The organism is Leclercia barmai (assembly GCF_049312895.1).
GTDB lineage: Bacteria > Pseudomonadota > Gammaproteobacteria > Enterobacterales > Enterobacteriaceae > Enterobacter > Enterobacter barmai.
Map to the genome: position 1 here is coordinate 460,380 of NZ_JBMNWZ010000001.1, position 114,731 is coordinate 575,110.

The 114,731-nt window shown below is 57.6% G+C and carries 107 protein-coding genes, 5 tRNA genes and 1 riboswitch (2 of these 113 cut by a window edge); of the genes, 70 read left to right on the forward strand and 42 right to left on the reverse strand.

Features of this window, described 5'->3' with window-relative positions; genetic code table 11:
• The 4 genes from nagE to chiQ all read left to right on the forward strand — a co-directional run.
• On the forward strand, window positions 1-1,373 hold the 3' portion of the coding sequence (nagE, locus tag ACOYA6_RS02120; RefSeq protein ID WP_422653950.1) for an N-acetylglucosamine-specific PTS transporter subunit IIBC. It extends 649 nt beyond the left edge of the window; only the last 1,373 of its 2,022 coding nucleotides appear in the window; its start codon lies off the left edge, out of view; its stop codon occupies window positions 1,371-1,373.
• Between the two features lie 180 nt (window positions 1,374-1,553).
• On the forward strand, window positions 1,554-3,221 hold the full coding sequence (glnS, locus tag ACOYA6_RS02125; RefSeq protein WP_223074879.1) for a glutamine--tRNA ligase: 1,668 nt from the start codon (window positions 1,554-1,556) through the stop codon (window positions 3,219-3,221).
• A 435-nt stretch (window positions 3,222-3,656) separates the two neighbouring features.
• Window positions 3,657-5,063: a chitoporin ChiP gene (gene chiP, locus ACOYA6_RS02130; RefSeq protein ID WP_039029309.1), complete on the forward strand. Its 1,407-nt coding sequence runs from the start codon at window positions 3,657-3,659 to the stop codon at window positions 5,061-5,063.
• A gap of 46 nt (window positions 5,064-5,109) precedes the next feature.
• Complete coding sequence (gene chiQ, locus ACOYA6_RS02135) at window positions 5,110-5,439, forward strand: ChiQ/YbfN family lipoprotein (protein ID WP_422654497.1); 330 nt, start codon at window positions 5,110-5,112, stop codon at window positions 5,437-5,439.
• Between the two features lie 156 nt (window positions 5,440-5,595).
• Here the strand turns inward: chiQ and fur are convergent, their stop codons facing one another.
• From fur to ybfF, 4 genes are all read right to left on the reverse strand, one after another.
• Window positions 5,596-6,042 carry a ferric iron uptake transcriptional regulator gene (gene fur / locus ACOYA6_RS02140; protein WP_010428651.1) on the reverse strand — a complete coding sequence of 149 codons (447 nt, stop codon included), beginning with the start codon at window positions 6,040-6,042 and terminating at the stop codon, window positions 5,596-5,598.
• A 291-nt stretch (window positions 6,043-6,333) separates the two neighbouring features.
• A complete protein-coding gene (gene fldA, locus ACOYA6_RS02145; RefSeq protein WP_039029310.1) occupies window positions 6,334-6,864 on the reverse strand; it encodes a flavodoxin FldA in 531 nt (176 codons plus the stop codon).
• A gap of 155 nt (window positions 6,865-7,019) precedes the next feature.
• The gene (gene ybfE / locus ACOYA6_RS02150; protein WP_039029311.1) at window positions 7,020-7,307 is read right to left on the reverse strand and encodes a LexA regulated protein; all 288 of its coding nucleotides are present in this window, start codon (window positions 7,305-7,307) and stop codon (window positions 7,020-7,022) included.
• Between the two features lie 128 nt (window positions 7,308-7,435).
• Window positions 7,436-8,209: an esterase gene (ybfF, locus tag ACOYA6_RS02155; protein ID WP_039029312.1), complete on the reverse strand. Its 774-nt coding sequence runs from the start codon at window positions 8,207-8,209 to the stop codon at window positions 7,436-7,438.
• 183 nt (window positions 8,210-8,392) lie between these two features.
• Here ybfF and seqA point away from each other — a divergent pair, with 183 nt between their 5' ends.
• Window positions 8,393-8,935 carry a replication initiation negative regulator SeqA gene (seqA, locus tag ACOYA6_RS02160; RefSeq protein WP_039029313.1) on the forward strand — a complete coding sequence of 181 codons (543 nt, stop codon included), beginning with the start codon at window positions 8,393-8,395 and terminating at the stop codon, window positions 8,933-8,935.
• Between the two features lie 24 nt (window positions 8,936-8,959).
• Entirely contained in the window at window positions 8,960-10,600 is a 1,641-nt protein-coding gene (pgm, locus tag ACOYA6_RS02165; RefSeq protein ID WP_039029314.1) for a phosphoglucomutase (alpha-D-glucose-1,6-bisphosphate-dependent), read from the forward strand.
• 108 nt (window positions 10,601-10,708) lie between these two features.
• On the opposite strand, the gene potE is transcribed toward pgm, so the two are convergent.
• From potE to kdpF, 9 genes are all read right to left on the reverse strand, one after another.
• A complete protein-coding gene (gene potE, locus ACOYA6_RS02170; protein ID WP_039029315.1) occupies window positions 10,709-12,022 on the reverse strand; it encodes a putrescine-ornithine antiporter in 1,314 nt (437 codons plus the stop codon).
• A complete protein-coding gene (speF, locus tag ACOYA6_RS02175; protein WP_422653951.1) occupies window positions 12,019-14,217 on the reverse strand; it encodes an ornithine decarboxylase SpeF in 2,199 nt (732 codons plus the stop codon). The genes potE and speF overlap by 4 nt, the downstream gene beginning before the upstream one ends.
• Before the next feature lie 253 nt (window positions 14,218-14,470).
• Window positions 14,471-14,575 (reverse strand): leader peptide SpeFL, encoded by a 105-nt coding sequence (gene speFL / locus ACOYA6_RS02180; RefSeq protein ID WP_138369585.1) that lies wholly within the window; start codon window positions 14,573-14,575, stop codon window positions 14,471-14,473.
• A gap of 278 nt (window positions 14,576-14,853) precedes the next feature.
• On the reverse strand, window positions 14,854-15,531 hold the full coding sequence (gene kdpE / locus ACOYA6_RS02185) for a two-component system response regulator KdpE (RefSeq protein ID WP_039029317.1): 678 nt from the start codon (window positions 15,529-15,531) through the stop codon (window positions 14,854-14,856).
• The gene (kdpD, locus tag ACOYA6_RS02190; RefSeq protein WP_422653952.1) at window positions 15,528-18,203 is read right to left on the reverse strand and encodes a two-component system sensor histidine kinase KdpD; all 2,676 of its coding nucleotides are present in this window, start codon (window positions 18,201-18,203) and stop codon (window positions 15,528-15,530) included. The genes kdpE and kdpD overlap by 4 nt, the downstream gene beginning before the upstream one ends.
• Complete coding sequence (kdpC, locus tag ACOYA6_RS02195) at window positions 18,204-18,779, reverse strand: potassium-transporting ATPase subunit KdpC (RefSeq protein ID WP_422653953.1); 576 nt, start codon at window positions 18,777-18,779, stop codon at window positions 18,204-18,206.
• A gap of 12 nt (window positions 18,780-18,791) precedes the next feature.
• Window positions 18,792-20,840 (reverse strand): potassium-transporting ATPase subunit KdpB, encoded by a 2,049-nt coding sequence (gene kdpB / locus ACOYA6_RS02200; RefSeq protein ID WP_422653954.1) that lies wholly within the window; start codon window positions 20,838-20,840, stop codon window positions 18,792-18,794.
• Between the two features lie 18 nt (window positions 20,841-20,858).
• A complete protein-coding gene (kdpA, locus tag ACOYA6_RS02205; protein WP_422653955.1) occupies window positions 20,859-22,538 on the reverse strand; it encodes a potassium-transporting ATPase subunit KdpA in 1,680 nt (559 codons plus the stop codon).
• Window positions 22,538-22,627 carry a K(+)-transporting ATPase subunit F gene (gene kdpF, locus ACOYA6_RS02210; protein ID WP_072036638.1) on the reverse strand — a complete coding sequence of 30 codons (90 nt, stop codon included), beginning with the start codon at window positions 22,625-22,627 and terminating at the stop codon, window positions 22,538-22,540. The genes kdpA and kdpF overlap by 1 nt, the downstream gene beginning before the upstream one ends.
• Before the next feature lie 309 nt (window positions 22,628-22,936).
• On the opposite strand from kdpF, the gene ACOYA6_RS02215 reads away from it, so the two are divergent.
• The 10 genes from ACOYA6_RS02215 to nei all read left to right on the forward strand — a co-directional run bounded on the left by ACOYA6_RS02215 (window position 22,937) and on the right by nei (window position 31,140).
• The gene (locus ACOYA6_RS02215) at window positions 22,937-23,143 is read left to right on the forward strand and encodes a YbfA family protein (protein ID WP_039029414.1); all 207 of its coding nucleotides are present in this window, start codon (window positions 22,937-22,939) and stop codon (window positions 23,141-23,143) included.
• Window positions 23,144-23,456: 313 nt separating this feature from the next.
• Window positions 23,457-24,869: a deoxyribodipyrimidine photo-lyase gene (gene phrB, locus ACOYA6_RS02220; RefSeq protein ID WP_422653956.1), complete on the forward strand. Its 1,413-nt coding sequence runs from the start codon at window positions 23,457-23,459 to the stop codon at window positions 24,867-24,869.
• Window positions 24,870-24,879: 10 nt separating this feature from the next.
• On the forward strand, window positions 24,880-25,623 hold the full coding sequence (locus ACOYA6_RS02225) for a type 2 GTP cyclohydrolase I (RefSeq protein ID WP_422653957.1): 744 nt from the start codon (window positions 24,880-24,882) through the stop codon (window positions 25,621-25,623).
• Window positions 25,624-25,637: 14 nt separating this feature from the next.
• Window positions 25,638-26,294: a 5-oxoprolinase subunit PxpB gene (gene pxpB / locus ACOYA6_RS02230; protein WP_039029324.1), complete on the forward strand. Its 657-nt coding sequence runs from the start codon at window positions 25,638-25,640 to the stop codon at window positions 26,292-26,294.
• Window positions 26,288-27,220, forward strand: coding sequence for a 5-oxoprolinase subunit PxpC (gene pxpC / locus ACOYA6_RS02235; RefSeq protein WP_039029325.1), 933 nt, complete (start codon window positions 26,288-26,290; stop codon window positions 27,218-27,220). Before pxpB ends, pxpC begins: the two co-directional genes overlap by 7 nt.
• Complete coding sequence (gene pxpA / locus ACOYA6_RS02240; protein WP_422654498.1) at window positions 27,210-27,944, forward strand: 5-oxoprolinase subunit PxpA; 735 nt, start codon at window positions 27,210-27,212, stop codon at window positions 27,942-27,944. Before pxpC ends, pxpA begins: the two co-directional genes overlap by 11 nt.
• A 35-nt stretch (window positions 27,945-27,979) precedes the next feature.
• The gene (locus tag ACOYA6_RS02245; RefSeq protein WP_422653958.1) at window positions 27,980-28,690 is read left to right on the forward strand and encodes a DUF969 domain-containing protein; all 711 of its coding nucleotides are present in this window, start codon (window positions 27,980-27,982) and stop codon (window positions 28,688-28,690) included.
• Window positions 28,687-29,682: a DUF979 domain-containing protein gene (locus ACOYA6_RS02250; protein WP_039029327.1), complete on the forward strand. Its 996-nt coding sequence runs from the start codon at window positions 28,687-28,689 to the stop codon at window positions 29,680-29,682. The genes ACOYA6_RS02245 and ACOYA6_RS02250 overlap by 4 nt, the downstream gene beginning before the upstream one ends.
• Before the next feature lie 9 nt (window positions 29,683-29,691).
• Window positions 29,692-30,336 carry a pyroglutamyl-peptidase I gene (gene pcp / locus ACOYA6_RS02255; protein WP_039029328.1) on the forward strand — a complete coding sequence of 215 codons (645 nt, stop codon included), beginning with the start codon at window positions 29,692-29,694 and terminating at the stop codon, window positions 30,334-30,336.
• A 12-nt stretch (window positions 30,337-30,348) separates the two neighbouring features.
• Window positions 30,349-31,140 (forward strand): endonuclease VIII, encoded by a 792-nt coding sequence (gene nei, locus ACOYA6_RS02260; RefSeq protein ID WP_422653959.1) that lies wholly within the window; start codon window positions 30,349-30,351, stop codon window positions 31,138-31,140.
• Window positions 31,141-31,214: 74 nt separating this feature from the next.
• Here nei and ACOYA6_RS02265 read toward each other — a convergent pair whose 3' ends face one another.
• Together ACOYA6_RS02265 and ACOYA6_RS02270 are read right to left on the reverse strand one after the other, a co-directional pair.
• Entirely contained in the window at window positions 31,215-32,501 is a 1,287-nt protein-coding gene (locus ACOYA6_RS02265) for a citrate synthase (protein ID WP_039029330.1), read from the reverse strand.
• A gap of 205 nt (window positions 32,502-32,706) precedes the next feature.
• Window positions 32,707-32,814 carry a hypothetical protein gene (locus ACOYA6_RS02270; protein WP_418936630.1) on the reverse strand — a complete coding sequence of 36 codons (108 nt, stop codon included), beginning with the start codon at window positions 32,812-32,814 and terminating at the stop codon, window positions 32,707-32,709.
• Between the two features lie 327 nt (window positions 32,815-33,141).
• Between ACOYA6_RS02270 and sdhC the strand changes: the two genes are divergently transcribed.
• From sdhC to sucD, 8 genes are all read left to right on the forward strand, one after another.
• On the forward strand, window positions 33,142-33,546 hold the full coding sequence (gene sdhC, locus ACOYA6_RS02275) for a succinate dehydrogenase cytochrome b556 subunit (RefSeq protein ID WP_039029416.1): 405 nt from the start codon (window positions 33,142-33,144) through the stop codon (window positions 33,544-33,546).
• Window positions 33,540-33,887, forward strand: a complete 348-nt coding sequence (gene sdhD, locus ACOYA6_RS02280) for a succinate dehydrogenase membrane anchor subunit (protein ID WP_422653960.1) — start codon at window positions 33,540-33,542, stop codon at window positions 33,885-33,887. Before sdhC ends, sdhD begins: the two co-directional genes overlap by 7 nt.
• Window positions 33,887-35,653, forward strand: a complete 1,767-nt coding sequence (gene sdhA, locus ACOYA6_RS02285; protein ID WP_039029332.1) for a succinate dehydrogenase flavoprotein subunit — start codon at window positions 33,887-33,889, stop codon at window positions 35,651-35,653. Before sdhD ends, sdhA begins: the two co-directional genes overlap by 1 nt.
• A gap of 15 nt (window positions 35,654-35,668) precedes the next feature.
• Entirely contained in the window at window positions 35,669-36,385 is a 717-nt protein-coding gene (gene sdhB, locus ACOYA6_RS02290; RefSeq protein ID WP_039029333.1) for a succinate dehydrogenase iron-sulfur subunit SdhB, read from the forward strand.
• Between the two features lie 227 nt (window positions 36,386-36,612).
• Window positions 36,613-39,420: a 2-oxoglutarate dehydrogenase E1 component gene (gene sucA / locus ACOYA6_RS02295; RefSeq protein WP_039029334.1), complete on the forward strand. Its 2,808-nt coding sequence runs from the start codon at window positions 36,613-36,615 to the stop codon at window positions 39,418-39,420.
• Window positions 39,421-39,434: 14 nt separating this feature from the next.
• Window positions 39,435-40,655, forward strand: a complete 1,221-nt coding sequence (gene odhB, locus ACOYA6_RS02300) for a 2-oxoglutarate dehydrogenase complex dihydrolipoyllysine-residue succinyltransferase (RefSeq protein WP_039029335.1) — start codon at window positions 39,435-39,437, stop codon at window positions 40,653-40,655.
• Window positions 40,656-40,742: 87 nt separating this feature from the next.
• Window positions 40,743-41,909 (forward strand): ADP-forming succinate--CoA ligase subunit beta, encoded by a 1,167-nt coding sequence (gene sucC, locus ACOYA6_RS02305; protein WP_032617084.1) that lies wholly within the window; start codon window positions 40,743-40,745, stop codon window positions 41,907-41,909.
• On the forward strand, window positions 41,909-42,778 hold the full coding sequence (gene sucD, locus ACOYA6_RS02310) for a succinate--CoA ligase subunit alpha (RefSeq protein ID WP_032617085.1): 870 nt from the start codon (window positions 41,909-41,911) through the stop codon (window positions 42,776-42,778). The genes sucC and sucD overlap by 1 nt, the downstream gene beginning before the upstream one ends.
• An 83-nt stretch (window positions 42,779-42,861) precedes the next feature.
• Here the strand turns inward: sucD and ACOYA6_RS02315 are convergent, their stop codons facing one another.
• A complete protein-coding gene (locus ACOYA6_RS02315; protein WP_422653961.1) occupies window positions 42,862-43,578 on the reverse strand; it encodes a GntR family transcriptional regulator in 717 nt (238 codons plus the stop codon).
• Between the two features lie 172 nt (window positions 43,579-43,750).
• On the opposite strand from ACOYA6_RS02315, the gene mngA reads away from it, so the two are divergent.
• The 20 genes from mngA (at window position 43,751) to pnuC (ending at window position 60,831) form a co-directional block, all read left to right on the forward strand.
• Window positions 43,751-45,667: a PTS 2-O-a-mannosyl-D-glycerate transporter subunit IIABC gene (gene mngA / locus ACOYA6_RS02320; protein WP_422653962.1), complete on the forward strand. Its 1,917-nt coding sequence runs from the start codon at window positions 43,751-43,753 to the stop codon at window positions 45,665-45,667.
• 23 nt (window positions 45,668-45,690) lie between these two features.
• Window positions 45,691-48,327, forward strand: a complete 2,637-nt coding sequence (mngB, locus tag ACOYA6_RS02325) for a mannosylglycerate hydrolase (protein WP_422653963.1) — start codon at window positions 45,691-45,693, stop codon at window positions 48,325-48,327.
• Between the two features lie 667 nt (window positions 48,328-48,994).
• Window positions 48,995-50,563: a cytochrome ubiquinol oxidase subunit I gene (cydA, locus tag ACOYA6_RS02330; protein ID WP_039029339.1), complete on the forward strand. Its 1,569-nt coding sequence runs from the start codon at window positions 48,995-48,997 to the stop codon at window positions 50,561-50,563.
• A 15-nt stretch (window positions 50,564-50,578) separates the two neighbouring features.
• On the forward strand, window positions 50,579-51,718 hold the full coding sequence (gene cydB / locus ACOYA6_RS02335) for a cytochrome d ubiquinol oxidase subunit II (protein ID WP_223074864.1): 1,140 nt from the start codon (window positions 50,579-50,581) through the stop codon (window positions 51,716-51,718).
• 14 nt (window positions 51,719-51,732) lie between these two features.
• Window positions 51,733-51,846 carry a cytochrome bd-I oxidase subunit CydX gene (gene cydX / locus ACOYA6_RS02340; RefSeq protein ID WP_006177208.1) on the forward strand — a complete coding sequence of 38 codons (114 nt, stop codon included), beginning with the start codon at window positions 51,733-51,735 and terminating at the stop codon, window positions 51,844-51,846.
• Window positions 51,846-52,130, forward strand: a complete 285-nt coding sequence (gene ybgE, locus ACOYA6_RS02345; protein WP_039029341.1) for a cyd operon protein YbgE — start codon at window positions 51,846-51,848, stop codon at window positions 52,128-52,130. Before cydX ends, ybgE begins: the two co-directional genes overlap by 1 nt.
• 148 nt (window positions 52,131-52,278) lie before the next feature.
• Window positions 52,279-52,683 carry a tol-pal system-associated acyl-CoA thioesterase gene (ybgC, locus tag ACOYA6_RS02350; protein WP_032617092.1) on the forward strand — a complete coding sequence of 135 codons (405 nt, stop codon included), beginning with the start codon at window positions 52,279-52,281 and terminating at the stop codon, window positions 52,681-52,683.
• Window positions 52,680-53,372, forward strand: a complete 693-nt coding sequence (tolQ, locus tag ACOYA6_RS02355; protein WP_072036639.1) for a Tol-Pal system protein TolQ — start codon at window positions 52,680-52,682, stop codon at window positions 53,370-53,372. Before ybgC ends, tolQ begins: the two co-directional genes overlap by 4 nt.
• Before the next feature lie 3 nt (window positions 53,373-53,375).
• Window positions 53,376-53,804, forward strand: a complete 429-nt coding sequence (tolR, locus tag ACOYA6_RS02360) for a colicin uptake protein TolR (protein ID WP_039029343.1) — start codon at window positions 53,376-53,378, stop codon at window positions 53,802-53,804.
• Window positions 53,805-53,841: 37 nt separating this feature from the next.
• On the forward strand, window positions 53,842-55,176 hold the full coding sequence (gene tolA, locus ACOYA6_RS02365) for a cell envelope integrity protein TolA (protein ID WP_039029344.1): 1,335 nt from the start codon (window positions 53,842-53,844) through the stop codon (window positions 55,174-55,176).
• A 132-nt stretch (window positions 55,177-55,308) separates the two neighbouring features.
• Entirely contained in the window at window positions 55,309-56,601 is a 1,293-nt protein-coding gene (tolB, locus tag ACOYA6_RS02370) for a Tol-Pal system beta propeller repeat protein TolB (protein WP_039029417.1), read from the forward strand.
• Between the two features lie 34 nt (window positions 56,602-56,635).
• A complete protein-coding gene (pal, locus tag ACOYA6_RS02375) occupies window positions 56,636-57,157 on the forward strand; it encodes a peptidoglycan-associated lipoprotein Pal (RefSeq protein ID WP_032617096.1) in 522 nt (173 codons plus the stop codon).
• A gap of 9 nt (window positions 57,158-57,166) precedes the next feature.
• Window positions 57,167-57,958, forward strand: a complete 792-nt coding sequence (cpoB, locus tag ACOYA6_RS02380) for a cell division protein CpoB (RefSeq protein ID WP_039029345.1) — start codon at window positions 57,167-57,169, stop codon at window positions 57,956-57,958.
• Window positions 57,959-58,120: 162 nt separating this feature from the next.
• Window positions 58,121-58,196, forward strand: a tRNA-Lys gene (locus ACOYA6_RS02385).
• A 35-nt stretch (window positions 58,197-58,231) separates the two neighbouring features.
• Window positions 58,232-58,307: transfer RNA gene (locus ACOYA6_RS02390), tRNA-Val, on the forward strand.
• A gap of 3 nt (window positions 58,308-58,310) precedes the next feature.
• Window positions 58,311-58,386 (forward strand) — tRNA-Lys (locus ACOYA6_RS02395).
• Window positions 58,387-58,528: 142 nt separating this feature from the next.
• Window positions 58,529-58,604 (forward strand) — tRNA-Lys (locus ACOYA6_RS02400).
• A gap of 28 nt (window positions 58,605-58,632) precedes the next feature.
• Window positions 58,633-58,708 (forward strand) — tRNA-Lys (locus tag ACOYA6_RS02405).
• Window positions 58,709-59,037: 329 nt separating this feature from the next.
• Window positions 59,038-60,081: a quinolinate synthase NadA gene (gene nadA, locus ACOYA6_RS02410; protein ID WP_422653964.1), complete on the forward strand. Its 1,044-nt coding sequence runs from the start codon at window positions 59,038-59,040 to the stop codon at window positions 60,079-60,081.
• Window positions 60,082-60,111: 30 nt separating this feature from the next.
• Complete coding sequence (pnuC, locus tag ACOYA6_RS02415; RefSeq protein ID WP_138369571.1) at window positions 60,112-60,831, forward strand: nicotinamide riboside transporter PnuC; 720 nt, start codon at window positions 60,112-60,114, stop codon at window positions 60,829-60,831.
• Here pnuC and zitB read toward each other — a convergent pair.
• Both zitB and ACOYA6_RS02425 read right to left on the reverse strand, forming a co-directional pair.
• Window positions 60,828-61,766, reverse strand: a complete 939-nt coding sequence (zitB, locus tag ACOYA6_RS02420; protein ID WP_138369570.1) for a CDF family zinc transporter ZitB — start codon at window positions 61,764-61,766, stop codon at window positions 60,828-60,830. The genes pnuC and zitB overlap by 4 nt on opposite strands.
• A gap of 108 nt (window positions 61,767-61,874) precedes the next feature.
• A complete protein-coding gene (locus ACOYA6_RS02425; protein ID WP_039029349.1) occupies window positions 61,875-62,366 on the reverse strand; it encodes a protein YbgS in 492 nt (163 codons plus the stop codon).
• Between the two features lie 321 nt (window positions 62,367-62,687).
• Between ACOYA6_RS02425 and aroG the strand changes: the two genes are divergently transcribed.
• Complete coding sequence (gene aroG / locus ACOYA6_RS02430) at window positions 62,688-63,740, forward strand: 3-deoxy-7-phosphoheptulonate synthase AroG (protein ID WP_039029350.1); 1,053 nt, start codon at window positions 62,688-62,690, stop codon at window positions 63,738-63,740.
• Window positions 63,741-63,805: 65 nt separating this feature from the next.
• Here the strand turns inward: aroG and gpmA are convergent, their stop codons facing one another.
• The 7 genes from gpmA to modE all read right to left on the reverse strand — a co-directional run bounded on the left by gpmA (window position 63,806) and on the right by modE (window position 71,561).
• Window positions 63,806-64,558 carry a 2,3-diphosphoglycerate-dependent phosphoglycerate mutase gene (gene gpmA / locus ACOYA6_RS02435; RefSeq protein WP_039029351.1) on the reverse strand — a complete coding sequence of 251 codons (753 nt, stop codon included), beginning with the start codon at window positions 64,556-64,558 and terminating at the stop codon, window positions 63,806-63,808.
• Window positions 64,559-64,770: 212 nt separating this feature from the next.
• Window positions 64,771-65,811 (reverse strand): galactose-1-epimerase, encoded by a 1,041-nt coding sequence (galM, locus tag ACOYA6_RS02440; RefSeq protein WP_422653965.1) that lies wholly within the window; start codon window positions 65,809-65,811, stop codon window positions 64,771-64,773.
• On the reverse strand, window positions 65,805-66,953 hold the full coding sequence (gene galK, locus ACOYA6_RS02445; protein ID WP_039029353.1) for a galactokinase: 1,149 nt from the start codon (window positions 66,951-66,953) through the stop codon (window positions 65,805-65,807). The genes galM and galK overlap by 7 nt, the downstream gene beginning before the upstream one ends.
• Before the next feature lie 2 nt (window positions 66,954-66,955).
• Window positions 66,956-68,002 (reverse strand): galactose-1-phosphate uridylyltransferase, encoded by a 1,047-nt coding sequence (galT, locus tag ACOYA6_RS02450; RefSeq protein ID WP_422653966.1) that lies wholly within the window; start codon window positions 68,000-68,002, stop codon window positions 66,956-66,958.
• Between the two features lie 9 nt (window positions 68,003-68,011).
• On the reverse strand, window positions 68,012-69,028 hold the full coding sequence (galE, locus tag ACOYA6_RS02455) for a UDP-glucose 4-epimerase GalE (RefSeq protein WP_072036640.1): 1,017 nt from the start codon (window positions 69,026-69,028) through the stop codon (window positions 68,012-68,014).
• Between the two features lie 206 nt (window positions 69,029-69,234).
• On the reverse strand, window positions 69,235-70,704 hold the full coding sequence (gene modF / locus ACOYA6_RS02460) for a molybdate ABC transporter ATP-binding protein ModF (RefSeq protein ID WP_422653967.1): 1,470 nt from the start codon (window positions 70,702-70,704) through the stop codon (window positions 69,235-69,237).
• A 68-nt stretch (window positions 70,705-70,772) separates the two neighbouring features.
• Entirely contained in the window at window positions 70,773-71,561 is a 789-nt protein-coding gene (gene modE / locus ACOYA6_RS02465) for a molybdenum-dependent transcriptional regulator (protein ID WP_223074857.1), read from the reverse strand.
• A 127-nt stretch (window positions 71,562-71,688) separates the two neighbouring features.
• Between modE and ACOYA6_RS02470 the strand changes: the two genes are divergently transcribed.
• The 4 genes from ACOYA6_RS02470 to modC all read left to right on the forward strand — a co-directional run bounded on the left by ACOYA6_RS02470 (window position 71,689) and on the right by modC (window position 74,541).
• Window positions 71,689-71,838 carry an AcrZ family multidrug efflux pump-associated protein gene (locus ACOYA6_RS02470; protein ID WP_039029358.1) on the forward strand — a complete coding sequence of 50 codons (150 nt, stop codon included), beginning with the start codon at window positions 71,689-71,691 and terminating at the stop codon, window positions 71,836-71,838.
• A 179-nt stretch (window positions 71,839-72,017) separates the two neighbouring features.
• On the forward strand, window positions 72,018-72,794 hold the full coding sequence (modA, locus tag ACOYA6_RS02475) for a molybdate ABC transporter substrate-binding protein (RefSeq protein ID WP_138369562.1): 777 nt from the start codon (window positions 72,018-72,020) through the stop codon (window positions 72,792-72,794).
• On the forward strand, window positions 72,791-73,480 hold the full coding sequence (gene modB, locus ACOYA6_RS02480) for a molybdate ABC transporter permease subunit (protein WP_138369561.1): 690 nt from the start codon (window positions 72,791-72,793) through the stop codon (window positions 73,478-73,480). Before modA ends, modB begins: the two co-directional genes overlap by 4 nt.
• Before the next feature lie 2 nt (window positions 73,481-73,482).
• Window positions 73,483-74,541: a molybdenum ABC transporter ATP-binding protein ModC gene (gene modC / locus ACOYA6_RS02485; protein WP_422653968.1), complete on the forward strand. Its 1,059-nt coding sequence runs from the start codon at window positions 73,483-73,485 to the stop codon at window positions 74,539-74,541.
• Here modC and ACOYA6_RS02490 read toward each other — a convergent pair whose 3' ends face one another.
• Window positions 74,542-75,360, reverse strand: a complete 819-nt coding sequence (locus ACOYA6_RS02490) for a pyridoxal phosphatase (protein WP_039029362.1) — start codon at window positions 75,358-75,360, stop codon at window positions 74,542-74,544.
• A 153-nt stretch (window positions 75,361-75,513) separates the two neighbouring features.
• Here ACOYA6_RS02490 and pgl point away from each other — a divergent pair, with 153 nt between their 5' ends.
• Window positions 75,514-76,509, forward strand: coding sequence for a 6-phosphogluconolactonase (gene pgl / locus ACOYA6_RS02495; RefSeq protein ID WP_139564579.1), 996 nt, complete (start codon window positions 75,514-75,516; stop codon window positions 76,507-76,509).
• Window positions 76,510-76,938: 429 nt separating this feature from the next.
• Window positions 76,939-77,028, forward strand: a complete 90-nt coding sequence (gene tisB, locus ACOYA6_RS02500) for a type I toxin-antitoxin system toxin TisB (protein ID WP_072036641.1) — start codon at window positions 76,939-76,941, stop codon at window positions 77,026-77,028.
• Between the two features lie 53 nt (window positions 77,029-77,081).
• On the opposite strand, the gene ACOYA6_RS02505 is transcribed toward tisB, so the two are convergent.
• Window positions 77,082-78,365: a putative acyl-CoA thioester hydrolase gene (locus ACOYA6_RS02505; protein WP_138369557.1), complete on the reverse strand. Its 1,284-nt coding sequence runs from the start codon at window positions 78,363-78,365 to the stop codon at window positions 77,082-77,084.
• A gap of 224 nt (window positions 78,366-78,589) precedes the next feature.
• Here ACOYA6_RS02505 and hutI point away from each other — a divergent pair, with 224 nt between their 5' ends.
• The 5 genes from hutI (at window position 78,590) to hutH (ending at window position 84,856) form a co-directional block, all read left to right on the forward strand.
• Window positions 78,590-79,813, forward strand: a complete 1,224-nt coding sequence (gene hutI, locus ACOYA6_RS02510; RefSeq protein WP_138369720.1) for an imidazolonepropionase — start codon at window positions 78,590-78,592, stop codon at window positions 79,811-79,813.
• Entirely contained in the window at window positions 79,810-80,748 is a 939-nt protein-coding gene (gene hutG / locus ACOYA6_RS02515; protein WP_422653969.1) for a formimidoylglutamase, read from the forward strand. Before hutI ends, hutG begins: the two co-directional genes overlap by 4 nt.
• A gap of 44 nt (window positions 80,749-80,792) precedes the next feature.
• Window positions 80,793-81,524, forward strand: coding sequence for a histidine utilization repressor (locus tag ACOYA6_RS02520; protein WP_138369555.1), 732 nt, complete (start codon window positions 80,793-80,795; stop codon window positions 81,522-81,524).
• Window positions 81,525-81,650: 126 nt separating this feature from the next.
• The gene (gene hutU, locus ACOYA6_RS02525; protein WP_422653970.1) at window positions 81,651-83,336 is read left to right on the forward strand and encodes a urocanate hydratase; all 1,686 of its coding nucleotides are present in this window, start codon (window positions 81,651-81,653) and stop codon (window positions 83,334-83,336) included.
• Window positions 83,336-84,856, forward strand: coding sequence for a histidine ammonia-lyase (hutH, locus tag ACOYA6_RS02530; RefSeq protein ID WP_422653971.1), 1,521 nt, complete (start codon window positions 83,336-83,338; stop codon window positions 84,854-84,856). Before hutU ends, hutH begins: the two co-directional genes overlap by 1 nt.
• A gap of 103 nt (window positions 84,857-84,959) precedes the next feature.
• Here hutH and ACOYA6_RS02535 read toward each other — a convergent pair whose 3' ends face one another.
• A complete protein-coding gene (locus ACOYA6_RS02535) occupies window positions 84,960-85,436 on the reverse strand; it encodes a kinase inhibitor (protein WP_039029370.1) in 477 nt (158 codons plus the stop codon).
• A 44-nt stretch (window positions 85,437-85,480) separates the two neighbouring features.
• Entirely contained in the window at window positions 85,481-86,788 is a 1,308-nt protein-coding gene (bioA, locus tag ACOYA6_RS02540) for an adenosylmethionine--8-amino-7-oxononanoate transaminase (RefSeq protein ID WP_422654499.1), read from the reverse strand.
• Window positions 86,789-86,857: 69 nt separating this feature from the next.
• On the opposite strand from bioA, the gene bioB reads away from it, so the two are divergent.
• From bioB to bioD, 4 genes are read left to right on the forward strand one after another with little or no spacing between them, the layout of a single operon-like run.
• Window positions 86,858-87,898: a biotin synthase BioB gene (gene bioB / locus ACOYA6_RS02545; protein WP_422653972.1), complete on the forward strand. Its 1,041-nt coding sequence runs from the start codon at window positions 86,858-86,860 to the stop codon at window positions 87,896-87,898.
• On the forward strand, window positions 87,895-89,052 hold the full coding sequence (gene bioF, locus ACOYA6_RS02550) for an 8-amino-7-oxononanoate synthase (protein WP_422653973.1): 1,158 nt from the start codon (window positions 87,895-87,897) through the stop codon (window positions 89,050-89,052). Before bioB ends, bioF begins: the two co-directional genes overlap by 4 nt.
• Window positions 89,036-89,791 (forward strand): malonyl-ACP O-methyltransferase BioC, encoded by a 756-nt coding sequence (gene bioC, locus ACOYA6_RS02555; RefSeq protein WP_422653974.1) that lies wholly within the window; start codon window positions 89,036-89,038, stop codon window positions 89,789-89,791. Before bioF ends, bioC begins: the two co-directional genes overlap by 17 nt.
• Window positions 89,784-90,488, forward strand: coding sequence for a dethiobiotin synthase (gene bioD / locus ACOYA6_RS02560; RefSeq protein WP_171029939.1), 705 nt, complete (start codon window positions 89,784-89,786; stop codon window positions 90,486-90,488). The genes bioC and bioD overlap by 8 nt, the downstream gene beginning before the upstream one ends.
• Here the strand turns inward: bioD and ACOYA6_RS02565 are convergent.
• Window positions 90,448-91,152, reverse strand: coding sequence for an ABC transporter ATP-binding protein (locus ACOYA6_RS02565; protein ID WP_422653975.1), 705 nt, complete (start codon window positions 91,150-91,152; stop codon window positions 90,448-90,450). The two genes, bioD and ACOYA6_RS02565, sit on opposite strands and share 41 nt — an antisense overlap.
• A gap of 745 nt (window positions 91,153-91,897) precedes the next feature.
• Here ACOYA6_RS02565 and uvrB point away from each other — a divergent pair.
• Window positions 91,898-93,913, forward strand: a complete 2,016-nt coding sequence (uvrB, locus tag ACOYA6_RS02570) for an excinuclease ABC subunit UvrB (RefSeq protein ID WP_039029376.1) — start codon at window positions 91,898-91,900, stop codon at window positions 93,911-93,913.
• Window positions 93,914-94,482: 569 nt separating this feature from the next.
• On the opposite strand, the gene yvcK is transcribed toward uvrB, so the two are convergent.
• Entirely contained in the window at window positions 94,483-95,391 is a 909-nt protein-coding gene (gene yvcK, locus ACOYA6_RS02575) for a uridine diphosphate-N-acetylglucosamine-binding protein YvcK (RefSeq protein WP_039029377.1), read from the reverse strand.
• Between the two features lie 225 nt (window positions 95,392-95,616).
• Window positions 95,617-95,751: riboswitch (molybdenum cofactor riboswitch) on the forward strand.
• On the opposite strand from yvcK, the gene moaA reads away from it, so the two are divergent.
• From moaA to ACOYA6_RS02605, 6 genes are all read left to right on the forward strand, one after another.
• A complete protein-coding gene (gene moaA / locus ACOYA6_RS02580; RefSeq protein ID WP_422653976.1) occupies window positions 95,739-96,728 on the forward strand; it encodes a GTP 3',8-cyclase MoaA in 990 nt (329 codons plus the stop codon). It overlaps the preceding riboswitch by 13 nt.
• A gap of 20 nt (window positions 96,729-96,748) precedes the next feature.
• Complete coding sequence (gene moaB / locus ACOYA6_RS02585) at window positions 96,749-97,261, forward strand: molybdenum cofactor biosynthesis protein B (protein WP_039029379.1); 513 nt, start codon at window positions 96,749-96,751, stop codon at window positions 97,259-97,261.
• Between the two features lie 3 nt (window positions 97,262-97,264).
• Window positions 97,265-97,750 carry a cyclic pyranopterin monophosphate synthase MoaC gene (gene moaC / locus ACOYA6_RS02590; protein WP_039029380.1) on the forward strand — a complete coding sequence of 162 codons (486 nt, stop codon included), beginning with the start codon at window positions 97,265-97,267 and terminating at the stop codon, window positions 97,748-97,750.
• Window positions 97,743-97,988, forward strand: a complete 246-nt coding sequence (gene moaD, locus ACOYA6_RS02595) for a molybdopterin synthase sulfur carrier subunit (RefSeq protein ID WP_039029381.1) — start codon at window positions 97,743-97,745, stop codon at window positions 97,986-97,988. The genes moaC and moaD overlap by 8 nt, the downstream gene beginning before the upstream one ends.
• Window position 97,989: 1 nt before the next feature.
• Window positions 97,990-98,442 (forward strand): molybdopterin synthase catalytic subunit MoaE, encoded by a 453-nt coding sequence (gene moaE / locus ACOYA6_RS02600; RefSeq protein ID WP_138369545.1) that lies wholly within the window; start codon window positions 97,990-97,992, stop codon window positions 98,440-98,442.
• A gap of 58 nt (window positions 98,443-98,500) precedes the next feature.
• Window positions 98,501-99,208 carry a Bax inhibitor-1/YccA family protein gene (locus ACOYA6_RS02605; protein ID WP_039029383.1) on the forward strand — a complete coding sequence of 236 codons (708 nt, stop codon included), beginning with the start codon at window positions 98,501-98,503 and terminating at the stop codon, window positions 99,206-99,208.
• Window positions 99,209-99,293: 85 nt separating this feature from the next.
• On the opposite strand, the gene ACOYA6_RS02610 is transcribed toward ACOYA6_RS02605, so the two are convergent.
• From ACOYA6_RS02610 to ACOYA6_RS02620, 3 genes are read right to left on the reverse strand one after another with little or no spacing between them, the layout of a single operon-like run.
• Window positions 99,294-100,256 carry a lysylphosphatidylglycerol synthase domain-containing protein gene (locus ACOYA6_RS02610; protein ID WP_039029384.1) on the reverse strand — a complete coding sequence of 321 codons (963 nt, stop codon included), beginning with the start codon at window positions 100,254-100,256 and terminating at the stop codon, window positions 99,294-99,296.
• Window positions 100,256-101,497 (reverse strand): cardiolipin synthase ClsB, encoded by a 1,242-nt coding sequence (gene clsB, locus ACOYA6_RS02615; RefSeq protein ID WP_422653977.1) that lies wholly within the window; start codon window positions 101,495-101,497, stop codon window positions 100,256-100,258. Before clsB ends, ACOYA6_RS02610 begins: the two co-directional genes overlap by 1 nt.
• Entirely contained in the window at window positions 101,494-102,255 is a 762-nt protein-coding gene (locus ACOYA6_RS02620) for an endonuclease/exonuclease/phosphatase family protein (protein WP_039029386.1), read from the reverse strand. The genes clsB and ACOYA6_RS02620 overlap by 4 nt, the downstream gene beginning before the upstream one ends.
• A gap of 132 nt (window positions 102,256-102,387) precedes the next feature.
• On the opposite strand from ACOYA6_RS02620, the gene ACOYA6_RS02625 reads away from it, so the two are divergent.
• A complete protein-coding gene (locus ACOYA6_RS02625) occupies window positions 102,388-102,798 on the forward strand; it encodes a YbhQ family protein (RefSeq protein WP_138369543.1) in 411 nt (136 codons plus the stop codon).
• Here ACOYA6_RS02625 and ACOYA6_RS02630 read toward each other — a convergent pair.
• From ACOYA6_RS02630 to cecR, 5 genes are all read right to left on the reverse strand, one after another.
• Complete coding sequence (locus tag ACOYA6_RS02630; RefSeq protein WP_422653978.1) at window positions 102,760-103,866, reverse strand: ABC transporter permease; 1,107 nt, start codon at window positions 103,864-103,866, stop codon at window positions 102,760-102,762. The genes ACOYA6_RS02625 and ACOYA6_RS02630 overlap by 39 nt on opposite strands.
• 85 nt (window positions 103,867-103,951) lie before the next feature.
• A complete protein-coding gene (locus tag ACOYA6_RS02635) occupies window positions 103,952-105,085 on the reverse strand; it encodes an ABC transporter permease (RefSeq protein ID WP_138369541.1) in 1,134 nt (377 codons plus the stop codon).
• Window positions 105,078-106,814: an ATP-binding cassette domain-containing protein gene (locus ACOYA6_RS02640; RefSeq protein WP_422653979.1), complete on the reverse strand. Its 1,737-nt coding sequence runs from the start codon at window positions 106,812-106,814 to the stop codon at window positions 105,078-105,080. The genes ACOYA6_RS02635 and ACOYA6_RS02640 overlap by 8 nt, the downstream gene beginning before the upstream one ends.
• Window positions 106,807-107,802, reverse strand: a complete 996-nt coding sequence (gene hlyD, locus ACOYA6_RS02645; RefSeq protein WP_039029391.1) for a secretion protein HlyD — start codon at window positions 107,800-107,802, stop codon at window positions 106,807-106,809. The genes ACOYA6_RS02640 and hlyD overlap by 8 nt, the downstream gene beginning before the upstream one ends.
• Window positions 107,799-108,476: a transcriptional regulator CecR gene (gene cecR, locus ACOYA6_RS02650; protein ID WP_422653980.1), complete on the reverse strand. Its 678-nt coding sequence runs from the start codon at window positions 108,474-108,476 to the stop codon at window positions 107,799-107,801. The genes hlyD and cecR overlap by 4 nt, the downstream gene beginning before the upstream one ends.
• Window positions 108,477-108,702: 226 nt before the next feature.
• Between cecR and rhlE the strand changes: the two genes are divergently transcribed.
• Both rhlE and dinG read left to right on the forward strand, forming a co-directional pair.
• Window positions 108,703-110,061: an ATP-dependent RNA helicase RhlE gene (gene rhlE / locus ACOYA6_RS02655; RefSeq protein ID WP_039029393.1), complete on the forward strand. Its 1,359-nt coding sequence runs from the start codon at window positions 108,703-108,705 to the stop codon at window positions 110,059-110,061.
• Between the two features lie 95 nt (window positions 110,062-110,156).
• Window positions 110,157-112,334 carry an ATP-dependent DNA helicase DinG gene (gene dinG / locus ACOYA6_RS02660; protein WP_039029394.1) on the forward strand — a complete coding sequence of 726 codons (2,178 nt, stop codon included), beginning with the start codon at window positions 110,157-110,159 and terminating at the stop codon, window positions 112,332-112,334.
• Here the strand turns inward: dinG and ACOYA6_RS02665 are convergent.
• The 3 genes in view from ACOYA6_RS02665 to ACOYA6_RS02675 are tightly spaced (at most 16 nt apart) and all read right to left on the reverse strand, a layout consistent with a single transcriptional unit that may run on beyond the window.
• Window positions 112,321-112,821: a fimbrial protein gene (locus ACOYA6_RS02665; RefSeq protein ID WP_039029395.1), complete on the reverse strand. Its 501-nt coding sequence runs from the start codon at window positions 112,819-112,821 to the stop codon at window positions 112,321-112,323. The genes dinG and ACOYA6_RS02665 overlap by 14 nt on opposite strands.
• 11 nt (window positions 112,822-112,832) lie before the next feature.
• The gene (locus ACOYA6_RS02670) at window positions 112,833-113,819 is read right to left on the reverse strand and encodes a fimbrial protein (RefSeq protein WP_139564594.1); all 987 of its coding nucleotides are present in this window, start codon (window positions 113,817-113,819) and stop codon (window positions 112,833-112,835) included.
• Between the two features lie 16 nt (window positions 113,820-113,835).
• Window positions 113,836-114,731, reverse strand: the final stretch of a protein-coding gene (locus ACOYA6_RS02675; RefSeq protein WP_422653981.1) for a fimbria/pilus outer membrane usher protein. Its footprint extends 1,645 nt past the window's final position; only the last 896 of its 2,541 coding nucleotides appear in the window; its start codon lies beyond the right edge, outside the window; the stop codon is at window positions 113,836-113,838.

A 114,731-nucleotide genomic window follows, 5' to 3' on the forward strand; every position in this document is an offset into this window, starting at 1 on the left:
ACTCCGTATTCTGGTTTGACGTTGCCGGTATCAACGATATCCCTAACTTCCTCGGCGGTGCACAGTCGATTGCTGCTGGCAAAGCAGAAATCGGTATTACGGGTCGTTATCAGGCGGGCTTCTTCCCGATTATGATGTTCGGTCTGCCGGGTGCAGCGCTGGCTATCTACCACTGCGCGCGTCCAGAGAACAAAGCGAAGGTACTGGGTATTATGATGGCGGGCGCATTCGCGGCCTTCTTCACCGGTATCACCGAGCCGCTGGAATTCTCCTTCATGTTCGTGGCACCCGTACTGTACGTCATCCACGCTGTACTGACCGGTATCTCCGTGTTCATCGCGGCCTCCATGCAGTGGATTGCGGGCTTCGGCTTCAGCGCCGGCCTGGTGGATATGGTGCTCTCCTCCCGTAACCCGCTGGCGGTTCACTGGTACATGCTGATCCTGCAGGGTCTGGTGTTCTTCGTGATCTACTACGTGGTGTTCCGCTTCACCATCACCAAATTCAACCTGATGACTCCGGGTCGTGAGCTGGCGGTTGCCGGTAGCGAAGCCGATGGTCAGGACGTGAACGTGAGTGCTGCTACCACCGAAGACGTTTCTGGCCTGGCGCGTCAGTACATCGCTGCGGTTGGTGGTTCAGACAACCTGACCGGTATCGATGCCTGCATCACCCGTCTGCGTCTGAACGTGAAAGACTCCTCTCTGGTCAACGAAGCGATGGCTAAGCGTCTGGGCGCGTCTGGCGTTATCCGCCTGAACAAAACCAGCGTGCAGATTATCGTTGGCTTCGTGGCTGAGAAGATCGCTAATGCAATGAAAACCACCGGTCCTGTCGCTGCCGCTGCCGCATCTCCGGCGCCTGCCGCCGCACCTGTTGCCGCTAAGCCACAGGCTGTTGCCAACGCCACCACCATCGCAGCACTGGTTTCGCCAGTGACCGGTGACGTGGTTGCCCTGGAGCAGGTTCCTGATGAGGCCTTCGCCAGCAAAGCCGTGGGTGATGGCGTAGCGGTTAAACCAACGGATAAAACCGTGGTTTCTCCGGCTGCCGGCACCATCGTTAAAATCTTTAACACCAACCACGCATTCTGCCTGGAAACAGACAAAGGCGCGGAGATCGTTGTCCACATGGGTATCGATACCGTTGCGCTGGGTGGCCAGGGCTTTAAACGCCTGGTCGAAGAGGGTGCAGAAGTGGTTGCGGGTCAGCCGGTTCTGGAGATGGATCTCGATTTCCTGAACGCCAATGCGCGCTCCATGATTAGCCCGGTTGTCTGCAGCAATATCGACGACTTCAGCGGCCTGGTTATCAAGGCGCAGGGTCAGGTAGTTGCCGGTCAGACACCTCTGTATGAAATTAAAGGCAAATGAGTGCTCCTGAGTAAGCGTTAATGCCTGAGCGGCGGGGAATATCCCCGCCGCTTTTTTTTGCAGCAATCGCCCCCATAATTCTCTCCGGAGACCTTTTTTTGCGTAACTAAAGGTTGTCACTACGGCCGGCTTATAAGATCATATGCCGTTATACGTCGTTTACGCTTTGAGGAATCCACGATGAGTGAGGCTGAAGCCCGCCCGAGCAACTTTATCCGTCAGATCATTGATGAAGATCTGGCCACTGGTAAGCACACCACTGTTCATACCCGTTTTCCGCCGGAGCCGAACGGCTACCTGCACATTGGTCATGCGAAATCGATCTGCCTGAACTTCGGCATCGCGCAGGACTACCAGGGTCAATGCAACCTGCGTTTCGATGACACCAACCCGGTGAAAGAAGATATCGAATACGTAGAGTCCATTAAGAACGACGTGCAATGGTTGGGCTTCAACTGGTCTGGCGACATTTGCTACTCCTCTGACTATTTTGACCAGCTGTATGCCTACGCCGTAGAGCTGATCAACAAGGGTCTGGCCTACGTTGACGAGCTTTCCGCTGACGAAATCCGCGAATACCGTGGCTCCCTGACCGCGCCGGGCAAAAACAGCCCGTACCGCGATCGCAGCGTGGAAGAGAACCTGGCGCTGTTTGAAAAAATGCGTGCCGGTGGCTTCGAAGAGGGTAAAGCCTGCCTGCGTGCCAAAATCGATATGGCGTCGCCGTTTATCGTTATGCGCGATCCGGTGCTGTACCGCATTAAGTTTGCCGATCACCATCAGACCGGCAGCAAGTGGTGCATCTACCCGATGTACGACTTTACCCACTGCATCAGCGATGCGCTGGAAGGCATTACTCACTCCTTATGTACGCTGGAGTTCCAGGACAACCGTCGTCTCTACGACTGGGTGCTGGATAACATCTCCATCCCGGTACATCCGCGTCAGTACGAGTTCTCTCGTCTGAATCTGGAATACACCGTGATGTCCAAGCGTAAGCTGAACCTGCTGGTCACCGACAAGCACGTTGAAGGCTGGGATGACCCGCGTATGCCGACCATCTCCGGTCTGCGTCGTCGTGGCTATACCGCTGCCTCAATCCGTGAGTTCTGCAAACGCATCGGCGTGACCAAGCAGGACAACACCATCGAGATGGCGTCGCTGGAGTCCTGTATCCGTGAAGATCTGAACGAAAACGCGCCGCGCGCAATGGCCGTTATCGATCCGGTGAAACTGGTTATCGAAAACTACCCGCAGGGCGAAAGCGAGCTGGTGGCCATGCCTAACCATCCGAGCAAGCCGGAGATGGGCAGCCGTGACGTGCCGTTCAGCGCCGAGATCTGGATCGATCGCGCCGACTTCCGCGAAGAAGCGAACAAGCAGTACAAGCGTCTGGTGATGGGCAAAGAAGTGCGCCTGCGTAATGCCTACGTGATTAAAGCCGAGCGTGTTGAAAAAGACGCAGAAGGCAATATCACCACTATCTTCTGCACCTACGATGCCGAGACCCTGAGCAAGGATCCGGCTGATGGTCGCAAAGTGAAGGGCGTGATCCACTGGGTGAGCGCAGCACATGCGCTGCCGGTTGAAATCCGTCTGTACGATCGTCTGTTCAGCGTGCCAAACCCGGGCGCGGCAGAGGACTTCCTGGAAGTGATTAACCAGGATTCGCTGGTGATCAAACAGGGCTTTGCTGAACCATCCCTGAAAGACGCCGTTGCCGGTAATGCGTACCAGTTTGAGCGTGAAGGCTACTTCTGCCTCGACAGCCGCTACGCTACTGCGGACAAACTGGTATTTAACCGTACCGTCGGTTTGCGTGATACCTGGGCGAAAGTCGGTGAATAACTGATTATTGTTCTGATAAACGCCGCGCACAGCGGCGTTTTTTTTGCATCACGATCAAGCTCTTAATTATATAAATGTTCGCGATGCGAATTAATTCCATTTCTTAAAACTATTCTCTTTCTCTTCCTTTGCACAAATTCCAGGTAATAACTTCCGGATAAGCTGCTTAAAACCTGCCTGTTAAAAATAAATCGCTCATTCCGAACATTATTTTAATTAAAAATTCTCCTCCATTCGCTTTGTTACAAATGGCAATCAAATATGTGCGCTTTGTCATAATCCTGACTTTTGATCGCGGAAAAGCATTGATAATTCGCGTCGCGAAAAATAGTCTAAAGGCAGGAGATGTAAGCGGGTATTTCCGGTTGCCTCCACTTTTAACTTTTTGTTTTTCGCCGTTTAAGGCGCTTTTAAATACGTCAAAGAGGATTAATTATGCGTACGTTTAGTGGCAAACGTAGTGCGCTTGCGCTGGCTATTGCCGGTGTTACAGCAATGTCAGGCTGGATGGTTTCTCCGAAAGCCCAGGCCGAAGGTTTTATTGATGATTCAACCCTCACGGGCGGTGTCTATTACTGGCAGCGTGAACGTGACCGTAAAGATGTCGAGGCAGATAAATACAAAACTAACCTGGCTCACTCCACCTGGAACGCCAACCTTGATTTCCAGTCCGGCTATGCTGCCGACATGTTCGGTCTTGATTTAGCGGCCTTCACCGCCATCGAAATGGCAGAAAATGGTGACAGCGGCCACCCGAACGAAATTGCATTCTCCTCCAGCAACAAAGCTTACAAAGAAGACTGGTCCGGCGATAAGAGCGGGATCAGCCTGTACAAAGCGGCTGCAAAATTCAAATATGGTCCGTTGTGGGCGCGCGGCGGCTGGCTGCAGCCAACCGGCCAGACCCTGTTAGCACCGCACTGGAGCTTTATGCCGGGTACTTACCAGGGCGCGGAAGCCGGGGCGAACTTTGACTACGGTGACAGCGGGGCGCTGAGCTTCTCGTACATGTGGACCAACGAGTATAAAGCCCCATGGCACCTCGAGATGGACAAGTTCTATCAGAATGACAGAAAGACCCGCGTCGATTATCTCCACTCCTTTGGCGCGAAGTACGACTTCAAAAATAACCTGATTCTGGAAGCCGCTTTTGGTCAGGCTGAAGGCTTCATCGATCAGTATTTTGCCAAAGCCAGCTACAAGTTCGATATCGTGGGCGGCCCGCTCTCTACCAGCTATCAATTCTACGGTACGCGTGATAAAGCCGACAGCGGCACCGTAAATGATATTTACGACGGCACGGCATGGCTGCAGGCGCTGACCCTGGGTTACAAAGTCGGTCAGGTCGATTTACGCCTGGAAGGGACTTATGTGAAAGCGGAAGGCCAGCAGGGCTACTTCCTGCAGCGTATGACCCCAACCTATGCATCCTCCAACGGTCGTCTGGACGTGTGGTGGGATAACCGCTCTGACTTCAACGCCAACGACGAAAAAGCGGTCTTCTTTGGCGCGATGTACGACCTGAGCAACTGGAACCTGGCAGGCTGGAGCGTCGGTGCCTCTTATGTTTACGCATGGGATGCAAAACCAGCAGACTGGCTGATCAACAGCGCGGGCCAGCGTGAAGATATCGCCTCTAACAAGATCAAAGAGTCGGCCTACAGCCTGGATGCGATCTACACCCTGCAGGACGGTCGCGCGAAAGGGACCATGTTCAAACTGCACTTCACGCAGTATGACAACCACTCCGACATCCCAAGCTACGGCGGCGGTTACGGCAACATCTTCCAGGACGAGCGTGACGTGAAGTTTATGGTTATCGCACCGTTCACCATCTTCTGATGACTAACCCGGCGGGGGATAACCCCGCCGACCGGAGACCGCTATGCTGAAAAAAATCGTACTGGTCGCGCTGCTGGCATCAGGACTGACCGCCTGCGCACAACCGCAGACCCAGAAAGAAGACACCCGTCTTAAAGAGGCCTACAGCGCCTGCATCAATACTGCTGAAGGTTCACCAGAAAAAATTGAAGCCTGCCAGAGCGTGCTGAACGTGCTGCGCGAGGATAAGGCGCACGAACAGTTTGCGACCCAGGAGACCGTGAGAGTGGCCGATTACCAGGCCTGTATCATGGCGCGTAAAACGGGTAACAATCAGGACGTCACCAAAAACTGCGATAAGATCTGGCAGGAAATTCGCAGTAATAACAGCAAGTAATCCGCTGTCTTTAACGCCCGGTGGCGCTGCGCTTACCGGGCCTACGGGTGATTTCACCGTTGTAGGCCCATGTAAACGTAGCGCCGCCGGGCTTTTTTACGTTATTACAGGCAAAAAAAAGCCAACCTTCAGGTTGGCTCAGCGTGTGCGGATGAATTATTTCGCGTCGTGCGCGTGGTCATCTTCGCGGCAGTCACCTTCGGCGCAGTGGCCATACAGGTACAGACTGTGGTTGGTCAGACGAATGCCGTGACGGGCGGCAATTTCACGCTGACGGGATTCGATAGAGTCGTCGCTGAATTCGATCACTTTGCCGCAGTCCAGGCAAATCAGGTGATCGTGGTGATGCTGCTGCGTCAGTTCGAATACGGATTTACCGCCTTCGAAATTATGACGCGTAACGATGCCTGCATCGTCGAACTGGTTCAGTACACGGTAAACGGTAGCCAGACCAATCTCTTCGCCCATGTCGATCAGACGTTTGTATAAGTCTTCCGCACTGACATGATGGTTATCCGGACCCTGAAGCACTTCCAGGATTTTTAACCGTGGAAGCGTGACTTTCAGTCCGGCCTTCTTTAATGCGGTGTTGTTGTCAGTCATGCGGAATCTGTCCTGTTGCTAAACGATTCACTTCTAAAGAAGAAGTGACAGAAAATGCACCTGGGATAATGCGTCTCATTATAGAACTGCCATGACGTAATGAAAACTGCAAGTCTCAAGTAAAGTATGCTTATAAAAACGTGGTACCGCCAACAAACTTGTTACAGGGTGACCCGTTTGAACCTGGATCATTGTACAGGTATGACAGCAAAAGTTAAAAATTTGTAGCAATTATTTTGATTGCTTATACCTATCAATGCGGCGCAACTTAATCATTGCGCCGCAACTTCATCAGGCATTAAGAATATCGTCGAGGTGCAACTCTTCGCGGACCTGCTTAACCCATTTATCTACACGCTCAGCGGTCAGTTCCGGCTGGCGGTCTTCATCAATGGCGAGACCGACGAAGTTGTTATCATCGGCCAGACCTTTGGACGCTTCGAAGTGGTAACCGGCCGTTGGCCAGTGGCCGACGATGACGGCGCCGCGCGGTTCAATGATGTCGCGAATGGTGCCCAGCGCATCGCAGAAGTACTCTGCGTAGTCTTCCTGATCGCCACAGCCGAACAGGGCAACCAGTTTGCCGTTAAAGTCGATCTCTTCCAGAGACGGGAAGAAGTCGTCCCAGTCGCACTGCGCTTCGCCGTAGTACCAGGTCGGGATGCCCAGCAGCAGGATATCGTAACCTTCGATATCTTCTTTGCTGCTTTTCGCAATGTCATGCACATCGGCAACGTCTTTACCTAGCTGTTTTTGAATGTTTTTTGCGATATTTTCGGTGTTACCCGTGTCGCTGCCGAAAAAAATGCCGATGATTGCCATGAGTAAAATAACCTCTTGAAACTTAATGGTATGGTGGCGTAATTTAGCCACGGATAAGGGCAATCATAGCAGAACAGAGAAGCCTGCGGAAACTGCTATCACCCAGGACTGCACTCTGTGCTACATGAAAGCAACAAGAAGGGGAGTTTTCTGACTTACGCTTTACCGTGCCATTTCTCAAGCTGTGAAATCAGCATCTCTTCAATAAGCTCACTGCGGCTGATCTCACGGGCATTCGCCAGCTCGTTCAGCGCATCGACGGCGTCAGCATTCAGTTTCAGCTCGACGCGTTTAAGCCCGCGGCTTTTATCGCGTTTAAGCTGATTGCGCTTGTTGATGCGCAGCTGTTCATCACGCGAAAGCGGATTGGTTTTCGGTCGTCCCGGGCGACGCTCATTCGCGAACAGATCTATTGTCGTGCGGTCCGTGTGTTCTTTGGCCATGATTTTGAGACTTCGGGGGAAACAAGACACCCTGCTAATGCCCGGGCGATAAGCGCGCCATCATACATCACCGAAAACGGCACGCCAACGACTGGAGGCCCACGGGCGACCAGTCGCTCTCTTTTTAATCAATTATTGATGTCAGCGAGGTACCGACGGATGGCGCGCAGCACCGCGTCCGGTTTTTCGGCATGAACCCAGTGCCCGGCCCCGGCAATCACATGCGCACGCGCCTCGGGGAATTGCGCCAGCAGCGCATCACGGTACGCCTCGGTTACATAGGGCGAGTTGCCGCCGGTAATAAAGAGGGTCGGGTGCGGCCACGCCGGAACCGACTCCCAGCCGACGATATGGTCATACTGATCCCACAGCACCGGCACGTTGAAGCGCCACTCGCCGTCCACAAAGGATTTCAGCAGGAACTGCACCACGCCTTCTTCGTCCAGATGCTCACGCATCAGCGCCGCAGCCTGCTGGCGGGTGCTGACGCCCGCGTCCGTCACGGCATTAATGGCGGCGAAGATCTCATCGTGGCGGCGCACGTCATAATCTACCGGCGCTACGTCGATCACCACCAGGCCAGCGATACGCTCTGGCGCAAGAGCCGTCAGCGCCATCACCGCTTTGCCGCCCATCGAGTGACCAATCAGGATTGCTTTTTCGATATGGTGTTCATCCAGTGTATCCAGCAGATCCTGCGCCATGTCAGCGTAGGTCATCTGCGGCGAGCGCGGAGACAGACCATGGTTGCGCATATCCACCTGCAGCAGCGCGTGGTCGGTCACCAGATCCCGTGCCAGCACGCCAAGGTTATCCAGGCTACCAAACAGGCCATGAACCAGGACGATGGGAGAATTATTGTGCGGCGATTGTGCAGATTGCGCTCGGGTATTCAATTTCATGGCAAAGTTCTTTTTTTACGTATGTCAGGTTAGGGTATCATGTTGACCATTCTGCCGCCCGGCTGCAAGGAAACAGTTAATTCTGACTTTTGCCGCCATTCTGGCTTGACGCTATCCGCTGTTGGGTTTTGAACTTATACTCCCAACGACTTGTATTCAGATAAGATATCGCACTGGATTAAGATGAAAACAATCGAAGTTGATGACGAGCTTTATCAGTATATTGCCAGCCAGACGCGGCATATCGGTGAGAGCGCGTCCGACATTTTACGGCGCATGCTGAAAATTGCCGCCGCCTCGCAGCCTGCCGCTCCGGCCATCAAAGAGACGCGCCAGCCTGTTGCCGTCGCGCAGGAAAAGCCGCTGTCGCCTGTCAAAGACAAAGTGCGTGCGATGCGCGAATTGCTGCTTTCTGACGAATACGCTGAGCAGAAGAAAGCAGTTAACCGCTTTATGCTGGTGCTGACTACACTCTATTCACTGGATAACAACGCGTTTGCCGATGCGACGGAATCCCTGCATGGCCGTACCCGCGTCTATTTCGCGGGTGACGAGCAGACGCTGTTACAGAATGGCAATCAAACTAAACCCAAGCACCTGCCTGGTACACCGTACTGGGTGATCACCAATACCAATACCGGACGTAAGCGCAGCATGATCGAACACATCATGCAGTCGATGCAGTTCCCGGTGGAATTGATTGATAAGGTTTGCGGTACTATCTAACCCTTGCATCAGAAGGACCAGGCAATGGCAAATCACAATCGTGCGGGTCAACCTGCACAACAGAGCGATTTGATTAACGTCGCCCAGCTTACCGCGCAGTACTACGTGCTGAAGCCGGAAGTGGGTAACGCAGAACACGCAGTTAAGTTTGGTACATCCGGCCACCGCGGCAGTGCGGTTCGCCACAGCTTTAACGAGCCGCATATTCTGGCCATTGCTCAGGCCATCGCGGAAGAGCGCGCCAAAAATGGCGTCACCGGTCCGTGCTACGTGGGTAAAGATACGCACGCCCTGTCAGAGCCTGCTTTTATTTCCGTCCTGGAAGTGCTGGCCGCTAACGGCGTGGACGTCGTGATTCAGGAAAACAACGGCTATACGCCGACCCCTGCCGTCTCTAATGCCATTCTGGTGCATAACCAGAAGGGTGGGGCGCAGGCTGACGGCATTGTGATTACGCCGTCCCACAACCCGCCGGAAGATGGCGGTATCAAATACAATCCACCTAATGGCGGCCCGGCTGACACCAACGTCACCAAAGTGGTGGAAGATCGTGCCAATGCCCTGCTGGCCGACGGCCTGAAAGGCGTGAAGCGTATCTCTCTGGACGAAGCGATGGCCTCCGGCCACGTGAAAGAGCAGGATCTGGTGCAGCCGTTTGTTGAAGGGCTGGCGGATATCGTCGATATGGCGGCGATCCAGAAAGCCGGTCTCAAACTTGGCGTCGACCCGCTCGGCGGTTCCGGTATCGAATACTGGAAACGTATTGCGGAGCACTACAAGCTGGATCTGACCATCGTTAACGATCACGTCGATCAGACCTTCCGCTTTATGCATCTGGATAAAGACGGCGCAATCCGTATGGACTGCTCCTCCGAGTGCGCGATGGCCGGTCTGCTGGCGCTGCGCGACAAGTTCGACCTCGCGTTTGCTAACGACCCGGACTACGACCGTCACGGCATCGTCACCCCTGCGGGCCTGATGAATCCAAACCACTATCTGGCCGTGGCGATCAACTATCTGTTCCAGCATCGTCCACAGTGGGGCGCAGAGGTTGCCGTAGGCAAGACCCTGGTCTCATCCGCAATGATCGACCGCGTGGTTAACGACCTGGGCCGTAAGCTGGTGGAAGTACCGGTTGGCTTCAAATGGTTTGTTGACGGTCTGTTCGACGGCAGCTTCGGCTTTGGCGGCGAAGAGAGCGCGGGCGCATCCTTCCTGCGCTTCAACGGCACGCCGTGGTCCACCGATAAAGACGGCATCATCATGTGCCTGCTGGCAGCGGAGATCACCGCCGTCACCGGTAAGAACCCGCAGGAGCACTACGACGAGCTGGCAGCCCGTTTCGGTGCCCCGAGCTACAACCGTCTGCAGGCCTCTGCCACCTCCGCCCAGAAAGCGGCGCTGTCTAAACTGTCACCAGAAATGGTCAGCGCCAGCACCCTGGCGGGTGACCCGATCACCGCGCGTCTGACTGCCGCACCGGGTAACGGCGCGTCGATTGGCGGCCTGAAGGTGATGACCGAAAACGGCTGGTTCGCGGCGCGTCCATCCGGTACGGAAGATGCGTACAAGATCTACTGTGAAAGCTTCCTCGGCGCGGAACACCGCCAGCAGATTGAGAAAGAAGCGGTAGAGATTGTCAGCGAAGTACTGAAGAACGCGTAATCATCAAAAACGGCAACCCGGTTGCCGTTATTCGTAGGCCCGGTAAGCGTTAGCGCCACCGGGCTTTTTTGTGCCGGGCGGCGCTGCGCTTGCCCGGCCTACGGTTTTTTAGCTCATTCTATTCTTCAGCTCAAAGCGCGGTGAAACCAGCCCGTAGAGCGTCCAGCCCATAAAGGTCACCATCGCGCCGTACAGCATCGCTTCCTGCCCGGAAGAGTAGAGCGCGTAGAAGCTGTAAATCGCCCCCACCAGCGCCACGATATTAGCGACTTTCGCTTTGCCAGGGTCGACTTTTGCCACCTTCTGAATGATCACCAGCGCCGCCATCGACAGAATGTACGGGATGATATTGGTCACTACCGCCAGGTTGACCAGCACGTTGAACTGGCTGTTCAGCGACGGGCTAATGGTCATTAACGACAGGCCGCTCTGGAAAATCACAATCGCCAGCATCCCCTGCACCGGTGCATCGGCTTTGGTCACGCGGGAGAAGATTTTCGGGAAGTAACCGGCATCAGCCGAGGTTTTGAACACCTGAGCGATGGTGAACTGCCAGCCGAGGAGCGAACCGCAGCAGGACATCACCATCAGGCCCATGATCACTTTCCCCACTTCCGGGGTGAACATCTGGGCGAAGGCTAAACCGAACGGGGCGGTGGAGTTGGCCAGATCCATGTTAGGCACAATCCCTGCGATCACGTTGGTGGAGACGATATAGATCACCGCCGCGCCCAGAGTACCGCCCAGCACCGCAATCGGTACGTTCTTTTCAGGATTTTCCACCACTTCGGCGTTAGCGCATGCGGATTCCAGCCCCAGGAAGGCCCAAAGCGTCATCGCGATGGACGAGCCCACTGCGGTAAAGAACGGTACATGGTGTGGGTTCCAGGAGTTGGCGTACAGCGTCGGACTGAACCAGAACCAGCCGATAATGCACAGTCCCACCACCGGGATAATGACCCCCCAGACGGTGATGCTGCTGAGCTGTCCGGTAATGCGTGCCCCGCCAAAGTTGGCGACGGTGCACAGCCACAGCACGCAGATAGTGGCGATACCGATCTGCACCGGGCTGAGCGTGGCGCCGAACAGCTCTGTGCCGTAGCCCACCGCCGAAATCGCAATCGCGACGTTAGCGATCAGCAGCGACACACCGTAGGTATAGTTTGCCATAAAGTTGCCCGACTTGCCGAAGGCATACTCGGCATAACCGCCCATCCCGCCTGATTTGCGGCTGAACATCCCGCACTTGGCGAAGGCCCACGCCAGCGCCATCGAGCCAACCGCCGTCACCAGCCAGGAGATAATCGAGATGGTACCCACTTCCGCGAGTTTGGTTGGCAGCATGATAATGCCCGATCCCATCATGTTGACCATGGTGAGAATGGTGAGCTGCACCACGCCCATCTTGTTGGACTTACTCATAATGTCTCTCCTTTCAGCAGCGCAGGCTGAGCGGCAGGTTGTTTGATGACGTAGCAGCGAACCTGCTTGCGTCCGTCACACTCTTCGACGTACACGCCCTGCAGTTCCGGGGCGAAGCCCGGAAGCAGGTTGATCCCCTCTTCAAGCGCTGCGAAGTATCGCAGTACCGACCCGCCCCAGATTTCGCCCGGGACGACGCACAGCACGCCCGGTGGATAAGGAAGCGCACCTTCGGCGGCAATCCGACCCTCCGCATCACGCAGAGAGACCAGCTCGACCTCGCCGCGCAGGTAGGCAAAGTTCGCCTCCTGCGGGTTCATCATCACCCGCGGGAAATGCGATTTACGGAACATCTCTTTTTGCAGTTGTTTCACGTTATGACGGGCGTAAAGCTCGTGCATCTCCAGGCAAATCTGGCGCAGGGTGTAGCCGGCATAGCGCTCCGGATACTGCTTACAGATCGACGGCAGCACCTCCTTCAGCGGGGCATCGGTCTGGAGCAGCTTCTCGAAGCGCACCAGCTGGGCGACCAGCTGCTGTAGTTTGCCCATGTCCTCGGCTGGCGTGAGCAGGAACAGGATCGAGTTGAGATCGCATTTTTCCGGAACGATGCCGTTTTCACGCAGGAAGTTAGCCAGAATGGTGGCCGGCACCCCAAACTCCTCGTACTCGCCGGTGCGGGCATTGATACCTGGCGTGGTCAGCAGCAGCTTGCACGGGTCAATAAAGTACTGGTGCTCGGCATAGCCTTCAAAGGCGTGCCAGTTTTCACCCGGAACGAAGTGGAAGAAGCGCAGGTTGGTGGCAATGTCGGCGGTGCTGGCGCTTTCCCATGGACGTCCATCCACCGTTTCCGGCACAAACGGGCGGATAAACTGACAGTTTTGTAGGATCAGCTTGCGCGCTTCGATACCGTTTACCACGCAATCCATCCACATGTTGCGGCCGCTCTGGCCCTCATGCATGCGGGCGTTGATATCCAGGGCGGCAAACAGCGGATAGAACGGGCTGGTGGAGGCGTGCATCATGAAAGCGTTATTCAGGCGTTTATGCGGAACATAGCGCTGCTGGCCTTTGATGTGCCGGTCTTTCTTGTGGATCTGCGACGTCTGCGAGAAGCCTGCCTGCTGTTTATGCACCGACTGGGTGACCAGAATTCCCGGGTCGTTCTCGTTCAGCTCCAGCAGCAGTGGTGAGCAGTCGGCCATCATCGGGATGAACTGCTCGTAGCCCACCCAGGCGGAGTCAAACAGGATGTAATCGCACAGGTGACCGATCTTATCCACTACCTGACGGGCGTTATAGATGGTGCCATCGTAGGTACCCAGTTGGATCACCGCCAGGCGGAACGGGCGCCGATCGCGGGTGCGACCGGGCGCAACTTCTGACACCCGTTCCCGCAGATAGCGCTCGTCAAAGCAGTGGGCGTCAATACCGCCGATAAAGCCGTACGGGTTACGTGCGGTTTCCAGATACACCGGTGTTGCGCCCGCCTGCAGCAGCGCGCCGTGATGGTTGGATTTATGGTTATTACGATCGAACAGCACCAGATCGCCGGGGGTGAGCAGGGCGTTCAGTACCACCTTGTTGGAGGAAGAAGTGCCGTTCAGCACGAAGTAGGTTTTATCCGCATTGAAGACTTTCGCCGCATGCTGCTGGGCGATGCACGGCGCACCTTCGTGGATCAGCAGATCGCCCATCGCCACGTCGGCATTGCACAGATCGGAGCGGAACAGCGTCTCGCCAAAGAAATCAACAAACTGATTTCCCGCAGGGTGACGGCGGAAAAACTGCCCGCCCTGATGCCCCGGGCAGTCAAAGGCGCTGTTACCCTGCGCGACATAGTCCACCAGCGCGCGGAAGAACGGCGGGCGTAGCTGAGTTTCGTACTTCTGAGCGGCCGCTTCCAGCTGGCGACCGTAGAAGTCATTGCAGTTGTCGGCGCATTCAAATACACCCTGAATGCGCGATAAATACTCAGCAGGAACAATTTCCTCTTTATGCGTGGAAATAAAAACGGGAATACCAAATCCCGTAGCGTCTATTTTTTCGATGGTGCCATTGTAAATATCGCTCACCGCCAGTACGACTGCCGCGACATCAATATAATCTGAGTCGTTCACGTCCACCCTGTCGCGAGTGGTGGTAAAGCAGTGCGGGCAGGTACGGCTGGTGGCAATTTTTAACGTTTTCATCTTTCGCTCTTTATTTTAAGTAATAGAGGTCCTTCGATTTCCTGTTAAAAAGAAATCGCTAGTGTCCGGAAAAAAGCAAAGTCGGGCCTCTGATAAAAAATCAGTGCATTGCTTTTTGGTGAATAAAATCCAGTCCGCCCGGTTACGGATGAGTCTGAATCAAAATGGGTAAGCGCACGGGTTCGCAGTCAACTGACTGTAAAGACGAGCTTTTCAGGAGTGCCTGTAAGCAGGTGCGCCAGAAGTCGAAGGACTACCGGGCGTTGAAGAGATGAAAGTCGAAGCAGTTGCGGTGGGCAAACTTCATTATATGAGTAACCCGCCTTATATGGGGCATAAAACGATTGTTATTTTCCATTTCCATTTTTCCTTTCAGTAATTGAAAGCGGGGTCATTTTATCCGGAAAGGAGAGGTAAACCGTGAAGACGATCAACATTAAGCGATCGTTTAAAAAATAATTATCCGCATTTTACCTTGATAGCAGATCAAAATGCTGTTTTGTAGGCGTTATGTTAATGTGCTGTATTTTTAATGTTTTGAACGACATGAAATAAGAATAAATAAACCTTTGGCTGTTATTGAAATATCAACAATCAGGGTGATTATTTTTAAGTCAAATTAAAATGAATGGTTATTCAAAGCATAAATCGATAACCGATACCGGTTTCAGTTAATAAATGGCGGGGGCGCGCGGGATCCACTTCCAGTTTCTGACGAAGATGCCCCATATATATGCGCAAGTAGTGACTATGCTCCACCGCATTCGGTCCCCAGACCTGGCTTAACAGCTGACGTTGGGTAAGGACTTTGCCGTGATTGTTGAGCAGAACCGCCAGCAGGCGAAATTCGATGGGCGTCAGGTGGATTTCCGCGTTCCCCTGCTGAATACGCCGTGCCGCGAGATCGACGCGGATATCGGAAAAGGTATACACCGGGTCGACGGGGGCGGTGGTTGCGTGGCGGCGTAGGGCAACGCGCAGTCGCGCCTGAAGTTCGCCAATGCCAAACGGCTTGCTGAGATAGTCGTCGGCACCGGCATCGAGGGCGGCAATTTTGTCGGTCTCTTCCAGACGCGCGGAGAGCACGATGATCGGCATCTGGCTCCACTGGCGCACTTCGCGGATAAAATCGAGGCCGTCGCCGTCCGGCAGACCTAAGTCGAGGATCACCAGGTCCGGCTTGCGGGTGGCGGCTTCAATCAGGCCCCGCTGTAGCGTCCCGGCGTCATGAACGCGCAACCCTTCGCCTTCCAGCGCGGCGCGCAGAAAACGGCTGATGGCGAGTTCATCTTCAACAATCAGGACGTTAATCACAAATCCTCTGGAAATTCATTCAGTTCGGGTGGCGCATCGAGCGGCAGTGTAACACAAAATACCGCCCCGCCTTCGGGGCGGTTATGGGCCGTGATGGTGCCGCCGTGTACCTCAACAATCGCCTGGCAAATCGCCAACCCCAGCCCCACGCCTGGAATGGCAGACTCCTTATTACCCCGGGCGAACTTATCAAAGATAGCCTGTTCCTGGCCCGCCGGAATGCCCGGACCGCTATCCCATACCTCCAGCTGTAACGTATCGGGCGTGACGCTGGCCTGGATGCCAATTTGCGCTTTGCTGCCCGCGTATTTAGCGGCGTTCTCCAGCAGGTTGATCAGCACCCGCTCGAACAGCGGTCCGTCAACGTGGATCAGCGCCAGCGGGGCCGACATCTCCAGCGCGATATACCGCCCCCCGAGCCCCGGCTCCAGCATTTTTAAGGCGCTGCCAATTACCTCTTCCAGCGTCAGCCACTCTTTTTTCAGATTAAAGCCGCCGGACTGGATCCGCGCCATATCCAGCAGGTTATTCACCAGCCGGGTGGTGTTGAGCACGTGCTGGCGGATCTCGCTGGCCTGCATGGCGTGGCGGGATCCTTCTGCCGCCAGGTCGAGGGTCAGGATCTCCGACTGGCCGAACAGCACCGTCAGGGGCGTACGCAGATCGTGGGAGAGGGCCGCCAGCAGCGAGTTGCGAATGCTCTCACGCTCGCTGGCTAACCGCGCCTGCTCTTCGCTGGCGGTGAGCGCCAGCCGCTCCAGGGCGCTTGCCACCAGCAGGGTAAAGGTCTCCAGTAGCCGCTGCTGCTCGGGGATCATCAGCTGGCGCAGGTTGGATGGCTCCACAACCACCACCCCCTGGCTCTGTAACGGCAGGATCTGCCAGGGCACGCCCGGCAGAGTGTCGGTGCCCGCACCCGCAGGCTGGCCTTTATCGAAGCTCCAGCGGGCAATGGCCTCATCCCACGGAGTCATCCCCGAGGCCGGGGTCAGCGGGCCCAGCTTGCCTTCCGCATCCGGGAGCAGGATCAGGCTGCGGGCGTTGAAGGTGGAGTGAATAAACTGCTGGCTGGTCTGGACGATATCCTGCGGCGTGCGGCCCACCGCCAGCGCTTTCGACATCTCATACAGATGGCGGGTGCGCTGCTCGCGATAGCGGGCGATCCGCGCCTGATAGCGCACTCCTGCCGTCAGGTTACCGATAAGCAGACCCACCGCCAGCATCACGGCGAAGGTGAGGACGTACTGGACATCCGACACTGCCAGGGTGCCGCGCGGGGCGATGAAAAAGAGATCGAAGCTGATGACGTTGATGACCGTCGCCAGCACCGAGGGCCAGCGGCCGTAAAACAGCGCCACAAGCACTACTCCCAGCAGGTAGATCATCACCAGGTTGGCGGCATCAAAGCCGGGTAGCCACTGGCTGGCAACAAAGGTGATCAGGGCGCAGAGCAGCACCGCCACCAGACAGCCGCGCAGCTGGATCCGCCATTTGTCGCTGAACGTCCGGTTATCCGGGGCTCTGGCGGGCAGGGGGGCCGGTTTGTCGTCCAGGGCGACGATCAAGAGATCGAGGTCGGGAGCCCGCTGCGCCAGCCTGTCGGCAAAGCTCTGATGGCTGAACCAGCGGCGGCGGGCGCGCCTGCCGATGACAATCTTGCCGAGGTTGTGCTCCCGGGCGTAGCGCAGAATGGCTTTCTCTTCCGCCTGCTCGGCCAGGGTGGCGGTTTCTGCGCCCAGCTCCTGGGCCAGGCGCAGGGCCGCAAGAATGGCGCGGCGCTGGTTCTCCGGCAGACGGTGCAGCTGCGGCGTCTCGACGTAGACGGCGTGCCAGACGCTGCCAAATTTAGCCGCCAGACGCGCGGCGGTGCGCACCAGCTTTTCATTACCGCTGCCGTGACCGATGCAGAGCAAAATGGCATCCCGGGTATGCCACACTTTCTCCTCACCCTGACGGTCGCGCCAGGCCCGCATCTGGTCGTCCACCCGGTCGGCGGTGCGGCGCAGCGCCAGCTCGCGCAGGGCGATCAAATTACCTTTACGGAAGAAGTGCTCAATTGCCCGCTCGGCCTGCCCGGCGATGTAAACCTTGCCCTCATGCAGGCGCTGGCGCAGATCGTCCGGAGGCAGATCCACCAGCACCACTTCGTCCGCCCCATCGAAAAACGGGTCCGGGACGGTCTCCCGCACCTGAATGCCGGTGACGCCGCTGACCACGTCGTTGAGGCTCTCCAGATGCTGGACGTTCACGGTGGTGAAAACATCAATGCCCGCCTCCAGCAGCTCCTCGACATCCTGCCAGCGTTTGGGGTGGCGCGAGCCGGGGGCATTGGTGTGCGCCAGTTCGTCCATCAGGATCAGCGCCGGGCGGCGGGCGAGGGCGGCATCGAGATCGAACTCCGTTACCAGACGCCCACGATGATGGATGCGCCGGGGCGGCTGGGTGGTCAGCCCGGCCAGCAGGGCGGCGGTCTCCTGACGTCCATGAGTTTCCGCCACGCCGATCAGAATATCGAGCCCCTGGGCGCGCAGACGCTGGGCTTCGCTCAGCATGGCGAAGGTCTTCCCGACGCCCGCGCAGGCGCCGAAGAAGATTTTCAGCTTGCCGCGATGGGGCGTGGCGGCCTGCTCCAGCAGTTTGTCCGGGTCCGGGCGCTGAGGCTCGTCGATCATTTACTCTTTCCTTAGCGCGTCCAGCGCCAGATTTAATTCAACGATATTCACCACCGGATTGCCCATGGCGCTGAACAACGGCTTTTGCGTATGCGCGGCAACCAGCTGGCTGAGCTGTTCGCTGCTGATCTGACGCGCCTGCGCGACGCGCGGGATCTGCCAGGCAACGGCCTGCGGGGTTAGGCTGTAGTCCAGCCCGCTACCGGAGGCGGTCACCAGTTCAACCGGCACCGCCGGGCTGGCCTGCGGGTTGGCGGCGCGCAATTGCGCTACCCGCGTGCGAACGGCGTTATCCAGCGCGGGGTTGCTGCCCGCCAGGTTGCTGCCGCCCGAGGCCATAGGATTATACGGGCTCTCTGCCATAGCGGAAGGACGCCCATGAAAGTAACCCGCCGCGGTAAAGTTCTGTCCAATCAATCGGGAACCGCGGATCTCCCCCTGCTGGCGGATAAGCGATCCGTTGGCCTGGTCGTGAAACCACCACTGACCCAGCGCGGTGGTCACCAGCGGATAGAGCCCGCCGGTGATAAGGGCCAGCAGAATAAACAACAGTATAGCGGGGCGTAACATAGCCATTTGATTTTCCTCTTAAACCAGCCCAAACAGAGTCAGCACGACGTCGATGGCTTTAATGCCGATAAAGGGCACCACCAGCCCGCCCAGACCGTAGATCCACAGATTGCGGCGCAGCATGGCGGCGGCGGTGAGCGGCTTGTAGCTCACGCCTTTCAGCGCCAGCGGGATCAGGAAGATAATGATCAGCGCGTTGAAGATCACCGCGCTCAGAATTGCCGAGGCGGGGGAGTGGAGGTGCATGACGTTCAGGGCGTTCAGCTGCGGGTACGTCGCTGCAAAGGCCGCCGGGATGATGGCGAAATATTTCGCCACGTCGTTGGCGATACTGAATGTAGTGAGTGAGCCCCGGGTCATCAGCATCTGTTTGCCGATGTGCACCACTTCGATCAGCTTGGTGGGGTTGGAGTCGAGATCGACCATATTCCCGGCCTCTTTTGCCGCCTGGGTACCGGAGTTCATCGCCACCGCCACGTCCGCCTGGGCCAGCGCCGGAGCGTCGTTGGTGCCGTCACCGGTCATCGCCACCAGCCGTCCTTCTCCCTGGTACTGGCGGATCAACGCCAGCTTAGCTTCCGGTGTCGCTTCAGACAGAAAATCATCCACCCCGGCCTCGGCAGCAATGGCGGCAGCGGTCAGGCGGTTATCCCCGGTGATCATCACCGTTTTGATGCCCATTTTACGCAGCTGGGCAAAGCGCTCCTTAATGCCGCCTTTGACGATGTCCTTCAGGGCGATCACCCCCAGCACGGTAGCGCCTTCCGCCACCACCAGCGGTGTGGCCCCCTGACGCGCGACGTTCTCCACCAGGGTATCGACCTGCGGCGGGAAGTGGCCGCTGTTGGCCGCGATATGACGGCGAATGGCGTCCACCGAGCCCTTGCGGATCAGGCGATCCTGAATGTTAATGCCGCTCATCCGGGTCTGCGCCGTAAAGGGGACAAAGGTGGCATGCAGACTCTGCACGTCGCGCTGGCGCAGATTGAAGCGCTGTTTGGCGAGAACCACGATGCTGCGGCCTTCCGGGGTTTCGTCCGCCAGTGAAGCCAGCTGTGCGGCGTCGGCCAGCGTTTTTTCATCCACGCCCGGGGCGGGAAGAAACTCGGAGGCCTGGCGGTTCCCCAGGGTGATGGTGCCGGTTTTATCCAGCAGCAGCACGTCGACGTCGCCTGCCGCCTCGACGGCCCGTCCGCTGGTGGCGATCACGTTAGCCGCCAGCATCCGGCTCATGCCCGCCACGCCGATGGCCGACAGCAGGCCGCCGATGGTGGTGGGGATCAGGCAGACCAGCAGGGCAACCAGCACCGTGACGCTCACCGCCGTCCCGCCATACGACGAGAAGGGCCACAGGGTCGCCGTCGCCAGCAGGAAGACGATGGTCAGCGCCACCAGCAGAATGGTCAGGGCGATTTCATTTGGGGTTTTGCGCCGCTGGGCGCTTTCCACCATGGCGATCATCCGGTCGAGGAAGGTTTCGCCCGGGTTGACGCTGCACTGGATCACCAGCCAGTCGGAGAGAATACGCGTCCCGCCGGTGACCGAGGCGAAATCGCCGCCGGACTCACGGATAACCGGCGCAGACTCCCCGGTAATGGCGCTCTCATCCACCGAGGCCCCCCCTTCGATAACCTCCCCGTCGCAGGGGATAATGTCTCCGGCTTCGACCAGCACGATATCGCCTTTGCGCAGCGCATCCGCCGGCACCCTGTCGGTGGCGGCACCGTATTTCGCTTCGCGCAGCTTGCGGGCGAACGCCGTTTTCTGGACCCCTTTCAGGCTGTTGGCCTGGGCCTTGCTGCGTCCTTCTGCCAGCGCTTCAGCCACGTTGGCAAACAGCACGGTGAACCACAGCCACAGGCCGATCGCCGCGGTAAAGGTGGCGCTCCCGGCCAGTAACCCGGCCGCCATGGCTATGGCAAGCAGGGTGGTCAGCAGGCTTCCCAGCCAGACGATAAACATCACCGGGTTGCGCCACTGCACGCGCGGATCTAATTTTTTTATCGCATCCATCAGCGCCTGGCGAACCAGAGAAGGTTCGAGCAGGGCCAGTTGCTTACGACTCATGACGATTACTCCGTTAAATCAGCGTAAAGAGAGATGTTCCGCAACCGGGCCTAATGCGAGGGCGGGAATAAAGGTAAGGGCGCCTACCAGCAGGACGGTGCCGATCAGCAGGCCGACAAACAGCGCGCCGTGTGTGGGCAACGTGCCGCCCGAGGCGGGCTGGCGGGTCTTGTTGACCAGCGATCCGGCGATGGCCATTACCGGCACAATCACCCCAAAGCGGCCGATCAACATGCAGAACGCCAGCAGGCAGTTCCAGAACGGCGAGTTGGCGCTCAGGCCCGCAAAGGCGCTGCCGTTGTTGTTGGCCGCGGACGAAACCGCGTACAGCACCTCGCTGAAGCCGTGGATCCCGGGGTTGAAAATGCCGCTGCGTCCGGCATCGGTCATCAGCGCCAGCGCGGTACCGAGCAGCACCAGTGCCGGGGTGACGAGGATCGCCAGGGCGGTCAGCTTCATCTCGCGCACGTCGATTTTCTTGCCCAGATATTCCGGGGTGCGGCCAATCATCAGCCCGGCGATAAACACCGCCAGCAGCACGAACAGCAGCATGCCGTACAGGCCCGATCCGACGCCGCCAAACACCACTTCGCCAATCTGCATCAGCCACAGCGGGATCATCCCGCCCAGGGCGGTGAAGGAGTCATGCATAGCGTTGACCGCGCCGCAGGAGGCAGCGGTGGTGATCACCGCATACAGGCTGCTGGCAAGAATGCCAAAGCGGCTCTCTTTCCCTTCCATATTGCTGTTGCTGTCGGCCCCCAGCAGCATGAAATGGCTGTTGCCCTGCCATTCCGCCCACATCACCAGTGCCGCGCAGACCACAAAGATGGCGGACATGGTCCAGAGGATCGCGTGTCCCTGGCGGCGATCGCTCACCGCCTCGCCAAAAGCAAAACAGAGCGCGGTGGGGATCAGGAAGATCGCCAGCATCTGCACGGCGTTGGTCAGGGCGGTCGGGTTCTCAAACGGATGGGCGGAGTTGGTGTTAAAGAAGCCACCCCCGTTGGTACCCAGCATTTTGATCGCTTCCTGGGAGGCCACCGGCCCCATTGGCAGCAGCTGTTTAGCCCCTTCCATCGAGGTAAATGGCTGATACGCCAGCAGGTTCTGCAATACGCCTTGCTGGATAAACAGCAGCGCGATGACCAGCGACAACGGCAGCAGCACCCACAGGGTGATGCGGGTCAAATCGACCCAGGCGTTGCCAAGCGTAGTGACATTCTGGCGGGCGAAGGCGCGGGTCAGGGCAAAGATCACCGCAATGCCGCTCGCCGCCGAGAGGAAGTTTTGTACCGTCAGTCCCACCATCTGGCTGAAATAGCTCAGGGTGGTTTCACCGGCATAAGACTGCCAGTTGGTATTGCTGACAAAGCTGACGGCGGTATTGAGCGCCAGATGCCAGGAGAGCCCCGGAAGCTGCTGCGGATTGAGCGGCAGCCAGCCCTGAAGCATCAGCATGGCGAAAAGCACCACCAGGCCCACCCCGTTTAGCAGCAGGATAGCGAGCAGGTAGTGCCGCCAGCCCATTTCATCGGCGCGAATTCCGAGCAGGCGCAATAAACCTGCGTCAATGGCCTGCACGCCGGGCAGCGGCAGGCCGTTAATCATCCGTGCCAGCCACATCCCCAGCGGTCGGGAGAGCGCCAACAGCACCAGCAGGAAGCTGGCAATAAGCAGAAATCCCTGAGCGGCCATCAGAATGCCTCCGCATTAAGCAGGGCATAGATCAGATACCCCAGTAACAGAAACACCAGCACGATGCCCGCAATGATACCTGCACTCACAATTCACCTCCGGGTGACATTAGTTGTGGTGCAAACGGTAAATTTTCTGGCGCAAAGATTTCGCAAAAATCAGGCGGGGAGATGTAAAAAAAGTATAAAAATGGCTAAAACCATAATTTAACTAATGGTTAGTATTAATTTAACTTTTATGTAACTCAATTACGGCGTGAATTGTAAATATTCACTAAATGGATGAAAAAGAGTGGTCGGATGAGTAGTAAAATTACAGCCAAAGCGTTACTATTTTCATCAGTTAATCAGTTTTACTTTTCCGGAGACGGTTTCCGGCCAGAGAAAGGGGAGAAAATGATGGAATTTTACAAAGCGTATCCGGCACATATCGTTTTTATTCGCCGCACTTTCGCTGTGTTAGCGGGTGTTCTGGCGTTACCAGTTATGCTTTTCTGGAAAGATCGTGCCCGTTTTTACAGCTATCTGCATCGCGTCTGGGCTAAAACCAGCGATAAGCCGGTGTGGATGGATCAGGCTGAAAAAGCCGTTTGTGACTTTTACTAAGAAAGACTACACACAGCAATTGCAGTAATAAAAAAACCGCCACAGCAATGTGGCGGTTTTTTTTATCCCTCGGGATTCGCGGTCCGTAGGGATAATTTACCAGGCTCTTCCAGAGAACAACATCTTATCCTTAACCGCCCTCAGGCGAAATTTGCGTTATCTAAATGAATTCTGAAAGGGCTGCCACAGCCGGTCCATAGTCTTGTTAAGGCCGCCATCAGGGCGGCCTTTTTTATTTCAGTATGGCTACACTTGTTAAAGGGAAGTATCCTCGGTGACTTGTAGATGTTACAGACGATAATACTGGAGTGTTATGGCCACCCATCTGGTCTGGTTTCGCGCCGATCTGCGCATCCACGATAACCTGGCGCTTGCCGCCGCCTGTCGCGACAAAAAAGCCCGCGTGCTGGCGCTATTTATCGCCACGCCACAACAGTGGCAGCAGCACGCCATGGCCCCACGTCAGGCCGCGTTTCTTCATGCCCATCTCAAGGGTTTGCAACGGCAACTGGCCGACAAAGGCATTCCGCTGCTGTATGAGGAGGTTGCTGATTTCGCTGCCCAGGGCGAAAAAGTCGCCCAGCTTTGCGACAAGCATGATGTCACCCATCTTTTTTATAACTACCAGTACGAACTCAACGAGCAGCAGCGCGACCTCCAGCTGGAGCGCGCATTGCAGGACGTCACCTGTCAGGGATTTGATGACAGCGTGATCCTGCCGCCGGGCAGCGTGATGACCGGCAATCACGAGATGTACAAGGTCTTTACGCCGTTTAAAAATGCCTGGCTGCGGCGGCTGAAAGAGGGGCTGCCCGAATGTGCGGCGGCGCCTGCCGCCCGTGAAGGTGAAAAGGTTACTCCGGCAGAGCTGGATTTCGACTATCCAAAACAGTCCTTCGATACTGACCTCTTCCCGGCGAGCGAGAAAGAGGCGATTGCCCGCCTGCGTCAGTTCTGCCAGCAAGGGGCAGGGGAGTATGAGACGCAGCGTGATTTCCCGGCCATCGAAGGTACCAGCCGACTCTCAGCCTGTCTGGCGCTGGGGGTACTTTCTCCCCGTCAGTGTCTGCACCGATTGCTGGCAGAACAACCCCAGGCGCTGGAGGGTGGACCGGGTTCCGTATGGCTTAACGAGCTCATCTGGCGAGAGTTTTACCGTCACCTGATGACGTATCACCCTGATTTATGTAAATATCGGCCATTCATCCGCTGGACGGATAACGTCAAATGGCAGTCTGAGGACGCCCAGCTGAAGGCGTGGCAATATGGACAGACCGGCTATCCCATCGTCGATGCCGCCATGCGCCAGCTGAATGAAACCGGCTGGATGCACAACCGCCTGCGCATGATCACCGCCAGCTTTCTGGTCAAAGATCTGCTTATCGACTGGCGCGCCGGGGAACGGTACTTTATTTCGCAGCTGATCGATGGCGACCTGGCCGCCAACAACGGCGGCTGGCAGTGGGCGGCATCGACCGGAACCGATGCGGCCCCCTATTTTCGTATTTTTAACCCGACAACCCAGGGGCAGAAGTTTGATGCCGACGGCGTGTTTATCCGCCGCTGGCTGCCGGAACTGGCCACCGTACCGGACAAGGCAATCCACGATCCCTGGACCTGGGCGGACAAGCAGGGCGTCACCCTCGATTATCCGCGCCCGGTTGTCGACCATAAACAGGCGCGCGTTGCCACGCTGGCCGCGTATGAAGCCGCCCGTAAAGCATAAGGGAGTAATAATGAAAAACAGTGAACTGGAACGTCTGATTAACGACAAACTCAACAGCACCAGCTTCAGCGACTACGCGCCGAACGGCCTGCAGGTGGAAGGGCGTGAGCAGGTGCAGAAAATTGTCACTGGCGTAACGGCAAGCCAGGCGCTGATCGATGAAGCGGTGCGCCAGAGTGCCGATGCGGTAATTGTTCACCACGGCTATTTCTGGAAAGGTGAATCGCCGGTTATCCGCGGCATGAAGCGCAATCGCCTGAAGACCCTGCTGGAAAACGACATCAACCTCTATGGCTGGCATCTGCCGCTGGACGCGCACCCGGAACTGGGGAATAACGCCCAGCTGGCGGCGCTGCTCGGCATTACCATCATGGGTGAAATCGAGCCGCTGGTGCCCTGGGGTGAACTCTCCATGCCGGTACCGGGTCTGGAGCTGGCGTCGTGGATCGAAGCCCGGCTGGGGCGTCGTCCGCTGTGGAGCGGCGACACCGGGCCCGATACCGTACAGCGCGTCGCCTGGTGTACCGGCGGCGGGCAGGGCTTTATTGACAGCGCGGCGCGTTTTGGCGTCGATGCCTTCATCACCGGCGAAGTGTCCGAGCAAACCATTCACTCCGCCCGTGAACAGGGGCTCCATTTTTATGCAGCAGGCCACCACGCCACGGAACGCGGCGGTATTCGCGCCCTCAGCGAATGGCTGACAGAAAATACCGACCTGGATGTCACCTTTGTGGATATCCCTAATCCAGCCTGATGAGAGGTATATAAGTGCAGCGAGCACGTTGTTATCTGCTAGGCGAAACCGCCGTGGTACTGGAGCTGGAGCCGCCAGTGACCCTGGCGACGCAAAAACGCATCTGGCGCTTGACCCAGCGGCTGGGTGAACTCCCTGAAGTGGTGGAAGCCATTCCGGGGATGAATAACATTACCGTGGTGCTGCGCAATCCCCACTCGGTGGCGCTGGATGCGATTGAGCGTCTGCAGCGCTGGTGGGAAGAGAGCGAGGCGCTGGAGCCGGATTCCCGCGCCATCGAAATCCCCGTGGTGTACGGCACCGCCGCGGGCCCTGACCTTGGCGAAGTGGCCCGGCATGCCGGGCTTTCGGAGAAACAGGTCGTGGAGCTCCATTCATCCGTTGACTATGTAGTCTGGTTCTTAGGTTTTCAGCCGGGGTTCCCTTATCTGGGCGGGCTGCCCGAGCAGCTGGCTACCCCACGTCGCGCCGAACCCCGGTTGCAGGTGCCGGCGGGTTCAGTGGGGATTGGCGGGGCGCAAACCGGGATTTACCCCTTAGCCACACCCGGCGGCTGGCAGCTGATAGGACACACCTCTCTGCCGCTGTTCGATCCCAGTCGTGACGAGCCGGTGCTGCTGCGCCCGGGCGATACCGTGCGGTTTATCCCGCAGAAGGAGGGGGTATGCTAAAAATAGTTCGTGCCGGGCTCTATACCTCGGTGCAGGACGGCGGACGCATCGGTTTTCGCCAGTCGGGGATCAGCTACTGCGGTGCGCTGGATAAACCGGCATTGCAGATTGGTAATCTGCTGGTGGGCAATGACCCGGACGATGCCGCGCTGGAGATCACTCTCGGGCAATGCATTTTTGAGTTTGAACAAGACGGCTGGTTTGCCCTGACCGGAGCAGGCTGTGACGCCCGGCTTGACGGCGCGGCGGTCTGGACCGGCTGGCGTCTGCCGGTAAAAGCCGGGCAGCAGCTCACCCTTAATCGTCCCCGTCGCGGCATGCGTAGCTATCTGGCGATCGCGGGCGGCATTGAGGTGCCGTCGGTCATGGACTCCCTGAGTACCGATCTGAAAGTGGGCCTGGGCGGACACGAAGGGCGTCTGCTGAAAGATGGCGATCGCCTGAAGATCCGTGCCGGTGGACGCGAATTCCGCGAAGCGCAGGGCGTGAAACAGCTGCTATGGGATAACCGCGTGCGCGCCCTGCCGGGGCCGGAATACCATGAGTTTGATCAGGCTTCGCAGGATGCGCTCTGGCGTCTGCCCTGGCAGCTCAGCCCGCAGAGTAACCGCATGGGCTATCGCCTGCAGGGACAAAAACTGCAGCGTACCACCGAGCGCGAACTGCTCTCCCACGGTCTGCTGCCGGGCGTCATTCAGGTGCCGCACAACGGGCAGCCTATTATTCTGATGAATGATGCCCAGACCACCGGGGGCTATCCGCGGATCGCCTGCATCATCGAAGCCGATATGTACCACCTGGCCCAGGCGCCGCTCGGACAGCCGATCCACTTTGTCCCCTGTACCCTGGAAGAGGCTCTGGAAGCACGACGCATCCAGAAGCAATACATCGAACAGCTGGCGTGGAGGTTGCATGATCGCGGTTGATTTAAATGCAGATTTGGGTGAAGGGTGCGGCAGCGATGCCGCGCTGCTACAGCTGGTGTCGTCAGCCAACATCGCCTGCGGGTTTCATGCCGGTGATGCCGAAACCATGCTGGCCTGCGTGCGCGAGGCGCTGAAAAACGGCGTGGCCATCGGGGCGCACCCCAGCTTCCCGGATCGGGAGAACTTCGGCCGCACGGCCATGACCCTGCCGCCGGAGACGGTGTATGCGCAAATGCTGTATCAGATTGGGGCCCTGGCGGCGATCGTTCGCGCCGAAGGCGGGCAGCTGCGTCACGTGAAACCCCACGGCATGCTCTATAACCAGGCGGCGAAGGATCGCGACCTTGCCGATGCGATCGCCCGCGCTGTGGCGACCGTCGACCCGGATCTGATCCTGGTTGGCCTGGCCGGGAGCGAGCTGATCCGCGCCGGAACGCGTTATGGCCTGATCACCCGGGAAGAGGTGTTTGCCGATCGCGGGTATCAGCCGGATGGTAGCCTGGTGCCGCGGACTCAGGCCGGGGCATTGATTGCCGATGAAGAGCAGTCCCTGGCGCAAACCCTGGAGATGATCCAGCGCGGCCGGGTGAAAAGTATTACCGGTGAATGGGCAACCGTACACGCACAGACGGTCTGCATTCACGGTGACGGTGAACACGCCCTGGCCTTTGCCCGTCGCCTGCGTCAGGAATTTGAAGCAAATAATATAAAAATCAGTGCATAACGCACATTTGCAAACACAACAACAGGAAAGAGAACATGGCAGAGACGCTGTCCCTCTGGCCACTCATCGGTATCGCGGTGATTGTGGTCGGGTTTCTTTTACGCTTTAACCCGGTGCTGGTGGTCATTGTCGCCGGGATCGTCACCGGCCTGGCGGCGCATATGCCGGTCGCCACCATTCTGGAAAAACTGGGTGAAGGGTTCCTGAACACCCGCAACCTGCCCTATATCCTCCTGATCCCGCTGGCGGTTATCGGCCTGCTGGAGCGCCACGGCCTGAAAGAGCGGGCTCAGGCGTGGATCGCGAAGATCCACAGCGCCACCGCCGGTCGTCTGCTGATCGTCTACCTGTTCGTTCGTGAAGCTTCGGCAGCGATGGGGCTGACCAGCCTCGGCGGGCATCCGCAGATGGTGCGTCCGCTGCTGGCACCGATGGCAGAAGGGGCTGCAGAGAAGAAGTATGGCGAGCTGCCGGGGGCGGTGCGCTATCGCCTGCGGGCCATGGCGGCGGCCACCGACAACGTCGGGCTGTTCTTTGGCGAAGACATCTTCGTTGCCTTTGGCGCCATCATCTTTATGCATAATTTCATGCTGGAATCCGGCGGCATCCAGACCGAGCCGCTGCATATTGCCCTGTGGGGGATCCCGACCGCGCTCTGCGCCTTTGCGATCCACGCCACCCGACTGTACCGCCTGGATAAGCATCTGGAGCGCGAACTGGCGAAAGTGCAGGGAGAGGTGAAATGAATTTCCAGCAAAGCTATCTCTACTGGCTGGCAGGCCTGATCCTGCTGATCGTGGCGCTGATGTCGTTTCGCGATAAAGCCAACCCACGACGCATCACCACCGGTCTGTTCTGGGGCATTTACGGCCTGCTGTTCCTGCTCGGCAACTGGACCTACGATCTGGTGGGCGACAAGCGCACCGTCCATATCGCGGTGGGTCTGGCGGTGGTCGTCCTGGCGCTGATCGCCGGTTTTGGCGGCGTGCGCCTCGGCAGCTATCACCAGCGCACGGCAGAAGAGCGCGAGGGCAGCGCGAAGCGTCTGGGCAATCGCCTCTTCTTACCGGCGCTGGCCATTCCGGTGGTGACAGTGGTGGGCGTGCTGATGTTTAACCACATTCCGGGCCTGCAGGAGACGCTGTTCGGGCCGGGTAACCACTCGACGCTGGTCACGCTGTTCTCGATGACCGTCGGCTCGCTCATTGGCCTGGCGATGGCGGTCAAAATGACCCATGAGAAAGTGCATCAGCCTCTGCAGGAGGCGCGCCGTCTGCTCGACTCCATCGGCTGGGCCTTTATTCTGCCGCAAATCCTCGCCACCCTCGGCCTGCTGTTTACCGCCGCCGGCGTCGGGGAGGGGATTTCTTACCTCACCCAGACGTATCTGGCGGTGGACAGTCGGTTTATCGCGGTGGCGGTTTATGCCGTGGGCATGGCGCTGCTGACGATGGTGATGGGCAACGCCTTCGCTGCCTTCCCGATTGTCACTGCGGGGATTGGCATCCCGATCCTGGTCCTGCAACACGGCGGCAACCCGGCGGTGATGGCGGCGATTGGCATGTTCTCCGGCTACTGTGGCACGTTGATGACGCCGATGGCGGCTAACTTCAACATCGTGCCCGCCGCGCTGCTGGAGCTGCCCGATAAAAATGCGGTCATCAAAGCGCAGGTGCCTACCGGGGTGCTGCTGCTGATCGCCAACGTATTCCTGCTCTACTTCCTGATGTTCCTGTAAGGAGAAATGATGCGAACAGTTTTAATCACCGGTTTTGAGCCTTTTGGCGGCGAGAGCGTTAACCCGTCGTGGGAAGTGGTGAAACAGCTTGATGGCGCGATTATTGATGACTGTCGCGTGGTAGCGCGGCAGTTGCCCTGCGTGTTTGGCGAGTCGTTATCGGTGCTGAACGCGGCTATTGACGCGCTGCAGCCCTCCGTCGTACTGGCGATAGGCCAGGCCGGGGGGCGGGTGGATGTCACCGTTGAGCGGGTGGCGATCAACGTCGATGACGCCCGCATTCCCGATAACCGGGGGCAACAGCCGGTGGATGTCGCCATTGTCGACGGCGGTCCGGCCGCCTGGTTCAGCACCCTGCCGATTAAAGCGATGGTGGCGGCCCTGCGGGAGTCAGGCATTCCTGCTTCTGTTTCCCAGACGGCTGGCACATTCGTCTGCAACCACGTGATGTACGGCGTGCTGCACAAGCTGGCCAACAGCCCGGACGTGAAGGGCGGGTTTATCCATATTCCTTACCTCCCCGGGCAGGCTGCAGCGCACCCCGGTGCCCCGAGCATGGCGACGCATACCGTGAAGCAGGCCCTGGAGATCGCCATTGCGGTGGCGCTGCGTCAGGAACACGACATCAAAGTGGTGGGCGGAGCGACGCACTAGAAAGGAGACATCATGCCAGAAGGACCAGAGATCCGCCGCGCGGCGGATAGCCTGGAGGCGGCGATAAAAGGCAAACCGCTCACCGACGTGTGGTTTGCTTTTCCTCAGTTAAAAACCTTTGAATCCCGGCTTATCGGCGAGACGGTCACGCATCTGGAGACGCGCGGCAAAGCGCTGCTCACCCACTTCTCCAACCAGCTTACGCTCTACAGCCATAACCAGCTGTATGGCGTCTGGCGGGTGGTGGAAACCGGTAAACTGCCGGAGACGACCCGTGTGCTGCGCGTCAAACTGGAGACGGCGGACAAAACCATTCTGCTCTATAGCGCCTCGGATATTGAGATGCTGCTGCCGGAGCAGCTTACCACCCATCCCTTCCTGCAGCGGGTGGGGCCGGATGTGCTGGATTTACGCCTGACGGCAGAGGATGTGAAAGCGAGGCTGTTGTCGGCAAAATTTCGCAATCGCCAGTTTTCCGGGCTGCTGCTGGACCAGTCGTTTCTTGCCGGTCTGGGCAACTATCTGCGGGTAGAAATTTTATGGGATGTGGGGCTGGCGGCGAGCCACAAAGCCTCTCAGCTCAGCGACGCGCAGCTGGATGCGTTATCCCACGCGCTGCTGGATATCCCGCGTCTGTCGTATAACACGCGCGGAGTGGTGAATGAGAAGAAGCATCACGGGGCGTTGTTCCGGTTTAAGGTGTTTCATCGCGCGGGGAAAAAGTGTGAGCGCTGCGGTGGGGTGATTGAGAAAACGACGCTCTCTTCGCGACCGTTTTACTGGTGTCCACATTGTCAGACATAAAAAAACGCCGGGTGGCGCTGACGCTTACCCGGCCTACGTAGGCCCGGCAAGCGTAGCGCCGCCGGGCATCGCTGTTAGCGTTTGGTCACGTCAGACTCGAAATTACGCTGCTCGTAGCCGGTATACAGCTGGCGAGGACGCGCAATTTTCATGCCTTCGGTGTGCATTTCGTTCCAGTGTGCAATCCAGCCCACGGTACGCGCCATCGCGAAGATAACGGTAAACATGGAAGACGGGATGCCCATCGCTTTCAGGATGATACCGGAGTAGAAATCGACGTTCGGGTAGAGTTTCTTCTCGATGAAGTACGGGTCGTTCAGCGCGATGTGTTCCAGCTCCATCGCCACCTGCAGCAGGTCATCTTTGGTGCCCAGCTCTTTCAGCACTTCATGACAGGTTTCACGCATTACGGTTGCGCGCGGATCGTAGTTTTTGTAAACACGGTGACCGAAGCCCATCAGACGGAAGGAGTCATTCTTGTCCTTCGCACGACGTACGAATTCAGGAATGTGCTCAACGGAGCTGATCTCTTCCAGCATCTTCAGTGCCGCTTCGTTCGCGCCGCCGTGTGCCGGTCCCCACAGGGAGGCAATACCTGCTGCGATACAGGCGAACGGGTTCGCGCCGGAGGAGCCAGCGGTACGCACGGTAGAGGTAGATGCGTTCTGCTCGTGGTCAGCGTGCAGGATCAGGATACGATCCATTGCGCGTTCCAGAACCGGGTTCACTTCGTACTCTTCGCACGGCGTGGCGAACATCATACGCAGGAAGTTACCTGAGTAGGAGAGGTCGTTGCGTGGATAAACAAACGGCTGTCCGATGGAGTATTTGTAGCACATCGCTGCCATGGTTGGCATTTTGGACAGCAGACGGAACGCGGCGATATCACGGTGACGCTGGTTATTCACGTCCAGCGAGTCATGGTAGAACGCAGCCAGCGCGCCGGTGATCCCGCACATGACCGCCATTGGATGTGAATCGCGGCGGAATGCATGGAACAGACGGGTAATCTGCTCGTGGATCATGGTGTGACGGGTGACGGTGGTTTTGAACTCATCGTACTGTTCCTGCGTCGGCTTTTCGCCGTTCAGCAGGATGTAGCACACTTCCAGGTAATTGGAGTGGGTCGCTAACTGGTCGATGGGGAAACCGCGGTGCAGCAGGATACCTTCGTCACCGTCAATGTAGGTGATTTTGGACTCGCAAGATGCGGTGGAGGTAAAACCAGGGTCAAAGGTAAACATACCTTTAGAACCAAGACTACGGATATCAATAACATCCTGACCGAGCGTGCCTTTTAGCACATCCAGTTCGATAGCAGCGTCACCATTTAGGGTGAGTTTTGCCTTAGTATCAGCCATTTACGGTCTCCTTAGCGCCTTATTGCTTAAGACTGCCCATAACCGGATTTGCATTCAGCTGATTTATCATTGTTACCAGTTTGTTATTTGGCTCGCCGCTCAGCTCACGAGGAGAAACCAGGGTACAGAGCAATGGCGCTAGCAGGTAAACAAATGAGAAATCAGAGAAATAACAGCAAATCAGTGTTTGTGCAGTCCGAATTATTCAAACCTGTATATCACTAATAACTGTCCTGATAACTTCGGTCAATACCATCACACTGTTACATAACTTATTCTCAGGTGAAAGAGAGACCTCATAACTTTTGCGCATTATATGCCTTTTCTGGTGATGTTTGTAACAATAATGTTTAACATTTGTCAAATCAGATGATTAAAAATTAAAAAGATGTTGTTATCGTGACCCTGATCACTGTTCCGTATAAAACCCGACAAACTGTATGTAGGTTAATTGTAATGATTTTGTGAACGGCCTATACTGCCGCCAGGTCTCCGGAAAACCCTGCAATCCCGAGCCAACCAGCGTTGTAACGTGTCATTTGAGCATCTGGAAGCAATGTTTTGCATGACGCACAGTTATATAAAAGGCACGCTGTCTGACCCGCATCGCAGTCCGGAGGAAGGAAACTATAAGAACAGCATGTGGGCGTTATTCATGATAAGAAATGTGAAAAAACAAAGACCTGTCAATCTGGATCTAAAAACGATCCGATTCCCCGTAACGGCAATAGCGTCCATCCTTCATCGTGTATCCGGTGTGATCACGTTTGTCGCGGTGGGTATCCTGTTATGGTTGCTGGGTACCAGTCTCTCGTCTCCGGAAGGATTCCAGCAGGCCTCTGACATCATGAACGGTTTCTTCGTGAAATTTATCATGTGGGGCATCCTGACCGCGCTGGCTTATCATGTCGTCGGCGGCGTTCGTCATATGCTGATGGACTTTGGCTATCTGGAAGAGACCTTCGAAACCGGCAAGCGTACCGCTAACATCTCCTTTGTTATCACTGTCGTGCTTTCACTTCTCGCAGGAGTTCTCGTATGGTAAGCAACGCCTCCGCATTAGGACGCAACGGCGTACATGACTTCATTCTGGTCCGTGCTACCGCTATCGTTCTCACCCTCTACATCATCTACATTATCGGTTTCTTTGCCACCAGCGGCGACCTGACGTGGGAAATCTGGACCGGTTTCTTCGGTTCTGCTTTCACCAAAGTGTTTACCCTGCTGGCGCTGTTCTCCATTCTGATCCACGCATGGATTGGCATGTGGCAGGTACTGACCGACTACGTTAAACCGATGGCAATTCGTCTCGCGTTGCAGCTGGCAATCGTCGTTGCCCTGGTGGTTTACGTCATTTATGGATTTGTTGTGGTGTGGGGTGTGTGATGAAACTTCCTGTCAGAGAATTTGACGCTGTAGTGATTGGAGCCGGCGGCGCAGGTATGCGCGCGGCGCTGCAAATTTCCCAGAGCGGCCAGACCTGTGCGCTGCTCTCTAAAGTCTTCCCGACCCGTTCCCATACCGTATCCGCGCAGGGTGGCATCACCGTCGCGCTCGGTAATACCCATGATGATAACTGGGAATGGCATATGTACGACACGGTGAAAGGCTCCGATTACATCGGTGACCAGGACGCCATTGAATATATGTGCAAGACCGGCCCGGAAGCAATTCTGGAGCTGGACCATATGGGTCTGCCATTCTCCCGCCTGGAGAACGGCACCATTTATCAACGTCCGTTTGGCGGCCAGTCGAAAGACTTCGGCGGCGAGCAGGCGGCACGTACCGCCGCAGCGGCAGACCGTACCGGTCACGCCCTGCTGCACACGCTGTACCAGCAGAACCTGAAGAACAAAACCACCATCTTCTCCGAGTGGTATGCGCTGGATCTGGTGAAAAACGAAGATGGCGCAGTGGTGGGTTGTACCGCCCTGTGCATCGAAACCGGTGAAGTTGTCTACTTCAAAGCCCGCGCAACCGTGCTGGCGACCGGCGGCGCAGGCCGTATTTACCAGTCCACGACGAACGCCCATATCAACACCGGTGACGGCGTCGGTATGGCGATCCGCGCTGGCGTGCCGGTGCAGGATATGGAGATGTGGCAGTTCCACCCAACCGGTATCGCCGGTGCGGGCGTGCTGGTCACAGAAGGCTGCCGTGGTGAAGGTGGCTACCTGCTGAACAAACACGGCGAGCGCTTCATGGAGCGTTATGCGCCGAATGCGAAAGACCTGGCGGGTCGTGACGTGGTGGCGCGTTCCATCATGATCGAAATCCGTGAAGGTCGCGGCTGTGACGGCCCGTGGGGCCCACACGCCAAGCTGAAGCTTGACCATCTGGGTAAAGAGGTTCTGGAATCCCGTCTGCCGGGTATCCTGGAGCTGTCCCGCACCTTCGCGCACGTCGACCCGGTTAAAGAGCCGATCCCGGTTATCCCAACCTGTCACTACATGATGGGCGGTATTCCGACCAAAGTGACCGGCCAGGCGCTGACCGTGAACGAGCAGGGCGAAGACGTGGTGATCCCGGGCCTGTTCGCAGTAGGCGAAATCGCCTGCGTATCCGTACACGGCGCCAACCGTCTGGGCGGCAACTCTCTGCTCGACCTGGTGGTGTTTGGTCGTGCGGTGGGTCTGCATCTGCAGGAGTCCATTGCTGAGCAAGGTCCACTGCGTGATGCCACCGAAGCCAATATCGACGCCTCTCTTGAACGTCTCAACCGCTGGAACGGTAACCGCAACGGCGAAGATCCGGTGGAAATCCGTAAGGCGCTGCAGGAGTGCATGCAGCACAACTTCTCGGTGTTCCGTGAAGGCGACGCGATGGCGAAAGGTCTTGAGCAGCTGAAAGCGATCCGCGAGCGTCTGAAAAATGCCCGTCTGGACGATACTTCCAGCGAGTTCAACACCCAGCGCGTCGAGTGTCTGGAGCTGGATAACCTGATGGAAACCGCGTACGCGACGGCGGTCTCTGCAAACTTCCGTACCGAAAGCCGTGGCGCCCATAGCCGCTTCGACTTCCCGGATCGTGACGACGAAAACTGGCTGTGCCATTCCCTGTACCTGCCAGAGTCGGAATCCATGACACGTCGTAGCGTCAATATGGAACCGAAACTGCGTCCGGCGTTCCCGCCGAAGATTCGTACTTATTAATGCGGAGACAGGACAATGAAACTCGAATTCTCAGTTTATCGTTATAACCCGGATGTAGATGACGCTCCGCATATGCAGGATTACACCCTGGAAGCGGAAGAAGGCCGTGACATGATGCTACTGGATGCTTTAATGCAGCTGAAAGAAAAGGATCCGACACTGTCATTCCGTCGTTCCTGCCGTGAAGGGGTATGTGGCTCCGACGGTCTGAACATGAATGGCAAAAACGGTCTGGCCTGTATCACCCCGATTTCGGCGCTCAACCGTCCGGGACAGAAGATTGTTATCCGTCCTCTGCCAGGCCTGCCGGTCGTGCGCGATTTGGTGGTGGACATGGGGCAATTCTATGCACAATATGAGAAGATTAAGCCTTACTTGTTGAATAATGGGCAAAATCCACCCGCTCGCGAGCATTTGCAGTCGCCAGAGCAGCGTGAAAAACTCGATGGCCTGTATGAGTGTATTCTTTGTGCATGTTGTTCGACCTCTTGCCCGTCGTTCTGGTGGAACCCGGACAAGTTTATCGGCCCGGCTGGCCTGCTGGCAGCGTATCGCTTCCTGATTGACAGCCGCGATACCGAAACCGACAACCGCCTGGAAGGGCTGAGTGATGCTTTCAGCGTATTCCGCTGCCACAGCATCATGAACTGCGTCAGTGTATGTCCTAAGGGGCTGAACCCGACGCGCGCTATCGGCCACATTAAGTCGATGTTGTTGCAGCGCAGTGCGTAAGTAACACGAGGGGGCGCTGTTCCCCTCACCCTAACCCTCTCCCCAAAGGGGAGAGGGGATGGAATGCAGAAACCTTTAAAAACTGCCCTGAAGTTTAGACAGTTTCTAAAGGTTCCTTCGCGAGCCGCTATATAGAGAAGAGCTCGCAGGTGAACCCCGGCACGTACACGTGGTGTGCGTGGTAGTTTCTACGGCGAAATAAGCATAAAAATGCTTAAGGGATCACGATGCAGAACGGCGCAATGAAAGCCTGGCTGGACTCTTCATTCCTCTCTGGTGCAAACCAAAGCTGGATTGAACAGCTCTATGAAGACTTCTTAACCGACCCTGACTCAGTGGACGCTAACTGGCGTTCCATGTTCCAGGAGTTACCTGGAACGGGTGTCAAACCGGATCAATTTCATTCCAAAACACGTGATTATTTCCGTCGTCTGGCGAAGGATGCCTCACGTTACTCTTCCGCTATCTCCGACCCTGACACCAATGCAAAGCAGGTTAAAGTCCTGCAGCTGATTAACGCCTATCGTTTCCGTGGCCACCAGCATGCGAATCTGGATCCGCTGGGACTGTGGCAGCAAGAGCGTGTGGCCGATCTCGACCCGGCTTATCACGACCTTACCGAAGCAGATTTCCAGGAAACCTTCAACGTCGGCTCTTTCGCTATTGGCAAAGACACGATGAAGCTGGGCGATCTGCTGGAAGCGCTGAAGCAAACTTACTGCGGCTCCATCGGCGCAGAGTACATGCACATCACCTCAACCGAAGAGAAACGCTGGATCCAGCAGCGTATTGAATCCGTTGCCGGTAAATCCACCTTCAATGCCGAAGAGAAAAAACGCTTCCTGAGCGAACTGACCGCAGCAGAAGGCCTGGAGCGCTACCTCGGGGCTAAATTCCCGGGTGCAAAACGCTTCTCGCTGGAAGGCGGTGATGCGCTGGTGCCGATGCTGAAAGAGCTGATCCGCCACGCGGGCAACAGCGGTACCCGTGAAGTGGTACTGGGCATGGCGCACCGTGGTCGTCTGAACGTGCTGATCAACGTGCTGGGCAAAAAGCCGCAGGATCTGTTCGACGAATTCGCGGGCAAACATAAAGAACACCTCGGTACCGGTGACGTGAAGTACCACATGGGCTTCTCATCGGATATCGAAACCCAGGGCGGCCTGGTGCACATGGCGCTGGCGTTTAACCCGTCGCACCTTGAGATCGTCAGCCCGGTGGTTATCGGCTCCGTACGTGCGCGTCTGGATCGTCTGGACGAGCCAAGCAGCAACAAAGTTCTGCCAATCACCATTCATGGCGATGCGGCGATCACCGGTCAGGGCGTGGTTCAGGAAACCCTGAACATGTCCAAAGCGCGTGGTTACGAAGTGGGCGGTACCGTTCGCATCGTGATCAACAACCAGGTGGGCTTCACCACCTCTAACCCGCTGGACGCGCGTTCTACGCCATACTGCACCGACATCGGTAAGATGGTACAGGCGCCAATCTTCCACGTTAACGCGGATGACCCGGAAGCCGTTGCTTTCGTTACCCGCCTGGCGCTGGACTTCCGCAACACCTTCAAGCGTGACGTGCTGATCGACCTGTTCTGCTACCGTCGTCATGGCCATAACGAAGCGGACGAGCCAAGTGCAACCCAGCCGCTGATGTACCAGAAAATCAAAAAGCATCCGACCCCGCGCAAAATCTACGCTGACAAACTGGAAGCGGAGAAGATTGTTGCCCTGGAAGATGCTACCGAGATGGTTAATCTTTACCGCGACGCGCTGGATGCCGGCGAATGCGTGGTGAAAGAACTGCGTCCGATGAACATGCACTCCTTTACCTGGTCGCCGTACCTCAACCACGAGTGGGATGAGAGCTACCCGAACAAGGTCGAGATGAAGCGTCTGCAGGAGCTGGCAAAACGCATCAGCACCGTACCAGAAGCAATCGAGATGCAGTCCCGCGTACAGAAAATCTACTCTGACCGTCAGGCGATGGCGGCAGGCGAGAAGCTGTTCGACTGGGGCGGCGCAGAAAACCTGGCGTACGCAACGCTGGTTGATGAAGGGATTCCGGTACGTCTGTCCGGTGAAGATGCCGGTCGTGGCACCTTCTTCCACCGTCATGCGGTGATTCATAACCAGACCAACGGTTCTACCTACACCCCGCTGCAGCACGTGCATAACGGCCAGGGCCAGTTCAAGGTCTGGGACTCCGTGCTGTCAGAAGAAGCGGTCCTGGCGTTTGAATACGGTTACGCCACGGCAGAACCCCGTACCCTGACCATCTGGGAAGCGCAGTTCGGCGACTTCGCCAACGGTGCGCAGGTGGTTATCGACCAGTTCATCTCCTCTGGCGAGCAGAAGTGGGGCCGTATGTGTGGCCTGGTGATGCTGCTGCCACACGGTTACGAAGGGCAGGGCCCGGAGCACTCTTCCGCGCGTCTGGAGCGTTATCTGCAACTCTGCGCCGAGCAGAACATGCAGGTTTGCGTCCCGTCTACCCCGGCACAGGTTTATCACATGCTGCGTCGTCAGGCGCTGCGCGGGATGCGCCGTCCGCTGGTGGTGATGTCACCGAAATCGCTGCTGCGTCACCCGCTGGCAGTCTCCACCCTGGATGAGCTGGCGAACGGCACCTTCCTGCCGGCGATTGGCGAGATTGACGAGCTGGATCCACAGGCGGTTAAGCGCGTGGTGATGTGTTCTGGTAAGGTTTACTACGACCTGCTGGAACAGCGCCGTAAGAACGATCAGAAAGATGTCGCCATCGTGCGTATCGAACAGCTTTATCCATTCCCGCATCAGGCGATGCAGGAAGTGCTGAAACAATATGCTCACGTACATGATTTTGTCTGGTGCCAGGAAGAGCCGCTCAACCAGGGCGCATGGTACTGCAGCCAGCATCATTTCCGTGAAGTGATTCCATTTGGGTCTGCCCTGCGTTACGCAGGTCGCCCGGCCTCCGCCTCTCCGGCGGTAGGGTATATGTCCGTTCACCAGAAGCAGCAACAAGATCTGGTCAATGACGCGCTGAACGTCGATTAATTAAAGGATACATAATGAGTAGCGTAGATATTCTTGTTCCCGACCTGCCTGAGTCTGTAGCAGATGCGACCGTCGCCACCTGGCACAAAAAACCGGGCGATGCCGTTAAGCGCGACGAAGTGCTGGTAGAAATCGAAACTGACAAAGTGGTACTGGAAGTACCGGCTTCGGCGGATGGTGTTCTTGATGCCGTACTGGAAGATGAAGGGACAACCGTCACTTCTCGCCAGATCCTGGGTCGCCTGCGTGAAGGCAACAGCGCAGGTAAAGAGTCCAGCGCGAAATCTGAAGAGAAAGCCTCTACTCCAGCGCAGCGCCAGCAGGCCTCCCTGGAAGAGCAGTCTAACGACGCGCTCAGCCCGGCGATCCGTCGCCTGCTGGCTGAACACAACCTCGACGCGGCTGCCATTAAAGGCACCGGCGTTGGCGGTCGTCTGACCCGTGAAGACGTTGAAAAACATCTGGCTAAAGCGCCAGCTGCGCCGGAAGCAAAAGCCCCGGCAGCCGCACCAGCAGCACAGCCTGCTCTGGGCGCCCGTAGCGAAAAACGCGTGCCGATGACCCGCCTGCGTAAGCGTGTGGCCGAGCGTCTGCTGGAAGCGAAAAACTCCACCGCGATGCTGACCACCTTCAACGAAGTGAACATGAAGCCAATCATGGACCTGCGTAAGCAGTACGGTGACGCGTTTGAAAAACGTCACGGTATCCGTCTGGGCTTTATGTCCTTCTACGTGAAAGCGGTTGTTGAAGCGCTGAAACGCTACCCGGAAGTGAACGCCTCCATCGATGGCGATGACGTGGTTTATCACAACTACTTCGACGTGAGCATGGCCGTTTCTACCCCACGCGGCCTGGTGACCCCGGTTCTGCGTGATGTGGATACCCTGGGCATGGCTGACATCGAGAAGAACATTAAAGAGCTGGCAGTGAAAGGCCGTGACGGCAAGCTGACCGTAGACGACCTGACCGGCGGTAACTTCACCATTACCAACGGCGGCGTATTCGGTTCCCTGATGTCTACTCCGATCATCAACCCACCGCAGAGCGCGATCCTTGGCATGCACGCTATCAAAGATCGCCCTATGGCGGTTGACGGTAAAGTTGAGATCCTGCCGATGATGTATCTGGCGCTCTCCTACGATCACCGTCTGATCGACGGCCGCGAGTCCGTGGGCTTCCTGGTCGCCATTAAAGAGCTGCTGGAAGATCCAACTCGTCTGCTGCTGGACGTTTAGTTTTTAGCCGTACTGCCCGGCGGCGCTTTGCCTGCCGGGCCTACAAAAGCATGACCTAACGATTACCCTGAAGGATGGATAGAACACATGAACTTACATGAATATCAGGCAAAACAGCTGTTTGCCCGGTATGGCTTACCGGCTCCGGTGGGTTATGCCTGCAATACCCCTCGTGAAGCAGAAGAAGCCGCCTCTAAAATCGGTGCGGGTCCTTGGGTAGTAAAATGTCAGGTTCACGCTGGCGGCCGCGGTAAAGCGGGCGGTGTGAAGGTTGTTAACAGCAAAGAAGAGATCCGTGCCTTTGCTGAACATTGGCTTGGCAAACGTCTGGTGACCTATCAAACAGACGCGGGCGGCCAGCCGGTTAACCAGATCCTGGTTGAAGCGGCAACCGATATTGCAAAAGAACTGTACCTCGGCGCAGTCGTAGACCGTAGCTCCCGTCGCGTGGTGTTTATGGCCTCTACCGAAGGCGGCGTGGAAATCGAAAAAGTGGCGGAAGAGACCCCGCACCTGATCCACAAAGTCGCTATCGATCCGCTGGCGGGCCCAATGCCTTACCAGGGTCGTGAGCTGGCATTCAAACTGGGTCTGGAAGGCAAACTGGTGCAGCAATTCACCAAGATCTTCATGGGCCTGGCAACTATCTTCCTGGAGCGCGATCTGGCGCTGATCGAAATCAACCCGCTGGTTATTACCAAGCAGGGCGATCTTATCTGCCTCGACGGCAAACTGGGCGCTGACGGCAACGCGCTGTTCCGCCAGGCTGACCTGCGCGAAATGCGCGACCAGTCCCAGGAAGATCCACGTGAAGCGCAGGCTGCACAGTGGGAACTGAACTACGTAGCACTCGATGGCAACATCGGCTGCATGGTTAACGGTGCGGGCCTGGCAATGGGCACCATGGACATCGTTAAACTGCACGGCGGCGAGCCGGCAAACTTCCTGGATGTGGGCGGCGGCGCAACCAAAGAGCGCGTGACCGAAGCATTCAAAATCATCCTCTCCGATGACAATGTGAAAGCCGTTCTGGTTAACATCTTCGGCGGTATCGTACGTTGCGACCTGATCGCTGACGGTATCATCGGCGCGGTAGAAGAAGTGGGCGTGAACGTCCCGGTTGTTGTCCGTCTGGAAGGTAACAACGCTGAACTCGGCGCGAAAAAACTGGCTGACAGCGGCCTGAATATTATTGCAGCGAAAAGTCTGACGGATGCAGCTCAGCAGGTTGTTGCCGCAGTGGAGGGGAAATAATGTCCGTTTTAATTAATAAAGATACCAAGGTTATCTGCCAGGGCTTCACCGGTAGCCAGGGTTCATTCCACTCTGAGCAGGCGATTGCTTACGGTACGCAGATGGTTGGCGGCGTAACCCCAGGTAAAGGCGGCACCACTCACCTGGGCCTGCCGGTGTTCAACACCGTGCGTGAAGCGGTAGAAGCGACTGGCGCAACTGCCACCGTGATCTACGTTCCGGCTCCGTTCTGCAAAGACTCCATCCTGGAAGCGATCGACGCAGGCATCAAACTGATCATCACCATCACCGAAGGTATCCCGACCCTGGATATGCTGACAGTGAAGGTGAAGCTGGACGAAGCGGGCGTGCGCATGATCGGGCCAAACTGCCCGGGCGTGATCACCCCAGGCGAATGCAAAATCGGCATCATGCCGGGCCACATTCATAAGCCGGGCAAAGTGGGTATCGTCTCCCGTTCCGGTACGCTGACCTATGAAGCGGTTAAGCAGACCACCGACTACGGTTTCGGCCAGTCCACCTGTGTGGGCATCGGCGGCGACCCAATCCCGGGCTCTAACTTCATCGACATCCTGAAGCTGTTCCAGGAAGACCCGCAGACTGAAGCGATCGTCATGATCGGTGAAATCGGCGGTAGCGCGGAAGAAGAAGCGGCTGCTTACATCAAAGATCACGTGACCAAGCCAGTGGTTGGCTACATCGCGGGTGTCACCGCGCCGAAAGGCAAGCGTATGGGCCACGCAGGCGCCATCATCGCGGGCGGCAAAGGTACTGCGGACGAGAAATTCGCAGCGCTGGAAGCAGCAGGCGTGAAAACCGTTCGCAGCCTGGCTGACATCGGTGAAGCACTGAAATCCATCATTAAGTAAATCCTCTCTGCTCCCCGTGCGGGGAGCTTTGACATAATAAATGTCCGTTTCGACATGGTTGGCCATCGTAAGATGGCCTTTTTTTATTGCCTGCGCCGGGCGACCAGCGTGAATTTGTAGTCGTCAGTGTTAAATACGTTGCGGCTGTATTCGAACACCCGACCATCTTTCAAAAATCCACGAGATATTTTCTCCAGGATCGGTTTTGCCGGATTGAGTCCCAGCGTGGCGATCGCCTCCTGTGATGGCATGATCGGCACCAGCTCCTGCTCGCTGCGGTCGATAACCATCTTTTTGATCTGCTCAATATAGTGATATTTGGAGTTCTCCATCACTTCCCAGGTGAGGTCAGGGAACATGGTCAGGGGCATCCATGTCTCTTCAAGGTTGACCGGTTTTTGCTTAATGAAGCGCACGCGCTTGACGTGCCAGACCTTGTCATCCGGACTAAGGGCTAATTTCGCGGCCAGTTTCGCGTCCGCCTTCACCACTTCGAAGATGGTGACATCGCTGTGCGTATCGACGTTGCGATCCGCCAGTTTTTCGTAAAAGCCGGTGAGCTGATAAATGTCGTAATTGACGCGCTCTTCTTTTACATAGGAGCCGCTGCCCTGAATGCTTTCGATGATCTGCTCATCGGCGAGCAGTTTTAAAGCCTGCCGCACGGTGACCCGGCTAACGTTAAACGCCTCCTGAAGGCTGGATTCCGTCGGCAATGCGTCGCCAGGTTTCAACTCTCCGGCGCTAACTTTCTCGCGGAACGCATCGGCTATCTGCCGGTACATCGGTTTATTACCCATTTTGTTATACCAGTTTAATACCATTACTCGGAATTATGCCTTTAGTGGACAAGTTGTAAATAATACAAATAAAATACAAATTGTGATTTCTAGTGAAAGTGATCACATAAATGTATTATTCGTTCTGCCAGAATTCACGTCAGACAATAACAACGTAAGGGTAAGGATCTTTATGAACCTGACGACTCTGACTGATTACCGTGCTGTCTGCGTGCAGGCACAGTTTACTGACCGCGATCGCGCCATCTACGAGCTCGCGATGCGACTGGTAGAACTGGGTAAAATTAGTGACGCGGATGCTTTTCTGGCGGAGGTTATCCATCGGGAATCACTTGGCCCGACCGCGCTGGGAGAAGGGCTGGCTGTGCCACATGGCAAATCGGCAGCCGTGAAAGAAGCAGCCTTTGCCGTGGCAACCCTCAGCGAACCGCTGGAATGGGAAGGGGTGGATGGTCCGGAGAATGTGGAGCTGATTTTTCTGCTCGCCATTCCTCCTGCTGAAGCCGGGTCAACGCATATTGAGATACTGACGGAGCTGACGTCTCGCCTGGCGAATGATGCTCTGCGGGCACGCATGATGTTGTCCACGACGGCAGAAGAGTTGCTGGCCGCGCTGGACGATACGCCGCAGGCTGAGGAGAGCGCAGTATCATCCAGTGCAGCGACCATCGTCTGCGTGACGGCTTGTCCGGCAGGGATCGCCCATACCTATATGGCAGCAGAATATCTCGAAAAAGCCGGGCGTAAGCTGGGCGTAAACCTGGTGGTTGAAAAGCAGGGCGCGAACGGCATTGAAGGGCGTATTACTCCTTCGCAGTTGAAGGACGCGAAAGCGTGCATCTTTGCCGCCGAGGTGGCAATTAAAGAGAGCGAGCGCTTTGAAGGCATCCCCACCATTTCCGTTCCCGTTGCGGAACCCCTGCGCCACGCTGAAGCCTTAATTGAGCGTGCGCTGGCATTAAAGCCTGCTTCCGGTGAGCGCCAGGCGCAGGTTGAAACCGAAGCTAAAAAGAGTGTCAAAACAGAACTCAAGCAGGCGCTCCTCAGCGGTATCTCCTTTGCGGTACCGCTGATTGTGGCGGGAGGCACAGTGCTGGCCGTGTCGGTTCTGCTGGCACAACTTCTCGGTCTGCAGCACCTGTTTGATCAGGAAAACTCATGGCTGTGGATGTACCGCAAACTGGGCGGCGGCATGCTGGGCATATTGATGGTGCCCGTCCTTGCGGCCTATACCGCCTACTCGCTGGCGGATAAACCGGCTCTGGCACCCGGCTTTGCTGCGGGCCTTGCCGCCAATATGATCGGCTCTGGTTTTCTGGGCGCGATCGCAGGGGGGCTTATCGCGGGCTACCTGATGCGCTGGGTGAAGCATCACATCCGTCTGAGTAACCGCTACAACGGCTTTTTAACCTTCTATCTCTATCCGGTGCTCGGCGTGCTGGGTGCCGGTAGCCTGATGTTGTTTGTGATCGGTGAACCGGTGGCCTGGCTCAATAACTCGCTTACCGCCTGGCTGAATGGTCTGTCCGGTGCGAATGCGTTGTTGCTGGGGGCTATTCTCGGCTTTATGTGCTCGTTCGATTTGGGCGGACCGGTTAACAAAGCCTCTTATGCGTTCTGCCTGGGGGCGATGGCCAACGGAGTCTATGGTCCCTATGCGATCTTTGCCTCCGTCAAAATGGTCTCGGCCTTCACCGTGACGGCCTCAACGATGCTGGCACCGAAACTGTTTAAACAGTTCGAAATTGAAACCGGTAAATCAACCTGGCTGCTGGGGCTGGCGGGCATCACCGAAGGGGCCATTCCGATGGCGATTGAAGACCCTTTCCGGGTGATAGGCTCGTTTGTTCTGGGCTCAATGGTGACAGGGGCGACGATCGGTGCGATGGGTATCGGGTTGTCCACGCCGGGCGCAGGCATTTTCTCCCTCTTTTTACTCCACGATGCCGGGCTTGGCGGTGTGATAGCCGCTGCGGGCTGGCTTGGTGCGGCACTACTGGGTACGGCAATCTCCACGCTCATTTTACTGCTCTGGCGGCGTCAGGCGGTGAAGAGCGGCCAGTATGTGACTCAGGACATCGCATCTTAAACACTCACTAACAGGAAACGAAGATGAAAGCTGTATCTCGCGTTCATATCACGCCACATATGCACTGGGACCGTGAGTGGTACTTCACCACCGAAGAGTCGCGTATTCTTCTGGTCAATAATATGGAGGAAATCCTCACGCGTCTTGAACAGGATGCGGAGTATAAATTCTACGTACTCGACGGTCAGACGGCTGTGCTGGAAGATTATTTTGCGGTTAAACCGGAAAACAGATCCCGCGTGAAAGCGCTGGTTAAAGCCGGAAAACTCATTATCGGACCCTGGTATACCCAGACGGATACCACCCTTGTTTCCGGCGAATCTATCGTTCGTAATCTGATGTACGGCATCCGTGACTGCATGGCTTTTGGCGAGCCAATGAAAATTGGTTATCTGCCAGACTCCTTCGGCATGTCCTCCCAGCTGCCGCACATTTATAACGGCTTTGGCATTACCCGCACCCTGTTCTGGCGTGGCTGTTCCGAACGTCACGGCACCGATAAAACGGAGTTTCTGTGGCAAAGCCAGGACGGCAGTGAGGTCACGGCGCAGGTGCTACCGCTGGGCTACGCGATTGGTAAGTACTTACCGGAGGATGAGAGCGGGCTGCGTAAACGCCTCGACGCTTACTTTGATGTACTGGAAAAAGCCTCCGTGACGAAAGAGATTTTACTGCCTAACGGTCACGATCAAATGCCGCTGCAGCAGAACATTTTTGCAGTGATGGATAAACTGCGTGAAATCTACCCGCAGCGTAAATTTGTCATGAGTCGGTTTGAGGAGGTGTTTGACCATATCGACGCACACCGCGATGAACTGGCGACGCTGAAAGGGGAGTTTATTGACGGTAAATACATGCGCGTACACCGGACCATCGGCTCCACGCGAATGGATATCAAAATTGCCCACGCCCGTATAGAGAATAAAATCGTCAACATTCTTGAGCCGCTGGCGACGCTTGCCTGGACGCTGGGGTTTGAGTATCACCACGGTTTGCTGGAAAAGATGTGGAAAGAGATCCTCAAAAATCACGCTCACGACAGTATTGGCTGCTGCTGTAGTGACAAAGTGCATCGTGAGATTATGTCCCGTTTTGAGCTGGCCGAGGATATGGCCGACAACCTGACTCGCTTTTACATGCGCAAGATTGTCGACAACATGCCGAAAACGGAAGAAGACAAACTGGTGATGTTCAACCTGACGCCCTGGCCGCGTGAGGAAGTGATTAACACCACGATACGTCTGCGCGCCAGCCAGTTCCGCCTGCTCGATGACAAAGGCAATGAGATCCCCTATTTCCTCCGCTGCGCGCGTGAAATCGACCCCGGGCTAATCGACCGCCAGATTGTGCATTACGGTAACTACGATCCCTTCATGGAGTTTGACATCCAGATCAGCCAGATCCTGCCCTCCATGGGCTACCGAACGCTCTACATTGAAGCGCATGCAGCCGGTAAGGTGCTTGCGCCTGGTAAACTCCCCGAGGCGTTACTGGAAAATGCGTTCTGGCAAATAACCTTAAATGACGATGGTACCCTGCGACTGCTCGACAAAGAGTCCGGGCTAATTTATGACCGTGCGCTGGAAATTGAAGAGAGTTCTGATGATGGAGACGAGTACGATTACTCGCCGTCACGCGAGGAGTGGAGGCTCACTTCAGCTCACGCAGAGCATAATGTCGAGGTGAGCCATGAAGCCTGGCAGAGCAGGGCGGTGCTCCACTATCGTATGGCCATTCCGGCGAATCTGAAGGAACGATCCGCGCGCCAGCAAACGGGCTCTCTCAGCGCTGAAATGACCATTACGCTGAGCCACAACAGCCGGCGTATCGACGTTGAGGTACATCTGGACAATCAGGCGGATGACCACCGCATTCGGGTCCTCATCCCAACCCCATTCGTGACGGACGAAGTCTTAGCCGATACCCAGTTTGGTTCTCTGACGCGTCCCGTACATGATGAAGCGATGGCAAACTGGCAGGAAGAGGGGTGGAAAGAAGCGCCGGTGCCGGTGTGGAATCTGCTCAATTATGCGGTGCTTCATGAAAGACGTAACGGCATAGCGCTTTTCACCGAGGGACTTCGCGAATTCGAAATAACGGGTGAGCGTCAAAAAACCTTTGCCCTGACGTTGCTGCGTGGCGTGGGGGTGCTTGGAAAAGAGGATTTACTTCTTCGTCCAGGCAGACCGTCAGGGATCAAAATGCCGGTCCCTGATTCCCAGATGCGCGGTCGGTTAATCTGTCGCTTTAGCCTGATGAGTTTTAATGGTACGCCCGTAAGTGCAGGCATCGCCCAGCAGGCGAAGGCATGGCTTACTCCCGTGCACTGTTATAACAAGATCCCCTGGGACGCAATGAAACTCAACAGCGCAACCTTTACGACGCCGGGTAGCTATAGCCTTTTAACGCTGGCGCCGAATGAGTGTGTGCTCAGCGCGCTTAAAAAGGCTGAAGATCGTGACGAAATGATTATTCGTCTGTACAACCCGTCGGAGACCCACTCCGGCAATGTTGCTTTATCCTTGAATCGCGCGATTAATACGTGTTTTGAGACGGACATGAATGAGCGAATCAATGCACTGAATCAGGAGGGAAGGGGCATTGTCGGGGCGTTCAGACCAGGACAGTCGCGAACATTTAGCGTTAAGATAGAGAAATAACGCGCAACATACTGAAAGGCTGCAGACACTGTGGCCTTTATTCATCAAATAGTCACACAGTGGTGTTAATTTAAAGTTTCTTAAAGTGAATGAAGTGTAATTTCGTGAATAACAGAGTAATAAAAAATACTGTGAGGCGGATAACACTCTATACTTATTTGCCTCCAAACCTTCTTTTCTCTTTCTGCGTTAATAAAAATCACATCTGCCTATATTATCCCCTGTCTTTTATAACTAATAACACCCCCTTATATACATATTTTTAACATGGATTTTACTATCGCTCTCACAAGTACACATCTTTAACAGCTGTGTTTGTTTGTTGATTTAAATCAATGTTTAATCCTTGGAAAAAGGCTCCAAAAAGCGTTAAATTGTTCCGGATCAAAATGGCCGAAAAGTGGTAGTTTTGCTATAAATTGATCACCGTCGAAAAACGTAAATCTGATTGAATAAAAACCTGTTTATTGTAAGGGTTTTGCAGCGTATTATATTTACGGGATCAATTTGGGTTTTTTTAACGTATTTGTAACCTTACGTCATCAGTTTATCCTCTCTCGGGGTAAAGCGACGATAAAGTTGCGAATAATTTGTATTGGGGCATGCGTGTGAATCCTTATTTAAGGTTTCACTCTCGGAGTCTTCATGCGATGAGCAAGGAGTCATAATGTTAGACGTAGTCGAACTGTCGCGCTTACAGTTTGCCTTGACCGCGATGTACCACTTCCTGTTTGTGCCACTGACGCTCGGTATGGCGTTCCTGCTGGCAATCATGGAAACGGTTTACGTCCTTTCCGGCAAACAGATTTATAAAGATATGACCAAGTTCTGGGGCAAGTTGTTTGGTATCAACTTTGCGCTGGGCGTGGCAACCGGTCTGACCATGGAGTTCCAGTTCGGGACTAACTGGTCTTACTATTCCCACTATGTAGGGGATATCTTCGGTGCGCCGCTGGCCATTGAAGGTCTGATGGCCTTCTTCCTCGAATCCACCTTTGTAGGTCTGTTCTTCTTCGGTTGGGACCGTCTGGGTAAAGTCCAGCATATGGCTGTAACCTGGCTGGTGGCATTAGGCTCTAACCTGTCCGCGCTGTGGATCCTTGTGGCTAACGGCTGGATGCAGAACCCAATCGCGTCTGATTTCAACTTCGAAACCATGCGTATGGAGATGGTCAGCTTCTCCGAGCTGGTGCTGAACCCGGTCGCGCAGGTGAAATTCGTTCACACTGTGGCCTCCGGCTATGTCTGCGGCGCGATGTTCGTGCTGGGCATCAGCGCCTACTACATGCTGCGTGGTCGTGACTTCGCCTTTGCCAAGCGCTCTTTCGCCATCGCGGCGAGCTTCGGTATGGCAGCAATCCTCTCCGTTATCGTGCTGGGTGATGAATCCGGTTACGAAATGGGCGACGTGCAGAAAACCAAACTGGCAGCGATCGAAGCAGAGTGGGAAACCCAGCCTGCACCGGCCGCCTTCACCCTGTTTGGTATTCCCGATCAGGATGCGCAGGAAAACCACTTTGCTATTCAGATCCCTTATGCGCTCGGCATCATTGCCACCCGCTCTGTGGATACGCCGGTTATCGGCCTGAAAGACCTGCTGGTGCAGCATGAAGAGCGTATCCGTAACGGGATGAAAGCTTACACCCTGCTGGAGGAGCTGCGTGCCGGTTCCACCGATCAGTCCGTTCGCGATCAGTTTAACGACGTGAAAAAAGACCTCGGCTATGGCCTGCTGCTGAAGCGCTATACCCCGAACGTCTCTGACGCGACGGAAGAGCAGATCCAGCTGGCGACCAAAGACTCCATTCCACGCGTAGCGCCGCTGTACTTCGCGTTCCGTATCATGGTTGGCTGCGGCATCATCATGCTGTTGATCATCGGCGCTTCCTTCTGGTCGGTCATTCGTAACCGTATTGGTCAGCGTAAATGGCTGCTGCGTGCTGCGCTGTACGGCATCCCACTGCCGTGGATCGCCATCGAATCCGGCTGGTTTGTTGCCGAGTACGGCCGTCAGCCGTGGGCAATCGGTGAGGTACTGCCAACCGCCGTGGCGAACTCATCCCTGACCGCCGGGGATCTGATCTTCTCCATGCTGCTGATTTGTGGTCTGTACACGCTGTTCCTGGTGGCTGAACTGTTCCTGATGTTCAAGTTTGCGCGCCTTGGTCCAAGCAGCCTGAAAACCGGTCGCTACCACTATGAGCAGTCCACCGTGGCTTCTCAGCCGGCACGCTAAGACAGGAGTCGTCAAATGATCGATTATGAAGTATTGCGTTTTATCTGGTGGCTGCTGGTCGGGATCTTACTGATTGGTTTTGCGGTCACTGACGGTTTCGACATGGGGGTGGGCATGCTCACCCGCTTCCTCGGTCGTAATGATACCGAGCGTCGAATTATGATTAACTCCATCGCCCCGCACTGGGATGGTAACCAGGTGTGGCTCATCACCGCAGGCGGCGCGCTGTTTGCTGCCTGGCCGATGGTCTACGCGGCTGCGTTCTCCGGCTTCTATGTGGCGATGATCCTGGTGCTGGCGTCCTTGTTCTTCCGTCCGGTTGGTTTTGACTACCGCTCGAAGATCGAAGACACCCGCTGGCGCAACATGTGGGACTGGGGCATCTTCATCGGGAGCTTCGTGCCACCGCTGGTAATCGGCGTGGCGTTCGGCAACCTGCTGCAGGGCGTGCCGTTCCACCTCGATGAATACATGCGCCTGTACTACACCGGCAACTTCTTCCAGCTGCTGAATCCGTTCGGTCTGCTGGCGGGCGTGGTCAGCGTGGCGATGATCCTCACTCAGGGTGCAACCTATCTGCAGATGCGTACCGTGGGTGAACTGCACCTGCGCTCCCGCGCGGTATCGCAGATTGCGGCTCTGGTGACGTTGGTTGGCTTCGCGCTGGCAGGTGTTTGGGTCATGTTTGGTATCGACGGTTACGTGGTGACCTCAGCGATTAACCATACTGCGCCATCGAACCCGCTGACTAAAGAAGTGGCTCGTCAGGCTGGCGCCTGGCTGGTGAACTTCAACAACACCCCGGTTCTGTGGGCCATTCCGGCGCTGGGCGTGGTGCTGCCGCTACTGACCCTGCTGACGTCTCGCATGGAAAAAGGCGCACTGGCATTCATCTTCTCTTCACTGACGCTGGCGTGCATTATCCTGACCGCCGGTATCGCGATGTTCCCGTTCGTGATGCCATCCAGCACCATGATGAACGCCAGTCTGACGATGTGGGATGCCACCTCCAGTCAGATGACGCTGAATCTGATGACGTTTGTGGCGGCCGTGTTCGTACCGATCATTCTGGCTTACACCGCATGGTGTTACTGGAAAATGTACGGTCGTATCACGAAAGAACATATCGAAAGCAACACTCACTCTATGTATTAAGGAAGGAGCTGAATATGTGGTATTTCGCATGGATTTTAGGAACGCTTCTGGCCTGTGCATTTGGTGTGATTACCGCCCTGGCGCTTGAGCACGTTGAAGCGTCCAAAGCCGGTGAAGAAAAACACTGATGATCGCTTATCTCTACGCGATCATGGACAAGCGCCCGTTAAGGGCGCTTTCCTTAGTGATGGCTTTACTGCTGGCGGGCTGTATTTTCTGGGATCCGTCGCGCTTCGCGGCGAAGACCAGCGAGCTCGAGATCTGGCACGGTTTTCTTATCATGTGGGCAGTATGCGCTGGGGTGATCCACGGCGTTGGCTTTCGTCCTAAAGCCGTACACTGGCAGGGCATCTTTTGCCCGCTGATCGCTGATGTGGTCCTGCTGATTGGGCTGATTTTCTTTTTCAGCTGAATAAGAATTATCCGTTAAAATTATGGGTCTACCCAGGCCCATAAAAATTTACTCTCCGTTTACTTTCCCCCATTCCAAACCACCATTCCCGCGCGTATAGTAGCGAAGTTCAAAAGCTCTAAACTTTTTTGCATTACCGGGATGTAAAGTGAATACAACGCTATTTCGATGGCCGGTTCGTGTCTACTACGAAGACACTGACGCCGGTGGTGTGGTTTACCACGCCAGCTACGTTGCCTTTTATGAACGAGCACGCACTGAAATGCTGCGCCATCACCACTTTAGCCAGCAGGTTCTGTTGGCGGAGCGAGTTGCCTTCGTGGTACGCAAGATGACGCTGGAGTATTTTGCGCCTGCCAGACTCGACGATATGCTCGAAGTCCAAACGGAAATAACATCAATGCGCGGAACCTCACTGGTTTTCACGCAGCGGATCGTCAACGCAGAGAACACAGTACTGAACGAAGCTGAAGTCCTGATTGTCTGTGTTGATCCACTCATCATGAAGCCTCGTGCGCTTCCTAAGTCTATTGTCGCGGAGTTTAAGCAGTGACTGACATGAATATCCTTGATTTGTTCCTGAAGGCAAGCCTTCTGGTTAAACTTATCATGTTGATTTTGATTGGTTTTTCAATCGCATCCTGGGCCATCATTATCCAGAGAACCCGTATCCTCAACGCCGCAGGCCGCGAAGCGGAAGCCTTTGAAGACAAGTTCTGGTCTGGTATCGAACTTTCCCGTTTGTATCAGGAAAGCCAGGGCCGTCGTGAAAACCTCTCCGGCTCCGAGCAAATCTTCTATAGCGGATTCAAAGAGTTCGCGCGCCTGCACCGGGCTAACAACCATGCACCGGAAGCGGTCGTTGAAGGGGCATCCCGTGCGATGCGCATTTCGATGAACCGCGAGCTGGAAACGCTGGAAACGCATATTCCTTTCCTGGGCACCGTCGGCTCCATCAGCCCGTATATCGGTCTGTTTGGTACGGTCTGGGGGATCATGCACGCCTTTATCGCCCTGGGTGCGGTAAAACAGGCGACGCTGCAAATGGTTGCACCGGGTATCGCAGAAGCGCTGATCGCGACAGCTATCGGTCTGTTCGCGGCGATCCCAGCGGTTATGGCCTATAACCGTCTGAACCAGCGTGTGAACAAACTGGAACTGAACTACGACAACTTCATGGAAGAGTTCACTGCGATTCTGCACCGCCAGGCGTTTACCAGCACCGAGAGCAACAAGGGGTAAACCATGGCCAGACAGCGTGGACGGGGTCGTCGCGAACTAAAGTCCGAAATCAACATTGTACCGCTGCTGGACGTGCTGCTGGTGCTGCTGCTGATCTTTATGGCGACAGCACCCATCATTACCCAGAGCGTTGAGGTTGATCTGCCGGACGCGACAGAATCTCAGGCTGTAAGCACCAATGACGATCCACCGGTCATCATTGAGGTATCCGGGGTTGGACAGTACAGCGTGGTGGTGGAAAAAGATCGTATGGATCAGCTGCCGCCGGAGCAGGTCATTGCTGAAGCGCAACGACGTCTGCAGTCCAATCCGAAAACAGTCTTCTTAATCGGTGGTGCGAAAGACGTGCCTTACGATGAAATAATTAAAGCGCTGAACCTGTTGCATAGCGCGGGCGTTAAGTCAGTTGGCTTGATGACGCAGCCTATTTGATCATCTGCGTACACAACAGAGTTTTTGGGAACCAATAGTGTCAAAGGCAACCGAACAAAACGATAAGCTTAAACGGGCGATAATTATCTCGGCGGTGCTGCATGTCATTCTCTTTGCAGCACTGATCTGGAGTTCGTTCGATGAGCATCTGGATGCCGCTGCCGGCGGGGGTGGAGGTTCATCCATCGATGCTGTGATGGTCGATCCCGGCGCGGTGGTGCAGAACTATAACCGCCAGCAACAGCAGCAGGCGAGTGCGAAACGTGCTGAAGAACAACGCGAAAAGCAGGCGCAACAGCAGGCGGAGGAGCTGCGTGAAAAGCAGGCCGCCGAGCAGGAACGTCTGAAGCAGCTTGAGAAAGAACGTTTGCAGGCGCAGGAAGCGGCGAAAGAGCAGGCGGAGCAGCAGAAACAGGCTGAAGCCGCAGCGAAGAAAGCGCAGGAGCAGCAGAAGCAGGCTGAAGAGGCGGCAGCAAAAGCCGCAGCAGATGCCAAAGCGCAGGCGGAAGCTCAGGCCAAACAGGCTGCTGAAGCGGCAAAACAAGCCGCTGATGCCGCTGCGTTAGCCGCGAAAAAAGCCGCTGCCGATGCCCAGAAACAGGCTGAAGCCGAAGCAGCAAAAGCGGCTGCTGACGCGAAGAAAAAGGTAGAAGCAGAAGCGGCTAAGAAGGCCGCGGCAGAAGCCCAGAAAAAAGCCGAAGCAGAAGCCGCTAAGCAAGCTGCTCAGGAAGCCGAGAAGAAAGCGGCTGCCGAAGCAGCTAAAAAAGCCGCCGCAGCAGAAAAAGCCGCAGCCGCTGAAAAGGCCGCTGCCGAAAAAGCAGCAGCTGATAAGAAAGCCGCTGCTGCAGAAAAAGCAGCCGCAGATAAAAAAGCGGCTGCAGAGAAGAAAGCGGCTGCCGATAAAGCTGCTGCTGACAAAGCTGCCGCCGCGAAAGCCGCTGCTGCGAAGAAAGCTGCAGCAGAAAAAGCGGCTGCATCTGACGTAGACGACCTGTTCGGTGATTTGAGCTCAGGTAAGAATGCGCCGAAAGGCAGCAACAGCGGTAGCGCAGGTGGTGCTTCTCCTGCTAAAGGAAGTAAGCCGGGGCAAGGCGGTGCATCTCAGGCTGAGATCGCGTCGTACATTGCGCAGGTACAGGCGGCCATTCGTGGGCATCTGTACGACTGGGATAGCTTCAAAGGTAAAACCTGTACGCTTCGGGTAAATCTGGCCGCGGACGGGACAATCCTCAGCGTGAAGAAAGAGGGTGGGGACGAGGCCTTCTGCCAGCAGATGTTATCTGCAACCAGCAGGATGACGAAGTTCCCGAAACCGCCTTCACAGGCTGTGTTTGAAACGTTCAAAAATGCACCACTGGACTTCAAACCTTAAATGAATTTTCCCTGTGCAAACGGGGAAAAACAGGCCAGGTTTAGTCTTAGCGTTCTGGTAGTTTTGTTTATTTGGGTTTGTTAACATTCTGCTAAATTATGCGGGTAAGGTTACCCGGATATGGGAGATATGATGAAGCAGGCATTACGTGTTGCAATGAGTTTTTTAATGCTGTGGGCAGCGGTGCTGCACGCAGAAGTGCGTATCGAAATCACCCAGGGGGTGGATTCGGCACGTCCAATTGGTGTGGTTCCGTTCCAGTGGAAAGGGCCAGGTGCTGCGCCGGAAGATGTGGGTGGCATTGTTGCTGCTGACCTGCGCAACAGCGGTAAATTCAACCCGTTAGATCGTTCTCGTCTGCCACAGCAGCCGGGCACTGCTGCAGAACTGCAACCGGCGGCCTGGTCTGCGCTGGGTATTGATGCGGTCGTTGTGGGGCAGGTTACGCCTAACCCGGACGGCGGTTATACCGTTGCCTATCAGCTGGTGGATACCGGTGGCGCTCCGGGTACCGTGCTGGCACAGAACACCTACAAAGTGAACAAGCAGTACCTGCGCTATGCAGCTCATACTGCGAGTGATGAAGTCTTTGAGAAGCTGACCAGCATCAAAGGCGCATTCCGCACCCGTATCGCTTACGTTGTGCAGACCAACGGCGGCCAGTTCCCGTATGAGCTGCGCGTCTCTGACTACGATGGCTACAACCAGTTCACCGTTCACCGTTCACCGCAGCCGCTGATGTCACCGGCCTGGTCACCGGACGGTTCTAAGCTGGCCTACGTAACCTTCGAAAGCGGTCGTTCAGCGCTGGTTATCCAGACGCTGGCTAACGGTGCGGTACGTCAGGTTGCCTCTTTCCCACGTCACAACGGCGCACCAGCGTTCTCGCCTGACGGTTCTAAACTGGCGTTTGCCCTGTCTAAAACCGGTAGCCTGAACCTGTACGTGATGGATATCGGCTCTGGCCAGATCCGTCAGGTGACCGACGGTCGCAGCAACAACACCGAACCAACCTGGTTCCCGGACAGCCAGAACCTGGCCTTTACCTCTGACCAGGCAGGTCGTCCGCAGGTTTATAAAGTCAATGTTAACGGCGGTGCACCGCAGCGTATCACCTGGGAAGGTTCTCAGAACCAGGACGCAGACGTGAGCGCTGATGGTAAGTTCATGGTAATGGTTAGCTCGGCCGGTGGTCAGCAGCACATTGCTAAACAAGATCTGGGCGGGGGCGGCGTACAAGTTCTGTCGTCGACTTTCCTGGATGAAACGCCAAGTCTGGCACCTAACGGCACTATGGTTATCTACAGCTCTTCTCAGGGGATGGGATCCGTGCTGAATCTGGTTTCTACCGATGGGCGTTTCAAAGCGCGTATTCCGGCAACTGATGGACAGGTAAAATCACCTGCCTGGTCGCCGTACCTGTAATAATAATTAATTGAATAATAAAGGAATCATAGAAATGCAACTGAACAAAGTGCTGAAAGGGCTGATGATCGCTCTGCCTGTTATGGCAATCGCAGCGTGTTCTTCTAACAAGAACGCCAGCAACGACCAGAGCGGCGAAGGCATGATGGGTGCCGGCACCGGTATGGACGCAAACGGCAACGGCAATATGTCTTCTGAAGAGCAGGCGCGTCTTCAGATGCAACAGCTGCAGCAGAACAACATTGTTTACTTCGATCTGGACAAGTTCGACATCCGTTCTGACTTCGCTGCGATGCTGGATGCGCACGCTAACTTCCTGCGTAGCAACCCGTCTTACAAAGTCACCGTAGAAGGTCACGCGGACGAACGTGGTACTCCTGAGTACAACATCTCCCTGGGTGAGCGTCGTGCTAACGCCGTTAAAATGTACCTGCAGGGTAAAGGCGTTTCTGCTGACCAGATCTCCATCGTTTCTTACGGTAAAGAAAAACCTGCAGTACTGGGCCACGACGAAGCGGCTTACTCCAAAAACCGTCGTGCCGTACTGGTTTACTAAGAGAATTGCATGAGCAGTAACTTCAGACATCATCTATTGAGTCTGTCGTTACTGGTTGGTATAGCGGCCCCCTGGGCCGCTTTTGCTCAGGCACCAATCAGTAGTGTCGGCTCAGGCTCGGTAGAAGACCGGGTCACCCAACTCGAGCGTATTTCTAATGCTCACAGCCAGCTTTTAACCCAACTTCAGCAGCAGCTCTCTGACAACCAGACCGATATTGACTCACTGCGCGGACAGATTCAGGAAAGCCAGTACCAGCTCAATCAGGTTGTGGAGCGTCAGAAGCAGATCATGCTGCAGATTGATAACCTGAATAACGGCGGCGCAGCAGCGCAACCGGCAGCAGGGGATCAGGGGGCAGCCGGTGCGCAGGCAACACCTCAGGCTGATACGTCAGCCTCGACAGCGGCGCCTGTACAGAGCGGTGATGCGAATACTGACTACAATGCGGCAATCGCCCTGGTGCAGGATAACTCGCGTCAGGACGAGGCTATGGCGGCGTTTCAGAACTTCGTCAAGAAATACCCCGATTCAACCTATCAGCCAAACGCTAACTACTGGCTGGGGCAGTTGAATTACAACAAGGGTAAAAAAGACGACGCGGCATTCTATTTTGCCTCTGTCGTTAAAAATTATCCGAAATCACCGAAAGCACCTGACGCGATGTACAAGGTCGGGGTGATCATGCAGGACAAAGGCGACACCGCAAAAGCGAAAGCCGTTTTCCAGCAGGTGGTCACTAAGTTTCCGGGCACCGAAGGTGCAAAACAAGCGCAAAAACGCCTTGCTGCGATGGGTTGATTGCCGCATGACCAGAAATCGCTTTTTTTCTGGTCTTGCAGCATAATTCGTAAGCAGTTAAGTGATATTCATCAAAATTTTAGTTGCGCAGAATTCTTAAATCAGTAATATATGCCGCCGTTGCCAAGGGATATCAAACACCCCGGAAGCAGCCAAAATAGTGGGTCGTTAGCTCAGTTGGTAGAGCAGTTGACTTTTAATCAATTGGTCGCAGGTTCGAATCCTGCACGACCCACCACTAACTCAGTAGTAAGTAGTATCCAGCGTAGTATCGGGTGATTAGCTCAGCTGGGAGAGCACCTCCCTTACAAGGAGGGGGTCGGCGGTTCGATCCCGTCATCACCCACCACTCGGGTCGTTAGCTCAGTTGGTAGAGCAGTTGACTTTTAATCAATTGGTCGCAGGTTCGAATCCTGCACGACCCACCAATTTTAATATCTGACTCAGATATTAAACGTGAAGGATAACGTTGCTTCAGCAACGGCCCGAAGGGCGAGGCGAAGCCGAGTCATCCTGCACGACCCACCAATTTTTATTGGTTCCGAGTAAAAATTTCAGGCGTACCCAAACGGGTCGTTAGCTCAGTTGGTAGAGCAGTTGACTTTTAATCAATTGGTCGCAGGTTCGAATCCTGCACGACCCACCAGCCTGAAAAAAGTAGTACATCCCGCAAGGGGTCGTTAGCTCAGTTGGTAGAGCAGTTGACTTTTAATCAATTGGTCGCAGGTTCGAATCCTGCACGACCCACCAATTTTAGCATGCTGTTCTGATGTTAAACGTGAAGGATAACGTTGCTTTAGCAACGGCCCGAAGGGCGAGGCGAAGCCGAGTCATCCTGCACGACCCACCAATGTAAAAAGGCGCCCTAAAGGCGCCTTTTTGCTTTTTGTCATTACAGAATTAAAAATCGCAGAGATTACCCAGACGGGCATCTATCAAATGCTACTGTCACGCTTTTGATGTGACTTTTCACATCAAATTCGCTATCTTGTTTAGTATATAAAACACAATTGCCGTCACTTTGGTCATCATCGCTAAAGCATGGCAAATTTGTTAAGCCAGTAAAACGAGAAGCCAAAATGAGTGTGATGTTTGATCCTGAAGCCGCTATCTATCCCTTCCCGCCAAAGCCTGTTCCGCTGAGCCTGGACGAAAAGCAGTTTTACCGTGAAAAAATTAAGCGCCTGCTCAAAGAGCGAGACGCGGTCATGGTGGCGCATTACTACACCGACCCTGAAATTCAGCAGCTGGCAGAAGAGACGGGGGGTTGCATTTCAGACTCCCTTGAAATGGCGCGTTTTGGCGCAAAACATCCAGCTTCGACGTTGCTGGTGGCCGGGGTCCGTTTCATGGGTGAGACGGCAAAAATCCTCAGCCCGGAAAAAACCATCCTGATGCCGACCCTGAATGCGGAATGTTCCCTCGATCTGGGCTGTCCGATCGATCAATTCACCGCCTTCTGCGATGCGCATCCGGACAGAACGGTCGTGGTCTACGCCAACACCTCTGCGGCGGTCAAGGCGCGTGCCGACTGGGTTGTTACTTCAAGCATAGCCGTCGAACTCATTGAGCATCTCGACAGCCTTGGCGAGAAAATTATCTGGGCACCGGACAAACACCTGGGTAACTACGTCCAGAAGCAGACCGGGGCGGATATTCTGTGCTGGCAGGGCGCCTGTATCGTGCATGACGAATTCAAAACCCAGGCCCTGGCGCGCATGAAAGGTCTTTATCCGAATGCGGCGATTCTGGTGCATCCAGAATCACCGCAGGCCATCGTCGATATGGCGGATGCCGTTGGCTCAACCAGCCAGCTGATCACCGCCGCGAAGACGCTGCCGCACAGCCAGCTGATTGTGGCGACCGATCGCGGTATCTTCTACAAAATGCAGCAGGCGGTGCCTGGCAAAGAGCTGCTGGAAGCGCCGACCGCAGGCGAAGGGGCAACATGTCGCAGCTGCGCGCACTGTCCGTGGATGGCCATGAACGGGCTGAAGGCGATTGCGGACGGTCTGGAGTTGGGCGGGGTAGCCCATGAGATCCATGTCGATGCGGCGTTGCGGGAAGGGGCATTAATTCCGCTTAACCGCATGCTCGATTTTGCGGCTACACTACGTCCTTAAACTACGTAAACGTAACGCTCAGGGGAAAAGATGGATTTTTTTAGCACGCAAAACATTCTGGTACATATACCGATTGGCGCTGGCGGCTATGACTTGTCATGGATTGAAGCCGTAGGGACGATTGCAGGTCTGCTCTGTATCTGGCTCGCCAGTCTGGAGAAGATCGTCAACTACGCGTTTGGCCTGGTGAACGTCACGCTTTTTGCCATTATCTTCTTTCAGATCCAGCTGTATGCCAGCCTGCTGCTGCAGCTGTTCTTCTTTGCCGCCAATATCTACGGCTGGTACGCATGGTCGCGGCAGAACAGCCAGCAGGAGGCGGAACTACAGATCCGCTGGCTGCCGTTGCCGAAGGCCATCGGCTGGCTGGCCGCCTGCGTGGTGGCGATTGGCCTGATGACGGTCTATATCGACCCGGTGTTCGCCTTCCTCACCCGCGTGGCGGTCTCGGCGATGAATGCCCTCGGAATGAACGTCACCATGCCGGAGCTACAGCCTGACGCCTTCCCGTTCTGGGATTCGTGCATGATGGTGCTCTCCATTGCCGCCATGATCCTGATGACCCGTAAATATGTCGAAAACTGGCTGCTGTGGGTGATCATCAACGTCATCAGCGTGGCCATCTTTGCCCTGCAGGGTGTCTATGCCATGTCGCTGGAGTATCTGATCCTCACCTTCATCGCCCTGAACGGCAGCAGGATGTGGATTAACAGCGCGCGTGAACGGGGTTCTCACGCGCTGTCGCGTTAATGGTGGTGATGATGAGCGTGGCCGGGCTCAATCTCGTTGAGGTGGCAGTCCGGTCCGTTACAGGGGGTGTATTCCATCTGGATGGTGCTGTGCGCGATGGCGTAGTGGTGCTCCAGGAAGTGCTGGATACGCCCTAGTAATGCATCATGATCGTGGGGAGGGATAACCTGAACGTGCAGCGTCATCAACGGTTTTTCGCCCACCATCCAGACATGAATATGATGAACATCGCGCACTTCCGGTATGGAGCGCGTTAAGTTTCGTTTCAGCGCCGGGATATCCAGCGTCTTCGGTGCCCCTTCCAGCAGCTCATTCACACTCTCCTGCAACAGACGCCAGGCGCTGCGTAGCACCAGACACGACACTAAAATTGAGAGGATCGGGTCGACCGGCGTCCAGCCTGTCCAGAGGATCACCAGCGCCGCGACGATGGCACCCACCGAGCCCAGCAGATCCCCCAGCACGTGCAGCGCTGCGGCGCGTACGTTGAGATTTTTCTCTTCGCTGCCGCGATGCAAAAGCCAGAATGCCAGAATATTGGCCACCAGCCCGGCGACGGCAACCACCATCATTGTCATACCCGCGACAGGCTGAGGATACCGGAAGCGCTGAATGGCTTCCCAGACAATCAGGAAAGTGATCAGCACCAGCGCCAGAGCATTGACGAAAGCGGCAAGCGTCGTGAGGCGCAGCCAGCCAAAGGTGCGTCCACTGCTGGGAGGACGACGGGCGAACACCACCGCCAGCAGGGCAAACAGCAGGGCTGCCGCGTCCGTCAGCATGTGGCCCGCATCGGCCAGCAGCGCCAGCGAGCCTGAAACCAGCCCGCCGATCACTTCGATGACCATAAAGGTCGCGGTTACGGCAAACGCCAGCATTAAGCGTTTAGCATTTTCATCCTTTGAAGAAGGGGCATGCGTGTGGGTGTGCGCCATGAAAAATTTCCCGGTTAATTATTATTTTAAGTGTAGAGTTTTTAACATTTTGCACAAAAAATAAAGGAGAGCCTGAGCTCTCCTTCATCATATCCGCGTTAGCGTTAATTACTGGGTAGTACCGTCAGTTTTTTGTTCTTGCGGGGTTCGTTCGCTATCGACTTTGCCGGATTGATCCGGACATTTACCGTCTTTACACATCGAGTTCTTGTGCTGATCGTCCTTGGTCATGCCGTCATTACCCATTTTGCTCGGGTCGTCGTTACCCATGACGGAGTTAGTGCCGCCAGTGGTTGAGCTGTTGCCGGTGCCGTTGGTCACTCCGGTGCTGCTGGAGTTTGTCCCATCAGGGTTCAGCATGGTGCCGCCTGTACCCGTGGTGCCGGTTGTACCGGATCCGGTATTAATCTGGCTGTTGCCGGTATTATTTGGCGCAATATTCTGACGTGCATCAGGTGCAACTGCCCCTGCGTCAGCCGCGGCATTTGCCTGGCCATTGTTGCTGCCAGAGCCGGCGGCGGAATCAGCGGCCAGCGCAGCACCACTTGCCATGGTAAGGGAAGCGGTCAGGAAAAGGGTTGCGAGTTTAGTCATTTTCATCATGCTGCTCCTGTTCTGGTCGTTATGTTCTGGATAACTTCTTTCCACAGTGCATATGCGAAATCGATATACCGCTCAGTGGTTAAAGATGCCATGATTCAAACTTAGGTCAGTATGGAATCGCGATAAAATAAATAAATGCAGTGCATACAGTTAAAAAGTTTAGGGTGTATCTCGTTTTTCGCTACTTTGTGGCGTTTTTTAAGCGAATTCCAGGATTTATCTGTGCGTAGTGTAAAAGCGAGTTTACACTTCCTGACTGACAAGATAGATTGGAGGGATTGCATTCATTTATAAAAGTATGGCAACGCTGGAACGAACATGAATTATCAGAATGACGATTTACGTATTAAAGAGATCAACGAGTTATTACCTCCTGTAGCGCTCCTTGAGAAGTTTCCTGCCACCGAAAACGCCGCCAACACCGTTTCTCATGCCCGTAAAGCGATCCACAAGATCCTGAAAGGCAATGACGATCGTCTTCTGGTGGTGATCGGTCCGTGTTCCATTCACGATCCTGCGGCGGCAAAAGAGTACGCGGCACGTCTGTTGACACTGCGCGAAGCGCTGAAGGATGAGCTGGAAATTGTCATGCGCGTCTATTTTGAGAAGCCGCGTACCACCGTGGGCTGGAAAGGGCTGATCAACGATCCGCATATGGATGGCAGCTTCCAGATCAACGATGGCCTGCGCATCGCCCGTAAGCTGCTGCTGGACATCAACGACAGCGGTCTGCCGGCGGCGGGTGAATTCCTTGATATGATCACCCCGCAGTACCTTGCCGACCTGATGAGCTGGGGCGCTATTGGCGCGCGTACCACCGAATCTCAGGTTCACCGCGAGCTGGCGTCAGGGCTCTCCTGCCCGGTTGGCTTCAAAAACGGCACCGATGGCACCATCAAAGTGGCTATCGACGCCATTAACGCTGCCGGTGCGCCGCACTGCTTCCTCTCCGTCACCAAGTGGGGCCACTCCGCCATTGTGAATACCAGCGGGAATGGCGATTGCCATATCATTCTGCGTGGCGGTAAAGAGCCTAACTACAGTGCGGCACACGTTGCCGAAGTGAAAGCGGGCCTGGATAAAGCCGGTCTGGCCGCGCAGGTGATGATCGACTTCAGCCATGCCAACTCCAGCAAGCAGTTCAAGAAGCAGATGGACGTAGGCACCGACGTCTGCCAGCAGATTGCCGGCGGTGAGAAGGCGATTATCGGGGTGATGATTGAAAGCCACCTGGTGGAAGGCAATCAGAATCTGGAAGGCAGCGAGCCGCTGGTTTACGGTAAGAGCGTCACCGATGCCTGCATCGGCTGGGACGATACCGAAACCGTGCTGCGCCAGCTGGCGAACGCGGTGAAAGCCCGTCGCGGATAAAAAATGCCGGATAGTTATCCGGCATGCACTCTTTAAGGCCCGGTCATCACGACCGGGCTTTTTTATTACTTCGCTTTACCCTGGTTCGCGACCGCAGCGGCTTTTGCCGCGATCTCGTCAGCGTTACCCAGATAGTAGTGCTTAACAGGTTTGAAGTTCTCGTCGAACTCGTAAACCAGCGGCACGCCAGTTGGGATGTTCAGTTCGAGGATCTCGTCTTCGCCCATGTTGTCCAGGTATTTCACCAGCGCACGCAGGGAGTTACCGTGAGCAGCGATGATCACGCGCTCACCGCTTTTCAGGCGTGGCAGAATGGTTTCGTTCCAGTAAGGCACAACGCGATCGATGGTCAGCGCCAGGCTTTCGGTGGTTGGCAGCTCAGCGTCGGTCAGGGATGCGTAACGCGGATCGTGGCCCGGGAAACGCTCGTCATCTTTGGTCAGCTCTGGTGGAGTGATAGCAAAACCGCGACGCCACTGTTTAACCTGTTCGTCACCGTATTTTTCTGCAGTTTCGGCTTTGTTCAGACCCTGCAGCGCACCATAGTGACGCTCGTTCAGTTTCCAGGATTTCTCAACCGGCAGCCAGGCCTGATCCAGTTCGTCCAGCACGTTCCACAGAGTGTGGATGGCACGTTTCAGCACGGAGGTGTAAGCAAAATCGAAGCTGAAGCCTTCCTCTTTCAGCAGTTTGCCTGCTGCTTTCGCTTCGCCAACGCCTTTCTCGGACAGGTCAACATCATACCAACCGGTAAAACGGTTTTCGTTGTTCCACTGGCTTTCGCCATGACGTACCAGAACCAGCTTAGTTACAGCCATATTATACTCCTCCAGAACAAGCATTATTTGAATGATAACAATTCTCATTATATTGCCGCAGTTATCCCGCGGGCAACGCTTAACCCTAACCATAGCGAAAATAGCGTCGGAGTGTAAGATGCTTGTGAATGAGGGGTTGTGATTTTGTCGGCGACTGGCGCTATTTTCAGCAAGATGGGTAAAAAAAAGCCCTCCTGCAGGAGGGCTCCGTTTTATCGTGCGATAAAGTGATATTCCGTGACGCTGACATACTCTTCGCCCGGGCGCAGCACGCAGTCGGGCTGCGGCCATTCCGCGTGGTTCGGGCTGTCGGGTAAAAACTCGCTTTCCAGCGCCAGACCTTGCCAGACGCGGTATTCCCCGTCTTCGCGCGCCGGGGTGCCCTCAAGGAAGTTGCCGGAATAGAATTGCAGGGCAGGGGCGGTGGTGTAGACCGTCATCTGCAGCTTTTCATCGGCAGACCAGAGCTGTGCCGCAGGCTTGCTCAGATCGCCCTCTGCATCCAGCAGGAAAGCATGATCGTAACCATTCACTTTGCGCTGATCGTCATCCGCCAGGAAGTCCTGAGCGATGGCTTTGGTGGTGCGGAAATCAAAGCTGGTTCCGGCTACCGCTTTTAACCCCTCATGCGGGATCCCCATCTCATCAACAGGCAGATAGCTCTGCGCCAGCAGTTGCAGGCGGTGCTGGCGCACGTCGCTGCAGTTACCGTCGAGGTTGAAATACGCGTGGTTGGTCAGGTTGACCGGGCAGGGCTTATCGACGGTGGCGCGGTACTCAATGGCGATACGGTTATCAGCCGTTAAGCGGTAATGCACGGTCGCCGCGCAGTTGCCCGGAAAACCCTGATCGCCGTCCGGAGAGTCGAGGGCCAGCAGCGCTTCGCCATCGTTCTGCTGCAGGATGCGCCAGCGACGTTTATCAAATCCGTCCGGACCGCCGTGCAGCTGGTTTTCGCCCTGGCTTGGCAGCAGGTCAAAGCGTACGCCGTCCAGCTCAAAGCGGCTTTTAGCGATACGGTTGGCATATCGGCCCACTGAGGCGCCAAGGAAGGCCGTTTGCTCAACGTACTGCTCAGGCGACGCGCAGCCGAGCAGGGTTTCACGCACGCTGCCGTCGGTCATCGGGACACGGGCGGAGAGCAGCGTCGCGCCCCAGTCCATCAGGGTAACGACCATCCCTGCCTCGTTGCGCAGGGTGATCAGGCGATACGGCAGGCCGTCAGGGGCAAGAACAGGGGTTTCGTTTAGCACTGGCCAGCTCCTTGTGAGGCATTGCAGACGTAGAAGGTCTCTTTGATACCGGTTTTGGCTTCATACTGTTGTTCAACGGCTTGCTGAACCACCGGCACCAGCTCTTCTGGCACCAGCGCCACCACGCAGCCGCCGAAGCCGCCGCCGGTCATACGCACGCCGCCCTGCTCGCCAATAGCCGCTTTCACAATCTCCACCAGGGTGTCGATCTGCGGCACGGTGATTTCGAAGTCATCGCGCATGGAGGCGTGCGACTGCGCCATCAGCTCACCCATCCGCAGCAGATCGCCTTTCTCCAGCGCCGACGCCGCTTCGACGGTGCGGGCGTTTTCGGTCAGGACGTGACGAACGCGTTTTGCCACCACCGGATCCAGTTCGTGTGCCACTTTATTGAACTCGGTCAGCGAGACATCGCGCAGGGCGGACTGCTGGAAGAAACGCGCCCCGGTTTCGCACTGCTCGCGGCGGGTGTTGTACTCGCTGCCGACCAGTGTGCGTTTGAAGTTACTGTTGATAATGATCACCGCCACGCCTTTCGGCAGGGTGACCGCTTTGGTGCCCAGCGAGCGGCAGTCGATCAGCAGCGCGTGGCCTTTTTTGCCCAGCGCCGAAATCAGCTGATCCATAATGCCGCAGTTACAGCCGACGAACTGGTTCTCTGCTTCCTGGCCGTTAAGGGCGATCTGCGCGCCGTCCAGCGGCAGATGATACAGCTGCTGGAAGACGGTGCCGACGGCCACTTCCAGCGAAGCGGACGAACTCAGACCCGCACCCTGGGGAACGTTGCCGCTGATCACCAGATCCGCACCGCCGAAGTTTTTGTTGCGCTTCTGCAGATGCTTCACCACGCCGCGAACGTAGTTAGACCACTGCTGGCTGTCATGCTCAACAATCGGCGCATCGAGGGAGAATTCGTCGATCTGGTTGTCGTAGTCGGCGGCCATCACGCGCACCTTGCGGTCGTCGCGTTTCGCGCAGCTGATCACCGTCTGGTAATCAATGGCGCAGGGAAGGACAAAACCGTCGTTGTAATCGGTGTGTTCGCCGATCAGGTTAACGCGGCCTGGCGCCTGAATGGCGTGAGTGGCGGAATAACCAAATTTTTCAGCAAACAGGGCGTGGGTTTTATCTTTCAGACTCATTGTTATTCTCCGGATTCGCGAAAATGGACATCACTCACTGCACGCAGACGCTCTGCGGCCTGTTCAGCCGTCAGGTCACGCTGGGTTTCTGCCAGCATTTCGTAGCCGACCATAAACTTACGCACGGTGGCGGAACGCAGCAGCGGCGGATAGAAGTGGGCGTGCAGCTGCCAGTGCTGATTCTCTTCGCCGTTAAACGGCGCGCCGTGCCAGCCCATGGAGTAGGGGAAGGAGCACTGGAACAGATTGTCATAGCGGCTGGTCAGCTTTTTCAGCGCCAGCGCCAGATCGCTGCGCTGGGCTTCGCTCAGATCGGTGATGCGCAGAACGTGCGCTTTCGGCAGCAGCAGGGTTTCGAATGGCCAGGCTGCCCAGTAGGGCACCACCGCCAGCCAGTGCTCGGTCTCCACCACGGTGCGGCTGCCATCAGCCAGCTCGCGCTGGACGTAGTCCAGCAGCATCGGCGACTGCTGCTCGGCGAAATAGGTTTTTTGCAGGCGATCTTCTCGCTCCACTTCGTTCGGCATGAAGCTGTTGGCCCACACCTGACCGTGAGGATGCGGGTTGGAGCAGCCCATCGCCGCGCCTTTGTTCTCAAAGACCTGTACCCACGGATAGCGCTGTCCCAGCTCGGCGGTCTGCTCCTGCCAGGTTTTCACCACCTCGGTCAGGGCTTCTATGCTCAGCTCCGGCAGGGTTTTGCTGTGATCCGGCGAGAAGCAGATCACCCGGCTGGTGCCGCGCGCGCTTTCGCAGCGCAGCAGCGGGTCGTTGCTCTGCGGGGCGTCCGGCGTATCGGTCATCAGGGCGGCGAAGTCGTTGGTAAAGACGAAGGTGCCTTTGTAGTCAGGATTGATATCGCCCGTGACGCGGGTGTTGCCCGGACAGAGGAAGCAGTCCGGGTCGTGCTGAGGCAGCGTCTCCTGGGACGGCGTCTCCTGCGCCCCCTGCCAGGGGCGCTTGGCGCGATGCGGGGAGACCAGGATCCACTGCCCGGTTAACGGATTAAAGCGACGATGCGGGTGATCGACGGGGTTAAATTGGGTCATGACAGATCCTTAGTCCGGATAACCCTGCGGGTGGCGAGACTGCCAGCGCCAGGTATCCTGTGCCATTTCGTCAAGCGTGCGGGTGACACGCCAGTTAAGCTCTTTATCAGCCTTCGATGCATCTGCCCAGTAGGCTGGCAGATCGCCGTCGCGACGCGGGGCGAAGTGATAGCTCACAGGCTTGCCGCAGGCCGCGCTGAAGGCGTTGACCACATCCAGCACGCTGCTGCCGACGCCTGCGCCGAGGTTGTAGATATGGACGCCCGGTTTATCTGCCAGTTGCTGCATGGCGGCGACGTGGCCGTCGGCAAGATCCATCACGTGAATGTAGTCGCGAACGCCGGTGCCGTCCGGGGTAGGGTAGTCGTTGCCGAACACCGCCAGTGAGTCACGACGACCTACCGCCACCTGGGCGATATACGGCATCAGATTGTTCGGAATACCCTGCGGATCTTCACCCATATCGCCTGATGGATGCGCGCCAACCGGATTGAAATAACGCAGCAGGGCGATGCTCCACTCCGGCTGGGCTTTTTGCAGGTCGGCCAGGATCTGTTCCACCATCAGCTTGCTTTTGCCGTACGGGCTTTGCGGGGTGCCGGTCGGGAAGCTTTCGGCGTAAGGGATTTGCGGCTGGTCGCCATAAACGGTGGCGGAGGAGCTGAAGATCAGGTTTTTGACGCCCGCCGCGCGCATGGCGGAGACCAGACGCAGCGTGCCGTTGACGTTGTTATCGTAGTATTCCAGCGGCTTCGCCACGGATTCGCCCACGGCTTTTAGCCCGGCAAAGTGGATCACCGTATCAATGGCGTGATCGTGGAGGATCTCGGTCATCAGCGCTTCGTTACGAATATCGCCTTCGACAAAGGCAGGCTGTTTACCGGCAAGGCGTTCCATGACCGGCAGCACGCTGCGTTTACTGTTGCACAGGTTATCAAGGATGATGACGTCGTGGCCATTTTGCAGCAGTTGTACACAGGTATGACTTCCTATGTAACCGCTACCACCTGTTACCAGAACTCGCATATTTCGCTCCATTAGGCTTATGGTATGAGATAATCCTAGCATAACAGAGAGCAGTAAACTGTGACATGGGATAAAATAGTGGAATCGTTTACACTGCCCGTCACGCTGCCACTGTTGCGCTAAAAAAAGATTGTAAATCAAAGAGGCAGGTGAGGGGTGTTGCGGGTTGTCCGAAAAAGAGTGGGGGCGTGGCCCCCGGCACGCTATCAGACCGGTCCAGTCTGGTAACGATAGCTGTCGCCCTCGGCGACAAACTCCAGTCGATGGGTGATACAGGCGGGGGCGTCTTCCGCATGGTGAGAGACAAACAGCAGCTGCGTTTCACCTTCACTGATAAGGACATCAACAAAGCGGCGAATCAATTGGCGGTTCAGCGGATCCAGCCCCTGCAACGGCTCGTCAAGGATCAGCAGCGTCGGGTGTTTCACCAGCGCACGCACAATCAGCGCCAGCCGTTGTTGACCCCACGAAAGACTGCTGAACGGCGCGTCAGCCACCCGGTTATCCATTCCGAGAATATTCAGCCACTGCTGCGCCAGCTTGTGCTGCCGGTCAGACACCGCCTGGTAAATACCGATAGAGTCGAAATAGCCGGAGAGGATCACGTTGCGAACCGTGGTGCTCACGCGGTAGTCGAGATGCAGGCTGCTGCTGACATAACCGATATGTTTTTTAATATCCCAGATGGTTTCGCCGCTGCCGCGACGGCGGCCAAAGAGGGTTAAATCGTTGCTGTAACCCTGCGGGTGATCCCCGGTAATGAGGCTCAGCAGGGTGGATTTACCCGCACCGTTGGGGCCGACAATCTGCCAGTGTTCGCCGGGATTCACCGTCCAGCTTAAATGGTTGAGGATCGGACGATCGTTATACGACACCACGCCGTCATTAAGCACAATCCGCGCCTCACCTTCGGGTAAACCGTGGCGCGCCGACGGGGCATCCGGTTCGGGCAGGGTGACGCCGTTGAGTTTTTCACTGTGCGCCAGCTGGGCAATCAGGGCCTGGTTCAGCAGGGCGGCTTTTTCACCTGACGCCGTCAGGGTGCAGTCGGCCAGCACGCCGGCGTTCTGGACAAAATCAGGGATCTCGTCAAAACGGTTCAGCACCAGCACCAGGGTATATCCCTGCTGATTGAGCGAGGCCAGCAGATCCGCCAGCTGCCCCCGGGACTTCACGTCGAGGCCGTCAAAAGGTTCATCGAGGATCAGCAGGTCAGGCTCGGCCATCAGCGCCTGGCACAGCAGCGTTTTGCGGGTTTCGCCGGTGGAGAGGTATTTAAAGCGGCGGTCCAGCAGGTGGGTGATGGCGAACTGTTCCGCCAGCTGGTGGCAGCGGGCATCATCTTTCACCTCATCCTGGATGATTTCGGCGGCCGTTCGGCCGGTATCCTCTTCATCGGGGCTGAGCATATCGGTGTTGTTACGCTGCCACTCGTCGCTGACCAGTTTCTGCAGCTGCTCGAAGGAGAGGCGGGTCACGCGGGTGAACGCGCTCTGGCGTTCGCCTTTCAGCAGCGTCAGCTCCCCGGCCAATGCCCGGGCGAGGGCCGATTTGCCGCTGCCGTTACTGCCCACAAACGCCCAGCTTTCACCGGCATTCAACGTAAAATCAGTGAGGGTAAGCGTACGCGTGTCGCTAAGACGAAACGTGCCTTGCGAAATTTGCAATGATGACATGATTTATCCCGTTTTTTGCAGCAATATGCATCAGGGATAACTCAGTGTCGGCACGAATGTCAATGCGCTTAGCACAACGTGGCGATAATCACCCGGTCGGCATTAAAATATGCGGTCGCCTCAGCACCTTCTTCTAAATCCCGACTCTCGGCCAGCGGCACGGTGGCGCAGAGGGTCTGGCCGTCCGGCAGGGTCATCAGCACTTCACACTGCTCGTCGCCGCGATCGATATGGTTGATAACACCCTGTAGCTGGTTATCCGCCTGTTTCGCGGCCTCAGGATCCAGAGTAATGTTCACCCAGGGCGCTTTCAGCAGGACCAGCACCTCTTTGCCCTCGTCAAGCCCCAGACGTTTGCCGCTCTGGGCGGTGATGGCCACTTTCAGGCGGGTAGTGCCATCGGCGAGCAGGATGTCCACATGCTGCTGCACCTGGTCGTTATCCCGGGCGGTGACCGTGCCAAACCACTGGTTACGGGCGCTGGTTTGCAGAGAGAAACGCGAGATGGCGCCGAGCAGGCTGTCCAGCGGCAGGGCGTCGTCGTCGCTTAAGACATCGAAGGCTTTCTGCTGGATCTGCGCCAGCAGATCATAGAGCTGGATCAGGCGTTGCCCGTAGCGCGTCAGGATCGCACCGCCGCCGCCTTTGCCGCCGGTGGCACGATCGACCAGGGTCTGTTCGCTCAGGGTGTTCATCTCGTTGATGGCATCCCACGCGCTTTTATAGCTGATACCGGCATTCTTTGCCCCCTGGCTGATGGAGCCGGTTTGCTCAATCTGTTTGAGCAGGGCAATGCGGCGGGGATCGGCGAACAGCTTTTGCGAAAGGCGTAGGGTGAGGAGAATTTCGGCCTGCATAACAATGTCCTGGCAAAAGGGATATTGTGACGTAATTCGTTACATGCGCAAACTGTACCGCACAAAAGGGGATGTAATTCTCGCTTTTCCGGTTAGAATAAGGCATTCACATTGTCTGGAGAAAGCCATGTTAGAGTTGCTGAAAAGTCTGGTATTCGCCGTGATCATGGTCCCAGTGGTGATGGCTATCATCCTCGGTGCCATCTACGGCCTGGGTGAGGTGTTTAACATCTTTTCCAATATCGGCCACAGAAAACAGCCGAAAAAGCAGCATTAATTTTCTTTAAAAACGCCCGGTTCTGCCGGGCGTTTTGCTCTCAAGTTTCCCCCTTCTTCGCCGATATTATTTTCGGTGCAAAATTGATTTACTCCCTGATCGGTAGGATTTAACGCTGGGAAAACCCTACGGTTATCGTTATATTTCAATTTATATAACGACACTCAAAGGAGTTAACGATGACACGTACAGGCTTACGCTTTATTGCCGGGGCAACACTGACCCTCTCCCTGACCGGGCATGCGCTGGCAGATGAAGGCAAAATCACGGTATTTGCGGCAGCGTCTTTGACCAACGCGATGCAGGATATTGCCACAGCGTATAAAAAGGAGAAAAACGTCGACGTCGTGTCGTCATTTGCCTCTTCCTCTACGCTGGCACGTCAGATTGAAGCGGGTGCCCCTGCCGACCTGTTTATCTCTGCCGATCAGAAGTGGATGGATTATGCGGCAGAGAAGAAAGCGATTGATACGGCCAGCCGTGAAACCCTGCTGGGAAACAGCCTGGTGGTGGTAGCGCCAAAATCCAGCGCGCAGGGCGACATCACCATCAACAAAGAGACCAACTGGACCAGCCTGCTGAAAGAGGGGCGTCTGGCGGTGGGCGACCCCGATCACGTTCCGGCGGGCATTTATGCTAAAGAAGCGCTGCAGAAGCTGGGTGCCTGGGAGACGCTGTCGCCAAAACTGGCACCGGCAGAAGATGTGCGCGGCGCGCTGGCGCTGGTTGAGCGCAATGAAGCGCCGCTGGGAATTGTTTACGGCTCTGATGCCGTTGCCGGTAAAGGCGTGAAGGTCGTGGGTACCTTCCCTGAAGACTCGCATAAGAAAGTGGAATATCCTGTGGCCATCATTGATGGACATAAAAACGCAACCGTCAGCGCCTTTTACGATTACCTGAAAGGGCCGCAGGCGTCTGCCATCTTTAAACGTTACGGATTTACGACTCACGAATGATATTGACCGATCCCGAATGGCAGGCCGTGCTGCTGAGCCTGAAAGTCTCTTCCCTCGCGGTTGCATTTAGTTTGCCCTTTGGGATCTTCTTCGCCTGGTTACTGGTTCGCTGTAAGTTTCCAGGCAAAGCGCTCCTCGACAGTATTTTGCACCTGCCGCTGGTGCTGCCGCCGGTGGTGGTCGGTTATTTACTGCTGATTGCCATGGGACGACGCGGGTTTATCGGCGAGCGGCTCTATGAGTGGTTTGGCCTGAGCTTTGCCTTCAGCTGGCGCGGCGCGGTACTGGCGGCGGCAGTGATGTCGTTCCCGCTGATGGTGCGGGCGATCCGCCTGGCGCTGGAAGGGGTCGATCTTAAACTCGAGCAGGCGGCCCGCACGCTGGGGGCCGGGCGCTGGCGCGTCTTTTTCACCATCACGCTTCCCCTGACGCTGCCGGGCATTATTGTCGGCACGGTGCTGGCGTTTGCCCGCTCGCTGGGCGAGTTTGGCGCCACCATTACCTTTGTTTCCAATATTCCGGGCGAAACCCGTACCATCCCGTCGGCCATGTACACCCTGATCCAGACTCCGGGTGGCGAAGGGGCCGCTGCGCGTCTGTGCATTATCTCCATCGTGCTGGCGCTGGTCTCGCTGCTGGTCTCAGAATGGCTGGCTCGTCTTAGCCGCGAACGGATGGGGAAATAATCATGCTGGAACTCAATTTTACCCAGACGCTGGGCGAACACTGTCTGACCCTCAACGAAACCCTGCCTGCCAGCGGCATTACCGCTATTTTTGGCGTCTCCGGCGCGGGCAAAACCTCGCTGATCAATGCGATTAGCGGCCTGACCCGGCCCCAGTCAGGGCGGATCGTACTTAACGACCGGGTGCTGAACGACGTTGAAAAACGCATTTATCTGGCGCCGGAAAAGCGCCGGATTGGCTACGTCTTCCAGGATGCGCGGCTCTTCCCGCACTACAAAGTGCTGGGCAACCTGCGTTATGGCATGGCAAAAAGCATGGCCGGACAGTTTGATAAGCTGGTGGCCCTGCTGGGCATTGAGCACCTGCTTGACCGACTGCCGTCGTCGCTCTCGGGCGGGGAAAAACAGCGCGTGGCGATAGGCCGGGCGTTTCTCACTGCCCCGGAACTGCTGCTGCTGGACGAGCCGCTGGCCTCCCTCGACATTCCCCGCAAGCGAGAGTTGCTGCCGTACCTGCAGCGTCTGGCGCGCGAAATCAATATTCCGATGCTCTACGTCAGCCATTCGCTGGATGAGATCCTGCATCTGGCCGATAAAGTGCTGGTGCTGGAAAACGGCAGCGTAAAAGCGTTTGGTAATCTGGAAGAGGTGTGGGGCAGCAGCGTGATGCATCCGTGGCTGCCGCAGGAGCAGCAGAGCAGCATTCTGAAGGTGAGCGTGCTGGAGCACCATCCGCACTACGCCATGACCGCGCTGGCCATTGGCGATCAGCATGTCTGGGTCAACAAGCTGGATAAACCGCTCCAGACCAGTCTGCGCATTCGCATTCAGGCATCCGATGTCTCGCTGGTGCTGCAGCCGCCGTTGCAGAGCAGTATCCGTAACATCCTGCGGGCGAAAGTGGCCCAGTGCTTCGACGATAACGGCCAGGTGGAGGTGCAGCTGGAAATTGGCAGCCGCACGCTGTGGGCCCGCATCAGCCCGTGGGCCAGGGATGAACTGGGGATCAAACCTGGCCTCTGGCTCTACGCGCAGATCAAGAGCGTGTCGATCACCACCTGATCACAGCAGATGGGTATAGATGAATTCGGCGATGCTGTTCGTGGTGTTATCGCCGATTACCACGTTGGCGCGCGCTTTGACGGCGTCGTCGGCATTACCCATCGCCACCCCGGTGCCTGCCGCTTCCAGCATGCTGATGTCGTTGTAGTTATCGCCAAATGCAATAACGTCCTTCATTGACCCTCCGATGGATTCCACATACTGCGTGAGGCGTTTGCCCTTGCTGTTGCCTTTGCGGGCAATATCCACCTGATCGTGCCAGGACCATTCGCACTCCAGCCCCAGGGTCTGCTCGACATGCTTTGCAAAGTCGTTCAGTTTTACGGTGTCCTCGTCGGTCAGGGCAAATTTCCAGATAGCCTCAACTTCCCGGGCCGCCTGCGCCAGCGAAGGCACCTGAGTGAATACCGGACGCTGGGCTTCCGGCAGCGACTGCGCCCAGTTGCTGGTGCGGATGACGTGGCCGGTAGGGCGCTCATAAACCATCGCGTTGTCGACATACATCAGGCCGTGAATGGCGTGTTCATCGAGCAGGTCAATCAGTTGCAGCGCCTGCGGGACCGGCAGCGGATCGGCTTGCAGAACCTTTTTTGCTTGATAATCATACAAATAGGTTCCATTACAACAAATTGCAGGTGTATCCAGCGCCAGTGCCTGATAAAAAGGATGAATAGCAACGTGATGACGACCCGTTACGATGAGGAGCTGGTATCCCACCTCCTGGGCACGTTTCAGTGCTTCAAGCGAAGAGGGGAGCAGGGTTTTTTGCGGGGTTAACAGCGTACCGTCTAAATCCAGTGCAATCACACGCGAGGTCATTTGATATTCCGGGTTAATGTTGAAAGTCAGGGATGTGCAGATGGTACACCGCGCAACTATCGCTGCAAAATTCCTGGTTAAAATTCAGCATTCACCGTTAAAAAAGACTATCCTGGTACATTACTTTTACGCGCAGTGAGGAAAGGAGCATTCATGAAACAAACCGTTTATACCGCCAGTCCTGAAAGCCAGCAGATCCATGTCTGGCGTCTGAATCCCGAAGGTACGCTCACCCTGGTTCAGGTTGTCGATGTTCCCGGCCAGGTTCAGCCGATGGTGATCAGCCCGGATAAACGTTTCCTGTATGTGGGTGTTCGTCCGGAGTTCCGCGTACTCGCGTACCGTATCTCTCCTGAAGATGGCGCCCTGACGTACACTGCCGAAGCCGCGCTGCCGGGCAGTCCGACGCATATCTCTACCGATCTGCAGGGACGCTTTATCTTTAGCGGCTCCTACAATGCCGGTTGCGTCAGCGTGACCCGCCTTGACGACGGTATTCCTGCTGAGACCCTTGAGGTGGTTGAAGGGCTGGAAGGTTGCCACTCGGCCAACATCTCTCCGGATAACCGTACCCTGTGGGTACCGGCGCTGAAGCAGGATCGCATCTGCCTGTTTACCCTGGGCGATGACGGCAAACTGACCGCGCAAAACCCGGCGGAAGTGACCACCGTTGAAGGTGCGGGCCCGCGTCACATGGCCTTCCATCCGAATCAGAAGTACGCCTACGTGGTGAACGAACTGAACTGCTCGGTAGACGTCTGGGCGCTGAGCGATCCGCACGGCAAGATTGAGTGTGTGCAGACCCTGGATATGATGCCGGCTGATTTCACCGATACCCGCTGGGGGGCAGATATTCATATCACCCCTGACGGACGTCACCTCTATACCTGCGATCGTACCTCCAGCCTGATCACCATCTTTAGCGTTTCTGAAGATGGCAGCGTGCTGGCTATCGAAGGCTTCCAGCCGACCGAAACGCAGCCGCGCGGCTTCAATGTCGATCACAGCGGTAAGTTCCTGATTGCGGCAGGGCAGAAATCGCACCATATCGCGCTGTATGAAATTCAGGGCGAGCAGGGACTGCTGGAAGAGAAGGGACGTTACGCCGTCGGCCAGGGGCCAATGTGGGTGGTCGTTAACGCTTACTAAGACGGATGAAATAAAAAACCTCGCAAATGCGAGGTTTTTTATGCCCGGTGGTAGCCGGGTGAGCACATCGGAAACACCAACCTCTGTATCCTAATTCCGGCCCTAACCTATGTAAAATCAATTAACGTCGGCTTGAGAGCATACACTTGCAGCATTAATGTTATTTAATTGAAATATATTAAATTTTGCTGAAATCTAAATGAAATCTTAATCTCCATAAAACTGTTTTTATATACAGTTCCCGAAGACTACAATACCGCCGTTGGTTCGATATGAGCAGTTCCGCAAATCAGGTTTCTTAAAGTCCTGGCTGGCGGGTGGTGCCGTCAGTACCTTAACTGTGGAGCATATCGGAAACACCAACAACCACTGGCGACAGGCAGCGGAAAGGTAAGTCAGTGGAAGTGCTCCTGACCAAAGGAGTGGCGTATGAGCAGTATGGGATGGATGATTCTGTTCCTGCAACTCATGGTTGCAGTTCTGCAACTGCTGGATGCGTATCTTAAAACCGGTGCCTGACGCGTTCAGCCGCAGCATCAAGGGGGAGTTGCTCCCCCTTTTTGCTAATCAGATTACTGCTTCGGCTCTGCAATCACCTTGCTGCCCACACCGCGGTTGTTGTATTCCCACATGCGGTTGAAGTTAGCGTCGTTGAGGTTACGCTGCACGTTGCCTTTATCATCTACCGCACCGGTGTTACCCGCATACGGACGCTGAGAGATGGCGGCGTTGCCCCAGGGTTTTGCCATGTTGAAGCCTTCGTTGATCACGCTGTCGCGGATCACCACCTGACCGTTTGTGCCTGAATCGACATCCAGCGAGCGGCCCAGCTGCGCTACGCCATCGCCCATTGCGGTAAAGCGGCTGTTTACCGCCAGGAAGCCGTAGAACAGGTTGGACTGCGTCGCCGGCGCGAAGACGTAGCCTTCCTGCTGGGTACGGGTATTCATGACGCGGAAATCGGTGTTATCAAACACCACGGCACCGCGACCAGAGACAATATCCACATCCCCTTCAATGTAGCTGTTGGTCACCAGCGTACGGGTGATGCGGTTATTTTTCAGGGTGTTCTCAACGCCGCTGTTGGTGACGAAGAAGGTGTTCTGGCGACCCAGGATATTCACCTTGTCGATTTGCACCTGATCGCCATCGCTGCGCAGAGCCACCGCCTGGTGGTTACCGGCATCGACGCTGTCGCCCAGATTGTTTTCGATGGTCAGGTTCTGCAGCTGCAGGCCGTTGTTCTGCGACCAGAAGACCGCGGAACACATCAGGCCAACAGTGGCGCTGTGCTTGCTCTGGCAACGGTCGAACATATACCAGGCGGGTTTACCCGGCATGTATTTACCACCCGGATTGACCAGATGACGCCAGGTCGTGGTGTCCATCTCAGAGTCGATTGCCAGACCAATTTTGACATCAATTGGCTTCTCACCCGTACCGTACAGCGTCACGCTGCCCGGTGCGGCAGGCACATACACGGTACCTTCGTACTCGCCCGGTAAAATGGCGATGTACTGGCGGGAGCTGCTGTGCTTAGCAATGGCTGCATCAACTGCCGCCTGAATGGTGGTATGGGTAACGCCCTGGGTTCCCGCCGGGCCAACCACAAAGTTGGGCTGCGCAGGCAGGCGGATGGCATAAGGACTCCACGGCGCTGCGTTCGGATCCATGGCCGTAAAGTAGCGCGCCTGCTGGAAGTTTTTCGCTTCATCAGCAGAGAGGATCGGACGGGAAGCCGTGCCCGGCGCGGCCTGCTCTGATGGCAGCTGATCCGGCGGGGTAGAGCTGCACGCTGACAGCGTCACGCCAAATGCGAGTGCCAGCGCCAGACGAGAAATCCTGGAAATGTTCAAGGGAAGCTCCTGCAAAGCATATCAATAGGGGAATAACCGAAATAGCCTGCTTTTTTATACTAAGTTGAGCGAAACGGGAAGATTAAAAGGCATAAAAGTTACTTTTTATTCCCATGCTTAGCGGGAAAGTTGTCACAAATAAATAACAATTTGCGTAAAGGCGATTGACAGGGCGGCAGGAATGAAAATAAATGTCTATACAACCCATGACAAGTGGAAGCCCGATGCTGCAACTTCATCCCGACGATCTAATCTGGCGTAACCTGCGCCTCGCAACGCTGGATCCTGACCACGGCACGCCTTATGGCCTGCTGGAGAACAGGGCGTTAATCGTGCGTGCAGAGACCATTCTGGCGATTGTCCCCGAATCTGATTTGCCCCTGGATCTGCCCAACGCCGTCGATTTAGAGGGGCGGCTGGTCACGCCGGGGCTGATCGACTGCCACACGCACCTGGTGTTTGGCGGCGATCGCGCCGCCGAGTGGGAGCAGCGGCTGAACGGCGTCTCCTATCAGACCATCAGCGCCCAGGGCGGCGGGATTAACGCCACGGTGACCGCCACCCGGGAGAGCTCAGTTGAGCACCTCAAACAGCTGGCGCAGCAGCGCTTAAACCGGCTGATGCGCGAAGGGGTCACCACCGTTGAAATTAAGTCGGGTTACGGCCTCAACGACGAAGCCGAAGAGAAGATGCTGCGCGTGGCCCAACACCTTGCCCGAACCAATCCCGTGGAGATCAGCCCGACGCTGCTGGCGGCGCACGCCGTGCCGAAGGAGTATCGCCAGGATCCAGATGCCTGGGTCGACCATGTTTGTCGGCACACGCTGCCCGCGCTGTGGGAAAAAGGGCTATTCGAAGCCGTGGATGTGTTCTGCGAGAACGTCGGGTTTACGCCAGAGCAGAGCGAACGGGTGTTTCAGGCGGCACAGATGCGGGGGATCCCCATTAAAGGCCATGTGGAACAGCTCTCTAACCTCGGCGGCACCGCGCTGGTCAGCCGTTATCACGGGCTGTCAGCCGATCATATTGAATACCTCGATGAGGCCGGCGTCGACGCGATGGCGCAGAGCGGCACCGTAGCGGTATTACTCCCCGGCGCCTTTTACTTTTTACAGGAGCGCCAGCGCCCGCCGGTTGCGCTGCTGCGGGAGCGGGGCGTGCCGATGGCGGTTGCCACGGATTACAACCCCGGGACCAGTCCGTTTGCCAGCCTGCATCTGGCGATGAACATGGCCTGCGTCCAGTTTGGCTTAACCCCGGAAGAGGCGTGGGCAGGGGTAACGCGCCACGCCGCGAAAGCGCTGGGCCGCGGCGAAACCCACGGCCAGCTCAAGGCCGGGTTTGTCGCCGACCTGGCGATCTGGGATGCGAAAAACCCGGTGGAGATGGTTTATGAGCCGGGACGTAACCCGCTTTATCAGCGCGTATTCAGAGGAAAAACAGCATGAGTCTTTGGCAGCCGGTTTCACCTGACGTCTGGCAGGGGCGCGACGACAGCAGCGAGGCCAGCAACGCGCTGCGCCTGTTTCAGACCGTCAGGCAAAGCGATACGCAGCATCCGTCCGGGGAAGACATTGCGTTGCTGGGCTTCGCCTGCGACGAAGGGGTCAGACGCAATCAGGGCCGCCCCGGAGCCGCTCAAGCGCCGGATGTCCTGCGCCGCGCCCTGGCGAATATGGCGAGCCATCAGGGGCACGAGCGATTGATCGACATGGGCACTATCGGCGTTGATGGCGACGCGCTGGAGACCGCCCAGCAGGCGCTGAGCGAGACGGTCACCGCCTGCCAGCAGTCGGGCATGCGCACCCTGGTGTTGGGCGGCGGACACGAAACCGCCTGGGCGCACGGGCGCGGGGTGCTGGATGCGTTTCCCGGCGAGCGGGTGGTGATTATCAATCTCGACGCCCATCTCGATCTGCGTCATGCCAGCCAGGCCACCTCTGGCACCCCGTTCCGCCAGCTGGCCCTGTACTGTGCGGAACAGCAGCGTGAATTTTACTATGCCTGCCTGGGCGTCAGCCGGGCGGCGAATACCCTGGCGCTGTGGGATGAGGCTGCGCGCCTTAACGTCACCCTGGTGGAAGATCTCGATTTTCAGCAGCAGGCGCTGACCGCTCTCACACCGCTCCTTGAACAGGCGGACCGGGTTTATCTGACTATCGATCTCGACGTCATGCCTGCCGGGGAAATGCCCGCCGTGTCGGCCCCTGCCGCGCTGGGGGTTCCGGCCCGGGATCTGCTCCCGGTCATTGAAAAGATCTGCCGCAGCGGCAAACTGCAGGCGGCGGATCTGGTGGAGTTCAGCCCTGGCTTCGATCGCGACGGCCAGGGAGCGAAGCTCGCCGCACGGCTGGCGTGGCAAATCGCTCACTGGTGGGCTTAAAGCGTGTATATACTCGACTTTTTATGACGGCTTAAGGAATTGCTATGTTCTCTCGCGCTCCGCAGCAGGCCAGTGCGCCAGCCCCTTTCTATGAAAAGGTAAAACAGGCGATCAGTCATCAGATCGCCACCGGCGTATGGCGTCCGCACGATCGCATCCCGTCCGAGGCCGAGCTGGTTGCCCAGTTCGGCTTTAGCCGGATGACCATTAACCGCGCGCTGCGGGAGCTGACCGACGAGGGGCTGCTGGTGCGCCTGCAGGGTGTTGGGACCTTCGTGGCCGAGCCTAAGGGGCAGTCGGCGCTGTTTGAAATTCGCAGCATTGCCGACGAAATTGCCTCCCGCCACCATCAGCACCGGTGCGAGGTGCTGTTCCTCGAGGAGACGCAGGCCAGCGCCGCCCAGGCCACGGCGCTTAACGTCAAAGAGGGGACGCGCATTTTTCACTCCCTGATGCTGCATTACGAAAACGACATCCCGGTGCAGATTGAGGATCGCAGCGTTAACGCTGCCCTGGTGCCGGAGTATCTGCAGCAGGATTACACCACCACCACGCCTCATGCTTATCTGTCGCTGATCGCCCCGCTGACCGAAGGGGAGCACATCGTTGAGGCGGTGCGCGCCACGCCGAAGGAGTGCGAGCTGCTGCGCATCAAAGAGCACGATCCCTGCCTGCTCATCCACCGTCGGACCTGGTCGACGTCGCACATTGTCTCCCATGCCCGGCTGCTGTTCCCCGGCAACCGCTATCGGCTGCAGGGCCATTTCATGTCATAAGCCCAAAAGCGTGATTGCTGACGCAATATAATAAAAATGTATCGTAATTGTTAAAACCGGCCTTGTGCGCACTTGTCTATACAAGTATATCTTAGTGTATATTCTGTCCCCAACGAGGAGCACACAATGTCGTCAGGTAAGTATCGCCAGCAAGAGATCCGCGCCCCACGTGGCACCCGGCTGAATGCCAAAAGCTGGCTCACCGAAGCCCCGCTGCGCATGTTAATGAACAACCTCGATCCTGAGGTGGCGGAGAATCCTCACGAGCTGGTGGTGTACGGCGGTATTGGCCGCGCCGCGCGCAACTGGGAGTGTTACGACGCCATTGTCGCCGCGCTCACCGAACTGGAAAACGACGAAACCCTGCTGGTGCAATCCGGCAAACCGGTCGGCGTATTCAAAACCCACAAAAACGCCCCGCGCGTGCTGATCGCCAACTCCAACCTGGTGCCGCACTGGGCCACCTGGGAACACTTCAACGAGCTGGATGCGAAAGGGCTGGCGATGTATGGCCAGATGACCGCCGGGAGCTGGATCTACATCGGCAGCCAGGGCATTGTCCAGGGCACCTACGAGACCTTCGTTGAAGCGGGTCGTCAGCACTATAACGGCTCCCTGAAAGGGCGCTGGGTACTGACCGCAGGCTTAGGCGGCATGGGCGGCGCGCAGCCGCTGGCGGCGAACCTCGCCGGTGCCTGCTCCCTGAACATCGAGTGCCAGCAAAGCCGCATCGATTTCCGGCTGCGCACCCGCTACGTTGACGAGCAGGCTGAGTCGCTGGATGACGCCCTGGCGCGCATCAAAAAATACACCGACGAAGGTCGGGCAGTTTCCATCGCCCTGTGCGGCAACGCCGCCGATATCGTGCCGGAACTGGTGGCGCGCGGCGTGCGTCCGGACCTGGTCACCGACCAGACCAGCGCTCACGATCCCCTCCACGGCTACCTGCCAAAAGGCTGGAGCTGGGAAGAGTATCAGCAGAAAGCGCAGCAGGATCCCGAAGGCACCGTGCTGGCGGCGAAGCGCTCCATGGCCGACCACGTCAACGCGATGCTGGCCTTCAGCCAGCAGGGCGTGCCGACGTTCGACTACGGCAACAACATTCGCCAGATGGCGAAAGAGATGGGCGTGACCAACGCCTTTGACTTCCCGGGCTTCGTCCCGGCCTACATCCGTCCGCTGTTTTGCCGCGGCATCGGCCCGTTCCGCTGGGTGGCCCTCTCCGGCGACCCGGAAGACATCTACAAAACCGACGCTAAAGTGAAAGAGATCGTCGCCGACGATGAGCACCTTCATCACTGGCTGGATATGGCCCGGGAGCGCATTAACTTCCAGGGCCTGCCGGCGCGTATCTGCTGGGTAGGGCTGGAGTGGCGTCAGAAGCTGGGCCTGGCCTTTAACGAAATGGTCCGCAGCGGAGAAGTCTCTGCGCCCATCGTCATTGGCCGCGACCATCTCGACTCCGGCTCGGTCGCCAGCCCGAACCGCGAAACCGAAGCGATGCAGGACGGCTCCGACGCGGTCTCCGACTGGCCGCTGCTGAACGCGCTGCTCAATACCGCCAGCGGCGCGACCTGGGTCTCGCTGCACCACGGCGGCGGCGTGGGCATGGGCTTCTCCCAGCATGCCGGGATGGTCATCGTCTGCGACGGCACCGATGAAGCCGCGGCGCGTATTGCCCGCGTCCTGCACAACGACCCGGCAACCGGCGTTATGCGCCATGCGGATGCCGGATATGACATTGCCATTGCCTGTGCGAAAGAGCAGGGGCTGAACCTGCCGATGATCGCTGCCAATCAAGGAAAGCACTGATGAATGCCTTAACACTGACGCCCGGCTCTCTGACCCTGGCGCAACTTCGCCAGGTCTGGCAGCAGCCGCTCCAGCTGACCCTCGACGACGCCGCCCATCAGGCGATTAACGACAGCGTCGCCTGCGTGGAAGCCATTGTCGCCGAAGGGCGCACCGCCTACGGCATTAATACAGGCTTTGGCCTGCTGGCCCAGACGCGCATCGCCACGCACGATCTGGAAAACCTGCAACGTTCACTGGTGCTCTCCCACGCCGCGGGCGTCGGCGAGCCGCTGGACGACGACATTGTGCGTCTGATGATGGTGCTAAAAATCAACAGCCTGGCGCGCGGTTTTTCCGGCATCCGCCTGAGCGTGATCCAGGCGCTGATTGCGCTGGTCAATGCGGGTGTGTATCCGTGGATCCCGGCTAAAGGTTCGGTGGGGGCTTCCGGCGACCTGGCCCCACTGGCGCACATGTCTCTGACCCTGCTTGGCGAGGGTAAAGCCCGCTACCGTGGCGAGTGGCTACCGGCCGCCACCGCTCTGCAAAAAGCGGGGCTGGCCCCGGTGACGCTGGCGGCTAAAGAGGGGCTGGCGCTGCTGAACGGCACCCAGGCCTCCACCGCCTTTGCCCTGCGCGGCCTGTTTGAAGCTGAAGATCTCTTTGCCTCGGCGGTGGTCTGCGGAGCGCTGACCACCGAAGCGGTGCTTGGCTCCCGTCGTCCGTTCGATGCCCGTATCCACGAGGTACGCGGCCAGCGCGGGCAGATCGACGCCGCCGCGCTGTTCCGCCACGTTCTCACCGACACCAGCGCCATTGCCGATTCGCATCACAACTGCGAGAAGGTGCAGGATCCGTACTCCCTGCGCTGTCAGCCGCAGGTGATGGGGGCCTGCCTGACCCAGCTGCGCCAGGCGGCTGAGGTGCTGCTGGTGGAATCCAACGCCGTTTCCGATAACCCGCTGGTCTTCGCAGCGGAAAACGAGGTGGTCTCTGGCGGTAACTTCCACGCGGAACCGGTGGCGATGGCGGCAGATAATCTGGCGCTGGCGATTGCCGAGATCGGCGCACTTTCCGAGCGCCGCATTGCCCTGATGATGGATAAACACATGTCCCAGCTGCCGCCATTCCTGGTGCGCAACGGTGGGGTGAACTCCGGGTTTATGATTGCCCAGGTGACCGCCGCCGCGCTGGCGAGCGAGAACAAGGCGCTGTCGCACCCGCACAGCGTCGACAGCCTGCCGACCTCGGCCAACCAGGAAGACCATGTTTCGATGGCGCCTGCGGCAGGTCGTCGTCTGTGGGAGATGACCGGCAACACCCGCGGCGTGCTGGCGGTGGAGTGGCTGGCGGCCGCTCAGGGTTGCGATCTGCGTGATGGCCTGACCTCCAGCCCGCTGCTGGAGCAGGCGCGTCATATTCTGCGGGAGAAGGTTGCGCACTATGATGATGACCGCTTCTTTGCCCCGGATATTGATGCGGCGATTGAATTGCTGAGCAAAGGGAGCCTGGTGGGGTTGTTGCCGGGATTCCTGTAAAAACACCTATGCAAAATCGTAGGCCGGGTTAGGCGAAGCCGCCGCCCGGCAAATGCCCGGCGGCGCTGCGCTTGCGCGGGCCTACGGTTTCACCCGGCTATTTTTACGAATACATCGCCGTAATCGACGCACTACCCAGGCTGTGGAAATGGACGTTAAAGCCCACCATCGCTCCGCTTGCCTCTTCATCCACCTCGATTTTTTCCACGTTCAGGGCATGCACCGTAAAGATATAGCGGTGGGTTTCGCCTTTTGGCGGTGCCGCGCCGCCGTAGCCCGCTTTGCCAAAATCGGTGCGGGTCTGCACCGCGCCGTCCGGCAGGGCGACCAGCGAAGAGCCGGAACCCTGCGGCAGCACGCGGGTGTCGGCCGGGAGATTGGCGACAACCCAGTGCCACCAGCCGGAGCCGGTCGGGGCGTCCGGGTCATAACAGGTGACAACGAAGCTTTTGGTGCCCGACGGCACCTCGTCCCAGGCCAGATGCGGAGAGATATTATCCCCCTCATAACCCATGCCGTTAAACACGTGGCGCAGGGGGAGTTTATCCCCGTCGCGCAGATCCTGACTGATAAGTTTCATGCTGTTCCTCCGTATTAAGCTCTGCCAGAAGTGTAACGCATAAACTAAACAGTAAAGTGCGCAGGCTCCTGAACGGCATCCACCACGGCGCGGGTCAGCTTGCTGAGTTGGGCGCGGCTTATCACATACGGCGGCATCAGATAGATCAATTTCCCGAACGGGCGCACCCAGACCCCGCGCGCCACAAAGAAGCGCTGCAGCGCCGCCATATTCACCGGATGGGTGGTTTCGACGACGCCAATCGCCCCTAATACCCGCACGTCGGCCACATACTCAGACTCCCGCGCTGCCGCCAGCTCCTCGTTGAGCTGGGTTTCGATGGCGGCGACCTGGGTCTGCCACTCGCCGCTCTCCAGCAGCGCCAGGCTTTCGCTGGCGACGGCGCAGGCCAGCGGGTTACCCATAAAGGTCGGGCCGTGCATAAAGCAGCCCGCCTCGCCGTTGCTGATGGTCTCGGCCACCTGGCGGGTGGTGAGGGTGGCGGAGAGGGTCATGGTGCCCCCGGTCAGGGCTTTGCCGAGACACAGGATGTCCGGGGTAATGCCCGCGTGTTCGCAGGCAAACAGCTTGCCGGTACGCCCGAAGCCGGTGGCGATCTCATCGGCAATCAGCAGAATGCCTTCCCGGTCGCACATCCTGCGAATGCGCTTCAGCCACTCGGGATGGTACATGCGCATTCCGCCCGCGCCCTGCACGATGGGCTCGAGGATCACCGCCGCAATCTCGTGGCGATGGGCGGCCATCAGGCGGGCGAAGCTGACCATATCCATTTCATCCCACTCGCCGTCGAAGCGGCTCTGGGGTGCCGGGGCAAACAGGTTTTCCGGCAGATAGCCCTTCCACAGGCTGTGCATCGAGTTGTCCGGGTCGCAGGCCGACATCGCCCCGAAGGTATCGCCGTGGTAGCCGTTGCGGAAGGTGAGGAACCGCTGGCGGGATTCGCCCTTCGCGTGCCAGTACTGCAACGCCATCTTCATCGCCACTTCCACCGCCACCGAGCCTGAATCGGCAAGGAACACGCACTCCAGCGCGTCGGGGGTCATCGCCACCAGTCGACGGCAGAGGTCCACCGCGGGCGGATGGGTGATCCCGCCGAACATCACGTGCGACATGCGGTCAATCTGCGCCTTCATCGCCGCATTCAGCCGGGGGTGGTTGTAGCCGTGAATGGCCGCCCACCAGGAGGACATCCCGTCTACCAGCTGCTCGCCGCTGGCCAGGGTCAGCTCGCAGCCGTGGGCTTCCGTCACCGGATAAACCGGCAGGGGCTGGGTCATGGAGGTGTAGGGATGCCAGATGTGGCGCTGATCGAATGCGAGATCGTCCGTTGTCATAATCGACTTGTAAACCATTTTGAAAACATTTAGGTTTACAAGCATAAACCGAAACCATCCTGAACTAAACCCCTTTGGAGATGCCCCATGGCTCACCAGACTCGCTGGACAATGTCGCAAGTCACTGCTTTATTTGATAAACCCCTTCTTGAACTGCTGTTTGAAGCACAGCAAATTCACCGTCAGCACTTCGATCCGCAGCAGGTTCAGGTGAGCACGCTGCTGTCGATCAAAACCGGTGCCTGCCCGGAAGACTGCAAATACTGCCCGCAAAGTGCGCGCTACAAAACCGGCCTCGAATCCGAGCGGCTGATGGAGGTGGAGCAGGTGCTGGAGTCTGCCCGCCAGGCGAAAAATGCCGGTTCAACCCGTTTCTGCATGGGCGCGGCGTGGAAAAACCCCCACGAGCGCGACATGCCCTATCTCGAGCAGATGGTGCAGGGCGTGAAGGCGATGGGCCTCGAAGCCTGCATGACGCTCGGCACCCTGGACGACACCCAGGCGCAGCGCCTGGCCTCGGCGGGGCTGGATTACTACAACCACAACCTCGACACCTCCCCGGAGTTCTACGGCAATATCATCACCACCCGCACCTACCAGGAGCGCCTGGACACCCTGGACAAAGTGCGTGATGCGGGCATTAAGGTCTGCTCGGGCGGGATCGTGGGCCTGGGTGAAACGGTGACCGACCGTGCCGGTCTGCTGCTGCAGCTGGCTAATCTCCCGACCCCGCCGGAGAGCGTGCCGATCAACATGCTGGTGAAGGTGAAGGGCACCCCGCTGGCGGACAACGACGACGTCGACGCCTTTGACTTCATCCGCACCATTGCGGTGGCGCGCGTGATGATGCCAACCTCTTACGTGCGTCTCTCTGCCGGTCGCGAGCAGATGAACGAGCAGACCCAGGCGATGTGCTTTATGGCCGGGGCCAACTCCATTTTCTACGGCTGCAAGCTGCTGACCACGCCGAACCCGGAAGAGGACAAAGACGTCCAGCTGTTCCGCAAGCTGGGGCTGAATCCGCAGCAGACCGCCGTTCTTACAGGTGATAACGAGCAGCAGCACCAGCTGGAACAGCAGCTTTTCAACGCCGATACCGACCAGTTCTACAACGCGGCGACGGTATGACCTGGCAACAACGTATTGATGCCGCCCTCGATGCCCGTCGGGCGGCAGACGCGCTGCGCGTGCGCACAACGGTGGAGAACGGCGCAGGCCGTTTTCTCACCCGCGACCAGCGGCGCTACTGCAATTTTTCCAGCAACGACTATCTCGGCCTGAGCCAGCACCCGGCCATTATCCGCGCCTGGCAGCAGGGGGCGGAGCAGTATGGCGTGGGCAGCGGCGGCTCCGGCCACGTCAGCGGCTACACCACCGCGCATCAGGCGCTGGAGGAGCATCTCGCCGACTGGCTTGGCTATCCCCGCGCGCTGCTGTTTATCTCCGGCTTTGCCGCCAACCAGGCGCTGATTGCTGCCCTCACCGATAAAACCGACCGCATTGTCGCCGACCGCCTGAGCCATGCTTCCCTGCTGGAGGCGGCCAGCCACAGCCCGGCGCAGCTTCGCCGTTTTGCCCATAACGATGTCGCCCAGCTGGCCTCCCTGCTGGATAAACCCTGCGACGGCCAGCAGCTGGTGGTGACCGAAGGGATTTTCAGCATGGACGGCGACAGCGCCCCGCTGGCCGATATTCATGCTGCGGCCCAGCGTCACGGTAGCTGGCTGCTGGTGGACGATGCCCACGGGATTGGCGTGACCGGGCCAGAAGGGCGGGGCAGCGCGGCCAGCCAGAGCGTTAAACCCGAGCTGCTGGTGGTGACCTTTGGCAAAGGCGTCGGGGTGAGCGGCGCGGCGGTGCTGTGCAGCGATTCTGTCGCCAACTATCTGCTGCAGTTTGCCCGGCATCTGATCTACAGCACCAGCATGCCGCCTGCCCAGGCGATGGCGCTGCGGGCGGCGTTTGACCTTATTCGCAGCGACGTAGGGGAGGCGCGTCGGCAGCGGCTGGCGGCCCATATCCACCAGTTCCGCGCGGGCGTGCGTGACCTGCCATTTGAGCTCACCGCCTCCCGAAGCGCCATTCAGCCGCTGATTGTGGGTGAAAATGACCGCGCCCTGCACCTGGCGCAGACCCTCAGGGAACAGGGGATCTGGGTGACGGCTATCCGTCCGCCCACCGTCCCGACGGGAACCGCGCGCCTGCGCCTGACCCTGACGGCGGCGCATGAAGCGTCCGACATCACCGCGTTACTGGAGGCGCTGCATGGCGCAAGTGAATAAACAGGCGATTGCCGCTGCTTTTGGCCGGGCGGCGCAAAGCTACTCCCGTCACGACGCGCTCCAGCGCCAAAGCGCCGACGGGCTGCGGGCGCTGCTGGCAGACACCACTTTTGCCAGCGTGCTGGATGCCGGTTGCGGGCCGGGCAGCAACAGCCTGGCCTGGCGCAGTGCCGGAAGCCTGGTGACGGCGATGGATCTCAGCGCCCCGATGCTGGACGAAGCGCGGCGCAACCAGGCGGCCGACTGCTATCTGCAGGCCGATATCGAAGCCATCCCCCTGGCGGACGGGCAGTTTAGCCTTGTCTGGAGCCATCTGGCGGTGCAGTGGTGCACCAGCCTGCCGCAGGCGCTGGCCGAGCTCTGGCGGGTGGCGAAACCCGGGGGCAGGGTGGCCTTTACCACCCTGCTGAAGGACTCCCTGCCGGAGCTGAATCAGGCCTGGCTTGCGGTGGACACGCAGCCGCACGCCAACCGTTTTCTGACCGGGGAACAGGTCGCCGGGGCGTTATCCGGCTGGCGGCACCGCTCTGCGATCCAGACCGTCACCCTGCTGTTTGACGATGCCCTCAGCGCCATGCAATCCCTGAAGGGGATCGGCGCCACCCATCTGCATGCCGGGCGGGCCGGGAAGCCCTTAACCCGCGGGCAATTGCAGACGCTGGCGCAGGCGTGGCCGCAGCGTGAAGGCAAATTCCCGCTCTCTTATCAACTTTTTCATGGAATTATCGAACGTGACTGAACGCTATTTCGTTACCGGCACCGACACCGAGGTCGGTAAAACCGTGGCCAGCACCGCACTGCTGCAGGCGGCGCGGGCGCTGGGCCGCAATACCGCAGGATACAAGCCGGTCGCCTCGGGGAGCGAGATGACCCCCGAGGGGCTGCGTAACAGCGACGCGCTGGCGCTGCAGCACAACAGCAGCGTGGCGCTCAGCTATCAGGCGGTAAACCCTTACACCTTCGCGGAGCCCACCTCGCCGCATATCATCAGCGCCGACGAGCAGCGCCCCATCGAATTCAGCGCGCTCACTGCCGGGCTACGTGCGCTGGAGAGCCAGGCCGACTGGGTGCTGGTGGAAGGGGCTGGCGGCTGGTTTACGCCGCTTTCAGACGAGCAGACCTTTGCCGACTGGGCGATTGCCGAGCGGCTGCCGGTGATCCTGGTGGTGGGGGTGAAGCTGGGCTGCATCAACCACGCGATGCTCACCGCCCAGGCGATCCGCCAGGCGGGGCTGCATTTTGCGGGCTGGGTGGCCAACGTGGTGGTGGCCCCCGGCAAACGCCACGGGGAATACATGGCGACGCTTAAACGCGTGCTGCCCGCACCGCTGCTGGGGGAGATCCCCTGGCTTGGCGACGAGGCCGACACCGCGGACATCGGGCGTTATCTCTCTCTTAACGCGCTGACGCCGTCGGCCCCATCCAGTGGGCGATAAGCGGGGCATCCAGCTCGCTGACCCGGCCCTGGGCCACGTTGCGCCCGCGATACAGCAAGCAAAAGCGATCTGCCACCCGGCGGATCAGCGACAGGTGCTGCTCGGCCAGCAGCACCGATAATCCCAGCTCGCGGCTAAGCCTGAGCAGCAGCTGCGCCAGCTTGACGCTAAACTGCTGGCTGGCGCCACGGCTGGGCTCGTCGAGGATCAGCAGGCGAGGGCGGGTCACCAGCGCGTTCGCCAGCGCCAGCTGATACTGCTGGTCATTGTTAAGCCCTGACGCCCGCAGCTGGCGTAGCGGGTAAAGCTCCGGGAAGAACTCAAAAATATCGCTGCTCACCGGCCCACCTTCGTTCCCTTTCGCCATCCGCGCGATATGCAGATTCTCCTCTACCGTCAGCTGCGAAAAGATCCGCCGCTCCTGCGGGACAAAGCTAATGCCCGCGCCCGGGCTTAATTCGCAGGGGGAGGCCCCGGCGTCATGCCAGACCATCGAGCCGCTGGCGATGGGCAGCAGGCCAGCGATACAGCTTACAAGGGTTGTTTTCCCCATTCCGGGCAGCCCGACCACCCCGGTACAGACGCCGGGGGGCAGGTCGAGATCAACGTTCCACAGGGTGTGGCGATCCCCGTAATACTGATTCACGGCACGCAGGCTCAACATGGTGTTTCTCCTTAACAGACGTTGATGACCTCAGAAACACTGCAAGACTCTTGCCACCGCCCGTAAAAAGGCGATTAAACATCTCTTTTTCGGAATCCACTCAGAAAGCAGCCTCAGCGGGGAGGGAACCTGCACTACGTCGGTGCCACGAAGGGTGCGACTGGTGCAGCCACCATTTGAACGAAATGTGAGCAATCTCTCATCAATTCGTTATCTGATTTTCGGCATCAGATCGCCAAAATTGGGCGATAAAAATTTTTTACCGTCGCGCTGTGGGCAAAAACCGGGAATTAGCTGAGTCACGCTCCGTATGGCCTGGAAGCAGTTATCCACTATTCCTGTGGATAACCATGTGCATTAGAGTTAGAAAACACAAGGTAAGCGAGAGAATACGCGGCCTGCGCCTGAATTGATGCGAAACGCGTCTTTTTGAAAATTTGAAATTGAATCAAAGCGTTAAATAAAATCAATCTCTGTCATTAAACTGTCAACGTAATGCGCTAAAGTCCGGCGTCTCGCCTTGACAAATGTTAAAAATTAAAAAGTTCTGGGGATAACCCTGCATTGATGGAATTTTATCCCGTCGCAGCCTAAATTTTGTTCAACTTTGTTTGATTCCTGACCTGAGTGGCACAAAACAACGTGGTTGCCACTGGCTTTATATCCAGTATAATTTACTGGCAAAAATAGCCATCCAGAGTAAAATTACTCACCTGCCGTATCAACCATCATCAGGTCGCCGTTCATGAGTAAACCGTTCAAACTGAATTCCGCTTTCCGTCCTTCCGGCGATCAGCCTGAAGCGATTCGCCGTCTGAAAGAGGGGCTGGAGGATGGGCTTGCGCACCAGACGCTGCTGGGGGTGACCGGGTCGGGTAAAACCTTCACCGTCGCCAACGTGATCGCCGATCTGCAGCGCCCGACCATGGTGCTGGCCCCGAACAAAACCCTGGCGGCGCAGCTCTACGGCGAGATGAAGGAGTTCTTCCCGGATAATGCGGTGGAATACTTCGTCTCTTACTACGACTATTACCAGCCGGAAGCCTACGTCCCGAGCTCCGATACCTTTATCGAAAAAGACGCCTCGGTGAACGAACACATCGAGCAGATGCGTCTCTCCGCCACCAAAGCGCTGCTTGAGCGCCGTGACGTGGTGGTCGTTGCCTCGGTGTCGGCGATCTACGGCCTGGGCGATCCGGATCTCTATCTGAAGATGATGCTGCACCTGACCGTGGGGATGATCATCGATCAGCGCGCCATCCTGCGCCGCCTGGCCGAGCTGCAGTACACCCGTAACGATCAGGCTTTCCAGCGCGGTACCTTCCGGGTGCGCGGCGAAGTGATCGACATTTTCCCGGCGGAGTCGGACGACTTTGCGCTGCGCGTGGAGCTTTTCGATGAAGAGGTGGAGCGGCTGTCGCTGTTTGACCCGCTGACCGGGCATGTTGAATCCACCATTCAGCGCTTTACCGTCTACCCGAAAACCCACTACGTCACCCCGCGCGAGCGCATCGTGCAGGCGATGGAAGACATCAAGGTTGAACTGGCCGATCGCCGTAAAACCCTGCTGGAGAATAATAAGCTGCTGGAAGAGCAGCGTATCAGCCAGCGAACCCAGTTCGATCTCGAGATGATGAACGAGCTGGGCTACTGCTCCGGTATCGAAAACTACTCCCGCTATCTCTCCGGTCGCGGGCCGGGCGAAGCGCCGCCAACCCTGTTTGATTACCTGCCGGCGGATGGTCTGCTGGTGGTGGACGAATCCCACGTCACCATTCCGCAGATTGGCGGGATGTATCGCGGCGACCGGGCGCGTAAAGAGACGCTGGTGGAGTACGGCTTCCGCCTGCCGTCTGCGCTGGATAACCGCCCAATGAAGTTTGAAGAGTTCGAGGCGCTGGCCCCGCAAACCATCTACGTGTCGGCAACGCCGGGCAACTACGAGCTGGAGAAATCGGGCGACGAAGTGGTGGATCAGGTGGTGCGTCCGACCGGCCTGCTGGATCCGATTATCGAAGTGCGTCCGGTTGCTACCCAGGTGGACGATCTGCTGTCTGAGATCCGCGCCAGGGCGGCCATCAACGAGCGCGTGCTGGTCACCACCCTGACCAAGCGCATGGCGGAAGACCTGACCGAATACCTCGAAGAGCACGGCGAGAAGGTGCGCTATCTGCACTCGGATATCGACACCGTGGAGCGTATGGAGATCATCCGCGATCTGCGCCTGGGCGAGTTCGACGTGCTGGTGGGGATCAACCTGCTCCGTGAGGGTCTTGATATGCCGGAAGTGTCGCTGGTGGCGATTCTGGACGCCGATAAAGAGGGCTTCCTGCGCTCCGAGCGATCGCTGATCCAGACCATCGGCCGTGCGGCGCGAAACGTCAACGGCAAAGCGATTCTGTACGGGGATAAGATCACCCCGTCGATGGCCAAAGCGATTAGTGAAACCGAACGCCGTCGCGAGAAGCAGCAGCGCTACAACGAAGAGCACGGCATCACCCCGCAGGGGCTAAACAAGAAGGTGGTGGATATCCTGCAGCTCGGCCAGAACATCGCTAAGACCAAAACCAAGGGCCGCGGCAAGTCGCGCTCACCGGTTGAGGCCGATACCGTGGCGCTGACGCCGAAAGCGCTGCAGCAGAAAATTCACGAGCTGGAAGGGCAGATGATGCAGCACGCCCAGAACCTCGAGTTCGAGGAGGCCGCGCAGATCCGCGACCAGCTGCATCAGCTGCGGGATCTGTTTATTGCGGCGTCGTAGGTAAAAGCAAAATGGCAGCCGAAGGCTGCCATTTTTAGGGTTTGCACCTTATCTCTGTGGGATGAGGAATCCCCAGTAATTTTCGTATGTTTACCGCGATGAAATAATTTCAGGATAATAAGGGATTTACAGCGACTACCTCGTCCGGCTGAAAATCGACGAAGCGTTGACCGCAGGCCGGGGCGAGGCGCAGGGATGCGCCGAGAGGGGGCGACCTACATGGATGTAGGATCGCCCCCGACCCTAAGCCTGCGGGAATAAGCTGAGTGCACCGCGAAGCGGCGATTTTCCTGGCCGGGAGCCGGGATTGCTAAGGGGGCGGCGGCGAGCCCACTTAGCACGTTCACGGGTGGCGTGGCTGACAGAGAAGCACAAAACATACAGTGAACGGAACCACCACCACAGTCACATGCTCCCCCTCACCCCAACCCTCTCCCTGAATGGAGAGGGGGCAGATCGTGCCATTATTTTTTTGTGGGGATCCCTCACCCCTGTGGGAGAAGGCCGGGATGAGGGCATCAGACCGCACCAGCTTGTAGGTCCGGTAAGCGCAGCAATACAAACCGCACTCAACCCAACGCCTGTACCGCCTTCTCCAGCGCCACGCGCAACAGATGCCGGTCATGGCGGTACTTAATATCGCTGGCCTCAAGCGGCTCCTGCACCACTACCCGGCCTTCCATACCTGAGACATCCTCTTTAGGCCCGACCACCACCGCATCGATAATCTTTTTCCCCACGTACTGCTCCATCAGCGCCAGCTTGTCGGCCAGCGAAAGCCCCGCGGCAGCCGGGCTGAGCTCGCGGCCCAGATTACCGATATAGACCACCGGGGCAGGCGTGCGCCGCATTGCCTGTGCCAGCTCTTTAATCAGCAGCAGCGGCATCAGGCTGGTGTAAAAACTGCCGGGGCCGATGAGGATCAAATCCGCTTCGCCAATTGCCTCCACCGCTTCGCGGGTCGCCGGAACGGAGGGATAAAGCATCAGCTCCTTTGGCGGCGTGGGAAGCTGATCGATATTTACCTCGCCATACACTTCATGGTCGTTGCAGTCGATTGCCATCAGATCGACCGGAAGTTCGGACATTGGGATAAGAAACGCATCCACTTTAAGCAGGTTGCGAATTAAATTGATCGCCTCCAGAGGCCGCACGCTGAGGTGATCCAGCGCCTTTAACATCAGGTTTCCGAGGTTATGCCCGGAAAGTTCGCCATTTCCGCCAAAACGATACTCAAACATCGCCGAAGCCACGCTCTGTTCGGTGATAAGCTGATTCAGACAGTTGCGCATATCCCCCCAGGCGATACCGCCTTCGGAGCGCCGGATGCGTCCGGTTGAGCCGCCGTTATCGGTGGTGGTGACGATCCCGGTCAGGCGGGAGCCAAGCGACGACAACGAGGACATGACCCGGCCCAGTCCGTGGCCTCCGCCGAGAGCGACCACCCGGTCAAGATCCGCAAAAGTGCGATTGCGCATAAAAATTCCTTAATAAGACCAATGCGTAAACAGTAACTCAACTACTCCTAAATGACGATGCTGCGACCGGCTCAAAATGACGTATATCAATGCAAAAGTATGATAATTGAGTATTCTAATTCGAAATTGCACGATTAGCTCGCTATATACAAGTTTATATAGCGAAAGCCGACGATAGCGAAACTCTGTTTAACACGCTAATATCGGCATAACCACGTTTTCATCACTGAAAACATACACTCTAGCCCTGGCACCTGTGTCGACAGATATGGTGCCCTGGCCGTGGCGGTTTCGCCACCAGGGTACAGGAAGAAATGACTGTGCCTCCCGTATCAGGAAAGGTGTACATGGCTTCACAACTTACCGATGCATTCGCGCGTAAGTTTTTTTACCTGCGTTTGTCGATTACCGATGTGTGCAACTTCCGTTGCACCTACTGCCTGCCGGATGGCTACAAACCCGGCGGCGTCACCAATAACGGCTTTCTCTCCGTGGATGAAGTGCGCCGCGTCACGCGCGCGTTTGCCGCCATGGGAACCGAGAAGGTCCGTCTTACCGGCGGCGAACCCTCGCTGCGCCGGGACTTCACCGATATCATCGCGGCGGTGCGTGAAAATGACGCCATCCGCCAGATAGCGGTCACCACCAATGGCTATCGTCTGGCGCGCGATGTCGCGCAGTGGCGCGAGGCGGGCCTGACGGCGATTAACGTCAGCGTCGACAGCCTCGATGCCCGTCAGTTTCATGCCATCACCGGCCAGGATAAATTCCACCAGGTGATGGACGGCATCGATGCGGCATTTGCTGCTGGCTTCGAGAAGGTGAAGGTCAACACCGTGCTGATGCGCGATGTGAACCATCATCAGCTGGACACCTTCCTGGCGTGGATCAAACCCCGCCGCATTCAACTGCGCTTTATCGAGCTGATGGAGACGGGTGAGGGCAGCGATCTCTTCTCCCGCCACCACATCTCCGGCATGGTGCTGCGCGATGAACTGCTCAAGCGCGGCTGGATCCACCAGCTTCGCCAGCGCAGCGACGGCCCGGCGCAGGTCTTCTGCCACCCCGACTACGAAGGGGAGATCGGGCTTATCATGCCGTATGAAAAAGACTTCTGCGCCAGCTGTAACCGCCTGCGCGTCTCGTCGGTAGGTAAACTGCACCTGTGCCTGTTTGGCGACGGCGGCGTCGATCTGCGCGATCTGCTGGCCGATGACGCGCAGCAGGCGGCGCTGGAAGGACGCATTTCTGACGCGCTGATGCACAAAAAACAGACCCACTTCCTGCATCAGGGCAACACCGGGATCACCCAGAACCTGTCATATATTGGCGGGTAATCGCTACAAGGAACCAGAAGATGAGTCAGGTAAGCGCTGAATTTATCCCGACGCGTATTGCTATTCTTACCGTTTCCGAACGCCGCGGCGAAGAGGATGACACCTCCGGGCACTGGCTGCGCGATGCGGCCCACGAGGCGGGGCATCACATTGTCGACAAGGCGATCGTGAAAGAGAACCGCTACGCCATTCGCGCGGAAGTGTCGCGCTGGGTAGCCAGTGACGACGTCCAGGTAGTGCTGATCACCGGCGGGACCGGTTTTACCCCGGGCGATCAGGCCCCGGAAGCGCTGCTGCCGCTGTTCGATCGCGAAATCGAAGGCTTTGGGGAAGTGTTCCGCATGCTCTCTTTTGAAGAGATCGGCACCTCCACCCTGCAGTCTCGCGCCGTCGCGGGGATCGCCAACAACACGGTGATTTTTGCCATGCCGGGTTCAACCAAAGCGTGCCGCACCGCCTGGGAAAACATCATCGCCCCGCAGCTGGATGCCCGCACGCGTCCCTGTAATTTCCATCCTCATCTGAAGAAGTAAGCTATGTCGCAACTGACCCACATTAACGCCGCTGGCGAAGCGCATATGGTGGATGTCTCCGCCAAGGCCGAGACCGTGCGCGAAGCGCGCGCGGAAGCGTTCGTCACCATGCTCCCGGAAACCCTGGCCATGATCGTTGACGGCAGCCACCACAAAGGGGATGTCTTCGCCACCGCGCGCATCGCCGGGATCCAGGCGGCAAAACGCACCTGGGAGCTGATCCCGCTGTGCCATCCGCTGATGCTCAGCAAAGTGGAGGTCAACCTGCGGGCAGAGCAGGAGCATAACCGCGTGCGCATTGAGTCGCTGTGCCGCCTGACCGGGAAAACCGGGGTGGAGATGGAAGCCTTAACCGCGGCCTCCGTGGCGGCGCTGACCATCTACGACATGTGCAAAGCGGTGCAGAAGGATATGGTTATCGGCCCGGTTCGCCTGCTGGCGAAAAGCGGCGGTAAATCGGGTGATTTCAGGGCACAAGAGAATGATTAAAGTACTGTTTTTTGCGCAGGTGCGTGAGCTGGTGAACACCGACAGCCTGACGCTGGATATTCAGGTCGATACCGTGGAAGCGCTGCGGGCGCATCTGGCGGCGCAAAGCGATCGCTGGGCGCTGGCGCTGGACGCAGAAAAACTGCTGGCGGCGGTAAACCAGACGCTGGTGGAGTTCACCCATCCGGTGAAGCCTGGCGATGAGGTGGCCTTTTTCCCACCGGTTACCGGGGGCTGAGATGGCGGAGACCAAAATTGTTGTCGAGGCGGCGCGTTTCAACGTCGGGAGCGAGTACAGCTGGCTGGCGGAGCGTGACGAAGACGGGGCGGTGGTCACCTTCACCGGCAAAGTGCGCAACCACAATCTGGGCGACAGCGTGAAGGCGCTGACCCTTGAGCACTATCCCGGCATGACCGAAAAGGCGCTGGCGGAGATCGTCGACCAGGCGCGCGAGCGCTGGCCGCTCGGCCGCGTCACCGTGATCCACCGCATCGGCGAGATGTGGCCGGGCGAAGAGATCGTCTTTGTCGGCGTGACCAGCGCCCATCGCGGCAGCGCCTTTGCGGCGGGCGAGTTCATTATGGATTATCTGAAAACCCGCGCCCCGTTCTGGAAGCGCGAAGCCACCCCAGAGGGCGATCGCTGGGTCGAGTCCCGCGACAGCGACAAGGAAGCCGCCAGCCGCTGGTAGCCGGATTGCCGGGATGTGTTAGGCTTTAACTGTGTGTCCACTTAAAAAGGAGTGCGTTATGGACAGATTTCCCCGTTCCGATTCCATCGTTCAGCAGAGCCGTACCGGGCTGCAAACCTACATGGCCCAGGTCTACGGCTGGATGACCTGCGGTTTGCTGCTCACCGCGTTTGTCGCATGGTTTTCCGCGAACACCCCTGCGGTGATGATGTTTGTCTTCTCCAGCAAGATCACCTTTTTTGGCCTGATTATCGCCCAGCTGGCGCTGGTGTTTGTCCTCTCGGGGCTGGTGCATAAGCTCAGCGCAGGGATGGCCACCACGCTGTTTATGCTCTATTCGGCCCTGACCGGCCTGACGCTCTCCAGTATCTTCATCGTCTACACCTACTCCTCGATTGCCAGTACCTTTGTGGTCGCGGGCGGGATGTTCGGCGCGATGAGTCTTTACGGCTACACCACTAAACGCGACCTGAGCGGGTTTGGCAATATGCTGTTTATGGCGCTGATTGGGATTGTGCTGGCGTCGCTGGTGAACTTCTGGCTGAAGAGTGAAGCGCTGATGTGGGCGGTGACCTATATCGGAGTGATTGTCTTTGTCGGCCTGACGGCGTACGACACGCAAAAGCTGAAAAACATCGGTGAGCAGATCGACGTGCGCGACAGTTCAAACCTGCGCAAGTACTCGATTCTTGGAGCGTTAACCCTCTATCTGGACTTCATCAACCTGTTCCTGATGCTGCTGCGTATTTTCGGCAACCGTCGTTGATTGTGGTGCCCGGCGGCGCGTTGCTTGCCGGGCCTACAGAACCCGTAGGCCGGGTAAGCGCAGCGCCACCCGGCATAGCCCGCACTTACTTCACCATCTCTCTCTCATTTTTGGCGCGTAATTTCTTCGCCCGGCTCTCCAGCACCAGATAACAGACCGTTGCCAGCCCCAGCGGCAGGAAGTAATAGAGCATGCGGTAGGCCAGCAGGGCGGCGATGATGGTGCCGTGAGAAACGTGCTCCCCCGCTAAAAGGGCAATAAACACCGCTTCCAGCACGCCGATCCCGGCCGGGATATGAACAATCACCCCGGCGATACTGCTCACCAGCAGCACCCCCAGCACGAAGAAGTAGTTCACGTCTTCGCCCATCAACAGCCAGATAATCGCCCCCATCGCCATCCAGTTGGCGGCGGAAATCCCCATCTGCGCCAGCGCGAAACGCCAGGAGGGAAGCACCAGCTTCTGCCCCTTGATGGTCATATGACGCCGCTTAGCGAAGGCGCAGGCCCACAGGTAGAAAGCGATTACCAGCAGCAGCACGATGCCGAGAATGCGCAGCGTCGACTGATCGATATACCAGTGATCGGGCAACTGCACCACGCCCGCGGTGAAGATCACCCCGCCCAGCAGGATGTAGCCCAGCCAGTTGGTGGTGATACTCAGGGAGAAAATGCGGGTGATGGTGCCGCTGGGCAGCCCCAGGCGGGAGTAGAGCCGGTAGCGCATGCCGATGCCGCCAACCCAGGTACTCAGGGTCAGGTTAAAGGCGTAGCAGATAAACGACACCAGCATGACCTGACGCTTTGCCAGCTTATGCCCGCAGTAGACCCGCCCCAGCAGATCGTAACAGCCATACAGCAGGAAGCTCAGCACCACCAGGGCCACTGCGCCCATCAGCGACAGGCGGTCGTAGTCGCGGATAACCTTCCATACTTCGGCCCAGTCGACCTTTTTGGCGTAAACCACCAGCAGCACCGCAACAGCAATGAAGAACACCCAGGTGAGGATCTTCTTTGCCAGATGCCAGCGCGAATGTTTTTTACTCATCAGGGTTTTACCCCCGTATTGCCTGCCTCGACGCGATCCTGCGTCTCCATCTCAGGCTGTACCGGCGGCGGCACCTGCGCCAGCTTCGGCGTATGGGCTGGCAACCAGCCGACCAGCGCCGGGAAGTGGCGCAGGAAGTGGAACACCACCACGCTCTTGCCCAGATTCCACCAGGTGCGTTTCGGCACCATCGACTCATCCACCCGCACGCAGTCTTCGGCGATGATGGCGGTGAGGTTGTCGCGCAGGGTCTGGTTAAATTCGCGATCGTGAATGATCAGGTTTGCCTCCAGATTCAGCGACAGGCTGAGGGGATCAAGGTTGCTGGAGCCGACGGTCACCCAGTGATCGTCCATCAGCGCCACTTTGCCGTGCAGGGGACGGCGGCGATATTCGTAAATCTCGACGCCTCCTTTCACCAGATAGTTGTAGAGCAGACGCGCGCCCACCGTGACAATCGGCATATCCGGCTCGCCCTGCACAATCAGCCTGACCCGCACGCCGCGCCGCGCCGCGTTGCGCATGGCGTGCAGCAGGCGATAGCCCGGGAAGAAGTAGGCGTTGGCGATGATCACTTCGCGCCGGGCATTGGCCAGCATCTTCAGATAGTGGCGCTCAATATCGTCCCGGTGCTCTTCGTTATCGCGCCAGATAAACAGCGCCTGGGCTTCACCCGGTTTGGTGTTCTCTTCCGCGCGGTGACGCCGTTTCCACCAGCGACGAACCGCCGCTTTGCCGGGGAGATTTTCCACGACAAACTGCAAAATATCCTGCACCACCGGCCCTTCGACCTGGACGGCATAATCCTGCTTGGCCTCCGGGCCATAGTCCGACATATGTTCTGCGGAGTAGTTAATCCCGCCGACAAACGCCACCTTCTCATCCACCACCACGATTTTACGGTGCATGCGGCGGAAGACGTTGGTGCGCATACCAAAAAGAGGTGGACGGGGATCGTAGTAGCGGAATACCACCCCTGCCGAGGTCAGTTCCCCGACGAACTCGTCGCTGAGGTCGGGAGAGCCGTAGCCGTCGAGCAGCACTTCGATATGCACCCCGCGCTGGGCGGCGCGCAGAAGAACCGCATGCAGCTTTCGCCCTACGTTGTCTTCAAACCAGATAAAGGTTTCCAGCAGCACCCGGCTCTGGGCTTTCTCAATGGCGGCAAATACCGCCGGGTAATATTGATCGCCATTCTCCAGCAGCTTTATCCTGTTGCCGCTTTGCCATGAACATTTCATAGATGAATCTCCGCACTTAACGGCGCATGGTCGGAAAGGTGACGCCAGTTGCTCAGGGCCAGCGCGGTGGGGCTGCTGGCATGAGCGTTTTTGACATAGATCCTGTCCAGACGCAGCAGCGGGAACCTCACCGGGAAGGTGCGGGCAGGCCTGCCGTGGGCGAGGGTGAAGATCTCCTCCAGCCCGGCCTCCGCTTTTAGCGGATGGTTGGCGCGCTGGCGCCAGTCGTTAAAATCGCCCGCCACCACCACCGGCTCCCCTTCGGGCAGGCCGTTGACCCACTCGGACATCATCTGCAGCTGCGCCTGTCGATGCGCTTCGCGCAGGCCAAGGTGAACCGAAGCCACGTGCAGCGGCCTGTTCAGCTCGGGTATGCCAATCCGGCAGTAGAGCAGCCCGCGCTTTTCGCTCTCGCCCACCGACACATCATGATTTTCATAGTGTTCGATCGGGTAGCGGGAGAGAACGGCATTGCCGTGATGCCCCTCGGGATAGACGGCGTTGCGCCCGTAGGCATAATCGCTCCACATGGTGTCGGCGAGAAATTCGTAGTGGCTGGTATCGGGCCAGTTTTCCACATGCAGGGGATGCACTTCGTGCGCGCCCATCACTTCCTGCAGGCAGACAATATCCGCGCTGACGGTGCGCACGGCGTCACGCAGTTCGGGCAGAATGAAACGGCGGTTAAACGCCGCGAATCCTTTATGAATGTTGATCGTTAACACTTTAAGCGAAAAATGCCGGGTTTGTTGGGCCATACACTCCTTCCCGCGTCACTATCCTGATGAAAATAAAGTGTAGTCGTCGTCACAAAAAGGTGCTGTGTTACGGAATTTTCCGTAAAGTGCGATAGTCTGAACATGCAGAGTAAAATCCTTCAGGAGAGTGCCATGAAGTGGCAACAACGCATACGCGTCGCAACCGGCCTGAGTTGCTGGCAGATTATGTTGCATTTATTGGTCGTGGCCGTACTGGTAATGGCCTGGATGAGCGGGACCCTGGTGCGGGTCGGCTTAGGATTATGCGTGCTGTACGGCGTGACCGTCCTGTTGATGCTCTTTTTACAGCGTCATCATGAAGAGCGCTGGCGCGAAGTGGCGGATGTGCTCGAAGAGCTCACCACCACCTGGTATTTCGGTGCGGCACTGATTGTGCTGTGGCTGCTCTCCCGCGTGCTGCAAAACAACCTGCTGCTGGCCCTGGCAGGTCTGGCTATCCTCGCAGGACCGGCGGTCGTTTCCCTGTTAGCGAAAGACAAAAAGCTACGCGATATTGCGTCTAAACATCGCGTACGCCACTGAGCCCGTCACGGCCGCTATCACCAGTAGCGGCCACAAACTCCCCCACACAATATCCAGACTCGCATCCTTCAGATAGATCTGCTTGGTGATATCGGTAAAGTGCCGGATCGGGTTCACCCAGGTTAAATTCTGCAGCCACACCGGCATGTTCTCCACCGGCGAGACGTAGCCCGAGAGCAAAATGGCGGGCATCATAAAGACGAACACCCCGATAAACGCCTGCTGCTGGGTCGAGCAGAGCGCCGAGATCAGCAGCCCAAACCCCACCAGCGACAGCCCGTAAATCACCATCGTGAAGTAGAAAAGCAGCAGCGATCCGGCAAAGGGAATGTGATAGGCCCAGATGCCAATCGCCAGCACTATGCTGGCCTGGAAGGTAGCGACAATCAGGGCCGGAACCGCCTTGCCGACGAAGATTTGCCAGGTGGACAGCGGGGAGACCAGCAGCTGATCGAAGGTGCCCTGTTCGCGCTCGCGGGCCACCGACAGCGAGGTGACGATCATCACCCCGATGGTGGTGATCATGGCGATCAGCGATGGCACCACAAACCATTTGTAGTCGAGGTTCGGGTTATACCAGTTGCGCACCACCAGCTCGCTGTTATTCGGTTTCGGTTTGCCCTCCATCAGCTCCTGCTGATAATCCTTCACCACCTGTTGCAGGTAGTTGGCGGCAATCTGCGCGCTGTTGGAGTTACGCCCGTCGAGGATCAGCTGCATCGGCGCCGTCTGCAGGGTGTCGAGATTGCGCGAGAAATCGGCCGGGAAGCGCACCAGCAGCAGCGCCTTTTGCGTGTCGATGGTGGGCTGGATCTCCTGCGGGCTCTTAAGGAGCAGCACATGGGTAAAGGCTTTGGCGCCGGCAAAGCGCTGGGTCAGCTCCACCGAATGTTTGCCGTTATCTTCGTTATAGATGGCGATGGTGGCGTTCGTCACCTCCAGCGTCGCCGCCCACGGGAACAGCAGCACCTGGATCAGCACCGGCAGAATCAAAATCGCCCGGGTCTGCGGCTCGCGCAGCAGCGACTGCAGCTCTTTGCGGATCAATGTCCATAAACGGTGAAACATAATAGCTCCTCAAAACGCCACAAAATCAACAGGCCCCGTAGGCCCGGTAAGCGCAGCGCCACCGGGCACAACCGATGCAGGACGGCTAATCCAGCCGCCGTTTGGTTTTCATCCACGTCAGCCCAATAAACATCACCGCTGACGCTATCAAAAACAGCAGGTTCACAATCAACACCACCGGGATATTGCCCGCCAGGAACAGGCTTTGCAGGGTGCTGACGAAATAGCGCGCCGGGATGATGTAGGTCACCGCGCGGATCACCGCTGGCATACTGTCGATCTGGAAAATAAACCCGGACAGCATAATCGACGGCAGAAACGCGGCGTTCAGCGCTACCTGGGCGGCATTAAACTGGTTGCGGGTAATGGTGGAGATAAGCAGCCCCATCCCCAGGGTGCTGAGTAAAAACAGGCTGGTGATGACGAACAGTATGAGCAGCGAGCCGCGATAAGGTACGCCGAGAATAAAAACAGACACCAGCATGCAGAGCAGCATCGCCAGCATCCCGAGGAAATAGTAGGGGATCAGCTTGCACAGCAGCAGCTCGGTGCGCGTCACTTCGGTGGAGAGCAGCGCCTCCATGGTGCCGCGCTCCCACTCGCGGGCGATCACCAGCGAGGTCAGAATAGCGCCGATCACCGTCATGATAATGGTCACCGCGCCGGGGATAATAAAGTGCTGGCTGATGGCCGCCGGGTTAAACCAGTACCGGGTCTGGACGTCGATTAATGGCTCGAATTTTTCGCCGCGATCTTCCGCCCGCTGCATCTGCCACAGCTGCCAGATCCCTTCCGTATAGCCCTGCACGAAGTTGGCGGTGTTGGGCTCGCTGCCGTCGGTGATTACCTGGATGGGGGCGGTGTCGTTCGCCTGCGCCATGCGGGCTGCGAAATCCACCGGGATGACAATCAGGCCGCGAATGCGCCCGGCCTGCATCATCTGGGTTAACTGCTGGCGATCGTCGCTGATGGTGGCGTCGATATAGGGCGAGCCGGTCAGGGTATGGGTAAAGTCGAGCGCCTCTTCGCTGTGCTGCTCCAGCAGAATGCCCACCCGCAGCTTGCTGGAGTCGAGGTTAATCCCGTAGCCGAAGATAAACAGCAGCAGCAGGGGGATCACCACCGCAATCAGCCAGCTGCTGGGGTCGCGGACGATCTGCCGCGTCTCTTTGATGCACAGGGCGCGGACCCGACGCCAGGAGAGGGCGGTATCAGACATGGCCGTGCTCCTTATCCCAGTCGTTGATGAGCGTAATAAACGCCTGCTCCATGGTGGGGTCGGGCTGCTGCTCGTCCGCCACCTGAGCCTTAAGATCGTCCGGCGTGCCGTGGGCAATCAGCTTGCCGCGATAGACCAGCCCAATCCGGTCACAGTACTCCGCCTCATCCATAAAGTGGGTGGTGACCATCACCGTCACCCCTTTTTCCACCATGCTGTTGATATGCAGCCAGAACTCCCGGCGGGTGAGGGGATCGACGCCGGAGGTGGGTTCGTCGAGAAACAGAATGTCCGGCTCATGCATCAGGGAGCAGGCCAGCGCCAGCCGCTGCTTGAACCCGAGTGGCAGCGCGTCGGTGGCCTGGCCAGCCACCTGGCGCAGGCCAAAGGCCTCGCTCATGCGGGCGATTTTTTCACTCTGCGCCCGCCCGCGCAGCCCGTAGACGCCGGAGAAAAAGCGCAGGTTCTGCTCCACGGTCAGGTTGCCGTAGAGGGAGAATTTTTGCGCCATATAGCCCAGATGCTGGCGCGCCTTGCCGGAGCTGACCTTCAAATCCATGTCCAGCACCAGTGCTTTACCGGCAGTAGGCACCAGCAGGCCGCACATCATTTTAAAGGTGGTGGATTTGCCCGCGCCGTTGGGGCCCAACAGGCCGAAGATTTCTCCGCGTTTCACCGCAAAGTTAACGTCATCGGTGGCGGCAAAATCACCGAATTTTTTGGTCAGGGATTTCGCCTCAATCACCGTTTCGCCGGGCGTGCCCTCCACGGTATGCAGAATAGCCCCCAGCGGCGATTCGGCGGTGTCTGCGCCGCCGAGCAGATCGATAAAGGCATCTTCGAAGCGCGGGGCGGTCTCTTCGATAGCCAGATCCGGCAGATCCGCGTTATGGCGCAGATCGTCAGTGCTGGCCTCTTTTTTAAGGATCACCCGCACCGATTTCCCCTGGATCATGCCGTCGCTCACCTGGGGCAGCTTCAGCACCCGCTGCAGCAGGCGTCGGTTGTTCTCATGGGGAGAGTGCAGCAGCACGCTGCGCCCGGTCATGCTCTGTGTGAGTTTGGTGGGGTCGCCCTGATAGAGCAGCTCCCCTTCGTTCATCAGCAGCACGTCCCGGCACTGCTCCGCTTCGTCGAGATAGGAGGTGCTCCAGAGGATCAACATCCCGTCGCCCGCCAGCTCGTGCACCATCTGCCACAGCTCGCGGCGGGAGATAGGGTCGACGCCGACGCCGGGTTCGTCCAGCAGCAGCACCTTCGGTTCCCCCACCAGGGTGCAGGCCAGCCCCAGCTTCTGCTTCATACCGCCGGAGAGCTTGCCCGCCAGCCGCCCGGTGAAGGGGCCCAGCGAGGTAAACTCAAGCAGGCGCTGAAAGGTTTTCTCCCGCGTTTCACCGGTGACGCTGCGCAGGTCGGCGTAGAGGGTCAGGTTCTCCATCACCGTCAGATCTTCATACAGGCCGAACTTCTGCGGCATATAGCCCAGCATGGCGTGCAGGGCGCGATCGTCCTGGACCGGATCCAGCCCCAGCACGCTGGCGGTACCTTCGTCGGGCTTCAGCAGCCCGGCCAGCATGCGCATCAGGGTGGTTTTGCCCGCGCCGTCCGGGCCCACCAGCCCGGTGACGTAGCCCTTCTGCAGCGTGCAGTCGAGGGGCGCGACGGCGGGTTTGTCCATCCCGGCAAAGCGTTTCACCAGGCCGGTAAGCTGGATCACCGCATCACTCATGGGTTTGCCCGTTGTCGAAGCTGACGGTCACCGGCATCCCCTGGCGCAGGGCGTCGTCGGCATCGGTGACGACAATGCGCAGGCGATAGACCAGATCGGTACGCAGGTCCGGGGTTTCAACGGTTTTTGGCGTAAATTCGGCGGTGGGGGAGACAAAGCCGATTTTCCCGCGATACGGCTTGTCCGGGCGACCGTCGGTGTAGAGCAGCACCTCGCGCCCCGGTTTAGCCTCTCCGAGGCTGGCTTCGTTCACATAGGCCCGCACCCACACCGGGCGGGTGAGCGACAGGGTCAGCACCGTGCTGCCCGCGTTGAGCATGCTGCCGGGCTCCACGGCGCGGGTCATCAGCGTGCCGTTGGCCGGGGCGACCAGCGTGGTGTCGTGCAGATCCAGCTCGGCCTGTGCCAGCTGGGCCTGAGCCTGTTCGAGGCTGGCTTTGGCCTGGGCGATATCCTGCTCGCGGTTACCGGAGCGATACTGACGCAGCTTGTCCTGAGAAGATTTCAGGGTCGCCAGAGCCTGATCCCGCGAGGAGCGGGCGTTCTCCAGATCGTTGGCCGACACGGTGCGGCTTTTCCACAGCCCCTGCTGGCGATTGAAGAAATTCTGCGCGTAGTCATAGGCGGCCTGCGCCTGCTTAACGGCAGCGGCGGCCTGGGCCACCTCTTCGTCACGGTAGCCCGCCTGCATTAAGTCGTACTGCGCCTGGGCCACGGCAACGCCCGCTTTGGCCTGCAACAGGGCGTTCTGGTACGGGGCTTTATCCAGCTCGCCGAGCGTCTGCCCGGCGGTGATAGCATCGCCTTCATCCACGCTCAGATCCGCCAGCCGTCCGCCAACCCGGAAGCTCATATTCACGGTGCGGATATCGACGTTCCCGTACAGGGTCAGCGTTTTATCCTGCTGGCTCTGATACCACAGCCAGCCGCCGATACCGGCTGCCAGCACAACCACCACGGCCACAATAATGGCGACAGGTTTCTTCATGACTCCAGGCTCCTTTGCGTTAAGCCCTGCAGGATCAAATCCACATGACAGGTGATGACCTGACTAATCTGCAGCGCTTTATCCTCATCAAATTCGGTCCAGCCGGTGCGTAACAGAATGGTCTCCCGCCCGAGACGAAAGGCGAGCACTTCCCCCAGCAGGGCATGGGTGTGCAAAATGGTCTGCGTATCCTGTGCGTCGCGGCCGGTATAGGCCGCCACCAGCCGGGTCAGGTGGGTGTGCATCGGGGCGATAACCTGATCGTGCACCAGCTGATAGGCGGCGGAAGGGGAGAGCTGCTCCCGTGAGATAAACTTGCTCAGGTTCAGCGTATCGTCATGGGTCAGCAGCTGGATCATGTTGTTGCAGGCGTTAAGGATCAGCCCGCGAATGGCGGCGCGATCCGGTTCAGGCTCTGCCAACAGCGCGGTGGCTTCCTCCACATGCGGGCGAAAATGGCCGCCAATGAAGTCTGCGATCCACTGGGCGCAGGCGAGGTAAAGATCCTCTTTCGAGCCAAAATAGTAGGTGATGGCGGCGATATTCTGCCCGGCCTGGGCGGCGATATCGCGGGTGGTGGCATGCAGCCCATATTCGCCAAACTGCGCCAGCGCAGCGGCGATTAACTGGCTTTTGGCCTGCTCGCCTTTGGTGGTGGTCGGGATCGGATTCATAGCGGCACACAAAATTAATCAATCGATTGATTAAGATTATGACTGTTTTTTGACCTTGTCCAGTTTTGTTGCCTGGGGAAATCGCCTCCGACGGGATAATTTATGCGCCATGTCACAAAAGCTGCTACACTCCGCTGCTTCGCGACACCGTGGTTTTTGTCCTTCTATTTGTCACTATCTCCCTGAAAACTACACCTGAAAATGGTCGGGGCGGTTCGGAGTTGTTATGTCTTTTGATACCCTTGGCCTAGACCCGGAAATTCTGCGCGCTGTAGAAGAGCAGGGCTACCGCGAACCTACCCCTATTCAGCAGCAGGCCATTCCTGCCGTGCTGGCCGGTCGCGATCTGATGGCCAGCGCCCAGACCGGAACCGGTAAAACCGCCGGCTTTACCCTGCCGCTGCTGCAACGCCTGATCCAGAAAGAGCCGCACGCCAAAGGCCGTCGCCCGGTGCGCGCCCTGATCCTGACCCCGACCCGTGAACTGGCCGCCCAGGTGGGTGAGAACGTGCGTGAGTACAGCCGCTATCTCAACATCCGCTCGCTGGTGGTGTTCGGTGGAGTAAGCATTAACCCACAGATGATGAAACTGCGCAGCGGCGTGGACGTGCTGGTGGCGACCCCGGGCCGTCTGCTCGACCTGGAACACCAGAACGCCGTGAAGCTCGACAGCGTGGAGATCCTGGTCCTCGATGAAGCCGACCGCATGCTCGACATGGGCTTTATCCACGATATTCGCCGCGTGCTGGCAAAACTGCCTGCCCGCCGCCAGAACCTGCTTTTCTCTGCCACCTTCTCCGATGAGATTAAAGGCCTGGCCGAAAAACTGCTGCACAACCCGCTGGAAGTGGAAGTGGCGCGTCGCAACACCGCCTCCGAGCAGGTGACCCAGCATGTGCACATGGTGGACAAAAAGCGCAAGCGCGAGCTGCTTTCCCAGATGATTGGCGAAGGCAACTGGCAGCAGGTGCTGGTCTTCACCCGTACCAAACACGGTGCGAACCACCTCGCAGAACAGCTGAACAAAGACGGGATCCGCAGCGCGGCCATCCACGGCAACAAGAGCCAGGGGGCACGTACCCGCGCGCTGGCCGACTTTAAATCCGGCGACATCCGCGTGCTGGTGGCAACCGACATCGCCGCCCGCGGCCTGGATATCGAAGAGCTGCCGCACGTGGTGAACTACGAGCTGCCGAACGTCCCGGAAGATTACGTTCACCGTATCGGTCGTACCGGTCGCGCGGCGGCCACGGGCGAAGCGCTGTCGCTGGTGTGTGTCGATGAACTCAAACTGCTGCGCGACATCGAACGCCTGCTGAAAAAAGAGATCCCGCGTATTGCTCTCGACGGCTATGACGTGGACCCGTCGATCAAAGCCGAGCCGATCCAGAACGGACGTCAGGGCGGTCGTGGTCAGGGCGGTGGACGCGGGCAGGGCGGCGGCGGTCGCGGTCAGCAGCCACGCCGTAGCGAAGGCGGCGCGCCGAAAGCGGCCAGCAAGCCACCGCGTCGCGACGGTGATGCGAAACCGGCAGGTGAAGGCCAGCGCCGACGCCGTCCGCGCAAACCTGCCAGCGCGCAGTAATCTGGAAGCCCGGTCGTAAAGCCGGGCTTTTCTTTTGCGGCTCGCTTAAGAAAGTGCCACAATAGTGGCTGTTTATACAGTATTTCAGGTTCATCATGGCTTTAACCGCCGCGCTGAAAGCGCAAATTGCCGCCTGGTATAAGGCGCTGCAACAGCAGATCCCCGACTTTATTCCCCGCGCTCCGCAACGGCAGATGATTGCCGATGTGGCAAAAACGCTCGCCGGTGACGAGGGTCGACATCTGGCAATTGAAGCCCCGACCGGGGTCGGTAAAACCCTCTCCTACCTGATCCCCGGCATCGCCATTGCCCGGGAAGAGCAAAAGACGCTGGTGGTGAGCACCGCCAACGTCGCCCTGCAGGATCAGATCTACAGCAAAGACCTGCCCCTGCTGCGCAAAATTATCCCCGAGCTGCGCTTTACCGCGGCCTTCGGGCGCGGGCGCTATGTCTGCCCGCGCAACTTAGCGGCGCTGGCCAGCACCGAACCCACCCAGCAGGATCTGCTGGCGTTTCTCGATGACGAGCTGACCCCCAACAACAAGGCCGAGCAAGAGCAGTGCGCGAAGCTGAAAACCGATCTGGACGGTTACAAATGGGATGGCCTTCGCGATCACACCGATCAGGCCATCAGCGACGATCTGTGGCGCAGGCTCAGCACCGACAAGGCCAGCTGCCTGAACCGCAACTGCCACTACTATCGCGAATGCCCGTTCTTTGTCGCCCGCCGGGAGATCCAGGAGGCCGAAGTGGTGGTCGCCAACCACGCCCTGGTGATGGCGGCGATGGAGAGCGAAGCCGTCCTGCCGGACCCGAAAAACCTGCTGCTGGTGCTGGATGAAGGCCATCACCTGCCGGACGTCGCCCGCGATGCGCTGGAGATGAGCGCCGAAATCACCGCTCCGTGGTTCCGCCTGCAGCTGGATCTGTTCTGCAAGCTGGTGGCGACCTGCATGGATCAGTTCCGCCCGAAGACCATTCCGCCGCTGGCGATCCCGGAGCGCCTCAGCGAGCACTGCGAAACGATTTACACCCACATCGCCTCGCTGAATAACATCCTCAATCTCTATCTTCCTGCCGGTCAGGAGGCAGAGCACCGCTTTGAGATGGGTGAGCTGCCGGATGAAATCATGTCTCTTTGCCGCGAACTGGCGCAGCTTATCGAAAAACTGCGCGGGCTGGCGGAGCTGTTTTTAAACGATCTGAGTGAGAAAACCGGCACTCACGACGTGGTGCGTGTCCACCGGGTGTTGCTGCAGATGAACCGCGCCCTGGGCATGTTTGAAGGGCAGAGCAAGCTGTGGCGGCTGGCATCGATGGCCCAGGCCTCCGGTGCGCCGGTCACCAAGTGGGTGACGCGGGAAGTCAGGGAGGGGCAGGTGCACCTCTTCTTCCACTGCGCGGGGATCCGCGTCAGCGATCAGCTGGAAAAGCTGCTCTGGCGCAGCGTCCCACACGTGGTGGTCACCTCCGCCACCCTGCGCTCCCTGAACAGTTTCTCGCGGTTGCAGGAGATGAGCGGCCTGAAGGAGAAAGCGGGGGATCGCTTTGTGGCGCTTGATTCGCCGTTCAACCACTGCGAGCAGGGCAAAATCGTCATTCCGCGCATGCAGTATGAGCCGCTGATCGACAACGAAGAGCAGCACCTGGCCGAGATGGCGGCCTACTTCCGCGAGCAGCTGGAGAGCAAAAAGTACCCCGGCATGCTGGTGCTGTTCGCCAGCGCCCGGGCGATGAATCTGTTTTTAACCTTTGTTACCGACCTGCGCCTGCTCCTGCTGGTGCAGGGGGATCAGCCCCGCTACCGGCTGGTGGAGCTGCACCGCAAGCGCATTGAGGCCGGGGAGCGCAGCGTGCTGGTGGGGCTCCAGTCCTTTGCCGAAGGGCTGGATCTGAAAGGGGATTATCTGACCCAGGTCCATATCCACAAGATTGCCTTTCCGCCTATCGACAGCCCGGTGGTGCTCACCGAGGGCGAGTGGCTGAAAAGCCTGAACCGCTTCCCGTTTGAGGTGCAGAGCCTGCCCGCGGCGTCGTTCAACCTGATCCAGCAGGTCGGGCGTCTTATTCGCAGCCACAGCTGCTGGGGGGAAGTGGTGATCTACGATAAACGTCTGCTGACCAAAAACTACGGCAAGCGGCTGTTGAACGCTCTGCCAGTCTTCCCTATCGAGCAGCCAGAAGTGCCTGAGGTAAAAAAACGCCCGGCAAAACTGGCCGCCGGGCGGAAGAAAAGCGTCCATGCTAAGAGGCGCGGTCCTACTGGTAAGTGAAGGTAATCAGCACCACGCTGGTAAACTGTCCGGCGGTGACGGGGGTTTGCGAGGTGTAATAGCGCGCCGCCATCGGAAAATCAGCGCTGTGGGTGACCGGGTCGATCACCGCATTAAATCTCGCTTGCGGGGCCAGAATGATGGAGTCGGTGCGATCTGCCAGCTCCAGCGCCAGTCCTGTTGCCGTACCGGTGTTGGCAAACTTGAACGGGTGGTGTTGATCACGCTGCCCGTCGACGCTGATGGTCGCCAGCGCCAGGTTTGGCGGGCAGTTCGACAGGGTAATATCAAAATTCTTCCACTCTCCGACATCACCGATGGCCTTAAAATCACTGGCGATGGCCTGACCCAGGTCAACCACCTTGTTCTGGCTGGTGCTGTCTAACTGACAGGCGGTGTCGTAAATATTGCCCTGGATGCTGAGTGACACATCGGTGGCCTGCGCGCAGGCGCTGGCAAGCAGGACTAAAAGGGCGACGTATTTCATCGGAGTCCTCTTCATCGGTATTCAATGTCGATGGTGGCGACGACGTTGGCTTTGCCTGCCGTCACCGTATCGCTGAGCTGGTAATACTGTGCCTGGAAGGGCAGGCTGAACGGCTGGCCCGGCACCGTCTGGTTGCCAAACGGGACCGGGTAGTCGTAGCGCATCCCCGCGCCGCCCACCAACAGTCTTACGCCCACGCCGGTGGCGCTGTCGCTGCCCGGGACGAGGTTCAGCACATCGTCACCCGGGTCAATGTTTGTCGCCCCGTTGGGGCTGGTGATTTGAGCGGTCATCGTCTCCACGGCGTTACAGGTGGCGTTCAGGCTGAACGTTTTCCAGCCGGTGTAACTTCCTACCCGGGTGAACTGGGTTACGGGGAAATCCCCCAGATTAACGATCAGGCTGGATTGATCCACCGAGCAGGTTGTCGCCTTCAGCGCCAGATTACCGCCATAGCGCACGGCATTCAGATGCCCCAGCTGTTCATCGGGATAGATCCCAAGCGACCAGATGCCGTTGCGTATGGTCATCGTCTGCTGGCTGCTGGTGTTCGCCGTTTTAACCAGTTGCAGGGTCAGAGGCACATTAAAGCTGCCGGAGCCATCATTGCTGACGTATCCCAGCGGTGTACTTCTGCTGTCGCAGTGGGCGGCGCGGCCGCGCACCGGCTGCCCGGCGCTGTTCAGCAGTTCAATACCAATCCCCTCCACGCCGGTGCGGTACACCCCCGGCATGCCCGGCACCTCTTCCCCTTCACCGAGATGGCAGGCGGTAATGGGTTTTCCGCTGTCGGCAGCGTCGCAACTGCCTTTCACCGTATGCGAGCGGGCAGAGCCGGGAATGACGCTACCGACGGTCAGGGTGTCAGACACCGTCAGCGTGCCCGGCGTACCGTTCCAGGGCAGATCCGCCGTGGTACAGGCCGCTTTCGCCTGGGGCATAAACAGCCACAGGGCGGCAAACAGGGCCAGCACGCCGCTAAATCGCAGTGGTTTCATCTTCTCTCCTCGCCGTTCAGACGCATTGCGCGGTGGCGTTGATCACCGGATCGCTTGAGTGGGACGGCAACTGATAGTGGGCGGAGCAGTGGGCGCTGGCGCCTCTGCCCCAGCTGACGTTGACCGTGCCGCGCTCACGCATCCCGGTCAGGTAGACCTGTCCGCCGTCGCCGACAATAAACTCGCCATTCTCATGGGCCGGGGCGGCGGTGGCGCCAAACGGCACCGGATGCCCGTCGGACCGGGTGAGGGTCAGCAGCACCCGGCTGCCAACGCGAGTATCAAAGCTGGCGCGCACCACCGCCCCCCGGGTCGGGGTAACCACTTTCGTTGCCTGACCGACGTCCGCCCCTGAAGGCAGGCTTTCGGTATCCAGAGTGACGGTGTTGTGATGGTAGGGCGTAACGTAGGGCACGATGGCGTAGCCGCGATAGTCGGTTTTGACCCCGGTCTGGTTGTCGATCCCAGTTCCGCTGGCGCCGGGCGCCTCGACCAGCGCGACGGTATCGCCCATCGGCTGGCCGAAGGTGACGCCGTGAGCATGGGCAATCACGCTTCCCTGCACCCCGACATTGAGCTGGTGCTGCTGGTTATCCTGGGAATACCCGGCCGTCATCTCGCCGTAGGTCGCTTTGTAATCGGTGTTCAGGTTGCTGCTGTAACCCGAGTCGTGGCTGTGGCCCTGCTGCACGCCCCAGCTGAGATTGTTGCCGGCAAGGGCGGTGCCGCTCAGGCCGACGCTCTGGGTAGTGTCATGTTTGCTGTTGTTGAGGGTGTAGTTCACCCAGGTATTTTTCAGCCAGTGATCCAGCGGCACCGAGACGTTCAGGCCGATGGTCTGTTCGTTTTTCTGCTCATCATCGTCCTCGTTATCCTGGGTATTTTTGCTCAGGCCATAGTTGAGGCCGTAGC

Coding starts and splice junctions, on each gene's coding strand:
- glnS (WP_223074879.1), top strand. CDS start 1,554: ATGAGTGAGGCTGAAGCCCGCCCGAGCAACTTTATCCGTCAGATCATT.
- chiP (WP_039029309.1), top strand. CDS start 3,657: ATGCGTACGTTTAGTGGCAAACGTAGTGCGCTTGCGCTGGCTATTGCC.
- fur (WP_010428651.1), bottom strand. CDS start 6,042: ATGACTGACAACAACACCGCATTAAAGAAGGCCGGACTGAAAGTCACG.
- fldA (WP_039029310.1), bottom strand. CDS start 6,864: ATGGCAATCATCGGCATTTTTTTCGGCAGCGACACGGGTAACACCGAA.
- ybfE (WP_039029311.1), bottom strand. CDS start 7,307: ATGGCCAAAGAACACACGGACCGCACGACAATAGATCTGTTCGCGAAT.
- ybfF (WP_039029312.1), bottom strand. CDS start 8,209: ATGAAATTGAATACCCGAGCGCAATCTGCACAATCGCCGCACAATAAT.
- seqA (WP_039029313.1), top strand. CDS start 8,393: ATGAAAACAATCGAAGTTGATGACGAGCTTTATCAGTATATTGCCAGC.
- pgm (WP_039029314.1), top strand. CDS start 8,960: ATGGCAAATCACAATCGTGCGGGTCAACCTGCACAACAGAGCGATTTG.
- potE (WP_039029315.1), bottom strand. CDS start 12,022: ATGAGTAAGTCCAACAAGATGGGCGTGGTGCAGCTCACCATTCTCACC.
- speF (WP_422653951.1), bottom strand. CDS start 14,217: ATGAAAACGTTAAAAATTGCCACCAGCCGTACCTGCCCGCACTGCTTT.
- speFL (WP_138369585.1), bottom strand. CDS start 14,575: ATGGAAAATAACAATCGTTTTATGCCCCATATAAGGCGGGTTACTCAT.
- kdpD (WP_422653952.1), bottom strand. CDS start 18,203: ATGATCGACGAGCCTCAGCGCCCGGACCCGGACAAACTGCTGGAGCAG.
- kdpC (WP_422653953.1), bottom strand. CDS start 18,779: ATGGCTATGTTACGCCCCGCTATACTGTTGTTTATTCTGCTGGCCCTT.
- kdpB (WP_422653954.1), bottom strand. CDS start 20,840: ATGAGTCGTAAGCAACTGGCCCTGCTCGAACCTTCTCTGGTTCGCCAG.
- kdpA (WP_422653955.1), bottom strand. CDS start 22,538: ATGGCCGCTCAGGGATTTCTGCTTATTGCCAGCTTCCTGCTGGTGCTG.
- ACOYA6_RS02215 (WP_039029414.1), top strand. CDS start 22,937: ATGGAATTTTACAAAGCGTATCCGGCACATATCGTTTTTATTCGCCGC.
- phrB (WP_422653956.1), top strand. CDS start 23,457: ATGGCCACCCATCTGGTCTGGTTTCGCGCCGATCTGCGCATCCACGAT.
- ACOYA6_RS02225 (WP_422653957.1), top strand. CDS start 24,880: ATGAAAAACAGTGAACTGGAACGTCTGATTAACGACAAACTCAACAGC.
- pxpC (WP_039029325.1), top strand. CDS start 26,288: ATGCTAAAAATAGTTCGTGCCGGGCTCTATACCTCGGTGCAGGACGGC.
- ACOYA6_RS02245 (WP_422653958.1), top strand. CDS start 27,980: ATGGCAGAGACGCTGTCCCTCTGGCCACTCATCGGTATCGCGGTGATT.
- ACOYA6_RS02250 (WP_039029327.1), top strand. CDS start 28,687: ATGAATTTCCAGCAAAGCTATCTCTACTGGCTGGCAGGCCTGATCCTG.
- pcp (WP_039029328.1), top strand. CDS start 29,692: ATGCGAACAGTTTTAATCACCGGTTTTGAGCCTTTTGGCGGCGAGAGC.
- nei (WP_422653959.1), top strand. CDS start 30,349: ATGCCAGAAGGACCAGAGATCCGCCGCGCGGCGGATAGCCTGGAGGCG.
- ACOYA6_RS02265 (WP_039029330.1), bottom strand. CDS start 32,501: ATGGCTGATACTAAGGCAAAACTCACCCTAAATGGTGACGCTGCTATC.
- ACOYA6_RS02270 (WP_418936630.1), bottom strand. CDS start 32,814: ATGCGCAAAAGTTATGAGGTCTCTCTTTCACCTGAGAATAAGTTATGT.
- sdhC (WP_039029416.1), top strand. CDS start 33,142: ATGTGGGCGTTATTCATGATAAGAAATGTGAAAAAACAAAGACCTGTC.
- sdhD (WP_422653960.1), top strand. CDS start 33,540: ATGGTAAGCAACGCCTCCGCATTAGGACGCAACGGCGTACATGACTTC.
- sdhA (WP_039029332.1), top strand. CDS start 33,887: ATGAAACTTCCTGTCAGAGAATTTGACGCTGTAGTGATTGGAGCCGGC.
- sdhB (WP_039029333.1), top strand. CDS start 35,669: ATGAAACTCGAATTCTCAGTTTATCGTTATAACCCGGATGTAGATGAC.
- sucA (WP_039029334.1), top strand. CDS start 36,613: ATGCAGAACGGCGCAATGAAAGCCTGGCTGGACTCTTCATTCCTCTCT.
- odhB (WP_039029335.1), top strand. CDS start 39,435: ATGAGTAGCGTAGATATTCTTGTTCCCGACCTGCCTGAGTCTGTAGCA.
- sucC (WP_032617084.1), top strand. CDS start 40,743: ATGAACTTACATGAATATCAGGCAAAACAGCTGTTTGCCCGGTATGGC.
- sucD (WP_032617085.1), top strand. CDS start 41,909: ATGTCCGTTTTAATTAATAAAGATACCAAGGTTATCTGCCAGGGCTTC.
- ACOYA6_RS02315 (WP_422653961.1), bottom strand. CDS start 43,578: ATGGGTAATAAACCGATGTACCGGCAGATAGCCGATGCGTTCCGCGAG.
- mngA (WP_422653962.1), top strand. CDS start 43,751: ATGAACCTGACGACTCTGACTGATTACCGTGCTGTCTGCGTGCAGGCA.
- mngB (WP_422653963.1), top strand. CDS start 45,691: ATGAAAGCTGTATCTCGCGTTCATATCACGCCACATATGCACTGGGAC.
- cydA (WP_039029339.1), top strand. CDS start 48,995: ATGTTAGACGTAGTCGAACTGTCGCGCTTACAGTTTGCCTTGACCGCG.
- cydB (WP_223074864.1), top strand. CDS start 50,579: ATGATCGATTATGAAGTATTGCGTTTTATCTGGTGGCTGCTGGTCGGG.
- cydX (WP_006177208.1), top strand. CDS start 51,733: ATGTGGTATTTCGCATGGATTTTAGGAACGCTTCTGGCCTGTGCATTT.
- ybgE (WP_039029341.1), top strand. CDS start 51,846: ATGATCGCTTATCTCTACGCGATCATGGACAAGCGCCCGTTAAGGGCG.
- tolR (WP_039029343.1), top strand. CDS start 53,376: ATGGCCAGACAGCGTGGACGGGGTCGTCGCGAACTAAAGTCCGAAATC.
- tolB (WP_039029417.1), top strand. CDS start 55,309: ATGAAGCAGGCATTACGTGTTGCAATGAGTTTTTTAATGCTGTGGGCA.
- pal (WP_032617096.1), top strand. CDS start 56,636: ATGCAACTGAACAAAGTGCTGAAAGGGCTGATGATCGCTCTGCCTGTT.
- cpoB (WP_039029345.1), top strand. CDS start 57,167: ATGAGCAGTAACTTCAGACATCATCTATTGAGTCTGTCGTTACTGGTT.
- nadA (WP_422653964.1), top strand. CDS start 59,038: ATGAGTGTGATGTTTGATCCTGAAGCCGCTATCTATCCCTTCCCGCCA.
- pnuC (WP_138369571.1), top strand. CDS start 60,112: ATGGATTTTTTTAGCACGCAAAACATTCTGGTACATATACCGATTGGC.
- zitB (WP_138369570.1), bottom strand. CDS start 61,766: ATGGCGCACACCCACACGCATGCCCCTTCTTCAAAGGATGAAAATGCT.
- ACOYA6_RS02425 (WP_039029349.1), bottom strand. CDS start 62,366: ATGAAAATGACTAAACTCGCAACCCTTTTCCTGACCGCTTCCCTTACC.
- aroG (WP_039029350.1), top strand. CDS start 62,688: ATGAATTATCAGAATGACGATTTACGTATTAAAGAGATCAACGAGTTA.
- gpmA (WP_039029351.1), bottom strand. CDS start 64,558: ATGGCTGTAACTAAGCTGGTTCTGGTACGTCATGGCGAAAGCCAGTGG.
- galK (WP_039029353.1), bottom strand. CDS start 66,953: ATGAGTCTGAAAGATAAAACCCACGCCCTGTTTGCTGAAAAATTTGGT.
- galT (WP_422653966.1), bottom strand. CDS start 68,002: ATGACCCAATTTAACCCCGTCGATCACCCGCATCGTCGCTTTAATCCG.
- galE (WP_072036640.1), bottom strand. CDS start 69,028: ATGCGAGTTCTGGTAACAGGTGGTAGCGGTTACATAGGAAGTCATACC.
- modF (WP_422653967.1), bottom strand. CDS start 70,704: ATGTCATCATTGCAAATTTCGCAAGGCACGTTTCGTCTTAGCGACACG.
- modE (WP_223074857.1), bottom strand. CDS start 71,561: ATGCAGGCCGAAATTCTCCTCACCCTACGCCTTTCGCAAAAGCTGTTC.
- ACOYA6_RS02470 (WP_039029358.1), top strand. CDS start 71,689: ATGTTAGAGTTGCTGAAAAGTCTGGTATTCGCCGTGATCATGGTCCCA.
- modA (WP_138369562.1), top strand. CDS start 72,018: ATGACACGTACAGGCTTACGCTTTATTGCCGGGGCAACACTGACCCTC.
- modB (WP_138369561.1), top strand. CDS start 72,791: ATGATATTGACCGATCCCGAATGGCAGGCCGTGCTGCTGAGCCTGAAA.
- modC (WP_422653968.1), top strand. CDS start 73,483: ATGCTGGAACTCAATTTTACCCAGACGCTGGGCGAACACTGTCTGACC.
- ACOYA6_RS02490 (WP_039029362.1), bottom strand. CDS start 75,360: ATGACCTCGCGTGTGATTGCACTGGATTTAGACGGTACGCTGTTAACC.
- pgl (WP_139564579.1), top strand. CDS start 75,514: ATGAAACAAACCGTTTATACCGCCAGTCCTGAAAGCCAGCAGATCCAT.
- tisB (WP_072036641.1), top strand. CDS start 76,939: ATGAGCAGTATGGGATGGATGATTCTGTTCCTGCAACTCATGGTTGCA.
- hutI (WP_138369720.1), top strand. CDS start 78,590: ATGCTGCAACTTCATCCCGACGATCTAATCTGGCGTAACCTGCGCCTC.
- hutG (WP_422653969.1), top strand. CDS start 79,810: ATGAGTCTTTGGCAGCCGGTTTCACCTGACGTCTGGCAGGGGCGCGAC.
- ACOYA6_RS02520 (WP_138369555.1), top strand. CDS start 80,793: ATGTTCTCTCGCGCTCCGCAGCAGGCCAGTGCGCCAGCCCCTTTCTAT.
- hutU (WP_422653970.1), top strand. CDS start 81,651: ATGTCGTCAGGTAAGTATCGCCAGCAAGAGATCCGCGCCCCACGTGGC.
- hutH (WP_422653971.1), top strand. CDS start 83,336: ATGAATGCCTTAACACTGACGCCCGGCTCTCTGACCCTGGCGCAACTT.
- ACOYA6_RS02535 (WP_039029370.1), bottom strand. CDS start 85,436: ATGAAACTTATCAGTCAGGATCTGCGCGACGGGGATAAACTCCCCCTG.
- bioA (WP_422654499.1), bottom strand. CDS start 86,788: ATGGTTTACAAGTCGATTATGACAACGGACGATCTCGCATTCGATCAG.
- bioB (WP_422653972.1), top strand. CDS start 86,858: ATGGCTCACCAGACTCGCTGGACAATGTCGCAAGTCACTGCTTTATTT.
- bioF (WP_422653973.1), top strand. CDS start 87,895: ATGACCTGGCAACAACGTATTGATGCCGCCCTCGATGCCCGTCGGGCG.
- bioC (WP_422653974.1), top strand. CDS start 89,036: ATGGCGCAAGTGAATAAACAGGCGATTGCCGCTGCTTTTGGCCGGGCG.
- ACOYA6_RS02565 (WP_422653975.1), bottom strand. CDS start 91,152: ATGTTGAGCCTGCGTGCCGTGAATCAGTATTACGGGGATCGCCACACC.
- uvrB (WP_039029376.1), top strand. CDS start 91,898: ATGAGTAAACCGTTCAAACTGAATTCCGCTTTCCGTCCTTCCGGCGAT.
- yvcK (WP_039029377.1), bottom strand. CDS start 95,391: ATGCGCAATCGCACTTTTGCGGATCTTGACCGGGTGGTCGCTCTCGGC.
- moaA (WP_422653976.1), top strand. CDS start 95,739: ATGGCTTCACAACTTACCGATGCATTCGCGCGTAAGTTTTTTTACCTG.
- moaB (WP_039029379.1), top strand. CDS start 96,749: ATGAGTCAGGTAAGCGCTGAATTTATCCCGACGCGTATTGCTATTCTT.
- moaC (WP_039029380.1), top strand. CDS start 97,265: ATGTCGCAACTGACCCACATTAACGCCGCTGGCGAAGCGCATATGGTG.
- moaD (WP_039029381.1), top strand. CDS start 97,743: ATGATTAAAGTACTGTTTTTTGCGCAGGTGCGTGAGCTGGTGAACACC.
- moaE (WP_138369545.1), top strand. CDS start 97,990: ATGGCGGAGACCAAAATTGTTGTCGAGGCGGCGCGTTTCAACGTCGGG.
- ACOYA6_RS02605 (WP_039029383.1), top strand. CDS start 98,501: ATGGACAGATTTCCCCGTTCCGATTCCATCGTTCAGCAGAGCCGTACC.
- ACOYA6_RS02610 (WP_039029384.1), bottom strand. CDS start 100,256: ATGAGTAAAAAACATTCGCGCTGGCATCTGGCAAAGAAGATCCTCACC.
- clsB (WP_422653977.1), bottom strand. CDS start 101,497: ATGAAATGTTCATGGCAAAGCGGCAACAGGATAAAGCTGCTGGAGAAT.
- ACOYA6_RS02620 (WP_039029386.1), bottom strand. CDS start 102,255: ATGGCCCAACAAACCCGGCATTTTTCGCTTAAAGTGTTAACGATCAAC.
- ACOYA6_RS02625 (WP_138369543.1), top strand. CDS start 102,388: ATGAAGTGGCAACAACGCATACGCGTCGCAACCGGCCTGAGTTGCTGG.
- ACOYA6_RS02630 (WP_422653978.1), bottom strand. CDS start 103,866: ATGTTTCACCGTTTATGGACATTGATCCGCAAAGAGCTGCAGTCGCTG.
- ACOYA6_RS02635 (WP_138369541.1), bottom strand. CDS start 105,085: ATGTCTGATACCGCCCTCTCCTGGCGTCGGGTCCGCGCCCTGTGCATC.
- ACOYA6_RS02640 (WP_422653979.1), bottom strand. CDS start 106,814: ATGAGTGATGCGGTGATCCAGCTTACCGGCCTGGTGAAACGCTTTGCC.
- hlyD (WP_039029391.1), bottom strand. CDS start 107,802: ATGAAGAAACCTGTCGCCATTATTGTGGCCGTGGTGGTTGTGCTGGCA.
- cecR (WP_422653980.1), bottom strand. CDS start 108,476: ATGAATCCGATCCCGACCACCACCAAAGGCGAGCAGGCCAAAAGCCAG.
- rhlE (WP_039029393.1), top strand. CDS start 108,703: ATGTCTTTTGATACCCTTGGCCTAGACCCGGAAATTCTGCGCGCTGTA.
- dinG (WP_039029394.1), top strand. CDS start 110,157: ATGGCTTTAACCGCCGCGCTGAAAGCGCAAATTGCCGCCTGGTATAAG.
- ACOYA6_RS02665 (WP_039029395.1), bottom strand. CDS start 112,821: ATGAAATACGTCGCCCTTTTAGTCCTGCTTGCCAGCGCCTGCGCGCAG.
- ACOYA6_RS02670 (WP_139564594.1), bottom strand. CDS start 113,819: ATGAAACCACTGCGATTTAGCGGCGTGCTGGCCCTGTTTGCCGCCCTG.